At 56.0% G+C, this 115,343-nt stretch carries 98 protein-coding genes, 1 tRNA gene, 3 rRNA genes and 2 riboswitches (2 of these 104 only partly in view); of the genes, 64 read left to right on the top strand and 38 right to left on the bottom strand.

What is annotated here, in order from left to right:
• Positions 1-282 carry the end of an aminotransferase-like domain-containing protein gene (locus ACX8ZY_RS18655; RefSeq protein WP_010672226.1) on the top strand. It extends 1,173 nt beyond the left edge of the window, so the window shows 282 of its 1,455 coding nt (coding positions 1,174-1,455); its start codon lies beyond the left edge, outside the window; the stop codon is at positions 280-282.
• Positions 283-476: 194 nt separating this feature from the next.
• Here ACX8ZY_RS18655 and thiE read toward each other — a convergent pair whose 3' ends face one another.
• From thiE to ACX8ZY_RS18640, 3 genes are all read right to left on the bottom strand, one after another.
• On the bottom strand, positions 477-1,103 hold the full coding sequence (gene thiE / locus ACX8ZY_RS18650) for a thiamine phosphate synthase (RefSeq protein ID WP_045140883.1): 627 nt from the start codon (positions 1,101-1,103) through the stop codon (positions 477-479).
• A gap of 2 nt (positions 1,104-1,105) precedes the next feature.
• Positions 1,106-3,028, bottom strand: coding sequence for a phosphomethylpyrimidine synthase ThiC (gene thiC / locus ACX8ZY_RS18645; protein WP_010261057.1), 1,923 nt, complete (start codon positions 3,026-3,028; stop codon positions 1,106-1,108).
• Between the two features lie 87 nt (positions 3,029-3,115).
• Positions 3,116-3,216: riboswitch (TPP riboswitch) on the bottom strand.
• A gap of 152 nt (positions 3,217-3,368) precedes the next feature.
• Positions 3,369-3,875 (bottom strand): Rsd/AlgQ family anti-sigma factor, encoded by a 507-nt coding sequence (locus tag ACX8ZY_RS18640; RefSeq protein ID WP_010261059.1) that lies wholly within the window; start codon positions 3,873-3,875, stop codon positions 3,369-3,371.
• Between the two features lie 89 nt (positions 3,876-3,964).
• Between ACX8ZY_RS18640 and nudC the strand changes: the two genes are divergently transcribed.
• From nudC to ACX8ZY_RS18610, 6 genes are all read left to right on the top strand, one after another.
• Positions 3,965-4,735 (top strand): NAD(+) diphosphatase, encoded by a 771-nt coding sequence (nudC, locus tag ACX8ZY_RS18635; RefSeq protein WP_010672223.1) that lies wholly within the window; start codon positions 3,965-3,967, stop codon positions 4,733-4,735.
• A gap of 40 nt (positions 4,736-4,775) precedes the next feature.
• Positions 4,776-5,843 (top strand): uroporphyrinogen decarboxylase, encoded by a 1,068-nt coding sequence (hemE, locus tag ACX8ZY_RS18630; protein ID WP_010672222.1) that lies wholly within the window; start codon positions 4,776-4,778, stop codon positions 5,841-5,843.
• Positions 5,844-5,845: 2 nt separating this feature from the next.
• Entirely contained in the window at positions 5,846-6,514 is a 669-nt protein-coding gene (nfi, locus tag ACX8ZY_RS18625; RefSeq protein ID WP_010261068.1) for a deoxyribonuclease V, read from the top strand.
• A 63-nt stretch (positions 6,515-6,577) separates the two neighbouring features.
• Complete coding sequence (locus ACX8ZY_RS18620; protein WP_010261070.1) at positions 6,578-7,168, top strand: YjaG family protein; 591 nt, start codon at positions 6,578-6,580, stop codon at positions 7,166-7,168.
• Between the two features lie 188 nt (positions 7,169-7,356).
• The gene (gene hupA / locus ACX8ZY_RS18615; protein ID WP_003850136.1) at positions 7,357-7,629 is read left to right on the top strand and encodes a nucleoid-associated protein HU-alpha; all 273 of its coding nucleotides are present in this window, start codon (positions 7,357-7,359) and stop codon (positions 7,627-7,629) included.
• Positions 7,630-7,698: 69 nt separating this feature from the next.
• Complete coding sequence (locus ACX8ZY_RS18610; protein ID WP_154210982.1) at positions 7,699-8,361, top strand: DUF1481 domain-containing protein; 663 nt, start codon at positions 7,699-7,701, stop codon at positions 8,359-8,361.
• Between the two features lie 32 nt (positions 8,362-8,393).
• Here the strand turns inward: ACX8ZY_RS18610 and purD are convergent, their stop codons facing one another.
• Both purD and purH read right to left on the bottom strand, forming a co-directional pair.
• Positions 8,394-9,674 (bottom strand): phosphoribosylamine--glycine ligase, encoded by a 1,281-nt coding sequence (gene purD, locus ACX8ZY_RS18605; protein ID WP_158132081.1) that lies wholly within the window; start codon positions 9,672-9,674, stop codon positions 8,394-8,396.
• 19 nt (positions 9,675-9,693) lie between these two features.
• Complete coding sequence (purH, locus tag ACX8ZY_RS18600; RefSeq protein WP_421665151.1) at positions 9,694-11,283, bottom strand: bifunctional phosphoribosylaminoimidazolecarboxamide formyltransferase/IMP cyclohydrolase; 1,590 nt, start codon at positions 11,281-11,283, stop codon at positions 9,694-9,696.
• Between the two features lie 634 nt (positions 11,284-11,917).
• Here purH and ACX8ZY_RS18595 point away from each other — a divergent pair.
• The 8 genes from ACX8ZY_RS18595 to aceK all read left to right on the top strand — a co-directional run bounded on the left by ACX8ZY_RS18595 (position 11,918) and on the right by aceK (position 23,168).
• A 16S ribosomal RNA gene (locus tag ACX8ZY_RS18595) occupies positions 11,918-13,457 on the top strand.
• Between the two features lie 86 nt (positions 13,458-13,543).
• Positions 13,544-13,619: transfer RNA gene (locus ACX8ZY_RS18590), tRNA-Glu, on the top strand.
• Positions 13,620-13,832: 213 nt separating this feature from the next.
• Positions 13,833-16,740 (top strand): 23S ribosomal RNA (locus tag ACX8ZY_RS18585).
• Between the two features lie 210 nt (positions 16,741-16,950).
• A 5S ribosomal RNA gene (rrf, locus tag ACX8ZY_RS18580) occupies positions 16,951-17,066 on the top strand.
• Together the 16S, 23S and 5S rRNA genes with 1 tRNA gene alongside form the textbook arrangement of a ribosomal RNA operon.
• Positions 17,067-17,246: 180 nt before the next feature.
• Entirely contained in the window at positions 17,247-18,176 is a 930-nt protein-coding gene (gene metA / locus ACX8ZY_RS18575) for a homoserine O-acetyltransferase MetA (RefSeq protein ID WP_031593864.1), read from the top strand.
• 263 nt (positions 18,177-18,439) lie between these two features.
• Entirely contained in the window at positions 18,440-20,038 is a 1,599-nt protein-coding gene (gene aceB / locus ACX8ZY_RS18570; RefSeq protein ID WP_256849813.1) for a malate synthase A, read from the top strand.
• A gap of 17 nt (positions 20,039-20,055) precedes the next feature.
• Positions 20,056-21,357 (top strand): isocitrate lyase, encoded by a 1,302-nt coding sequence (gene aceA, locus ACX8ZY_RS18565; protein WP_163763177.1) that lies wholly within the window; start codon positions 20,056-20,058, stop codon positions 21,355-21,357.
• 62 nt (positions 21,358-21,419) lie between these two features.
• Positions 21,420-23,168: a bifunctional isocitrate dehydrogenase kinase/phosphatase gene (gene aceK, locus ACX8ZY_RS18560; RefSeq protein WP_167433127.1), complete on the top strand. Its 1,749-nt coding sequence runs from the start codon at positions 21,420-21,422 to the stop codon at positions 23,166-23,168.
• Here aceK and iclR read toward each other — a convergent pair.
• Positions 23,143-23,970: a glyoxylate bypass operon transcriptional repressor IclR gene (gene iclR / locus ACX8ZY_RS18555; RefSeq protein WP_010252683.1), complete on the bottom strand. Its 828-nt coding sequence runs from the start codon at positions 23,968-23,970 to the stop codon at positions 23,143-23,145. The genes aceK and iclR overlap by 26 nt on opposite strands.
• Positions 23,971-24,212: 242 nt before the next feature.
• Here iclR and metH point away from each other — a divergent pair, with 242 nt between their 5' ends.
• Positions 24,213-27,848, top strand: coding sequence for a methionine synthase (metH, locus tag ACX8ZY_RS18550; protein ID WP_421665387.1), 3,636 nt, complete (start codon positions 24,213-24,215; stop codon positions 27,846-27,848).
• 286 nt (positions 27,849-28,134) lie between these two features.
• On the opposite strand, the gene ACX8ZY_RS18545 is transcribed toward metH, so the two are convergent.
• From ACX8ZY_RS18545 to pgi, 5 genes are all read right to left on the bottom strand, one after another.
• Entirely contained in the window at positions 28,135-30,225 is a 2,091-nt protein-coding gene (locus ACX8ZY_RS18545) for a YjbH domain-containing protein (RefSeq protein WP_459260515.1), read from the bottom strand.
• A complete protein-coding gene (locus ACX8ZY_RS18540) occupies positions 30,225-30,968 on the bottom strand; it encodes a capsule biosynthesis GfcC family protein (protein ID WP_010252675.1) in 744 nt (247 codons plus the stop codon). The genes ACX8ZY_RS18545 and ACX8ZY_RS18540 overlap by 1 nt, the downstream gene beginning before the upstream one ends.
• Positions 30,965-31,612 carry a YjbF family lipoprotein gene (locus tag ACX8ZY_RS18535; RefSeq protein WP_010672200.1) on the bottom strand — a complete coding sequence of 216 codons (648 nt, stop codon included), beginning with the start codon at positions 31,610-31,612 and terminating at the stop codon, positions 30,965-30,967. The genes ACX8ZY_RS18540 and ACX8ZY_RS18535 overlap by 4 nt, the downstream gene beginning before the upstream one ends.
• A 197-nt stretch (positions 31,613-31,809) precedes the next feature.
• Positions 31,810-32,058 carry an exopolysaccharide production protein YjbE gene (gene yjbE, locus ACX8ZY_RS18530; protein ID WP_061901861.1) on the bottom strand — a complete coding sequence of 83 codons (249 nt, stop codon included), beginning with the start codon at positions 32,056-32,058 and terminating at the stop codon, positions 31,810-31,812.
• A gap of 565 nt (positions 32,059-32,623) precedes the next feature.
• Positions 32,624-34,270 (bottom strand): glucose-6-phosphate isomerase, encoded by a 1,647-nt coding sequence (pgi, locus tag ACX8ZY_RS18525; protein WP_010672201.1) that lies wholly within the window; start codon positions 34,268-34,270, stop codon positions 32,624-32,626.
• Positions 34,271-34,661: 391 nt separating this feature from the next.
• A riboswitch (Lysine riboswitch) is annotated at positions 34,662-34,854 on the top strand.
• A 113-nt stretch (positions 34,855-34,967) separates the two neighbouring features.
• Between pgi and lysC the strand changes: the two genes are divergently transcribed.
• The 3 genes from lysC (at position 34,968) to panS (ending at position 38,354) form a co-directional block, all read left to right on the top strand.
• A complete protein-coding gene (gene lysC, locus ACX8ZY_RS18520) occupies positions 34,968-36,320 on the top strand; it encodes a lysine-sensitive aspartokinase 3 (RefSeq protein ID WP_022625207.1) in 1,353 nt (450 codons plus the stop codon).
• A 240-nt stretch (positions 36,321-36,560) separates the two neighbouring features.
• Positions 36,561-37,253: an aquaporin Z gene (gene aqpZ / locus ACX8ZY_RS18515; RefSeq protein ID WP_010672203.1), complete on the top strand. Its 693-nt coding sequence runs from the start codon at positions 36,561-36,563 to the stop codon at positions 37,251-37,253.
• A 183-nt stretch (positions 37,254-37,436) separates the two neighbouring features.
• On the top strand, positions 37,437-38,354 hold the full coding sequence (gene panS / locus ACX8ZY_RS18510) for a ketopantoate/pantoate/pantothenate transporter PanS (RefSeq protein ID WP_010252655.1): 918 nt from the start codon (positions 37,437-37,439) through the stop codon (positions 38,352-38,354).
• A 95-nt stretch (positions 38,355-38,449) separates the two neighbouring features.
• Here panS and ACX8ZY_RS18505 read toward each other — a convergent pair whose 3' ends face one another.
• From ACX8ZY_RS18505 to ACX8ZY_RS18480, 6 genes are all read right to left on the bottom strand, one after another.
• Positions 38,450-40,075: a Na/Pi cotransporter family protein gene (locus ACX8ZY_RS18505; protein ID WP_010672204.1), complete on the bottom strand. Its 1,626-nt coding sequence runs from the start codon at positions 40,073-40,075 to the stop codon at positions 38,450-38,452.
• Between the two features lie 108 nt (positions 40,076-40,183).
• Entirely contained in the window at positions 40,184-41,176 is a 993-nt protein-coding gene (locus ACX8ZY_RS18500; RefSeq protein ID WP_459260511.1) for an ABC transporter ATP-binding protein, read from the bottom strand.
• Positions 41,177-41,178: 2 nt separating this feature from the next.
• Positions 41,179-41,964 (bottom strand): ABC transporter permease, encoded by a 786-nt coding sequence (locus ACX8ZY_RS18495; protein ID WP_031593877.1) that lies wholly within the window; start codon positions 41,962-41,964, stop codon positions 41,179-41,181.
• A gap of 11 nt (positions 41,965-41,975) precedes the next feature.
• The gene (locus ACX8ZY_RS18490; RefSeq protein ID WP_010252254.1) at positions 41,976-42,821 is read right to left on the bottom strand and encodes an ABC transporter permease; all 846 of its coding nucleotides are present in this window, start codon (positions 42,819-42,821) and stop codon (positions 41,976-41,978) included.
• A complete protein-coding gene (locus tag ACX8ZY_RS18485) occupies positions 42,818-43,630 on the bottom strand; it encodes an alkaline phosphatase family protein (RefSeq protein ID WP_158149653.1) in 813 nt (270 codons plus the stop codon). The genes ACX8ZY_RS18490 and ACX8ZY_RS18485 overlap by 4 nt, the downstream gene beginning before the upstream one ends.
• A 20-nt stretch (positions 43,631-43,650) precedes the next feature.
• Entirely contained in the window at positions 43,651-44,712 is a 1,062-nt protein-coding gene (locus tag ACX8ZY_RS18480) for an ABC transporter substrate-binding protein (RefSeq protein WP_010252250.1), read from the bottom strand.
• 206 nt (positions 44,713-44,918) lie between these two features.
• Between ACX8ZY_RS18480 and ACX8ZY_RS18475 the strand changes: the two genes are divergently transcribed.
• The 4 genes from ACX8ZY_RS18475 to ubiA all read left to right on the top strand — a co-directional run bounded on the left by ACX8ZY_RS18475 (position 44,919) and on the right by ubiA (position 47,602).
• The gene (locus ACX8ZY_RS18475; RefSeq protein WP_010672207.1) at positions 44,919-45,626 is read left to right on the top strand and encodes a UTRA domain-containing protein; all 708 of its coding nucleotides are present in this window, start codon (positions 44,919-44,921) and stop codon (positions 45,624-45,626) included.
• A gap of 71 nt (positions 45,627-45,697) precedes the next feature.
• A complete protein-coding gene (gene psiE, locus ACX8ZY_RS18470) occupies positions 45,698-46,108 on the top strand; it encodes a phosphate-starvation-inducible protein PsiE (RefSeq protein WP_031591808.1) in 411 nt (136 codons plus the stop codon).
• A gap of 86 nt (positions 46,109-46,194) precedes the next feature.
• A complete protein-coding gene (ubiC, locus tag ACX8ZY_RS18465) occupies positions 46,195-46,707 on the top strand; it encodes a chorismate lyase (protein WP_459260506.1) in 513 nt (170 codons plus the stop codon).
• A gap of 58 nt (positions 46,708-46,765) precedes the next feature.
• Entirely contained in the window at positions 46,766-47,602 is an 837-nt protein-coding gene (gene ubiA / locus ACX8ZY_RS18460) for a 4-hydroxybenzoate octaprenyltransferase (RefSeq protein WP_154209916.1), read from the top strand.
• A gap of 63 nt (positions 47,603-47,665) precedes the next feature.
• Here ubiA and plsB read toward each other — a convergent pair whose 3' ends face one another.
• Positions 47,666-50,089, bottom strand: coding sequence for a glycerol-3-phosphate 1-O-acyltransferase PlsB (gene plsB, locus ACX8ZY_RS18455; RefSeq protein ID WP_010252237.1), 2,424 nt, complete (start codon positions 50,087-50,089; stop codon positions 47,666-47,668).
• A 128-nt stretch (positions 50,090-50,217) separates the two neighbouring features.
• Here plsB and ACX8ZY_RS18450 point away from each other — a divergent pair, with 128 nt between their 5' ends.
• The 4 genes from ACX8ZY_RS18450 (at position 50,218) to ACX8ZY_RS18435 (ending at position 53,109) form a co-directional block, all read left to right on the top strand.
• Positions 50,218-50,586 (top strand): diacylglycerol kinase, encoded by a 369-nt coding sequence (locus ACX8ZY_RS18450; RefSeq protein ID WP_010252234.1) that lies wholly within the window; start codon positions 50,218-50,220, stop codon positions 50,584-50,586.
• Between the two features lie 105 nt (positions 50,587-50,691).
• Positions 50,692-51,306 carry a transcriptional repressor LexA gene (gene lexA, locus ACX8ZY_RS18445; protein ID WP_010252231.1) on the top strand — a complete coding sequence of 205 codons (615 nt, stop codon included), beginning with the start codon at positions 50,692-50,694 and terminating at the stop codon, positions 51,304-51,306.
• A gap of 100 nt (positions 51,307-51,406) precedes the next feature.
• On the top strand, positions 51,407-52,729 hold the full coding sequence (gene dinF, locus ACX8ZY_RS18440; RefSeq protein WP_033759527.1) for an MATE family efflux transporter DinF: 1,323 nt from the start codon (positions 51,407-51,409) through the stop codon (positions 52,727-52,729).
• 167 nt (positions 52,730-52,896) lie between these two features.
• Positions 52,897-53,109, top strand: a complete 213-nt coding sequence (locus ACX8ZY_RS18435) for a CsbD family protein (protein WP_033770834.1) — start codon at positions 52,897-52,899, stop codon at positions 53,107-53,109.
• 73 nt (positions 53,110-53,182) lie between these two features.
• On the opposite strand, the gene zur is transcribed toward ACX8ZY_RS18435, so the two are convergent.
• Complete coding sequence (gene zur / locus ACX8ZY_RS18430) at positions 53,183-53,704, bottom strand: zinc uptake transcriptional repressor Zur (protein ID WP_010252202.1); 522 nt, start codon at positions 53,702-53,704, stop codon at positions 53,183-53,185.
• Positions 53,705-54,154: 450 nt separating this feature from the next.
• On the opposite strand from zur, the gene ACX8ZY_RS18425 reads away from it, so the two are divergent.
• The 3 genes from ACX8ZY_RS18425 to pspG all read left to right on the top strand — a co-directional run bounded on the left by ACX8ZY_RS18425 (position 54,155) and on the right by pspG (position 56,952).
• Positions 54,155-55,405: a conjugal transfer protein TraF gene (locus ACX8ZY_RS18425; protein ID WP_052271203.1), complete on the top strand. Its 1,251-nt coding sequence runs from the start codon at positions 54,155-54,157 to the stop codon at positions 55,403-55,405.
• A 107-nt stretch (positions 55,406-55,512) separates the two neighbouring features.
• Positions 55,513-56,505, top strand: coding sequence for a tRNA dihydrouridine(20/20a) synthase DusA (dusA, locus tag ACX8ZY_RS18420; RefSeq protein WP_459260502.1), 993 nt, complete (start codon positions 55,513-55,515; stop codon positions 56,503-56,505).
• Between the two features lie 180 nt (positions 56,506-56,685).
• Entirely contained in the window at positions 56,686-56,952 is a 267-nt protein-coding gene (pspG, locus tag ACX8ZY_RS18415) for an envelope stress response protein PspG (protein ID WP_010252199.1), read from the top strand.
• A gap of 210 nt (positions 56,953-57,162) precedes the next feature.
• Here pspG and ACX8ZY_RS18410 read toward each other — a convergent pair whose 3' ends face one another.
• A complete protein-coding gene (locus ACX8ZY_RS18410; RefSeq protein WP_010252198.1) occupies positions 57,163-58,146 on the bottom strand; it encodes a quinone oxidoreductase in 984 nt (327 codons plus the stop codon).
• 96 nt (positions 58,147-58,242) lie between these two features.
• Between ACX8ZY_RS18410 and dnaB the strand changes: the two genes are divergently transcribed.
• From dnaB to ACX8ZY_RS18380, 6 genes are all read left to right on the top strand, one after another.
• Positions 58,243-59,649 carry a replicative DNA helicase gene (gene dnaB, locus ACX8ZY_RS18405; protein WP_010252197.1) on the top strand — a complete coding sequence of 469 codons (1,407 nt, stop codon included), beginning with the start codon at positions 58,243-58,245 and terminating at the stop codon, positions 59,647-59,649.
• Between the two features lie 129 nt (positions 59,650-59,778).
• On the top strand, positions 59,779-60,258 hold the full coding sequence (locus tag ACX8ZY_RS18400) for an Lrp/AsnC family transcriptional regulator (RefSeq protein ID WP_010252196.1): 480 nt from the start codon (positions 59,779-59,781) through the stop codon (positions 60,256-60,258).
• Positions 60,259-60,498: 240 nt separating this feature from the next.
• Positions 60,499-61,113, top strand: coding sequence for a YitT family protein (locus tag ACX8ZY_RS18395; protein ID WP_010672216.1), 615 nt, complete (start codon positions 60,499-60,501; stop codon positions 61,111-61,113).
• 40 nt (positions 61,114-61,153) lie between these two features.
• Positions 61,154-62,347 (top strand): amino acid aminotransferase, encoded by a 1,194-nt coding sequence (locus ACX8ZY_RS18390; RefSeq protein ID WP_158132190.1) that lies wholly within the window; start codon positions 61,154-61,156, stop codon positions 62,345-62,347.
• Between the two features lie 123 nt (positions 62,348-62,470).
• Positions 62,471-62,890 (top strand): secondary thiamine-phosphate synthase enzyme YjbQ, encoded by a 420-nt coding sequence (locus tag ACX8ZY_RS18385; RefSeq protein WP_031591785.1) that lies wholly within the window; start codon positions 62,471-62,473, stop codon positions 62,888-62,890.
• Positions 62,890-63,213 (top strand): MmcQ/YjbR family DNA-binding protein, encoded by a 324-nt coding sequence (locus tag ACX8ZY_RS18380; RefSeq protein WP_010252186.1) that lies wholly within the window; start codon positions 62,890-62,892, stop codon positions 63,211-63,213. The genes ACX8ZY_RS18385 and ACX8ZY_RS18380 overlap by 1 nt, the downstream gene beginning before the upstream one ends.
• Before the next feature lie 52 nt (positions 63,214-63,265).
• Here the strand turns inward: ACX8ZY_RS18380 and ACX8ZY_RS18375 are convergent, their stop codons facing one another.
• Positions 63,266-64,330 carry an NAD(P)-dependent alcohol dehydrogenase gene (locus ACX8ZY_RS18375; protein WP_010252184.1) on the bottom strand — a complete coding sequence of 355 codons (1,065 nt, stop codon included), beginning with the start codon at positions 64,328-64,330 and terminating at the stop codon, positions 63,266-63,268.
• 233 nt (positions 64,331-64,563) lie between these two features.
• On the bottom strand, positions 64,564-67,392 hold the full coding sequence (uvrA, locus tag ACX8ZY_RS18370) for an excinuclease ABC subunit UvrA (RefSeq protein WP_010252182.1): 2,829 nt from the start codon (positions 67,390-67,392) through the stop codon (positions 64,564-64,566).
• A 224-nt stretch (positions 67,393-67,616) separates the two neighbouring features.
• Here uvrA and ssb1 point away from each other — a divergent pair, with 224 nt between their 5' ends.
• Positions 67,617-68,180, top strand: a complete 564-nt coding sequence (gene ssb1, locus ACX8ZY_RS18365) for a single-stranded DNA-binding protein SSB1 (RefSeq protein WP_010252180.1) — start codon at positions 67,617-67,619, stop codon at positions 68,178-68,180.
• Positions 68,181-68,251: 71 nt separating this feature from the next.
• On the opposite strand, the gene ACX8ZY_RS18360 is transcribed toward ssb1, so the two are convergent.
• A complete protein-coding gene (locus ACX8ZY_RS18360) occupies positions 68,252-68,773 on the bottom strand; it encodes an isochorismatase family protein (protein WP_033759724.1) in 522 nt (173 codons plus the stop codon).
• Between the two features lie 120 nt (positions 68,774-68,893).
• Here ACX8ZY_RS18360 and ACX8ZY_RS18355 point away from each other — a divergent pair, with 120 nt between their 5' ends.
• Together ACX8ZY_RS18355 and ACX8ZY_RS18350 are read left to right on the top strand one after the other, a co-directional pair.
• The gene (locus ACX8ZY_RS18355; protein WP_033770840.1) at positions 68,894-69,721 is read left to right on the top strand and encodes an AraC family transcriptional regulator; all 828 of its coding nucleotides are present in this window, start codon (positions 68,894-68,896) and stop codon (positions 69,719-69,721) included.
• A gap of 77 nt (positions 69,722-69,798) precedes the next feature.
• Positions 69,799-70,758, top strand: a complete 960-nt coding sequence (locus ACX8ZY_RS18350) for a DMT family transporter (protein ID WP_033759535.1) — start codon at positions 69,799-69,801, stop codon at positions 70,756-70,758.
• A gap of 924 nt (positions 70,759-71,682) precedes the next feature.
• On the opposite strand, the gene ACX8ZY_RS18345 is transcribed toward ACX8ZY_RS18350, so the two are convergent.
• The gene (locus ACX8ZY_RS18345) at positions 71,683-72,078 is read right to left on the bottom strand and encodes a transposase (RefSeq protein WP_003855733.1); all 396 of its coding nucleotides are present in this window, start codon (positions 72,076-72,078) and stop codon (positions 71,683-71,685) included.
• A gap of 525 nt (positions 72,079-72,603) precedes the next feature.
• Between ACX8ZY_RS18345 and ACX8ZY_RS18340 the strand changes: the two genes are divergently transcribed.
• Positions 72,604-73,860, top strand: a complete 1,257-nt coding sequence (locus ACX8ZY_RS18340) for an oligosaccharide flippase family protein (RefSeq protein WP_010252170.1) — start codon at positions 72,604-72,606, stop codon at positions 73,858-73,860.
• Positions 73,861-73,868: 8 nt separating this feature from the next.
• Positions 73,869-74,819 (top strand): ATP-grasp fold amidoligase family protein, encoded by a 951-nt coding sequence (locus tag ACX8ZY_RS18335; protein WP_010252168.1) that lies wholly within the window; start codon positions 73,869-73,871, stop codon positions 74,817-74,819.
• 54 nt (positions 74,820-74,873) lie between these two features.
• On the opposite strand, the gene ACX8ZY_RS18330 is transcribed toward ACX8ZY_RS18335, so the two are convergent.
• Both ACX8ZY_RS18330 and soxS read right to left on the bottom strand, forming a co-directional pair.
• Positions 74,874-75,155: a YjcB family protein gene (locus ACX8ZY_RS18330; RefSeq protein ID WP_010252166.1), complete on the bottom strand. Its 282-nt coding sequence runs from the start codon at positions 75,153-75,155 to the stop codon at positions 74,874-74,876.
• Between the two features lie 254 nt (positions 75,156-75,409).
• Positions 75,410-75,835, bottom strand: coding sequence for a superoxide response transcriptional regulator SoxS (gene soxS, locus ACX8ZY_RS18325; RefSeq protein ID WP_010252163.1), 426 nt, complete (start codon positions 75,833-75,835; stop codon positions 75,410-75,412).
• 100 nt (positions 75,836-75,935) lie between these two features.
• Here soxS and soxR point away from each other — a divergent pair, with 100 nt between their 5' ends.
• From soxR to ACX8ZY_RS18305, 4 genes are all read left to right on the top strand, one after another.
• Positions 75,936-76,421: a redox-sensitive transcriptional activator SoxR gene (soxR, locus tag ACX8ZY_RS18320; RefSeq protein WP_010252161.1), complete on the top strand. Its 486-nt coding sequence runs from the start codon at positions 75,936-75,938 to the stop codon at positions 76,419-76,421.
• Positions 76,422-76,460: 39 nt separating this feature from the next.
• Positions 76,461-77,126: a glutathione S-transferase family protein gene (locus ACX8ZY_RS18315; protein ID WP_158132189.1), complete on the top strand. Its 666-nt coding sequence runs from the start codon at positions 76,461-76,463 to the stop codon at positions 77,124-77,126.
• A gap of 358 nt (positions 77,127-77,484) precedes the next feature.
• Positions 77,485-78,834: an NCS2 family permease gene (locus tag ACX8ZY_RS18310; RefSeq protein WP_022625223.1), complete on the top strand. Its 1,350-nt coding sequence runs from the start codon at positions 77,485-77,487 to the stop codon at positions 78,832-78,834.
• Between the two features lie 145 nt (positions 78,835-78,979).
• Positions 78,980-80,629: a Na+/H+ antiporter gene (locus ACX8ZY_RS18305; RefSeq protein WP_010252155.1), complete on the top strand. Its 1,650-nt coding sequence runs from the start codon at positions 78,980-78,982 to the stop codon at positions 80,627-80,629.
• Positions 80,630-80,673: 44 nt separating this feature from the next.
• On the opposite strand, the gene ACX8ZY_RS18300 is transcribed toward ACX8ZY_RS18305, so the two are convergent.
• A complete protein-coding gene (locus tag ACX8ZY_RS18300; protein ID WP_010252153.1) occupies positions 80,674-81,576 on the bottom strand; it encodes a LysR family transcriptional regulator in 903 nt (300 codons plus the stop codon).
• A 103-nt stretch (positions 81,577-81,679) separates the two neighbouring features.
• On the opposite strand from ACX8ZY_RS18300, the gene ACX8ZY_RS18295 reads away from it, so the two are divergent.
• The 3 genes from ACX8ZY_RS18295 (at position 81,680) to ACX8ZY_RS18285 (ending at position 83,475) form a co-directional block, all read left to right on the top strand.
• Positions 81,680-82,105 carry a CidA/LrgA family protein gene (locus ACX8ZY_RS18295; protein ID WP_061901852.1) on the top strand — a complete coding sequence of 142 codons (426 nt, stop codon included), beginning with the start codon at positions 81,680-81,682 and terminating at the stop codon, positions 82,103-82,105.
• Positions 82,098-82,793, top strand: coding sequence for an LrgB family protein (locus ACX8ZY_RS18290; protein WP_425019335.1), 696 nt, complete (start codon positions 82,098-82,100; stop codon positions 82,791-82,793). Before ACX8ZY_RS18295 ends, ACX8ZY_RS18290 begins: the two co-directional genes overlap by 8 nt.
• Before the next feature lie 136 nt (positions 82,794-82,929).
• Positions 82,930-83,475, top strand: coding sequence for a YfaZ family outer membrane protein (locus tag ACX8ZY_RS18285; protein WP_010252147.1), 546 nt, complete (start codon positions 82,930-82,932; stop codon positions 83,473-83,475).
• A gap of 82 nt (positions 83,476-83,557) precedes the next feature.
• On the opposite strand, the gene ACX8ZY_RS18280 is transcribed toward ACX8ZY_RS18285, so the two are convergent.
• The 3 genes from ACX8ZY_RS18280 to acs all read right to left on the bottom strand — a co-directional run bounded on the left by ACX8ZY_RS18280 (position 83,558) and on the right by acs (position 87,635).
• A complete protein-coding gene (locus ACX8ZY_RS18280; protein ID WP_022625224.1) occupies positions 83,558-85,213 on the bottom strand; it encodes a cation acetate symporter in 1,656 nt (551 codons plus the stop codon).
• Positions 85,210-85,539 (bottom strand): DUF485 domain-containing protein, encoded by a 330-nt coding sequence (locus tag ACX8ZY_RS18275; protein WP_010252143.1) that lies wholly within the window; start codon positions 85,537-85,539, stop codon positions 85,210-85,212. Before ACX8ZY_RS18275 ends, ACX8ZY_RS18280 begins: the two co-directional genes overlap by 4 nt.
• A 140-nt stretch (positions 85,540-85,679) precedes the next feature.
• On the bottom strand, positions 85,680-87,635 hold the full coding sequence (acs, locus tag ACX8ZY_RS18270) for an acetate--CoA ligase (protein ID WP_010252142.1): 1,956 nt from the start codon (positions 87,633-87,635) through the stop codon (positions 85,680-85,682).
• 583 nt (positions 87,636-88,218) lie between these two features.
• Between acs and gltP the strand changes: the two genes are divergently transcribed.
• The 6 genes from gltP (at position 88,219) to ACX8ZY_RS18240 (ending at position 95,134) form a co-directional block, all read left to right on the top strand.
• Positions 88,219-89,520, top strand: a complete 1,302-nt coding sequence (gltP, locus tag ACX8ZY_RS18265; protein ID WP_010252141.1) for a glutamate/aspartate:proton symporter GltP — start codon at positions 88,219-88,221, stop codon at positions 89,518-89,520.
• Positions 89,521-89,738: 218 nt separating this feature from the next.
• Positions 89,739-90,014, top strand: a complete 276-nt coding sequence (locus ACX8ZY_RS18260; protein ID WP_010252139.1) for a type II toxin-antitoxin system RelE family toxin — start codon at positions 89,739-89,741, stop codon at positions 90,012-90,014.
• A 119-nt stretch (positions 90,015-90,133) separates the two neighbouring features.
• The gene (locus ACX8ZY_RS18255; RefSeq protein ID WP_022625226.1) at positions 90,134-90,508 is read left to right on the top strand and encodes a helix-turn-helix domain-containing protein; all 375 of its coding nucleotides are present in this window, start codon (positions 90,134-90,136) and stop codon (positions 90,506-90,508) included.
• Between the two features lie 487 nt (positions 90,509-90,995).
• Entirely contained in the window at positions 90,996-91,907 is a 912-nt protein-coding gene (murQ, locus tag ACX8ZY_RS18250) for an N-acetylmuramic acid 6-phosphate etherase (RefSeq protein ID WP_421665146.1), read from the top strand.
• Complete coding sequence (murP, locus tag ACX8ZY_RS18245; protein ID WP_187484395.1) at positions 91,907-93,361, top strand: PTS N-acetylmuramic acid transporter subunit IIBC; 1,455 nt, start codon at positions 91,907-91,909, stop codon at positions 93,359-93,361. Before murQ ends, murP begins: the two co-directional genes overlap by 1 nt.
• A 228-nt stretch (positions 93,362-93,589) precedes the next feature.
• Positions 93,590-95,134 carry a methyl-accepting chemotaxis protein gene (locus ACX8ZY_RS18240; protein ID WP_010252127.1) on the top strand — a complete coding sequence of 515 codons (1,545 nt, stop codon included), beginning with the start codon at positions 93,590-93,592 and terminating at the stop codon, positions 95,132-95,134.
• Positions 95,135-95,156: 22 nt separating this feature from the next.
• Here the strand turns inward: ACX8ZY_RS18240 and ACX8ZY_RS18235 are convergent, their stop codons facing one another.
• The gene (locus ACX8ZY_RS18235) at positions 95,157-96,122 is read right to left on the bottom strand and encodes an AraC family transcriptional regulator (protein ID WP_421665145.1); all 966 of its coding nucleotides are present in this window, start codon (positions 96,120-96,122) and stop codon (positions 95,157-95,159) included.
• A 104-nt stretch (positions 96,123-96,226) separates the two neighbouring features.
• Here ACX8ZY_RS18235 and ACX8ZY_RS18230 point away from each other — a divergent pair, with 104 nt between their 5' ends.
• From ACX8ZY_RS18230 to ACX8ZY_RS18210, 5 genes are all read left to right on the top strand, one after another.
• Positions 96,227-97,414 (top strand): MFS transporter, encoded by a 1,188-nt coding sequence (locus ACX8ZY_RS18230; RefSeq protein WP_010252123.1) that lies wholly within the window; start codon positions 96,227-96,229, stop codon positions 97,412-97,414.
• 212 nt (positions 97,415-97,626) lie between these two features.
• A complete protein-coding gene (locus tag ACX8ZY_RS18225; RefSeq protein ID WP_009092571.1) occupies positions 97,627-97,836 on the top strand; it encodes a YdgH/BhsA/McbA family protein in 210 nt (69 codons plus the stop codon).
• A gap of 202 nt (positions 97,837-98,038) precedes the next feature.
• A complete protein-coding gene (yncE, locus tag ACX8ZY_RS18220; protein WP_421665144.1) occupies positions 98,039-99,091 on the top strand; it encodes a 7-bladed beta-propeller protein YncE in 1,053 nt (350 codons plus the stop codon).
• Between the two features lie 210 nt (positions 99,092-99,301).
• Positions 99,302-99,655 (top strand): type II toxin-antitoxin system RelE/ParE family toxin, encoded by a 354-nt coding sequence (locus ACX8ZY_RS18215; protein ID WP_022625232.1) that lies wholly within the window; start codon positions 99,302-99,304, stop codon positions 99,653-99,655.
• Positions 99,648-99,947, top strand: a complete 300-nt coding sequence (locus ACX8ZY_RS18210) for a helix-turn-helix domain-containing protein (protein WP_022625233.1) — start codon at positions 99,648-99,650, stop codon at positions 99,945-99,947. The genes ACX8ZY_RS18215 and ACX8ZY_RS18210 overlap by 8 nt, the downstream gene beginning before the upstream one ends.
• 47 nt (positions 99,948-99,994) lie before the next feature.
• On the opposite strand, the gene sbmA is transcribed toward ACX8ZY_RS18210, so the two are convergent.
• A complete protein-coding gene (gene sbmA / locus ACX8ZY_RS18205) occupies positions 99,995-101,236 on the bottom strand; it encodes a peptide antibiotic transporter SbmA (RefSeq protein ID WP_010672044.1) in 1,242 nt (413 codons plus the stop codon).
• Between the two features lie 276 nt (positions 101,237-101,512).
• Here sbmA and ACX8ZY_RS18200 point away from each other — a divergent pair, with 276 nt between their 5' ends.
• Genes ACX8ZY_RS18200 through ACX8ZY_RS18190 form a run of 3 tightly spaced genes read left to right on the top strand, consistent with a single transcriptional unit; the run spans position 101,513 to position 105,355 of the window.
• Positions 101,513-102,247 (top strand): gluconate 2-dehydrogenase subunit 3 family protein, encoded by a 735-nt coding sequence (locus ACX8ZY_RS18200; protein WP_010672043.1) that lies wholly within the window; start codon positions 101,513-101,515, stop codon positions 102,245-102,247.
• A 2-nt stretch (positions 102,248-102,249) separates the two neighbouring features.
• Positions 102,250-104,034 carry a GMC family oxidoreductase gene (locus tag ACX8ZY_RS18195; RefSeq protein WP_425020987.1) on the top strand — a complete coding sequence of 595 codons (1,785 nt, stop codon included), beginning with the start codon at positions 102,250-102,252 and terminating at the stop codon, positions 104,032-104,034.
• A 10-nt stretch (positions 104,035-104,044) separates the two neighbouring features.
• Positions 104,045-105,355, top strand: a complete 1,311-nt coding sequence (locus ACX8ZY_RS18190; RefSeq protein WP_033780611.1) for a c-type cytochrome — start codon at positions 104,045-104,047, stop codon at positions 105,353-105,355.
• Positions 105,356-105,401: 46 nt separating this feature from the next.
• Here ACX8ZY_RS18190 and ACX8ZY_RS18185 read toward each other — a convergent pair whose 3' ends face one another.
• From ACX8ZY_RS18185 to ACX8ZY_RS18170, 4 genes are all read right to left on the bottom strand, one after another.
• Positions 105,402-106,811, bottom strand: coding sequence for an MFS transporter (locus tag ACX8ZY_RS18185; RefSeq protein ID WP_061061385.1), 1,410 nt, complete (start codon positions 106,809-106,811; stop codon positions 105,402-105,404).
• A 182-nt stretch (positions 106,812-106,993) separates the two neighbouring features.
• Positions 106,994-108,511 carry a p-aminobenzoyl-glutamate transporter gene (abgT, locus tag ACX8ZY_RS18180; protein ID WP_256844431.1) on the bottom strand — a complete coding sequence of 506 codons (1,518 nt, stop codon included), beginning with the start codon at positions 108,509-108,511 and terminating at the stop codon, positions 106,994-106,996.
• A gap of 161 nt (positions 108,512-108,672) precedes the next feature.
• Positions 108,673-110,115 (bottom strand): M20 family metallopeptidase, encoded by a 1,443-nt coding sequence (locus ACX8ZY_RS18175; protein ID WP_425020988.1) that lies wholly within the window; start codon positions 110,113-110,115, stop codon positions 108,673-108,675.
• Complete coding sequence (locus tag ACX8ZY_RS18170; RefSeq protein WP_425020989.1) at positions 110,112-111,425, bottom strand: M20 family metallo-hydrolase; 1,314 nt, start codon at positions 111,423-111,425, stop codon at positions 110,112-110,114. The genes ACX8ZY_RS18175 and ACX8ZY_RS18170 overlap by 4 nt, the downstream gene beginning before the upstream one ends.
• 114 nt (positions 111,426-111,539) lie before the next feature.
• Between ACX8ZY_RS18170 and ACX8ZY_RS18165 the strand changes: the two genes are divergently transcribed.
• Positions 111,540-112,436, top strand: a complete 897-nt coding sequence (locus ACX8ZY_RS18165) for a LysR family transcriptional regulator (RefSeq protein WP_010672035.1) — start codon at positions 111,540-111,542, stop codon at positions 112,434-112,436.
• A gap of 75 nt (positions 112,437-112,511) precedes the next feature.
• Positions 112,512-112,949: a VOC family metalloprotein YjdN gene (gene yjdN / locus ACX8ZY_RS18160; RefSeq protein ID WP_022625240.1), complete on the top strand. Its 438-nt coding sequence runs from the start codon at positions 112,512-112,514 to the stop codon at positions 112,947-112,949.
• A 96-nt stretch (positions 112,950-113,045) separates the two neighbouring features.
• Here yjdN and ACX8ZY_RS18155 read toward each other — a convergent pair whose 3' ends face one another.
• Together ACX8ZY_RS18155 and ACX8ZY_RS18150 are read right to left on the bottom strand one after the other, a co-directional pair.
• On the bottom strand, positions 113,046-113,912 hold the full coding sequence (locus ACX8ZY_RS18155) for a nucleoside-specific channel-forming protein Tsx (protein WP_010252090.1): 867 nt from the start codon (positions 113,910-113,912) through the stop codon (positions 113,046-113,048).
• A gap of 279 nt (positions 113,913-114,191) precedes the next feature.
• Positions 114,192-115,343: the 3' portion of a sensor histidine kinase gene (locus ACX8ZY_RS18150; RefSeq protein WP_022625242.1), read on the bottom strand. 204 nt of this gene lie beyond the right edge of the window; 1,152 of the gene's 1,356 nt are visible here — the last part of the coding sequence; its start codon lies beyond the right edge, outside the window; it ends in the stop codon at positions 114,192-114,194.

Below are 115,343 nucleotides of genomic sequence, written 5' to 3'. Positions count from 1 at the left end.
TGCGTTTCCCGTCCTCAGGGCGGTTTTCTGATGTGGATAGAGCTCCCCGAAGCGTTTGATGCGGTCCGGCTCAATCGCGAATTGCGCGAGTCAAAAATTCAGATAGCCGTAGGCTCACTCTTTTCGGCCTCGGGTAAATACCGTAACTGTCTGCGCTTAAACTACGGGCTGCCGATCAACGAGCAGACTGAGAAGGCGCTGGCGCTGGTGGGTGCAGCCGTCGAACGCGCCATGCTCTCGTGCCAGCATGAAACGCAGATTTCAGCTTCAACTCTCGCATAGCGAAAAGAAGAAGCAGGGCCGGCAAGAGGAGGGAACCGGCCCTGGTCAGATAACCTTAACCTGACGGAGGCCACGTTAAGGTTTTGGATCAGAGCACGCCAGCGGCAACTTACGCTTTTGCGCACCGCTTTCCCGGCAGAAACGCTGGCGTTACTGGTTTTGCAGCCGCTATGCGGGACTGCTTCCACAAATCCTTATTGGTGAAGCTCTGCCAGCGCCAGCAAAGTACGTGTTGCTTCACGCCAGTCATCTGCCTGGGTAATCGCACTCACCACCGCAATACTCCCTACGCCGGTTGCCAGCACGTCAGGTGCCCGAGCAATCGAAATACCGCCAATTGCCACGGTGGGGATATGCGTCAGGCGCGTCAGATGCCGCTTCAGCTGCTCAATGCCCTGCGGCGCAGAAGGCATCTCTTTGGTCTGCGTCGGGAAAATATGTCCAAGCGCGATGTAAGAGGGCTGGATTGCCAGTGCGCGGTCCAGTTCAGCATCGTCATGGGTGGAGAGCCCCAGACGCAATCCTGCCTGATGAATCCGGGCAAGATCGGCGACATCGAGATCCTCCTGACCCAGATGCACGCCATAAGCCTGATGCTTTATCGCCAGCTGCCAGTAGTCATTGATAAACAGGCGCGCGTCATAGCGTTTACCCATTGCAATCGCCTGAGCGATGGCGGGCTCGGCGACCTCATCGGGCTGATCTTTGATGCGCAGCTGCAGTGTACGAACGCCCATCTTCAGCAGGCGCTCAATCCAGTCGGGGCTATCAACCACCGGATAAAGCCCCAGGCGCGGGGCGGTAGCGGGAAATGCGGGCATCGTTACTCCTCCTTAATGGCATCGGCGGGATGATAAAGCTCACCGCCGCGCCGACGAAAACGGTCTGACATCTGCGCCATGCCCACTTCAACGGGCTCGGCGCGCGTATCCTGACGTGCTGCGAACTCGCGCACCTCCTGGGAAATTTTCATCGAGCAGAACTTAGGGCCACACATCGAGCAGAAATGGGCCACTTTGCCCGACTCCTGCGGCAGGGTTTCATCATGCATAGCCCGCGCCGTATGGGGATCCAGCGCCAGATTAAACTGATCTTCCCAGCGGAACTCAAAGCGCGCTTTGGACATGGCGTTATCACGGATCTGCGCACCCGGATGGCCTTTCGCCAGATCGGCGGCATGCGCCGCGATTTTGTAGGTGATCAACCCCTGCTTCACATCCTCTTTGTTCGGCAGACCCAGATGCTCTTTGGGCGTGACGTAACACAACATGGCGCAACCAAACCAGCCAATCATGGCAGCACCGATACCGGAGGTGAAATGGTCATAGCCGGGCGCGATGTCGGTGGTCAGCGGGCCAAGGGTGTAGAAGGGGGCTTCATCGCACAGGTCGAGCTGTTCGGTCATGTTGCGGCGGATCATATGCATCGGGACGTGCCCCGGGCCTTCAATCATGACCTGAACGTCATATTCCCAGGCAATACGGGTCAGTTCGCCCAGGGTACGCAGTTCGGCAAACTGCGCCTCATCGTTGGCATCCTGAATGGAACCCGGACGAAGGCCATCGCCCAGCGACAGGGAGACATCATAGGCGGCGCAGATTTCACAAATCTCCCGGAAGTGCTGATACAGGAAGCTCTCCTGATGATGCGACAGGCACCATTTCGCCATGATAGATCCACCCCGCGATACAATCCCGGTCAGACGTTTCGCCGTCATCGGGACATAACGCAGCAGCACGCCAGCGTGGATAGTGAAGTAATCGACACCCTGTTCCGCCTGCTCAAGCAGCGTATCGCGGAATATTTCCCAGTTCAGCGCCTCGGCCACGCCATTCACTTTTTCCAGCGCCTGATAAATCGGCACTGTACCGATTGGCACCGGGCTGTTTCGCAAAATCCATTCGCGCGTTTCATGAATATAACGACCGGTAGAGAGATCCATCACCGTATCGGCACCCCAGCGAGTCGACCAGACCAGTTTTTCCACCTCTTCCTCAATAGAAGAGGTCACCGCCGAGTTACCGATGTTGGCATTGACCTTAACCAGAAAGTTGCGGCCAATGATCATCGGCTCCGATTCAGGGTGATTGATATTGGCAGGGATAATGGCGCGTCCGGCAGCGACCTCCTGACGCACAAACTCGGGCGTGATACTGGCTGGCAGATGCGCGCCAAAACTGTGGCCGGGATGCTGTTGCAGCAATACCTCACTGCGGATTCGCTCACGGCCCATGTTTTCCCGCAGTGCGATAAATTCCATCTCCGGGGTGATGATCCCCTGGCGGGCATAGTGCAATTGCGTGACGCAGCAGCCTGCGCGGGCACGGCGCGGTGTCGGCAGTTGATCGAAACGCAGATGATCCAGCCCCTCGTCAGCCAGCCGCTGCTGGGTATAACCCGAGCTGTTCTGTTCGAGAAGTTCGCTGTCGTCGCGTTCAGCAATCCAGCGGGCGCGCAGCTTTTCCAGGCCCCGATGAACATCGATCTGTGCCGCGGGATCGCCATAGGCACCCGCCGTGTCATAGACCGGTACCGCTTCGTTCTGCTCATAGAGAGGCTGTTCTTTGCTGCCGCCGATGTGAGTCGGGCTTAGCACGATTTCACGCATGGGAACGCGAATATCCTCGCGGCTGCCGGTAATCCAGATGCGGCGGGACTGGGGAAATGCACTGCCGCTTTGCAGGGAATCAATAAATTCCTGCGCCTGGGCACGCTGTTCACGACGGGTTGTTTTTTGGTCAGACATAGCAATCATCCTGTTAAGGGGGAACGATGCTTGTCCGGAGTTCGGAAGGAGTAACCGTATAGACAGCGTTAGCATGCTGGCATACAGAGAATATTTACTCTTGTTCCCTTCGCAGGTTCTAACCTGATCAGGTTCCGCGGATCCCGAATTAACGGTCTCAGCCCAACTGGGCACTCCGACAAGAAGCTGTTTTTACGCTGGTGTCTGATAACAGAGCCAGATGTAAAAACCTTATATTTCAAAGCAAAAATCAAAAAGGTTCTTTGGAGCACTCTCCTCAGAACCTGTTCAGCATAAAAGGGCTACGGGATAATCTCAACCCCTTTGCCGGAGATGATGATTAAGCCGGACGCGCGATATGGCTGTCATTGGCAACCGGCGGGGGGACAAGCTGGTTATCCCATGCCAGCTGGATCAGCTTATCTTCCAGCGTAAAGCGTGCTTCCAGCACTTCACCCACTTCGGAGAGTGCCTGCTGGAAGGTCATGCAGTTCTCGTCGTCGATTGCCTGCTGCAGGTGGCCGTCATACAGCTGCATCAGACGCTCAGTATTGGCTTCCAGCGGTGGATAGATCTGTGCGGCGGCAATCATCGGGCTGTCGCCACTCATTTCACTGATCACGCGTTCATAGATACTGAAGTGACCCGCAGAAAGATAATCGACCAGACCGTGACAGAAGTTGTCCAGAGCCTGCTCATCAAGACGCGTCAGCGCCTCTTTGTTTGGTTTAAGTCCGACCAGGTGATAATAGGTCACCAGTAGCTGACGACGGGCTTCAAGCCACGAATCGACCAGTTCATTACTGCCACCTACGCGTTCAGCCAGGACGTCTAACTGGTTAAGCATATCTAACTCCATGTGAGTTATAGTTGTTTATCTACACACTTAACATCAGGACTTCAGCGTGCGAGTTGACGCTAAGGATGACGAAATAAATGCAATGCGAAATCTCAAGCGTAGACGCTGGATGGTGGATTGTCAGCCATGAACAGAAACTTTGGTTACCACAAGGTGATTTACCCCACGGAAACGCCGAAAAATTTGGTTTGACCGGTAGTAAAGCCCGGACCATCGGTGAGTGGCAGGGCGAAAAAGTCTGGCTGATTTGTGAGCCGCGTTCTGCCGATATGTTCTCAGTACGACAGCTGATCGATCAGGATGTGGCGCTGTTTCAGCTGGTGGGTCGCGGTGTGCAACTGGCGGAATTCTACCGTTCTCATCGCTGGTGCGGCTATTGCGGCCATGAAATGCACCAAAGCAAACATGAATTTGCCTGTCTCTGCAGCCATTGTCGCGAGCGTTACTATCCGCAGATCGCACCCTGCATCATTGTGGCTATCCGTCGCGGTGATGAAATCCTGCTGGCGAATCATGCCCGCCATCGCAACAAGGTCTACACCGTGCTGGCGGGTTTTGTGGAGGTGGGCGAGACGCTGGAGCAGGCCGTTGCCCGCGAAGTGATGGAAGAGAGCAATATCCGCGTCAAAAACGTCCGTTACGTTACCTCCCAGCCGTGGCCCTTCCCGCAATCGCTGATGACAGCCTTTATGGCGGAGTATGACAGCGGCGATCTGCAGCACGATGGTAAAGAGCTGCTGGATGCGGCCTGGTTCCGTTTTGATGAGCTGCCGTTGCTGCCACCGCCAGGCACCGTGGCGCGCCGCCTGATTGAAGATACCGTCGCTCTGTGCCGCGCCGAAGTGTGAAAGTGCTACACTACACGCCTGTTATTGAGAGAGTGTTGAGATGAGTGAACTGAAGAACGATCGTTATTTGCGTGCCCTGTTACGTCAGCCGGTTGATGTCACGCCGGTCTGGATGATGCGACAAGCCGGGCGCTATTTGCCGGAGTACAAAGCGACACGCGCCCAGGCGGGTGACTTTATGTCGCTGTGTAAAAACGCCGAGCTGGCCTGTGAAGTCACCCTGCAGCCGCTGCGCCGTTATCCGCTGGATGCCGCCATCCTCTTCAGTGACATCCTGACCATTCCGGATGCGATGGGACTGGGTCTCTACTTTGAAACCGGCGAAGGCCCGCGTTTCTCAAACCCTGTGACCTGTCGCGCTGACGTTGAGCGTTTACCGGTGCCCGATCCCGAAATGGAGCTGGGCTATGTGATGAATGCTGTCCGTACCATCCGTAAGAACCTGAACGGCGACCTGCCGCTGATTGGCTTCTCTGGCAGTCCGTGGACGCTGGCCACCTATATGGTGGAAGGCGGGAGCAGCAAGGCGTTTACCAAAATTAAGAAGATGATGTATGCCGATCCCGCTACGCTCCACGCGATGCTGGATAAGCTGGCCGACAGCGTCATCCTCTATCTCAATGCTCAGATCCGCGCCGGTGCGCAGTCCGTTATGGTATTTGATACCTGGGGCGGCGTGCTGACCGGTCGTGATTACCGCGAATTCTCACTCCATTACATGCACAAAATTGTCGATGGCCTGCTGCGTGAAAACGACGGTCGCCGCGTGCCGGTGACGCTCTTCACCAAAGGCGGCGGACAGTGGCTGGAAGCGATGGCCGCCACCGGTTGTGACGCGCTGGGTCTCGACTGGACCACCGATATTGATGACGCACGCCGTCGCGTGGGCGACAAAGTCGCCCTGCAGGGCAACATGGATCCTTCTATGCTCTATGCGGCACCTGAGCGTATCGAACAGGAAGTGGCTGGGATCCTGGAGCGCTTTGGCTCGGGCACCGGGCATGTCTTTAATCTGGGGCATGGTATTCATCTGGATGTGCCACCGGAAAATGCGGGCGTCTTTGTTGAGGCGGTACACCGTTTATCACGTCCCTGGCATCAGGAGTAATCATGGATATTGCCGCACTTCGCGCTGAGCAGTTACAACGCGCCGCTGATGTGGTGCGTGAAGATGACTTTGATGTGCTGCCACCCCGCTTTATCGGCGGGGCGGACGTTGGATTTGAGCAGGAAGGCACCATCACCCGGGCGGCGATGGTGATACTGGAGTATCCCTCCTTAAAGCTGGTGGAGCACCGCATCGCACGCGTTGAGACCACCATGCCTTATATTCCGGGCTTTCTCTCATTCCGTGAATATCCAGCGCTGATGGCCGCCTGGCAGATGCTGGAGCAAAAGCCGGACCTGCTGTTTGTGGATGGACATGGTATTTCGCATCCACGACGACTTGGCGTCGCGTCACATTTTGGCCTGCTGGTCGATGTGCCCACCATTGGTGTCGCGAAAAGTCGCCTGTGTGGCCGTTTTGCCGATCTGGATGCGCAGCCTGGCAGTCGTCAGCCACTGATCGACAAAGGCGAGCAGATAGGCTGGGTATGGCGCAGCAAGCTGCGGTGTAATCCGCTGTTTGTCGCCACCGGCCATCGTGTCAGCCTGGATACCGCGCTGCAGTGGGTCGAAAACTGTACGCGTGGTTACCGGCTGCCGGAACCGACCCGCTGGGCCGACGCGGTTGCCTCGAACCGAACCGCTTTCCAGCGCTGGCAAAACGCGCTTTAACACTGTTTGTGCTGCGGTTTTGCAGTTACACTGCGGCCAGCGAAACGAATAAGAGCCACCTTTATGTTACAAAATCCCGTTCATCTGCGTCTGGCGAAGCTGGAAAGCTGGCAGCACCTTACTTTTATGGCCTGCCTGTGCGAGCGCATGTATCCCAACTATCGTGCGTTCTGCGAGCAGACTGAATTTGCCGATCCGGCACTCTATCGCCGCATTCTTGATCTGATCTGGGAAAACCTGACGGTCAAAGATGCGAAGATTAACTTCGACAGCCAGCTGGAAAAGCTCGAAGCCGCCATTCCGGATGGTGATGCGTTTGAGGTTTACGGCGTTTATCCGGCTATCGATGCCTGTGTGGCATTAAGCGAAGTCGTCCATGCGCAGCTGAGCGGTGAAACTCTTGAGCATGCAATTGAAGTCAGCGAGACCTCAATTACTACTATCGCCATGCTGGAAATGACCCAGGCTGGACGCGAAATGACCGACGAAGAGCTGCGTGAAAACCCGGCTATCATCGATGAGTGGGACCTTCAGTGGGAGATTTTCCGCCTGCTGGCGGAGTGTGAAGAGCGCGACCTTGAATTGATTAAAGGTCTGCGATCTGACCTGCGTGAAGCGGGAATTAGCAACATCGGTATAAATTTCCAGCAGTAAGGCGATAAAACGTGACTTCAGGCCCGAATTAGCGCGCCTGGAGGCTTCACATTGGCCCCCTGTCTGGTCTACATTTGGGGGGCTGAAAATTGTGGCTATCGGTGCGTGCAGGCAGAAGAGTGCCAGAATATGGCTTTTCCCTCGCACTCGTTGCTTAGCAAGCGATAAATACACTTTAAGGATAACTTATGAACAAGACTCAACTGATTGATGTGATCGCAGAAAAAGCTGACCTGTCTAAAACCCAGGCAAAGGCAGCGCTGGAATCTACTCTGGCTGCGATCACTGAGTCTCTGAAAGATGGTGATGCTGTACAACTGGTTGGTTTTGGTACTTTTAAAGTGAACCACCGCGCTGAGCGTACCGGTCGTAACCCGCAGACTGGCAAAGAGATCAAAATCGCTGCAGCAAATGTACCGGCATTCGTGTCTGGTAAAGCGCTGAAAGACGCCGTTAAGTAAGACGTCGCACTGCGGTTAAGCTTTAAAACAGGGGGCGTTTCGCCCCTTTTGTTTAAGAGGCCAGCCATCATGACCCCGCTGTTTCAGCGTTTATCTGTTCTGTTTCTCTCCCTGTTTCTTTTCGGTTGCAGCTCTACTCCGGATATTCCCCCCTTTTCTGCCAGTGGCTATCTTGCCGATCGTGGTGTTGTTCGTATCTGGCGTAAAAACAGCGACCACCAGTCGGTCCATATCCGCACCTTCTATACGCCGTTCAGTGGCGGTGAGGGTGAAGTGACGGATTATGTCTGGCTGGAAGAGTCGTTGATCAGCATTCAGCGTCAGGTGAAGGGCAACCAGCCTGATGATGTGACCCTGCGCTTTGACCAGGCTGGCGGTCTTAACTTTATGCAGCGCCAGCTTTCAGGCCGGCGTGAAGCGGTCAGCCCGGATGCGGTTGAGCTCTATAAGTTTGATGCCGAGCGGATGCGTAACCTCAGCGATGCGCTATTAAGCGGTCAGGTGTTCCTCAGACAGGGACACTGGCTGGGAAACAATGTGCTGGAGAGTTGCGAAGGCCAGCAGGTCAGACCCGCTTTTGACGCCGACGCTCTGCAGATGCTGACACAGCAGCAACGCCGCGTATCGGCACCGCTGATGGTGTCATGGCTTGAAGCGCCGGAAGGGATACAGCTATTGCGGGTCAGTCAGCAAGATGACTGCTCACAGCAGCCGACAGAAGAAGATATGTGAATTGAAAAGGGGGCACCTGGTGCCCCCTGAACTTATTTGCGATTAATGGCGCGGTAGCCGATATCGCGGCGACAGAAGCTGCCCTGCCATGAGATCGGTTTTGTCAGCTCATAAGCCCGCTTTTGTGCCGCGGCCACATCGTCGCCCAGCGCGGTTACGCACAACACGCGGCCACCGTTTGTCAGCACCAGGTCCTCTTCCAGCCGTGTTCCGGCGTGGAATACCTTGCCGTCAGCCACTTCTTCGAGTGGCAGACCGTGAATCTGATCGCCCTGAGCGTAGTCACCCGGATAACCGCCCGCCGCCAGCACCACACCCAGCGCAGGGCGGGGATCCCATTGTGACGTTTTCTGATCCAGTTTACCGTCACAGGCGGCCAGGCAAAGATCGACCAGATCCGACTGCAGGCGCAGCATGATCGGCTGAGTCTCCGGATCGCCGAAGCGGCAGTTGAATTCGATCACTTTCGGCTGCCCGGTGTGATCGATCATCAGGCCGGCATAGAGAAAACCGGTATAGACGTTGCCTTCAGCCGCCATGCCGCGCACGGTCGGCCAGATAACCTGATCCATAACGCGCTGGTGGATCTCATCGGTGACAACCGGAGCCGGAGAGTAGGCACCCATTCCGCCGGTGTTCGGACCGGTATCGCCATCGCCCACGCGTTTGTGATCCTGGCTGGTGGCCATGGGCAGCACATGCTCGCCGTCCACCATCACGATGAAGCTGGCTTCTTCGCCATCCAGAAACTCTTCAATCACAATGCGGTGTCCGGCATCGCCAAAGGCGTTTCCGGCCAGCATATCCTGAACCGCATCCTCAGCTTCCTGCAGCGTCATCGCCACAATCACGCCTTTACCTGCGGCCAGGCCGTCGGCTTTGATGACGATAGGGGCGCCTTTCTCACGCAGATACGCGAGAGCGGGCTCAACCTCGGTGAAGTTCTGGTATTCCGCACTCGGGATCTTATGACGCGCCAGGAAATCCTTGGTGAAAGCTTTAGAGCCTTCCAGCTGCGCAGCGGCCTGAGTCGGACCAAAGATAGCCAGCCCGGCCTCACGGAAGGCATCCACGATGCCAATCACCAGCGGCGCTTCGGGGCCGACAATCGTCAGATCAATCTTTTCACGCCGGGCAAACTCAAGCAGGGCAGGGACATCAGTTGCACTAATCGCGACATTCTGCAGCGCAGGCTCTAATGCGGTGCCCGCGTTACCCGGTGCCACAAACACGGTTTCCGCCAGCGGCGACTGGACAGCTTTCCAGGCCAGAGCATGTTCACGTCCGCCATTGCCGATTACTAAAATTTTCATCTGTTTCTCTCCAGAACGATTAATGGCGGAAGTGACGCATGTCGGTGAAGATCATGGCAATGCCGTGCTCATCTGCCGCCGCAATTACCTCTTCATCGCGGATGGAGCCGCCAGGCTGGATGACGCAGCTCACGCCTGACGCGGCTGCCGCATCAATACCATCACGGAACGGGAAGAAGGCATCCGACGCCATGGCTGATCCTTTTACTTCCAGCCCTTCATCGGCTGCTTTAATGCCGGCAATCTTAGCGGAATAGACACGGCTCATCTGTCCGGCACCGATACCGATGGTCATGTTGTCGCGTGCATAAACAATGGCGTTAGACTTAACGAACTTCGCTACTTTCCAGCAGAACAGCGCATCACGCAGTTCCTGTTCGGTTGGCTGACGTTTACTGACGACGCGCAGCTGGCTGGCATCGACCATGCCGAGATCGCGATCCTGTACCAGCAGACCCCCGTTGACGCGTTTGAAATCCAGTGCAGCAGTACGGTTTTGCCATTGGCCGCAGATCAGGACACGGACATTCTGCTTCGCGGCGGTAATTTTCAGCGCGGCCTCAGAAACGGCTGGCGCGATAATCACCTCAACAAACTGGCGGCTGATAATGGCCTGCGCAGTTGCTTCATCCAGCTCGCGGTTAAAGGCGATGATGCCGCCAAATGCGGAGGTCGGATCGGTCTGGTAAGCACGCTCATAGGCTGCCAGCAGAGAGTCACCGGTCGCTACGCCACAAGGGTTCGCATGTTTGACGATGACGCAGGCGGGTTCACTGAACTCTTTGACGCACTCCAGTGCAGCATCCGTGTCAGCAATGTTGTTATAGGAGAGCGCTTTGCCCTGAACCTGCCGGGCCGTCGCCACTGAAGCTTCAGTGATGTTCTCTTCTATATAGAAGGCAGCATCCTGATGGCTGTTTTCACCGTAGCGCATATCCTGCTTCTTAATGAAGTTCAGATTCAGGGTACGCGGGAAACGGCCGGCGGGCTGATTACGATCACCGTGATAGGCGGGCACCAGGCTGCCAAAGTAGTTAGCGATCATGCTGTCATACGCGGCGGTGTGTTCGAACGCTTTGATCGCCAGATCGAAACGAGTCTCAAGCGTCAGGCCATTTTCATGAGCATCCATTTCGGCAATGATCGCATCGTAGTCGCCGCTGCTGACCACGATTGCCACATCTTTATGGTTCTTGGCAGCAGAGCGCACCATGGTCGGGCCACCGATGTCGATATTTTCCACTGCATCTTCCCGTGAACATCCTTCACGGGCGACGGTCTGTGCAAAGGGATAGAGGTTAACGACCACCATGTCGATTGGGCTGATGTCGTGCTGCGCCATAATGGCATCATCCTGGCCGCGACGACCTAAAATGCCGCCATGCACTTTCGGATGCAGGGTTTTGACGCGTCCATCCATCATTTCCGGGAAACCGGTGTAGTCAGAGACTTCTGTGACAGCCAGACCCGCATCCGCCAGCAGGCGAGCTGTTCCGCCTGTGGAGAGCAGTTCGACACCGCGACTTGAGAGCGCCTGAGCAAATTCGAGGATACCGGCTTTGTCAGAGACACTGAGCAATGCGCGGCGTACAGGACGAGTTTGTTGCATGGTGGTTTATCCCTTGGCTTTGTTTCGCGTATATAAGAGCGTTACATCAGGCTTTACAGCGGTTTTCTCTTCTCTATACAGGAAGAAAAAATCAAAAACCTCAGGTAACGCCCCGAAAAGGGGGGTCCGGAACTTCGCCCGGCATTGTAGCGAAAACGTTTGCGTGATGCTCGCCTAAATTTATCTGGCCCGACTAATGTGGATAACATTGTGTGTAACTGCGTATAACAGCCGCTTTTGCTGTGGAATGCAGCGAACGCTCTTTTTTATGCAATTTATGGGTTGCGCCTCTCAGACAACTCCCTATAATGCGCATCCATCAACACGGCACACCGGCAACGGGATGACAGGTTGAAAGGCACAGGAGACTGCTCCGCCGGAGAAAAACTTCTGAAATAGAGGTTGACTCTGCAGGAGGAAAGCGTAATATACGCCACCTCGCGACAGGACGCTAACGCACTGTTCGCACTGCTCTTTAACAATTTATCAGACAATCTGTGTGGGCACTCGCAGGATTGATATCAGCGTCTCCGGACGTAAAAAAATATCAAGCCTCACGAGTGAACACATAATGAAATTCATTATGACGTTTTACAGATGAGCACCGCTTAACTTGTTTAAGCAAATCAAACTTAAATTGAAGAGTTTGATCATGGCTCAGATTGAACGCTGGCGGCAGGCCTAACACATGCAAGTCGGACGGTAGCACAGAGAGCTTGCTCTCGGGTGACGAGTGGCGGACGGGTGAGTAATGTCTGGGGATCTGCCCGATAGAGGGGGATAACCACTGGAAACGGTGGCTAATACCGCATAACGTCGCAAGACCAAAGAGGGGGACCTTCGGGCCTCTCACTATCGGATGAACCCAGATGGGATTAGCTAGTAGGCGGGGTAATGGCCCACCTAGGCGACGATCCCTAGCTGGTCTGAGAGGATGACCAGCCACACTGGAACTGAGACACGGTCCAGACTCCTACGGGAGGCAGCAGTGGGGAATATTGCACAATGGGCGCAAGCCTGATGCAGCCATGCCGCGTGTATGAAGAAGGCCTTCGGGTTGTAAAGTACTTTCAGCGGGGAGGAAGGCGATGCGGTTAATAACCGCGTCGATTGACGTTACCCGCAGAAGAAGCACCGGCTAACTCCGTGCCAGCAGCCGCGGTAATACGGAGGGTGCAAGCGTTAATCGGAATTACTGGGCGTAAAGCGCACGCAGGCGGTCTGTTAAGTCAGATGTGAAATCCCCGGGCTTAACCTGGGAACTGCATTTGAAACTGGCAGGCTTGAGTCTTGTAGAGGGGGGTAGAATTCCAGGTGTAGCGGTGAAATGCGTAGAGATCTGGAGGAATACCGGTGGCGAAGGCGGCCCCCTGGACAAAGACTGACGCTCAGGTGCGAAAGCGTGGGGAGCAAACAGGATTAGATACCCTGGTAGTCCACGCCGTAAACGATGTCGACTTGGAGGTTGTTCCCTTGAGGAGTGGCTTCCGGAGCTAACGCGTTAAGTCGACCGCCTGGGGAGTACGGCCGCAAGGTTAAAACTCAAATGAATTGACGGGGGCCCGCACAAGCGGTGGAGCATGTGGTTTAATTCGATGCAACGCGAAGAACCTTACCTACTCTTGACATCCACGGAATTTGGCAGAGATGCCTTAGTGCCTTCGGGAACCGTGAGACAGGTGCTGCATGGCTGTCGTCAGCTCGTGTTGTGAAATGTTGGGTTAAGTCCCGCAACGAGCGCAACCCTTATCCTTTGTTGCCAGCGATTCGGTCGGGAACTCAAAGGAGACTGCCGGTGATAAACCGGAGGAAGGTGGGGATGACGTCAAGTCATCATGGCCCTTACGAGTAGGGCTACACACGTGCTACAATGGCGCATACAAAGAGAAGCGACCTCGCGAGAGCAAGCGGACCTCACAAAGTGCGTCGTAGTCCGGATCGGAGTCTGCAACTCGACTCCGTGAAGTCGGAATCGCTAGTAATCGTGGATCAGAATGCCACGGTGAATACGTTCCCGGGCCTTGTACACACCGCCCGTCACACCATGGGAGTGGGTTGCAAAAGAAGTAGGTAGCTTAACCTTCGGGAGGGCGCTTACCACTTTGTGATTCATGACTGGGGTGAAGTCGTAACAAGGTAACCGTAGGGGAACCTGCGGTTGGATCACCTCCTTACCTGAAGATACCTTCCCGCGCAGTGCCCACACAGATTGTCTGATAGAAAATAACGAGCAAAGTGTCTTTCGAAGACAGACTTAATTGTCCCCTTCGTCTAGAGGCCCAGGACACCGCCCTTTCACGGCGGTAACAGGGGTTCGAATCCCCTAGGGGACGCCAAAGCTTGGTGACAGGTGAAAGATGTTACCCACATATCTTAAAGATGACTTACGAGTCATGTTTAAGATATTGCTCTTTAACAATCCGGAACAAGCTGAAAATTGAAACGACGCAGCGCGTTATTCCTCCGTAATTAAGGAATGACAATGCGATGCGTTCGAGTCTCTCAAATGCTTGCAACTCGCAGCGTTGAAAAACGCCTGTGGGTTGTGAGGTTAAGCGACTAAGCGTACACGGTGGATGCCCAGGCAGTCAGAGGCGATGAAGGACGTGCTAATCTGCGTAAAGCGACGGTAAGGTGATATGAACCGCTACAGCCGTCGATGTCCGAATGGGGAAACCCGGTGCACTCTGTGCATCATTGCAGCATGAATACATAGTGCTGCAAGGCGAACCGGGGGAACTGAAACATCTAAGTACCCCGAGGAAAAGAAATCAACCGAGATTCCCCCAGTAGCGGCGAGCGAACGGGGAGCAGCCCAGAGCCTGAATCAGTTTGTGTGTTAGTGGAAGCGTCTGGAAAGTCGCAGGGTACAGGGTGATACTCCCGTACACAAAAGCACACATGCTGTGAGCTCGATGAGTAAGGCGGGACACGTGGTATCCTGTCTGAATATGGGGGGACCATCCTCCAAGGCTAAATACTCCTGACTGACCGATAGTGAACCAGTACCGTGAGGGAAAGGCGAAAAGAACCCCGGCGAGGGGAGTGAAACAGAACCTGAAACCGTGTACGTACAAGCAGTGGGAGCCTTCTTTATGGGGGTGACTGCGTACCTTTTGTATAATGGGTCAGCGACTTATATTCTGTAGCAAGGTTAACCGTATAGGGGAGCCGCAGGGAAACCGAGTCTTAACTGGGCGTTAAGTTGCAGGGTATAGACCCGAAACCCGGTGATCTAGCCATGGGCAGGTTGAAGGTTGGGTAACACTAACTGGAGGACCGAACCGACTAATGTTGAAAAATTAGCGGATGACCTGTGGCTGGGGGTGAAAGGCCAATCAAACCGGGAGATAGCTGGTTCTCCCCGAAAGCTATTTAGGTAGCGCCTCGTGAACTCATCTTCGGGGGTAGAGCACTGTTTCGGCTAGGGGGCCATCCCGGCTTACCAACCCGATGCAAACTGCGAATACCGAAGAATGTTATCACGGGAGACACACGGCGGGTGCTAACGTCCGTCGTGAAGAGGGAAACAACCCAGACCGCCAGCTAAGGTCCCAAAGTCATGGTTAAGTGGGAAACGATGTGGGAAGGCACAGACAGCCAGGATGTTGGCTTAGAAGCAGCCATCATTTAAAGAAAGCGTAATAGCTCACTGGTCGAGTCGGCCTGCGCGGAAGATGTAACGGGGCTAAACCATGCACCGAAGCTGCGGCAGCGACACTATGTGTTGTTGGGTAGGGGAGCGTTCTGTAAGCCGTCGAAGGTGTGCTGTGAGGCATGCTGGAGGTATCAGAAGTGCGAATGCTGACATAAGTAACGATAAAGCGGGTGAAAAGCCCGCTCGCCGGAAGACCAAGGGTTCCTGTTCAACGTTAATCGGAGCAGGGTGAGTCGACCCCTAAGGCGAGGCCGAAAGGCGTAGTCGATGGGAAACAGGTTAATATTCCTGTACTCGGTGTTACTGCGAAGGGGGGACGGAGAAGGCTATATCAGCCGGGCGACGGTTGTCCCGGTTTAAGCGTGTAGGCGGAGGGTCCAGGTAAATCCGGTCCCTTATTAACGCTGAGGCGTGACGACGAGGCACTACGGTGCTGAAGTGATAAATGCCCAGCTTCCAGGAAAAGCCTCTAAGCATCAGGTAACACAGAATCGTACCCCAAACCGACACAGGTGGTCAGGTAGAGAATACCAAGGCGCTTGAGAGAACTCGGGTGAAGGAACTAGGCAAAATGGTGCCGTAACTTCGGGAGAAGGCACGCTGGCGCGTAGGTGGAGGGACTTGCTCCCCGAGCCGAAGCCAGTCGAAGATACCAGCTGGCTGCAACTGTTTATTAAAAACACAGCACTGTGCAAACACGAAAGTGGACGTATACGGTGTGACGCCTGCCCGGTGCCGGAAGGTTAATTGATGGGGTTATCCGCAAGGAGAAGCTCTTGATCGAAGCCCCGGTAAACGGCGGCCGTAACTATAACGGTCCTAAGGTAGCGAAATTCCTTGTCGGGTAAGTTCCGACCTGCACGAATGGCGTAATGATGGCCAGGCTGTCTCCACCCGAGACTCAGTGAAATTGAACTCGCTGTGAAGATGCAGTGTACCCGCGGCAAGACGGAAAGACCCCGTGAACCTTTACTACAGCTTGACACTGAACATTGAGCCTTGATGTGTAGGATAGGTGGGAGGCTTTGAAGCGCGGACGCCAGTCTGCGTGGAGCCAACCTTGAAATACCACCCTTTAATGTTTGATGTTCTAACGTAGGCCCGTGATCCGGGCTGCGGACAGTGTCTGGTGGGTAGTTTGACTGGGGCGGTCTCCTCCTAAAGAGTAACGGAGGAGCACGAAGGTCAGCTAATCACGGTCGGACATCGTGAGGTTAGTGCAATGGCATAAGCTGGCTTGACTGCGAGAGTGACGGCTCGAGCAGGTGCGAAAGCAGGTCATAGTGATCCGGTGGTTCTGAATGGAAGGGCCATCGCTCAACGGATAAAAGGTACTCCGGGGATAACAGGCTGATACCGCCCAAGAGTTCATATCGACGGCGGTGTTTGGCACCTCGATGTCGGCTCATCACATCCTGGGGCTGAAGTAGGTCCCAAGGGTACGGCTGTTCGCCGTTTAAAGTGGTACGCGAGCTGGGTTTAGAACGTCGTGAGACAGTTCGGTCCCTATCTGCCGTGGGCGCTGGAGAATTGAGGGGGGTTGCTCCTAGTACGAGAGGACCGGAGTGAACGCACCACTGGTGTTCGGGTTGTCATGCCAATGGCATTGCCCGGTAGCTAAGTGCGGAAAAGATAAGTGCTGAAAGCATCTAAGCACGAAACTTGCCCCGAGATGAGTTCTCCCTGACTCCTTGAGAGTCCTGAAGGGACGTTGAAGACTACGACGTTGATAGGCCGGGTGTGTAAGCGCAGCGATGCGTTGAGCTAACCGGTACTAATGACCCGTGAGGCTTAACCTTACAACGCCAGAGGCGTTTTTGAGAGACAGATTTTCAGCTTGTTCCCGGATACAGTTGTGTCCTGCGGACTGAAGTCCGAAGGATTTTGCGCTGAGGCAAGGCGGCAACCGAGCGATACGAAGGAGCATACTGAAGTATGTGACGGAGTAGCGCGAGGGCGGCCAACGCAGCATCAGCACAAAAGACACAGGACAGAGCACAAAGAATTTGCCTGGCGGCTTTAGCGCGGTGGTCCCACCTGACCCCATGCCGAACTCAGAAGTGAAACGCCGTAGCGCCGATGGTAGTGTGGGGTCTCCCCATGCGAGAGTAGGGAACTGCCAGGCATTAAATAAGTGAAGAAGCCCCGCACGGAAGTGCGGGGCTTTTTTCACGTCTGCACTTTGCCACGTTAAGCTGAAACATTTTCATTTTCTGCATCAAACCTCGACATCTTACAACGATCAGGCTAATGTTGGGCATCCAGATGTCTAAACGTTTATATGGTTGTAAGAGGTGAGCAGGTTATGCCAATCAGGGTTCCCGACGAATTACCGGCAGTGAATTTTTTGCGTGACGAAAATGTCTTTGTGATGACATCGTCGCGCGCCAGTGTTCAGGAGATCCGCCCGCTTAAAGTGCTCATACTGAATCTGATGCCGAAAAAGATCGAAACGGAGAATCAGTTTCTGCGTCTGCTTTCCAACTCGCCCTTACAGATCGATATTCAGCTGCTGCGCATCGACAGCCGCGAGTCACGCAATACGCCCACTGAGCACCTCAACAACTTCTACTGCAATTTTGAAGATATCCAGCATGATAACTACGATGGCTTAATCGTGACAGGTGCACCACTCGGGCTGGTTGATTTTAATGATGTCGCTTACTGGCCACAGATTCAGCGCGTTCTGCACTGGGCAAATGAGCATGTCACCTCAACCCTGTTTGTCTGTTGGGCGGTTCAGGCCGCGCTTAACATTCTGTATGGCATTCCAAAGCAAACCCGGCATAACAAACTGTCTGGTGTCTATGAGCATCAGATACTGCATCCCCATGCGTTACTGACCCGCGGTTTTGATGATAATTTCCTCGCACCGCACTCACGCTATGCTGATTTCCCCACCCATTTGATTACGGATTACACCGATCTTGAGCTGTTTGCTGAATCGGAACAAACCGGGGCCTATCTGATGGCGAGTAAAGACAAACGTCTGGTGTTTGTTACCGGTCACCCGGAATATGATGCCCTGACGTTGTCTGGTGAGTATCATCGCGATTATGAAGCGGGGGTGAATCCGGAAGTCCCTTATAACTATTTCCCGCAGGATAATCCGGCCTTGCCACCCCGCGCCACCTGGCGCAGTCACGGCAATCTGTTGTTCTCGAACTGGCTCAACTACTACGTTTACCAGATCACGCCGTTCGATCTGCGTCACATGAACCCAACGCTGGAATAGTCCTGTCTGAAGATCAACTGAACCGTGTTAGCCGATGGAAACACGGTTTTTTTTCGCCTTTAAAACGTTAACTGAAAGCGATTCCTTTAATGGATTAAAGTTTTATTTCATATAAAACATAAGGATAGGTTAATTTATATTTAAAAATGGAAATAGTTTTTGATTTAAAAAAATAAATGCTTATGCTCTGATCCTGTAGCTCACAAAATAAACACCGTGTGGATCCGCTGCTTTCGATCCTTTGAATACAGGAGAACGCCAGCATGACAGACTCAGTGATCAGCCATACCCTGATTTTCAGCCAGCCCTTTAGCCATGCAGAACAGCAGCTGTTAACGCCCGAGGCTGTTTCTTTTTTAGAGACGCTGGTCGCACGCTTTGCACCGCAACGCGAAGTGCTGTTATCGGCTCGCCAGCAGCGTCAGCAGCAATATGACCAGGGCTATCTGCCAGACTTCAATATGGAAACGGCTTCCATAAGAGCCAGTGAATGGCGTATTCAATCTATTCCGGCAGATTTAGAAGATCGTCGGGTCGAGATCACCGGCCCACCCGATCGGAAAATGGTGATTAACGCCCTGAACTCAAACGTTAAAGTCTTTATGGCCGACTTTGAGGATTCGCTGTCTCCGGAGTGGTCGAAGTTGATTGAAGGGCAGCTGACACTGCGCGAAGCAGTACAGGGCACCCTGAGTTATACCAGCGACAAAGGCAAAATTTATCAGCTCGGCGCTACCCCTGCGGTACTGATGTGCCGGGTGCGCGGTCTGCATCTGTCAGAAAAACATGTCAGCTGGCAGGGGAAGGCAATTCCGGGCGGGCTGTTTGATTTCGCGCTCTATTTCTTCCACAACGTCCGGCCGTTACTGGCCAAAGGCAGCGGGCCTTATTTCTATCTGCCGAAAACCGAGAGCTGGCAGGAGATCGCCTGGTGGCGTGAGATCTTCAGTTTCAGCGAGGATCAGTTTGATCTGCCGCGTGGCACGATCAAAGCCACTGTCCTGATCGAAACCTTACCCGCCGTGTTTCAGATGGATGAGATCCTGTGGAATCTGCGCGATCACATTGTTGGCCTCAACTGTGGCCGCTGGGATTACATCTTCAGCTATATCAAAACCCTGAAACAGCATGCGGATCGCGTGCTGCCGGATCGCCAGTCCGTCACCATGTCTCAGCCGTTTCTGGACGCTTATTCGCGACTGCTGATTAAAACCTGTCATCGGCGGGGGGCTTTTGCGATGGGCGGGATGTCAGCGCTGATCCCCGCTAAAGATCCCACGCGCAATGCCTGGGTACTGCAGCGCGTGACGGAAGATAAGCAGCGGGAGGCAGGTAACGGGCATGACGGCACCTGGATTGCTCATCCTGGTCTGGCAGATACCGCGATGGCGGTCTTCAACGCTGCGCTGGGCGACCGGCCAAACCAGCTGCAGGTCATGCGGGAAGAGGATGCGCCGATCACTGCGGAGCAGCTGCTGGCGCCCTGTCAGGGTGAGCGCACCGAAGCCGGTATGCGCGCCAACATCCGTGTTGCGCTGCAATACCTTGAGGCGTGGATCAGCGGTAACGGCTGTGTCCCGATTGACGGACTGATGGAGGATGCCGCCACCGCTGAGATCGCACGCACCTCAATCTGGCAATGGATTCATCATCAGCAAATGCTGAACAACGGCCAGCAGGTCACAGCTGAACTGTTTCTGCGCTGGCTTAACGAAGAGCTGCATCTGCTGCAAAACGCGCTGGGCGAAGCCCACTTCAGCGCCGGTCGCTATGACGACGCGGCGCAGTTGATGGCTCAGATCACCACCGAGCGCGAGCTGGTTTCCTTTCTTACCCTGCCAGGCTATCGCCTGATCCCCTGAACAGAGGAGCTATTGCCATGACACGTACTCAACAAATCGATCAACTGGAACAACTCTGGCAGACCGCACGCTGGCAGGGCATTACCCGCCCTTACAGCGCAGCAGAGGTCGTCAATCTGCGCGGCTCGGTCTTGCCCGCCTGTACGCTGGCAGAGCGCGGTGCGGAAAAATTATGGGCGTTGCTGAATGGCGAGGCGAAGAAAGGGTATATCAATAGCCTGGGTGCGCTGAGCGGCGGGCAGGCACTGCAGCAGGCCAAAGCGGGCATCGAAGCGATCTACCTTTCTGGCTGGCAGGTAGCGGCGGATGCCAACGTGGCGGGGCAGATGTATCCCGATCAGTCCCTCTACCCGGTGAACTCGGTGCCGGAAGTGGTGACGCGCATTAATCAGACCTTTCAGCGCGCCGATCAGATTCAGTGGTCCAGCGGCATTGAAGCGGGGGACAGCCGCCACACCGATTTCTTCCTGCCAATTGTGGCCGATGCTGAAGCCGGTTTTGGCGGCGTGCTGAATGCGTATGAGCTGATGAAGGCGATGATTCAGGCGGGCGCGGCGGCGGTCCACTTCGAAGATCAGCTGGCGGCGGTAAAAAAATGCGGTCACATGGGCGGCAAAGTTCTGGTACCGACTCAGGAAGCCATTCAGAAACTGGTGGCGGCACGGCTGGCTGCCGATGTGACGGGCGTGCCAACCGTGCTGCTGGCACGAACTGATGCCGACGCCGCCGATCTGATTACCTCAGACTGCGATGAATACGATCGTCCCTTTATTCAGGGCGACCGGACGGCAGAAGGCTTCTTCCGCACCCACGCCGGCATTGAACAGGCGATCAGTCGCGGGCTGGCCTATGCACCTTATGCTGACATCCTGTGGTGTGAAACCTCAACGCCGGATCTGGCGATGGCGCAGCGCTTTGCCGACGCCATTCATGCGCGTTTCCCCGGCAAGCTGCTGGCCTACAACTGTTCACCGTCGTTCAACTGGAAGAAGAACCTCGATGACCGCACCATCGCGAAGTTTCAGCAGGCGCTCAGCGACATGGGCTATCGCTTCCAGTTCATCACGCTGGCGGGCATCCACAGCATGTGGTTCAACATGTTTGATCTGGCCCACGCCTACGCCCAGGGCGAAGGGATGCGTCACTATGTTGAAAAGGTTCAGCAGCCTGAGTTCGCTGCCCGCGATCGCGGTTACAGCTTCTCTTCGCATCAGCAAGAGGTGGGCACCGGCTATTTTGATCAGGTAACCAATATCATTCAGGGCGGTAAGTCCTCGGTCACCGCGCTCACCGGTTCGACCGAAGAGCATCAGTTCTGACCCTTTTCCTCTGACTGATTCCCCGTCCGCAAACCGCGGGCGGGCGTTTACCGGAGCTGATTATGCCGCCACGCGAATCATTGATCGCCCACACTATCCTGCAGGGTTTTGATGCACAGTATGGTCGCTTTCTCGACATCACTGCTGGCGCACAGCAGCGGTTTGAGCAGGCGGAATGGCAGGCGGTGCAACATGCCATGAAGGCCCGTATTCATCTCTATGACCATCACGTCAGCCTGGTTGCCGATCAACTGCGGGTGTTGAACGGTGCGGCCAGCTGGGATGAGATGTTCTGGCTGCGGGTTAAGGACCACTATCAAAGCCTGCTGCCCGGCTATCCACGGCATGAAATTGCCGAAAGCTTCTTTAATTCTGTCTACTGCCGGTTACATGGACATGCCGATCTGCAGCCTGACCGGCTGTTTATCTTCAGCTCTCAATCCCTGACCGCGCCGGTCACACCTTTGCGCCCGTTATCGCGCCGTTATCAGCCGGAGCGGGGCTGGCTGGCACTGGTGGATCAGGTGTTGAGCGATTTACCGCTGACGTTGCCGTGGCAGCAGCGCGCTCGCGACGTCGGCTGGATTGTCCGCCACCTGCAGTCGCATTTTCCCCGGCTGAACCAGGGCTGGCTCGAGGTCAACAGTGAACTCTTCTATCGTAACAAAACCGCCTGGCTGGTGGCGCGGCTGCATCTGCCGGAAGGCATCTTGCCCTGTCTGCTGCCGATCCAGCGCAGTGAAACGGGCGAACTGTGGATCGACACCTGTCTGACCGATGTGAATGACGCCAGCATTGTGTTTGGCTTTGCCCGCGCCTATTTCATGGTTTATGCGCCGGTGCCTGCGGCGCTGGTCGCCTGGCTGCAACCGATTCTGCCTGGCAAAACCCTGGCGGAGCGCTATATGGCGATTGGCTGCCAGAAGCACGGTAAAACCGAGAGCTATCGCGAGTATCTTCAGGCGCTGGCAGAGAATGAGACGGCCTTTGAGATCGCACCCGGCGTGCGCGGCATGGTGATGCTGGTCTTCACGCTGCCGGGCTTTGACTGGGTGTTCAAGGTCATCAGGGATCGCTTCGCGCCGCAAAAAGAGGTGACGGAAGCGCAGGTCCGCGCATGTTATCAGCAGGTCAAAGAGCACGATCGCGTGGGACGTATGGCGGATACGCAGGAGTTCGAGCAGTTTGCGCTGCCGCTGTCGCGCATCTCACCGGCGCTGCTGGCAGAACTCCACGCCTGCGTGGCTGAGAAGCTGCATATCGAAGGCGATCGCCTGATTATTCGTCACCTGTGGCTGGAGCGCCGTATGCAGCCGCTTAATCTCTACCTGGCCCAGGCGAATGCCGCAGAGCGGCGTCACGCGATTGAAGAGTATGGCAATGCCATCCGACAGCTGGCGGCGGCCAATATCTTTCCCGGAGACATGCTGTTTAAAAACTTCGGCATCACCCGCCATGGCCGGGTGATTTTTTACGATTACGATGAGATTCGCCCGATGCAGGAGCTGCACTTCCGGGATGTGCCCGCGGCGCGCTATGAGGAGGATGAACTCAGCGCCGAGCCCTGGTACAGCGTCGGGCCGGACGATGTCTTCCCGGAAACCTTCCGCTATGCGTTATGCAGTGAAGCTGCTACCGGCACATTGCTGTTGCAACTGCATCCGGAGATATTCGACGCCCGCTGGTGGCGCGCGCAGCAGCAGCGCATCGCCCAGGGCCATGTGGAAGAGGTGATCGCCTGGCGGCAGACGCAGCGTTTCAGCGTCTGCTACGGCGCAGATAAAGTTAACGACCGCTGTACGCCAGCGTAACCTGGCGCGCTTCGCGGATGACCAGTGCACCTAATTCAGTAATCCGATCGTCAGTCATGCGGGCGATGGGGCCGGAGATGGAGAGCGCGGCAAACGCCTCGCCATGTTCGTCATAGATTGGCGCGGCGACACAACGCAGTCCAAGCGCATGTTCTTCATCATCAAATGAGAAGCCCGCTTTGCGCACCAGCGCCAGATTCTCTTTCAGACTCTGCGGCGACATCAGGGTTTTCGGCGTGTAGTAATGCAATCCTTTCTGATGCAGCAGGGCGGTGACCTGCTCATCGCCCAGATGGGCCAGAAACGCTTTGCCTGCGCCAGACGCATGCATCGGCAGCTTGCCGCCAATCGGCGCGGACATTCGCATCAGCTGGGTACACTGTACCTGATCAATGATCACCGCCTGGTGATCGCTGAGATCCAGCACCGCCAGATTCACCGTTTCACCGGACTGCTCCATCAGGCTACGCAGCACCGGGTGTACCAGCGCCAGCAGGTTACGGCTCTGCAGGAAACTGCTGCCGACCACGAAGGCGTGTGCGCCGATCGTCCACAGCCCGAGATCGCCCACCTGCCGGACAAAACCCTGCTGCTGCATGGTACTGAGCAGGCGATGCGTGGTGGAGTTAGGCAAACCCGCCTGCTGAGCCAGCTCGGTCAGCGCTACGCTGCCATGTGAGTCAGCAATCAGCTCCAGCAGCGTCAGGCCACGGGTCAGCGATTGCACCTGACCGCCCGCGGGTGCGGCGACAGGGGTGCCACGGGGTTTCTTGCCGCGCTTAACAGGAACCGGCGTTGCCATCATTGTTTCTCCTTTTACATTGTGGAAATCATTTTCGTTTTAATCGCGCGCTTTGCAAACGCTGGTTTTCTGGTCAGACCTGTACAGCCGTGACCTGAAAATCTCTCAGTCGAGGTTACTTTGTCGCCTGACCAGCTTGTGCCAGAATGAAAAACGGGCTTTTCCGCCAGCAGACTGACGTGAATGGGGCAACAGTGAGCAATAAAATCGACGCGTTAAAACAGCAGCTCGCACAACGCATTATGGTGCTGGATGGGGGTATGGGCACCATGATCCAGAGCTATAAGCTGGAAGAAGAGGATTATCGCGGCAGCCGTTTTGCTGACTGGTCCTGCGATCTCAAAGGCAATAACGATCTGCTGGTGCTGAGTAAACCGGCGGTGATCCGCGAGATCCACGACGCCTATCTGGCGGCGGGTGCGGATATCCTCGAAACCAACACCTTTAACGCCACGTCGATTGCGATGGCGGACTACCAGATGGAACGTTTATCGGCGGAGATCAATTTTGAAGCGGCCCGCCTGGCGCGAGCCTGCGCCGATGCGTGGACGGCGAAAACGCCGGATCGTCCGCGTTATGTCGCGGGTGTGCTCGGCCCAACCAACCGCACCTGCTCGATCTCACCCGACGTCAACGATCCTGCCTACCGTAACGTCACTTTTAATCAGCTGGTGGAGGCGTACCGCGAATCGACCCGTGCGCTGGTGGAGGGCGGGTCCGACATCATCATGATTGAAACGGTGTTCGATACGCTGAATGCCAAAGCAGCCGTCTATGCGGTGCAGACCGAGATGGAAGCGCTGGGCGTGGCGCTGCCGCTGATGATCTCCGGCACTATCACCGACGCCTCCGGCCGAACGCTCTCCGGCCAGACCACCGAAGCTTTTTACAACTCGCTGCGTCACGCCGAACCGCTCTCTTTTGGCCTGAACTGCGCACTGGGACCCGACGAGCTTCGTCAGTATGTGGCGGAACTGTCGCGCATCGCTGAAGGCTACGTGACCGCCCATCCCAACGCCGGTCTGCCCAATGCCTTTGGCGAATACGATCTGGATGCGGAACTGATGGCGCAGCAGATTGGTGAATGGGCCACCGCCGGATTCCTGAACATTATTGGCGGCTGCTGTGGCACCACACCGCAACATATCGCTGCCATGGTGGCGGCGGTTGAAGGCGTCGCACCGCGTCAGTTGCCGACGATTCCGGTGGCCTGCCGTCTCTCCGGTCTGGAGCCGCTTAACATCACCGCAGAGTCACTGTTTGTTAACGTCGGTGAGCGCACCAACGTCACCGGCTCGGCAAAATTTAAACGGCTGATCAAAGAAGAGAAGTATAACGATGCGCTGGAAGTGGCGCTGCAGCAGGTGCAGAGCGGCGCGCAGATCATCGACATCAACATGGATGAAGGCATGCTCGACGCCGAGGCGGCGATGGTACGCTTTCTGAATCTGATTGCTGGCGAACCGGATATCGCCCGCGTGCCGATCATGATCGACTCCTCAAAATGGGAGGTGATTGAGAAAGGGTTGCAGTGCATTCAGGGCAAAGGGATCGTGAACTCAATTTCGATGAAAGAGGGTGAAGCGGCCTTTATCCATCATGCCCGTCAGGTCCGGCGTTACGGCGCGGCGATGGTGGTCATGGCGTTTGACGAAGTAGGTCAGGCGGATACCCGCGCCCGTAAAATTGAGATCTGCCGCCGTGCTTACCGGATCCTCACCGAACAGGTCGGCTTCCCGCCGGAAGATATTATCTTCGACCCCAACATCTTTGCGGTCGCCACCGGCATCGACGAACACAACAACTACGCCATGGATTTCATTGGTGCCTGCGAAGATATCAAGCGCGAGCTGCCCCATGCGATGATCTCCGGCGGCGTCTCCAACGTATCGTTTTCATTCCGTGGCAACGATCCGGTGCGTGAAGCGATACATGCCGTCTTTCTCTATTACGCCATCCGTAAAGGCATGGATATGGGCATCGTCAACGCAGGCCAGCTGGCGATTTATGATGATTTGCCGGCAGAACTGCGCGAGGCGGTAGAGGATGTGATTCTTAACCGGCGGGATGATGGCACCGAGCGGCTGCTGGCGCTGGCGGAGAAATACCTTGGCGGCAAAAGCGATGGCTCGCAGGAAAAACAGCTAGCGGAATGGCGCAGCTGGGACGTGGTGAAACGGCTGGAGTATTCGCTGGTCAAGGGGATCACCGAGTTTATCGAGCAGGATACCGAAGAGGCGCGCCAGCAGGTACCACGGCCGATAGAGGTGATTGAAGGCCCGCTGATGTCCGGCATGAACGTCGTCGGTGACCTGTTCGGTGAGGGCAAGATGTTCCTGCCGCAGGTGGTGAAATCGGCGCGCGTGATGAAGCAGGCGGTGGCGTATCTGGAGCCCTTTATCGAAGCCAGCAAAGAGGCGGGGCGCAGCAACGGTAAAATCGTGCTGGCCACGGTCAAAGGCGACGTACACGACATCGGGAAAAATATTGTCGGCGTGGTGCTGCAGTGTAATAACTACGAAATCATTGACCTTGGCGTGATGGTGCCGGGTGAAAAAATTCTTAAAACGGCGCGCGAAGTGAATGCGGACATCATCGGCTTATCAGGCCTGATTACGCCGTCGCTGGATGAGATGGTCAACATGGCGAAAGAGATGGAGCGTCAGGGCTTTACCTTACCGCTGCTGATTGGCGGCGCGACCACCTCGAAGGCGCATACCGCTGTCAAAATTGAGCAGCATTACAGTGGCCCGACGGTCTACGTGCAGAACGCCTCACGCACCGTTGGCGTGGTGTCGTCGCTGCTTTCCTCCACGTTAAAAGAGGATTTCGTCGCCCGAACCCGCAAAGAGTACGAGACCGTGCGCATTCAGCATGCACGCAAAAAGCCGCGCACGCCGCCGGTCTCGCTGCAGGCGGCGCGCGATAACGCCACCTCAATTGACTGGGAGAGTTACACGCCACCCATGCCGCACCGTCCCGGGGTCAGCCAGGTGGAGGCCAGCATTGAAACACTGCGCAACTACATCGACTGGACGCCGTTCTTTATGACCTGGTCGCTGGCGGGCAAATATCCCCGCATCATGGAGGATGAGGTGGTGGGTGAAGAGGCGCAGCGTCTGTTTGCCGATGCCAATGCGATGCTCGACAGATTAAGCCAGCAGTCGCTGCTGAAGCCACGTGGCGTGGTCGGTATTTTTCCGGCTAACCGTGTCGGCGATGATATTCATCTCTACAGTGATGAGCGGCGTGATGAGATTTTGTGTGTGAGTCATCACTTACGCCAGCAGACCGAAAAAACCGACTTCGCCAACTACTGTCTGGCGGATTTTGTGGCCCCGAAATCGAGCGGCAAAGCGGACTATCTCGGTGCCTTCGCGGTGACCGGCGGGCTGGAAGAGGATGCGCTGGCGGAGGCGTACGATCGTCAGCATGACGACTACAACAAGATCATGGTGAAAGCGCTGGCTGACCGTCTGGCGGAAGCCTTTGCCGAATACCTGCACGAGCGGGTACGTAAGGTGATCTGGGGCTTCGCGCCTAACGAAAATCTCAGCAATGAAGAGCTGATTCGGGAAAATTATCAGGGGATACGTCCGGCGCCAGGCTATCCGGCCTGCCCGGAGCACACTGAGAAAGCCGCCATCTGGCGTCTGCTGGCGGTGGAAGAACAGACCGGCATGAAGCTCACCGAATCCTTTGCCATGTGGCCGGGCGCGTCAGTCTCTGGCTGGTACTTCAGCCATCCTGACAGCCGCTATTTCGCCGTAGCGCAGATCCAGCGTGACCAGGTGGAAGATTATGCGGTACGCAAAGGGATGTCGTTAACGGAAGTTGAGCGCTGGCTGGCGCCGAATCTCGGCTACGACGCGGACTAAATAAAAAAGCGGCCTGAGGGCCGCTTCAGACTGCTGACAAATCCAGCTCCGGTTAAATCTGGCAGCAATGAAGAAACTCAACGCGCAGGGAACCCGGTCAGAGGAGGAAAGCGTCCCGCGCCAGGGACGGCGCGAGCCGAGCGGCCAGGGATGGCATTAGCGCCTTTCCGATCTGACCGGGTTCCCTGAGCAGGCGCGATCTCATTGCTATGCTTTGCTTCAGGCGTATGCTCCCTGAGCCTGCTTTCTGTTAACCGCATGAAACGGCCCTGAGGCCGCCATCTGCTTAATTAAAGCGCGCGTCGCGATCGGACGTCAGATCATACAGCTGGTACTTGCGACCCAGCATCTGACCGCCATCACGCGTCAGCGGCACCCAGTTTACCTGCGCGCGACCGCGCGTTGGCGTCACGGTGAACAGATCCATTGGGATAGAGATATAGAAGCCTTTGGTGAAGTCGCCTTCGCCATACTCTTCAGACGAGACGTTGGTTTTGGTGGCATAGACACCCACCATCACGCCGCTGTCGAAGCGCTTCGACACATCGACCGTCACACCTTTATCTTTCGCCAGATACTGACCGACGCTGGTTTTCACCAATACATCCTGCATGAACCATGGACGCCAGTAACCCGTCAGGTTGCCGGTTGAGGCTTTATAGCGATTGAACTGCATCATGTTGTCCCAGTCACGCTGACGGACATAGTTGGCATCGACGCCCACCGCCCAGTTCGCATCGACCGGACGATAGAGCAGCTCGCCGCCCACACCGCCATACATCGTCTCCAGGTACCCGCCGTAAACCTGACCATAGAAGCCGTTACCGAGGTGGCCCATATAGTTCGCCTGCAGATCGTTGACGTAGACGTTGTTCTCAACGTAGTCGCGGATATGGGTACGCACGCGCGGCAGCGAAGAGTCCGCCGGTGCGCCGTTGTAGTTGAACTTGTCGTAGTTGTTGGCGAGGTTACCAAACAGACTACCGCCCACCAGCAGGTGATCCGTCAGCCAGTAATCAGCGCTGGCCATCACGCCGACCTGATACATATAGAAGCTTTCCGGGCCGCCCACCGACTGATTCAGCACCGGCGACAGACTGTAGTTCAGGCGATCCTGACGGATAAACATCCCCTGCTCAGTGGTACCCGGATCGACCGGTTCTTTGCGGGTCTGTTGCAGTGGCTGCTCATGGCCCAGCGGATAGCCTTCCAGATTGTTACGCAGGCTGGCGACCTGCGTCTCAGTCGTCACCTGTGGCATGTTAAAGCGCGACTCGGTGACATTGATGGTGTCGATGCCGTCAGGCAGGTGGTTCATGATGATGCGGTTCGCACGATCCATCCCTTCACGGGTATCGCGATACTTCGTCTGCTCGCCTGACACATAGATCGTGTGACCCTGAGTCTGAATACGCGGACCATCAAGACCGGCATTGTATTTCAGATCGGTCAGCTGAGTGCCCACCACCGTCGGCTCCAGCAACTTAGGTTGCGGCTGCGGATTGTAGGAAGGCTTCTCGCTGTCGATGTGCGCCTGACGCAGATCGTTGAAGTTGGTGCGAATGGTGACACCAAACATAAAGGTGTTACCGCGTTCGTAGCTGGCGTTGATGTCAGCCCAGTCGGTTACGCGATAAATCGCGCCGACGTTGAGCTTGCTGCGCTGCTCAAGGCGGCCAGCAAAGTCATTCTGGTAGTCGTTGCCCTCATACTCCATTTTAAGGCGCAGCGGCTGCCAGGGCGTCTGATACTCCACGCCGCCAAACAGCGCCGTCGGACCGTGGAACATCTGCGAGCCGTTGATTGAACCCGCTTCGCCCACCTGCGGACGCTGGCAATAGCTGTCGCTGTATGAGCAGAAGGGGTTCTTCACGGTGCCGCTGTTGCCGAGATAGCCCCAGCCAAGCCCCAGGGTAAAGTCGAACGGTCCCCATGCTTTGGTCGCCACCAGGTATTCGCTGTCGAACAGACCGGTACCGCCCAGATCGCGGGTTCCCACCGCCACTTCCGGCAGCCAGAAGCCCTCCTGCCACAGACGGAGTTTCAGGTCGAAGGCTTTATCTTTATAGCTCTGCGTGCCGCTGAATTCTGAGACCGCACTGTACTGACGGGTGCGCACGTCGGTATACCGCACAGTGGTCTCCAGCCAGGGAAAGAGCTGCAGTGACGCGGAGTAGTATCGGTACTGATCGTTGTCGCGCGCGTTGAGGCTGAACTCGCCCTCTTTGGCCATGCGCGCCGTCGGCACCTGCATCAGACCCACGCCGCCGAAATCGGATTGTGAAGGGCCCACCGGCTCGGGCCAGGTGTCAGCCTGCGCCTGACAGGCTGCCGCCACGGAAACAGCCAACAGGCTGAAGAGATAACGTTTTTTCATCAGTCTGGTATCCGGTGAGTCAGTACGGAAAGGATGCGTTCATTAAGATCTTCATAGCTGCCTGGCAGGCTCCATGACGAAAAGCCGAGCCAGATAATGCTGCCTGGCTCCACTTCCGCGTGGCGATGATTCCAGTAGGCAACCGGCACCTGCTGTGTGGCGCCTGAAGGTGCAATCACGGTGACAAAATTGCGTTCTGCCCCGGAGAGTGCGTCATGACCATCCAGATAGTCGCGTACTGATTTACCCGGCTGCCAGCTCACTTTGCCTGCGCCGCTCAGCGCGCCGAGCAGCAGTACAGAATCTGAGGGGGCCTGCAGATAGAGGTCATAGCTGCCTTCCAGCCGACGGTTGTCAGCCGGATGCAGACGGATCCAGTCCGGGTCGAGCGACGTGAACTGTCGACCTGCTACTTTGATGGCGCTCAGCTGGCGGATCACCTCATCAATGGCCGCCGCCCGATCGCCGCTGCTGTCGGCACGCCAGGCACGTAACGCGCCCAGCGTCTGTTGATAGTGCTGCTGTGCCACCGCGCTGGCGCCGCGCTCGGCAATAAAGGTCGCACGCCAGTCAGTGTTGACCTGCAGTGGAGGCAGAGTCACCAGCTGGGAGAGATCCGCGACCTGGCTCAGCTCAGCCTGACCGCCGTTGTGCGGTGCATGAACGATAACCTGCGCAGTTGCCTGCGCTTCTGCGGCGCTGAACAGGCTCAGCCCGGCCAGCAAAAAAGTGATTTTTTTCATGATTTCGCCGGCTTCAGAATAGTGATATCTACAGGGAAGGCGTCTGCCGCCAGCATCTGATGGGCCTGCACCACATCGCCGCTGCTGTTATCAATCCAGAAGGTGTTTTCCCACTCGCGGTTACTGCTGTCGATGCTCACCTGCTCATGCCAGACGCGGCACGGAATGCGGTTGCCCGCCACGGTCAGGACTTCGTCGGTGCCGCGCTGGAAGGTTGAACGCACAGTCGCGCCGCGAACCTTGCCCTGTTCGGTCCACTGCACGATGCGGGTCCAGCCTGCGCCGTTGCTGATATGCAGGCTGTCAGCGAGCGGATCCTGTTGCAGATTGCTGACGCTCAGCAGGTTATCTGGCAAGCCCAGGGTTTTAACCAGGCGGCCATGCTGTGTCACCAGCATCGCCTGATCCTGTGTCACCCATTTCTGCTGACCTTTCTCGTTGTAGCCGAGCACTACAAAAATGCGCGGACCTTCATTCAGTCGAGCATAGAGACTGGCATAGGGAAGATTGTTGACCTGTTGATCGGTAACGGTCACGTCGTCCGGACCGTTAACCGCAAGCAGCAGAGTCTGTTCAAGACCTTTTTGCGTTTGTGTACAGGCCTGCAGCAGCAGGCAAGCGAGCAGCAGAGGAAGTTGGCGCACTGTGTGTCCCTGATAAGTCATGCCAAAGTAAAAAATAACCACACAGGCGTGTGGTTATGTTTAAAGGTGCTCTGCCCGTCCCGTTCCGGCTGCAGAAATACAGGTTACGTGGCTCAGCGTCCTCACTCACCGAAGTCAGTGGTTCAGCCTCTGCCCGTTTGCTGCAGATCAGCAATCAGACGGGGGTCGGGCATCCATCAACGAGTGGTGCTCGTCGTGGTCGTGGTTGTTGTACCGGTATTTGCACCGTCACCACCGCCAGAAGCGGCAATGCCGAGCCCGACCAGCGCGCCAAGTGCACCGATACCCACAGCGGTCGACGTGCCAGCAGAGATTGCTCCCGCCTGCGCGCCAGCTGCGGTACCAGCTTCTTCCGGCGCAGCAAATGCGCTGGAAGAGACGGCAACCAAGATCAAGGCTGCACCGGCAACCATAGTTTTTTTCATAACAGCGTTTCCTGCATTGAGTGAATGAAGGATCTCTGTCCGCTGAGGTTGCAACGCAGTCAGACTGCGGCAAAATCGACGGACAGTCCCATTGCGGGCGCGTTCAGTATAGGGCAACAAAATACCAGAGTTCAGCACCGGAAAAACCAGGGTGAATAGCGGGGTGGGCGCGTGATTTAATTAGCTGGATTGGGGATAACTACTTTTTATATCGGAATATTTCGGGCTGATGCCAGATATTTCGCTGCTGGCGAATCAATTGCAAAGCGTAATGTTCTTTTTTATTAATATCTGGTACGGAATAAGAATAATCAGAATTTACTCAGGATTGCTGAAACTGAATATGATTATGAATCAATAGCTAACAATAGAGATTACCCGATTTCAGGACCATTCTATACTTTATGCTGGCCCGTTCAGCGCATCGATGTTCAGAATTATCTTAGGTTATTTTAAGACTTTTCCCTGACAACCCATGCTCTCCAACGATATAAACAGCCCATTCAGATGTAAAAACAGTCAAAAAAAGGGCGGCAAAGTGGCCGCCCGATGAAATTAACGCCGATTAACGCCAGGATTTATAGCGGTTAATTAAGGCATTAGTGGAGCTGTCGTGAGTGGTAACTTCGTCCTCGTTTTCCAGTTCCGGCAGAATACGGTTCGCCAGCTGCTTACCTAATTCCACACCCCACTGATCGAAAGTGAAGATATTCAGGATGGCACCCTGAGTGAAGATTTTGTGCTCATACAGGGCAATCAGCGCGCCCAGGCTGTAAGGGGTAATCTCACGCAGCAGGATGGAGTTAGTCGGGCGGTTACCTTCAAACACCTTGAACGGCACGATATGGGCTACAGACTCTGCAGATTTACCGGCATCGGTAAACTCTTTCTCTACGACGTCGCGTGACTTACCAAACGCCAGCGCTTCAGTCTGGGCAAAGAAGTTAGAGAGCAGCTTCGGATGGTGATCCGCGAGCGCATTATGGGTAATGGCCGGCGCAATAAAGTCGCACGGAACCAGCTTGGTACCCTGGTGGATCAGCTGATAAAACGCGTGCTGACCGTTGGTGCCAGGTTCGCCCCAGATGATTGGGCCAGTCTGGTAGTCCACCGGATGACCGGCACGATCCACATACTTGCCGTTTGACTCCATATTGCCCTGCTGGAAATAGGCGGCAAAGCGGTGCATGTACTGGTCGTAAGGCAGAATCGCTTCGGTTTCAGCACCAAAGAAATTGTTGTACCAGATGCCAATCAGTGCCAGCAGCACCGGCAGGTTCTGCTCAGCCGGCGCAGAGGCGAAGTGCTGGTCCATGGCATGTGCGCCGCTCAGCAGCTGCTCGAAGTTATCGAAACCAATCGAGAGAATGATCGACAGGCCGATCGCTGACCACAGTGAATAGCGGCCGCCAACCCAGTCCCAGAATTCAAACATGTTGTTGGTGTCGATACCAAATTCGCCCACCGCTTTGGCGTTGGTCGACAGCGCAGCAAAGTGTTTCGCTACGTGCTGCTGGTCGCCTGCCGTTTTCAGGAACCAGTCGCGCGCGCTGTGGGCGTTGGTCATGGTTTCCTGGGTGGTGAAGGTTTTCGATGCCACCAGGAACAGGGTGGTTTCCGGGCTGAGGTCTTTCAGCGTTTCGGCGATGTGGGTGCCGTCAACGTTAGAGACAAAATGCATGTTCAGATGGTTTTTGTACGGGCGCAGCGCTTCAGTCACCATAAACGGGCCGAGGTCAGAGCCGCCGATACCGATATTCACCACGTCGGTGATCGCTTTACCGGTATAGCCTTTCCATTCGCCGCTGATGATGCGCTCAGAGAAGCCTTTCATCTTATCCAGCACCGCGTTGACCTCTGGCATCACATCTTTGCCATCCACCAGAATCGGCGTGTTACTCCGGTTACGCAGCGCGACGTGCAGCACCGCACGATCTTCGGTGCGGTTAATCTTCTCACCCGAGAACATAGACTTAATGGCACCGCTCAGGTCGGTCTCTTTGGCCAGCGCCTGTAACTTATCGAGGGTTTCCTGGGTGATGCGGTTTTTGGAGAAATCCACCAGCATCTGATCATCAAAGGTGGCAGAGAATTTGGCAAAACGATCGGCATCCTGGGCGAACAGATCGGCAATTTCTACCGACTTCATCTGCTCAAAATGCTGTTGCAGCGCTTTCCAGGCTGCGGTTTGTGTCGGATTGATATTTTTCATGGCAACACTCTTGTTGATATTAAGAACCGTCATTCCATCGGAGGCACATCATGCCCGTTTAGCGTTTCAGTATGACCACAGTTGTAACTGAAAGGAAAAATTTTGTCAGCGCGCGCCGGACAGGCGATCTGAACGCCGCTGTTTATCGCCAGCATTCACTGGCGCGAACAGCCAGCGGACCGCAGAGGCAACGCGCGGTAAAGTGTGACGCGAAAGTCTGCGCAAAACGTTGTGCCGTATCAGGGATTGCTGCATGGGCTGAACCCATTAAGCACTGTAGCCGCTGCGACGCAGAGTCATTTGTTTTCTGATGCGGCGCTCCGGGCATCGCTGACATTGACAGCAGGTCCAGAAAAGGCTAGATCTATGCGCCTACTTGCGCACCTGTGCGCAAGCCAGAAGAGGCGCGTCGCCCAGGCAGTGTGTTGGAGGAACCGTATCCGGTGAAAACACATGATGGGGAGCGACGCCGAGGTGGGTCAGCACGCGGTGTGCTGCCTGTCGGCTACAGGGGCTGAATCCTCTGGGTTGTCACCAGAAACGTCTGCAGTCGACGTTTCGCAAGGTGGGGCGCTTCTGGGTGACTCGTCTATCCGATCTTGTCCGCCCGTTTCTGCTCTTTCCTTGTGCCTGGCTGAAAGAATGTTTCTCGACCCTTTCATCGGCGAGAACAAGATAACCTGACACGAGGTCCTACATGTCTCAAACACTGATAGTGGCAAAATTCGGCGGCACCAGCGTAGCCGATTTTGAAGCGATGAACCGCAGCGCCGATGTGGTGTTGCAGGACGCCAGCACGCGTCTGGTGGTGCTCTCTGCTTCGGCGGGCATTACTAATCTGCTGGTTGCGCTGGCTGAAGGCCAGCAGGCTCCCCAGCGCGCTGTGCTGCTTGATGATATCCGCCGTATCCAGTACGCCATTGTTGATCGCCTGCAGCGTCCGGAAGTGATCCGCGATGAAATTGATCGGATGATCGACAATATCAGCATGCTTTCCGAAGCCGCCTCACTGGCCACCTCAAATGCTCTGACCGATGAACTGGTCAGCCACGGTGAGCTGATGTCATCACTGCTGTTTGTGGAAATTCTGCGTGAACGCCAGGTTAACGCGGAGTGGTTCGATGTCCGCAAGGTTATGCGTACCGATGATCATTTTGGCCGGGCAGTACCGGATGTACAGGTGCTGGCGGAGCAGGCGACGGCGCAGTTACAGCCGCGCATTGAGCAGGCATTAGTCATTACTCAGGGTTTCATTGGCAGTGAAAGCGAAGGGCGCACCACCACCCTGGGTCGCGGCGGCAGTGATTACACCGCCGCGCTGCTGGGCGAAGCGCTGAATGCGGCGCGTGTGGATATCTGGACGGATGTGCCGGGCATCTACACCACCGATCCGCGCGTGGTGCCGACGGCGAAGCGTATTGATGAAATTACTTTTGAAGAAGCCGCTGAAATGGCGACGTTCGGCGCGAAAGTGCTGCACCCGGCGACGCTGCTTCCCGCTGTACGCCGGGGTATTCCGGTATTCGTCGGTTCCAGTAAGGATCCGGCAGCCGGTGGGACCCGCGTCTGCAATGAAACCCGCAACCCGCCGCTGTTTCGTGCGCTGGCGCTACGCCGTAAGCAGACGCTGCTAACGCTGCACAGCCTTAACATGCTGCATACGTTTGGTTTTCTTGCTGAACTCTTCAATATTCTGGCGCGTCATAACGTCTCGGTTGACCTGATCACCACCTCTGAAGTGAGCGTGGCGCTGACGCTCGACACCACCGGATCGACCTCAACCAGTGCCAGCCTGCTGACCCAGGCTTTACTGACTGAACTCTCGTCGCTGTGCCGGGTTGAAGTGGAAGAAGATCTGGCGCTGGTGGCGATTATCGGTAATCAGCTGTCAAAAGCGTGCGGCGTCGGCAAAGAGGTATTTGGTGTGCTCGACCCGTTCAACCTGCGGATGATTTGCTACGGTGCCAGCAGCTACAACCTCTGCTTCCTGGTACCGGGCAACGATGCTGAAAGCGTGGTACGTACGCTGCATCGTAATCTGTTCGAGTAAACTTCTCTGCCATTCAGGCCGCGTCAGCGCGGCCTGAAAAACGGCAAGAATGGTTCATATCTCCCTCATTACTCCCCGGCACGCGACTTTCGATAAATCCCCTTAATACATAAAGTTACATTCTGTTATTGCCAAATGGCAACCCCTTTCTCTGCGCATTTCGTGCACCTGCATTGCGCTCCCTTCCCGCAGATTTATAATCCCGCCGCTGAATCAATTCACCCAAATTTAGGAAATATCATGAAAAGGTTAGTCGCAGAGGCGCTGGGTACCTTCGTGCTGGTGGCCGGCGGTTGTGGAAGTGCCGTGCTGTCAGCTGCGTTCCCGGAGCTGGGCATTGGCTTCATGGGCGTGGCGCTGGCTTTCGGGCTGAGCGTGCTGGTCATGGCGTATGCGGTCGGTCACATCTCCGGCGGGCACTTTAACCCGGCGGTGACCCTGGGATTAGTGGCAGGCGGACGTTTTCCCGCGTCTCAGGCCATTCCTTACATCATCGCGCAACTGGCAGGCGGCATTGCCGCTGGCGCGGTGCTCTATCTGATCGCCAGCGGTAAAGGCGACTTCAGTGCAGCGGCCAGCGGCTTTGCGGCGAATGGCTACGGTGAACACTCGCCGGGCGGCTTCAGCCTGCAGTCAGGTATGATCGCCGAAGGAGTGATGACCGCTATCTTCCTGATTGTGATTATGGGTGCCACCAGCGAACGCGCGCCGAAAGGCTTTGCACCTATTGCGATCGGCCTGGCGTTAACCCTGATCCACCTGATCAGCATTCCGGTAACCAATACCTCGGTTAACCCGGCACGCAGCACCGCGGCAGCCCTGTTCCAGGGTGACTGGGCGATCTCTCAGCTGTGGATGTTCTGGTTAATGCCGATTATCGGTGCCGTGATTGGTGGTTTGATCTACCGCGGTTTAGAGGAAAAAGCAGCGTAATTTCTTCGATATGCAGCGGATCGGCAGCAGTCGATCCGCATTTTGCCGCCTCGCCCCATCTTCGCCTTACGCCATGATAATGAAATGTTATGATCCCGCCTTCGTCACGGCAGTCGTTCCTGCATGATGACTCTCTATGGCAAATCTGCATAAAACATAACATTCTTATAAGGAAGTCTGGCTATGCTCGCCACGTTAACCCGCCTGTTCCCGCTCTGGGCCGTGCTGTTGTCTGTCGCCGCTTATTACTCTCCAGGTACGTTTCTCGGCATCGGACCCTGGGTCACTTATCTGCTGATGCTGATTATGTTCGGCATGGGTGTGACCCTGAATATCGACGATTTTAAACGGGTCCTGACCCGACCTGCGCCGGTGATTGCCGGAACCTTTCTGCACTATCTGGTGATGCCGTTAGCCGCCTGGGGACTGGCAAAACTGTTTCATATGCCGCCCGATCTGGCTGCCGGTATGATTCTGGTCGGCTCAGTTGCCAGCGGCACCGCCAGCAACGTCATGATCTATCTGGCGAAGGGGGATGTGGCGCTGTCGGTGACCATCTCGTCAGTCTCTGCGCTGGTGGGTGTGTTCGCCACGCCGCTGTTAACCCGCTTTTATGTTGATACCCACATTCAGGTTGATGTGGCTGGCATGCTGCTGAGCATCGTGAAGATCGTCGTGATCCCCATCTCCCTGGGACTGATCATTCATCACAGTATGAACAGCGTGGTTCGCCGGGTGGAACCCTGGCTGCCTGCGTTTTCGATGGTCTGTATTCTGCTGATCATCAGTGCGGTGGTGGCGGGCAGTCAGGCCTTTATTGGATCGGTGGGTCTGATGGTGATCGCGGCGGTGATCCTGCATAACGCGATTGGCCTGCTTGGCGGCTACTGGGGCGGTAAGCTGTTTGGCTTCGATGAGTCAACCTGCCGTACCCTGGCGCTGGAGGTCGGCATGCAAAATTCCGGTCTGGCGGCGACGCTGGGCAAACTCTACTTCTCACCGCTGGCGGCATTGCCAGGCGCGCTGTTCTCGGTGTGGCACAACCTGTCAGGTTCACTGCTGGCGGGTTACTGGTCAGGAAAGCCGATTAAGAAGAAGTAACAGTGGCGGCGCATTATTACACTGCGCCGCATCTCACTGCTGCCGCGCCGGACGATCGCCGCTCCGGCGCGGCAGGTTATTCACTCCGCTCAGTTTTATTCATAGTCACGTTCATCGTCGGGCTGTTCCAGCACCGTGTAGGCCACACTACAAAACAGTGAATTCAGGCGCTTCATGTCGCCCAGTAAACCGAGATGCAGCGAACTGGTCTCAATACTCTGCACGTTCTTCTGGTGCAGGCGGTCAACATGCGCATGAGAGTAGCGGCGGATCATCAGACGGAAACGATGTTTAGCGCGGCGCAGACGTTTAGCGCTGGTGATATCGTGTGACAGAAACACCGACAGACTCATTCTGAGGTTAGCGATCAGCAGCTCATGCAGCTCCTGCAGCTCTTTTAATCCCTCGGCAGAGAACGCGCGGCCCGCTGCCAGTGACTTGTCAGCGACATCGCCGCTCATCCGCTCAATGATGTCCCCGGCCTGCTCCAGATTTAGTGACATTTCAATGATTTCGCCCCAGCGACGTGAGTCCTCTTCGGGGAGGTCCTCTTTTGGCATCCGCGCCAGATAGAGTTTGATGGCGGTATAGAGCACATCGACATCATCATCCAGCCTGCGCACCGTGCGTTCCTCGCGGGATTCGCCATGCACCACCTTATTAAACGCCTCCAGCATCTGCTCCAGCACGTCACCCATGCGCAACGCTTCGCGGGCGGCATTCACCAGCGCCAGCGCCGGCGTATCCAGCGCGCTGCGATCGAGGTGTTTCGGCTTGAGGTGCAGCGCGTTATCCACGTCGTCGGCGATCATACGACGACAGAGGCGCGCCATCAGGTCAGCAAACGGCACCATCGCTACGCAGCGGATCAGGTTGTAAAACACATGGAAGAAAATCACTAACTCTTCATCGTTGACCGGCAGCTTATCCAGCCACTCCGCCACAATATCGACAAACGGCAGGATGAACACGCAGCCGATCAGCTTGAACAGCAGGCTGCCGAGCGCCACGCGCTTGCCCGCGGCATTCGAGCCGCTGGCGTTGATCATCGCCAGCAGGCCGCTACCGAGATTGGCACCAATCACCAGACAGAGCGCCACCTTGAACGAAATCACGCCGGTGGCGGTGAGCGTCGCGGTGATCAGCACCGCGGCCAGGCTGGAGTAACTGATGATAGCGAACACCGCACCCAGCAGCGCATCGAGCATCACGTCGCCGGTCAGGCTGGAGAAAAGCACCTGGACACCGGCGGCCTGGGTAATCGGCCGAGCCGCTTCGACAATCAGCTGCAGCGCCAGCAATATCAGGCCCAGGCCGATACTGGCCCGGCCTAACTGACCCGCACGGGTCTGCTTGCGGCTGAGGAAGAACACCACGCCAAAGAAGATAAACAGCGGTGAGAGCCAGGAGAGATCAAACGTCAGGATACGCGCCATAATCGCGGTGCCGACATCCGCGCCAAGAATCACCACCAGCGCGGGCGTCAGGCTGACCAGATTCTGCGCCACAAAAGAGGTCACCAGCAGCGTGGTGGCGTTGCTGCTCTGCACCAGCGTGGTCACGCCAATGCCCGCCAGAAACGCCATCGGTTTTTTTTCTATGCTGCGACTCAGGACGCGGCGCAGATCGGCACCGTAGACCCGCATGATGCCGGTTCGTACGATATGCGTGCCCCAGACCAGCAGGGCCACCGCAGAGAGTAAATTAAGCAGGGTTAACACGTGGTGTCGCTCCTCGAATGTCAGGCTTAAAGCACAGACTGCCAGCCTGACGGAAGAGAGCAATCTGTGAAGGGGATTGCCGTGCTATGCGTGATTTTTTCCTGTGTTTTAAGCCACCTGGCGCAAAGTCGACATCTCTAATTGTAGACCAATCTTCCTGCCAGCGGGGTGCAAATCCGCCGCCGATCGGTTAAGCACATCAATCGAAAGTTCCACATCATGCGCCCGGATACGATAGCGGATCACGTTGCCCAGCAGGCTGTGGCTGAGGATTTGCGCAGGAATGCCCTGGCCCGGCGCGGTAAACAACATCGATTCCGGGCGAATGGCCACCTGGCTATGGAAAGGCTGCCCGGTCAGTCGCGTCGCCTGCTCAGCGCTCAGCAGGTTGTAGTTGCCAATAAATCCGGCGGCAAAGAGATCGACCGGTTGGGTATAGAGCGCTTCGGCATCGCCGTTCTGCACGATTTTGCCCCGGTTCATCAGCACGATACGATCGGAGAGCGTCAGCGCCTCCTCCTGATCGTGGGTGACGAACAGGGTAGTGAGATTCAGCTCGCGCTGGATGCGCCGGATTTGATCGCGCAGATGGCGGCGAATACGTGCATCCAGCGCTGACAGCGGTTCATCCAGCAGCAGCAGACGCGGACGCGTCACCAGCGAACGTGCCAGTGCCACGCGCTGACACTGCCCGCCTGACAACTGGTGCGGATAGCGGCGTGCATAATCACTGAGTTCAACCAGCTCCAGCACCTCCAGTACCCGCTGGCGAATCTGCGCTTCGGGCAGTTTCTGCATCTTCAGGCCAAATGCGACGTTCTTCTCTACCGTCATATTGGGAAACAGCGCATAGCTCTGGAACACCATACCGATGGCGCGCTTCTGCGGGGCCAGCGGTACAATATCTTTGCCCTCCAGCCTGATTTCACCGCTGTCGACGCCGGTTAATCCCGCCAGACAACGCAGCAGCGTCGATTTACCGCAGCCGCTGGGGCCGAGCAGGGTGACAAATTCCCCTTCAGCGGCGCTGAAATCGATCTGCTCAAAAATGGGCGTGGGTCCATAGGACTTGTTCAGCTCTCTGACCTCAAGGTAACTCATATTCAGCCTCGTTCGGGATTCAGGGCGTTGGCCAGCCAGGTAACCAGCAGCACCACAAAGAAGTAGGAGATCACCAGCGCGCTGGTGAAGTGACCGCTGCCGTTACGCATGTTGAAGAGGTAAACCTGCAGGGTTTCATAGCGGTTGCCGACCAGCAGGTTAGCGAAGACAAATTCGCCAATCAGGAAGGAGAAAGAGAGCAGCACGGCAATCAGCATCCCTTTGCGCAGATTGGGCAGCACGACCCACAGCGCCGCCTGCCAGGTGCTGGCACCCAGCAACTGCGCGGCATCAATCAGCTCTTTGAGGTTGATCGCCTGCATATTGTTCGCCAGCGCCCGGTAGATAAAGGGTAACGCGATAGTGAAATAACAGCCGATTAAGATCCACGGCGTGCCGGTCAGCATCAGCGGTGACGAAGAGTAGAGTTGCAGTAATCCCACTGACGACACCACCGGCGGCACGGCGAAAGGCATCAGGATCAGGACGTTCATCACCGCATCCAGTCGAGGAAAATAGTAAGCGATTACAAACATGGCAGGCAGCACCAGCACCAGCGAGAACAGCAGCGCACCCAGGCAAATCAGCAGCGAATGGCCCAGCGCCGTCAGAAATCGCGGGTCGCTCCAGAGCTGGATGAACCACTTCAGGCTATAGCCCTGTGGCAGAATGGTGTTACTCCAGTCGGACGACAGTGCATAAAGCAGTGTGGCCAGTAAAGGCAGTGCCAGCAGGGTAAAGAGTAACCCGACCATTATCCGGTGATAGAGGTGCTCAGCACGTGACATGGCGGCTCCTTTCATGGCTGTTTCGCATTGAGATAGCTACGGCGCACCAGATATTGCTGCACCAGGGTGATCAGCGCCATAATCGCCACCAGCAGCATCGCCAGCGCACTACCGGTGTTGGGATCCAGCGAGATATCGCCGGAGACCAGCGCGGCAATGCGCACCGGCACCACGTTGAAATTACCCGTCGTCAGGGCATAAATCGTGGCGTAAGCGCCCAGTGCATTTGCCAGCAGGATCACAAAGGTCCCGAGCAGCGCCGGAAACAGAATCGGCAGGCCGATATGCCACCAGTAGTGCCAGCGGCTGGCACCCAGCAGCGCAGCGGACTCCTGCCACTCTTTTTTCAGCCCGTCGAACGCCGGGTAGAGCAGCAGCACGCCCAGCGGGATCTGGAACCAGGTGTAGACCAGCACCATGCCGTTGCGCGAGAAGAGTCTGAAGCTCTCAACCAGACCATAATGGCGCAACAGCAATGTCAGGCAGCCGTTCAGCCCCAGCAGAATCACAAAGGCAAACGCCAGCGGGACACCGGCAAAGTTGCTGGTCATATTGGTAAAAGCGATGAGAAAGCGCTGCAGTCGCCCGCCGCCGAGCTGATGCAGTGAATAGCCGGTGACCAGTGCAATCAGTAAGCCGTAGACGCTTGACCAGAGTGAGATATCCAGCGAAAAACGAAACGCCTGCTGGTAGAAGGGCGAGGTGAGAATGTCCTGATAGTTATCCCAGCCCCACTGGCTGTTCATCTCACTCCAGAAGCTGTTAATGGCGATCCACAACAGCGGTGCCAGCTGAAAGGCGACCCAGAACAGGGTGAACGGTAACAGCAGCAGCAGCGCGACTCCTTTTCCTCTCATCTCTTCGACTCCGCCAGCAGGCCGCGACAGACCGGCTTGTCATGCGCCACCTCAAGCAGTTCACACAGCGTGCCGCACAGATCGGTCTGCTGCGGTGCCAGGTCAGGCTGCAGCGAGAAAGCCCGGCCAAAGACAAACAGCGGCACTGTGGTCTCTTCCGGCAGAATACCGCCGTGGGAGCGATCGTCATTCATGCCGTGATCGGCGGTCACCATCACCTGATAGCCCTCAGCCAGCCACAAGGGCATCCACTGCGACAGCAGGCCGTCTGCGATGCGTGCCCGGTTGCGGTACTGTGGCGAAGAGAGGCCCGATTTATGACCGGCATCGTCGATATTCATCGGGTGGATTAGCAGAAAATCGGGATCGTGACGCAGCCGCAGGCTCTCTGCATCTTCAAACAGATGCGAGTCGGGATAGCTATCGTCAGAATAAAAATGGCCATACTGAATGGGCAGGTCCGGCGCGTCAGTGTGACGATCGCGCGCCGGAACGAACGGCGTTCGGTTATAAAGCTCACTCACCCAGTGGTAGGCCGCCGCCGCAGTCGTCAGTCCCGCCGCTCGCGCAAAGTGAAAGATGCTACGCTCGCGGCTTAACCGGCTGACGCCATTATGAATAATGCCGCTTCTGACCGGCGGAATACCGGTCAGAATGCACTCATAAAGCGGGCGTGACAGCGAGGGTAATTCACAGGTCATACGGTAATAAAACCCGTTGCCCTGCGAACATTCGGCATGCAGGTAACCCATTGCATGTTGTGCGACCTGATTGCTCAGGCCGTCCAGCACTACCAGAATGGTCTTCATTCCGTTCTCCCTGCCGCGAATTACTGCTGCATGTTGATGATGACGTTTTCCTGCCACAGGCGCGGCAGCATTTTCGACGATTTATCCCAGGCAGCCTGATCCTTCACCGGACGGGCATTTTTATATTCAGATTGCGGCAGCAGGCGAGCCTGAACGTCCGCTGGCAGCGTCAGATGTTCAGCACGGATCGGACGGGCATAGCCCTTCGCCAGATTGATCTGTCCCTGGTCTGAGAAGATATATTCGCGCGTCAGTTTTGCGGCGTTAGGGTGTTTCGCATATTTGTTGATGACGGTGGTGTAGCCGGAGGTCACGGAGCCATCAGACGGGATCACCACTTCGTAGCGGTTTTTGTCGATCTGGTCCCGGTAGTTAAGGGCGTTAAAGTCCCACACCACCGCCATCTGCACTTCGCCTTTTTCGATATTGGCAATCACCGGATCGGTAACGCCAAGACGACCCTGTTTGGCCAGATCGGCAAAGAAAGCCAGCGCCGGTTTCAGGTTCTTCTCATCGCCACCTAAGGCGTAGTTTGCCGCCAGTACGCCGTTAGCCGCCTGAGCTGCCACGCCGACGTCACCGATAGTAACCACATACTTACCTTTTTTCAGATCGGCCCAGCTGTGGGGGATATCTTTAACCTGCTGCTTGTCGATCAGGAAGGCGATGGTGCCGGTATAGGCCAGCGCCCAGTGGCCATCTTTATCTTTTGCCCAGGCCGGAATCTGATCCCAGTGAGTGGGTTTATAGGGCTGGGTCACACCTTTAGCGACAGCGATCGGGCCAAAGGCGGCACCCACGTCACCGATGTCAGCGCTGGCGTTCTCTTTTTCTGCATCGAATTTCGCCAGCTCCTGCGCCGATGACATATCGGTATCGCTGTGCTTAAGGCCATATTTGCTGCTGATGTCGTTCCAGGTATCTTTCCAGTTAGCCCAGCTATCCGGCATCCCGACGCTGTTGACCTGGCCTTCACTGCGTGCCGCTTTTTCCAGTGCGGCAAGGTCGTTATCGGCGGCCTGCGCAACGGGCAGGGTGAGCACTACAGCACTGGCTACTACAGAGGCGATAAACGCTTTCATCTCAGTTGCTCCGGGTGTAAGTTGATGGGCCTGGCTGGTCTAGTCCAGCAAGAACCGAGCCAATGTAGCCCCTGTATATGAACGATTTATGACAGGGCGGCGCTGTGCGGGGGATGGGCGATGAAAGATGTGACCCGTTCGCCTGTCACAGGCGCGTTTACCTGAACAGTAAGAGTGCGGAGTCGCACCAAAATGAGGCTACTGTTGTGGAGTCGATAGCACTCAAAACGGCGGATGCGATCGCCAGCGTCCTGCTGACGCGTATTCAGGCCGGAGAGTTCAGCGCCGGGCGACTGCCGGCGGAGCGTGCCTTAAGCGAAGCGTTCAGCACGACCCGGATTACCCTTCGGGAAGCACTGGGCAAGCTGGAAGCCCAGGGGATGATCTACCGGGAACTGCGTCGCGGCTGGTTTATCGCACCGCCGCGGCTGATCTATAACCCGCTGCATCACAGCCACTTTCATGCCATGGCAATGGAGCAGGGACGGCAGGCGGCTACCGAGGTCATCGCCGCCGAACAGGTCGCGGCGCACGACAGCGTGGCGACGGCGCTGCGGCTGGCATCCGGTTCGGCGGTGTACTGCATCCGCCGTTTGCGGCGCATCGACGGGCGTGCGGTGCTCTATGTTGAACACTACCTCAATCCGCGTTTTTTCCCTGGTCTGCTTGATGAAGATTTGACCCGCTCACTGACCGATCTCTATGACCAGCGCTACGGCATTCGTTACGGCGGCGCGCGCTTCACCATCCTGCCCGGCCCGCTGCCGGAGGTCGCCGCACCCATGCTGAATGTGGCACCGGGCAGCCCTGGTTTGTTGATCACCCGCATCAATCGCAACCAGCAAAAAGAGGTGATTGATTGCGACTGTGAATACTGGCGTTACGATGCGCTCTGTGTTGATGTGGAGGCCTGAGGAGTTATTGTGATTTGCGTCACACTCGCGCATGATACCGCGCGCTAACAACTCCTTTTTTAAGGCGCAACATGAGTGACAAAAATCCTTTGGCCCGCCACCTTGCAACGGTACTGCAATGGGTGCTGAATCTGGGTCTGCTGAGTCTGGCGATCATCCTGATCGTCTTTTTAGGCAAAGAAACTATCCATCTGGCAAACGTACTGTTTAACACCAGCGAGCAGTCATCCTCCTATCTGTTGATTGAGGGAATTGTCATTTATTTCCTCTACTTCGAATTTATTGCGTTGATTGTTAAGTACTTTCAGTCGGGATATCACTTTCCGCTGCGCTATTTTGTCTATATCGGTATCACGGCAATTATCCGCCTGATTATCGTCGACCATAAAAATCCCTTCGATACGCTCTGTTACTCTGCGGCGATTCTGATTCTGGTGGTCACCCTGTGGCTGGCAAACAGCAACCGCCTGAAACGCGAGTAATCCCCCTGCCGTCTGTCATGACGGCAGGTGTTCGCATCGCGTCTCTGCGCTAAACTAGCGTCCTGAAAATTATTGGGAGTGGTGCTATGTCGCAAGACGCGCTCAGCTTATTACGTGCGCTCAACTGGCTTTCTCCGTCGCAGGCAACCCTTGCGCCGCCATTGCTCGACTGGCTGATGGAGGAGGATTCAATGACGCGCCGTTTTGAACAACATTGTCAGCGGGTCACGGTTCAGCCGCTGCGTGAAGGCTTTATCGACGCCAGCGAGTTGGGTGATGAAAAGAGCTTGTTGCCAGACGATCAACGCTTCTGGCTGCGCGAAGTGTTGCTTTTCGGCGACGATCAGCCCTGGCTGGCTGGCCGTACGCTGGTGCCGGAAAGCACCCTTAACGGGCCAGAAGCGATGCTGCAGCAGCTGGGCACCCGGCCGCTGGGTCGCTATCTCTTCTCCTCTTCAACGCTGACCCGCGATTTTATTGAGCCGGGGCAGGTGGAGGGATTGTGGGGACGACGTTCACGCCTGCGTCTCTCCGGCAAACCGCTGCTGCTGACTGAACTGTTTTTACCGGCATCGCCGCTCTATCGCGATCTGGTCTGAGGATCCTGTGGTGCAAAATAGCTTAAGTATAAATAAATGGCGGGCCTACACGCGCCTGATGCGTATCGATAAGCCGATCGGTACGCTGCTGCTGATGTGGCCAACGCTCTGGGCATTATGGCTGGCTGACATGGCGATCCCGCCGCTGCCGGTGCTGGCGGTGTTTGTTGCCGGTGTCATCGTGATGCGTGCGGCCGGTTGTGTGATCAATGACTACGCCGATCGCAAAGTAGACGGTCATGTCGAACGCACGAAGCATCGGCCACTGGCCAGCGGCGCGGTGAGTGCAAAAGAGGCTAAGTTGCTGTTCGTGATCCTGGCTCTGGCGGCTTTTGCGCTGGTGCTGACCATGAACATGATGACGATTATGCTCTCAGTGGTGGGGCTGGCGCTGGCCTGGGTCTATCCCTTTATGAAGCGTTATACCCACCTGCCGCAGGTAGTGCTGGGTGCTGCCTTTGGCTGGGCCATTCCCATGGCATGGTCCGCAGTTAGTGAGTCCTTACCTCTGGTCTGCTGGCTGGTATTTATCGCCAACATCTGCTGGACGGTCGCCTATGACACTCAGTATGCGATGGTGGATCGGGATGATGACCTGAAGATTGGCGTGAAGTCGACCGCGATTCTCTTTGGCCGTTTCGACAAGCTAATCATTGGTCTGCTGCAACTGGCGACGCTGCTGCTGATGGCGCTGGTTGGCCTCATGCTGCATCTGAACAGCGCCTTCTACTGGACGCTATTACTGGCCGCCGCGCTGTTTGTTTATCAACAGAAGCTGATCGCCGGACGCGAGCGGCAACCCTGTTTCCAGGCTTTTCTCAATAACAACTATGTCGGAATGGTGCTGTTCCTCGGTGTGCTGATGAACACCCCGCCGTTCAGCCAGCTGTTCTGACAGAGGATTCAGGCACAAAAAAGGCGACCTCATGAGGTCGCCTTTTTACTATGCGCGCTGGGGTCAGTCGTGCGCCACAGCGGTTTCAATCGTCATACGGACATCGCTGGTGACCAGGTCTGCCAGCATATGCCAGGTCGCCAGGGTCTGCGCAACATCGGCATCACCGCTGTCGCTGATATACCCTTCATCGCGCAGGGTCAGGACCAGTGAGGTAAAGACCGCTTTGTCGAAGAATTCCGGGGCATTGATACCGTGCAGCACCGACAGACGCTGTGCCAGCGTCCGGCTCTCTTTCTCCAGCGTACCGCGGTTAATCGTCGGCTTGGCGCTGAGAATGGAGAACGTAATAGCATAGCGCTGCAGTGTTTCACGCACACCGGCGGCCAGCAGTTGCAGCGTGCGATAGCGCGCTGAGGAAAAGCGCAATTCGCCAGCTTCGAGCGTAATCAGGCCCTGACGCGCCAGCTCCTGACTCAGTTCGGTCAGCAGTTGCGGCAGCTCATCAGTCTGCCAGCGCAGGAACAGCTCACTCTTCAGCATCGGGTAGATCAGGCTCACCTGACGCAGCAGTTCTGCTTCGCTCAGCGTCTGATGCTGCTGAACAATGGCGGCAATCAGCGACGGCATCACCAGCATATGATGAATATTGTTGCGATAGTAGGTCATCAGCACCGCCTGCTCTCGCGGCAGAATGATGATGTCGCCAATGCTGTCCTTTTCACTCTCAAACTTATTCATACCCATGGCGTGATCCAGCAGCGCTTCCGCTGAGAGATCGGGTACGGTCGCATTTGGCGAGTAAGGCACGTTGCGCAGCAACTGGGTATAGCACTCCAGTTGTTCAATCAGCTGTTCACGGGTTAGTGAGCGCTGACGTGACGCCAGCAGGGCGGTGACACAGAGGTTCATGGCGTTAGCCGCGCCCGCTTCATTGATACGCACCATCAGGCTGGCAGCAATATCGTTGACGGTTGGGGTTAACCAGCTGGGACGCTGCGGCTCAATCGGATCGATGGCATCGCGCCATTCCGGCACCCGCTTATTGAGATAGTTGACCAGCGGCAGGGGTTCGCCAAAGTTCACGTAACCCTGACCGAGATTGCGCAGCTTGCGTAAGCCGCGCACCATCTGCATGAAGCCCTCTTTCTCTTTCGCCGCGCCGCGCAGTTCTTTAGCGTAAGTGCCCACTTCCATCACGTGCTCATAGCCGATGTAAATCGGCACCAGCGTGATGGGGCGATTTCCGCCGCGCAGCATCGCCTGCAGCGTCATGGCTAAGGTGCCGGTTTTAGGGTCCAGCAGGCGACCGGTTCGTGAACGGCCACCTTCGACAAAGTACTCAACCGAATAGCCGCGGGTGAATAGCTCGCCGAGATATTCGCGGAATACCGTGGCGTAGAGCTTGTTGCCTTTAAAGGTACGACGAATAAAGAAAGCGCCCAGGCGACGGAAAATCGGGCCGGCTGGCCAGAAGTTGAGATTGATCCCGGCTGCGATGTGCGGCGGCACCAGTCCCTGATGATAGAGCACATAGGAGAGCAGCAGATAATCCATGTGGCTGCGATGGCACGGCACATAGACAATCTCGTGGCCATCCTGCGCCAGCTGGCGGACTTTTTCGCCGCCATTGACGTTGATGCCCTGATAGAGCCGACTCCAGAGCCAGCCCATCACGCGGTCAGTTACGCGGATGGCTTCATAGGAGAAGTTTGCCGCAATCTCCTCCATCATTTCGACGGCGTTCTGCTGCGCTTTCTCATGGGAGATTTTTTTGCTGCGAGCTTCATCTTCTACTGCTTTTTCAATCGCTTTGGATTGCAGCAGACGAGTAAACAGATCCTGACGCGCCGGCAAGCGCGGGCCAATCGCCGCCAGCCGCTGGCGGGCAAAATGAATGCGCGCCACACGAGCCAGCTTCTGGGCGATCGACTGATCCGTACCGTGTTCAGTTGCCATGCGGCGCAGCGACACCGTCGGCGAGAAGCGGACAAAACTGTCGCGCCCGTGCCAGATCACCGCAAAAAACTTCTGCACCCCGTTCAGCACCCGCAGGTGTGGCGTTGCTTCGCCCTGGACTTCACGTCCTGGTGCGCGGCCAAACATCACCGTGACCGGCAGCATCTGAATATCCAGCTTAGGGTTATTGCGATGCAGGTCCAGGTAATCGTGAAAAATTTTCACGGATTCAACGCTGGGCACAAAATAGGGGAAGACGCGAGGGCCATTGTGGATAAAGACGTGGCGCGGCAGCAGAGAACCATCAATCTCCAGCGGAGTGAGCGGGTCGGGCAGATGATGCCGCAGACACTGTGCGCGTAAAGTCAGTAAGTCGGCCTTCGAATCGTAAGGCAAAACATACATAATAGGTCGGGTCGGATCCAGACCATGTTCAGACACGGGATCGGCCGGAATGGCCTTACTTTTTACCAAAAACGACAGTGGTAAATTAAGCAGTTTGTAATAGAGTTTACGCCAACCTGACATAGACAACATGAAGCCTCTTGTTAGCAAAGCGCCGCAAGCATACCAGAAAGCGCAGCGAAGATCTGTGGTGGTGCCAATTGCACGCAGCCCAGACATTGACGTCAATCCGATGAAAGGGTTCCCACATCATGGCAAATAATGCCACCGGACTTATCAGAATAGTAAAAGCTGCAGGTTACTCATGGCAGGGACTGCGTGCCGCCTGGCAACATGAAGCGGCGTTTCGGCAGGAAGCGCTGGCTGCGCTGGCCGCTATTGTTATTGCGTGCTGGCTGGATGTCGATGTGGTCTCCCGCATCCTCATGATTGGGGCGGTGGTGCTGGTGGTCATTGTTGAAATCCTCAATAGCGCCATTGAAGCAGTGGTCGACCGCATCGGTCAGGAGCATCATCCGCTGGCGGGCCGGGCAAAAGACATGGGCTCGGCGGCGGTGCTGATCAGCATCTTACTGGCACTCTTCGTCTGGATCGCGCTGCTCTGGACACATTTGCGATAAGCCTTCCATAACGCGTCTGAGGGCGCGTTTTCCCTGACAATCGGTTTCCATTTCACCAATACCTGTATATACTCACAGCGACTGTATAAACAACCAGGGGGCGGGATGAAAGCATTAACCAGCAGGCAGCAGCAGGTCTATGACCTGATTCGCGACCATATTTCTTCAACGGGCATGCCGCCTACGCGTGCCGAGATCGCCGCGCAGCTGGGCTTCCGTTCGCCGAACGCGGCAGAAGAGCATCTGAAAGCGCTGGCGCGCAAAGGCGTCATCGAGATCGTTTCCGGTGCATCGCGCGGCATTCGACTGTTAATGGAAGAAGAAGCCTCAGAAGGGCTACCGCTGATTGGCCGGGTTGCTGCCGGTGAGCCGATCATGGCGCAGGAACATATCGAAACCCACTACAAGGTCGATCCGGGCCTGTTTAAGCCGTCTGCTGACTTCCTGCTGCGCGTCAGCGGAATGTCGATGAAAGATATCGGGATTATGGATGGCGACCTGCTCGCGGTGCATAAAACCCAGGATGTGCGTAACGGCCAGGTTGTGGTTGCCCGCATTGATGATGAAGTCACCGTTAAGCGCTGGAAAAAGCAGGGTGCTATCGTGCATCTGCTGCCGGAAAACAGCGATTTTGACCCGATTGTTGTCGATACCCGTGCGCAGTCACTGACCATAGAAGGTCTGGCTGTTGGCGTGGTGCGCAACGGTGAGTGGCTCTGATTCTTCTGCCAGCGTGCATTCGCCTTCTCTGATGCTATTCTGTCTGCCCTAATTTTGTCGCTGCCTCTTTTGCGCAGCGACACTGAGCACGGAACGGCGAATGCGCTTTATTACGGCAACCGATAAAAATCTCTGGCGGCTTGCGCTGCCGATGATCCTTTCAAATATCACCGTTCCCTTACTTGGAGTGGTCGATACTGCAGTAATTGGTCATCTCGACAGCCCTGTCTATCTTGGCGGGGTTGCGGTCGGGACTACAGTGACCAGCTTCCTCTTTATGCTGCTGCTTTTCCTTCGAATGAGTACCACTGGCCTTACGGCGCAGGCATTTGGCGCGGGCGATAAAATGGCGCTGGCACGCGCGCTGACTCAGCCGCTGATCATTGCGCTGCTGGCGGGCGTACTGTTCATCGCTTTGCGTTATCCGATTATTCAGCTGTCGACCCATCTGGTTGGCGGCAATCCCGATGTACTCGAACAGGCGGCACTGTTTATTCAGATTCGCTGGCTCAGTGCGCCTGCCACGCTGGCAAACCTGGTCATTCTGGGCTGGCTGCTGGGCGTGCAGTATGCACGCGCGCCGGTGATCCTGCTGGTGGTGGGCAACCTGGTTAACATCGTGCTCGATCTCTGGCTGGTGATGGGGCTGCACTGGGGTGTCGCGGGGGCGGCAACCGCCACGGCGCTGGCGGAATACATTACGCTGGGTGTCGGCAGCATCATGGTCTGGCGGGTGTTAAAACTGCGCGGAATTACGCTTAGCCTGCTGAAGCAGAGCTGGCGCGGTGACAGCGGCCGGCTGCTGCGACTGAACCGGGATATCATGCTGCGCTCTCTGATGCTGCAGCTCTGTTTCGCCTCGCTGACCGTACTGGGTGCCCGGCTGGGTCCGGATGTGGTGGCGGTTAACGCAGTATTACTGATGTTCATCACTTTTACGGCTTACGCGCTGGATGGCTTTGCCTATGCGGTTGAAGCTTTTGCGGGTGAGGCGCATGGTGCAAAAGATGGCAGCAAACTCCTGCGCGTCTGGCACTCTGCCTGTCGGCAGGCGGTGGTGGTGGCGCTGTTCTTCTCGCTGATCTATGCCATTTTTGGCCCGCAAATCGTTACCCTGCTGACCTCTCTTCAGTCACTCCAGCAGACAGCGGACCGCTATCTGGTCTGGCAGATGATTATGCCGCTGATCGGTGTCTGGTGTTATCTGCTGGATGGCATGTTCATCGGGGCGACGCGCGGGCGCGAGATGCGTAACAGCATGGTAGTTGCCGCAGCCGGCTATTTTCTGACGCTGCTTAGCGTACCGGTGCTGGGTAACCATGGTCTTTGGCTGGCAGTCACGGTTTTCCTGGCGCTGCGAGGCCTGTCGCTGTGGCTCATCTGGCGTAAGCACTGGCGTCAGAACAGCTGGTTTGATGCCTGAGTCAGCCGTGGCTGCACGCAAGCCGATACGGATTATTCTGTATTATTCCACGGTTAAGAAATTGGCTACTACAATTAACTCTATGCAGCGCAGTTAACCAGCGCTTTGTATCGTTATTTTGTTAAGTAGCAAGATAATCATTAAAACCCGAGGATTGGAGGTCTGCCATGAATAAAGACGAAGCAAGCGGCAACTGGAAGCAGTTCAAAGGCAAAATGAAAGAGAAATGGGGCAAGCTGACCGACGATGATATGCAGGTTATCGAAGGTAAACGCGATCAGCTGGTCGGTAAAATCCAGGAGCGTTACGGCTCTACCAAAGATGAAGCCGAGCGCGAAGTAAGCGACTGGGAAGGTCAGAACAAAGATCACCGCTGGTAATCAGACAATAGCTTGATAATCAGCTGAATGTGTTCCGGTGGGCCCTCACCGGAACCGCACAAGGATGTGCCGATTACCCGCGTTTCCCCCGCTTTTTACCCTCATCCTGATGGTCATGCTCGCAGCTTTCATGGTGCGTACAGGCTTCAACCGCAGCACAATTTTCACATAAACCATGCGCTTCAATCACGCTATGGCGTAATGCAAACTGCGCTTCACCTGCCAGACCAGCAATAATCTTCTCTACGCCCTGCGCCTGCTTCTCTGTAACGGCGGCACAGCGGTCACAGACCAGCATCACCGATGTATGTGCTGGTGCCTCAAAATGGTGACACATGACGTAGCTGTTGTTGGATTCCACCCGATGAATGAAACCCTGCTCCAGCAGGAAATCGAGCGCCCGGTAAACCGTGGGTGGCTTGGCCTGTGGCTCGCTGACCCGGAGTTGATCCAGCAGATCGTAGGCGCTGATCGAGCCAGGCTGCTCGGCCATCAGGCGCAACACTTCAGCACGCTGCGAAGTCAGACGCACACCGCGCTGCAGGCACATCTTTTCGGCCTGAATCAAAATTTGCTGCGACGTCATGTTTGTCATGAAAATTCTCCGCTGGATAAGTGATGTTATTTTATCACACATAGTTTCGCGGCGCTGAGGTTGGTTTTCGTCTGAAAAAACAGCATCATTTGCCTGATAAAGCAGCATATTCAGAATTTAAGCCGTCTTCTATCTCAAATCTGACGACAAATCAGATCCATTCTGAATCCACCTGAAGCGGAATTTGTTGGCATTTTGCTTTGCATCTCACTGAGTTAAGAAGTAATGTTCAGAAAGACTTAAGAAAAGTCTGGCATTATTTGAAATATCCCAATGCAGTTTGAACAATTACAACGGTTTTTTGATTGGAAAACGTCCAATCCTTTGAATTAAGACACTGTTTCCTTTGAATTCACAGCAATAACGCGTTAGCCAGGGTTCACAATAGGGCTAACAAACTATTCAGTCATTGAATGTTTCAATGGCAATTTCTCAGGTGATGGCAGGCAAATGGTGAAAAAATCCGCTCAACGTTCAGCGCTGATCTACACGGCTGCAACGACCGCGCTTTTCCTTTCTTCTTCCGCCATGGCGGCAGGGACCTGGTATGATGCACGTAATGACGCCATGGGCGGCACCGGCGTAGCATCTTCTCTTTATGGCTCCGCAGTGCTGGCGAACCCGGCATTAATGACACGCGCCAAACCCGACGATAGCGTCAGCATTATTTTTCCCTCAGCGGGCATTCAGGTGACTGACAAAGATAAGCTGATAGATAAAGTGGATGATATTACGGACACCGTGGATCGCTACCGTGACGTGCTCAGTAATTTAACCTTCGCTGATTATCTGCGTGGCTATCCTGAAGTGCGCGCCGCCTCAGGCGATGTCGCCAACCAGCTAAATGATTTACGCGGCAACAAAGCGGACGGTAACGCCGGGGTTGCCCTGGCCGTCACTATCCCTGACGAGACGCTGCCTTTCGCCTTTATCACCAAAGCCTATGGCTCAGCGCACGTGCGTGCCAATGTGGTCCAGAGCGATATCGACTATCTGCGCGGTGTGGCTAACGGCACAGTGCTTCCTCGTCCTGGCGATCAAAATAACCTGCGCTCCAGCGCTAATGGCTTAGCGGCGCTGGTCACCGATTATGGTGTTGCGGTGGCGCATGAGTTCACCATCGCTGGTCAGCCAGTATCGGTAGGCGTCACACCGAAAGTGCAGAAAACCTGGCTCTATAACTACACCGCCAGCATTTACAACTACGACAAAAGTGACATCAATAACAGCCAGTATCGCAGCACCGACACCGGCTTTAACGTTGATGCCGGTCTGGCGACCACCTTTGCTGAAAACTGGACGCTGGGTGTAACCGGACAGAACCTGGTTTCACGCGATCTGCAGACCAAAGAGGTCAATGGTTTCCGCGACACCTACCAGATTCGCCCGCTGGTCACCACCGGTCTGGCCTGGGATAAAGGTCCGTTTACCGTGACGGGCGATGTGGATCTGACTGAAACCAAACGCTTCAAAACTCAGGATAACAGCCAGTATGCGGCAGTGGGTGCGGAATACCGCGTACTTGACTGGCTGCAGCTGCGTGCAGGTTATCGTGCGGACATGCGTTCTAACGACGAAAATGTCGCTACGGCCGGTTTTGGTCTGTCACCGTTTAACAAAGCCGTCCATCTGGATCTGGCGGGCTCTGTAGGTGCTAACAACACCTGGGGCGCGATGATGCAGCTGGGCTTTAACTTCTAAGCGCGTTAATCAGACTGTTCGGGGGCGGGCGATGCACTATCGCCCGCCCTTGTGTTATCCTTGCACAGAATTCCATCACCCCTTAATTACCGGATTGTCTGCGCTTCATGCCTAATTTCTCTTCGCAACGTTTCTCTATCGCCCCTATGCTCGACTGGACCGATCGTCACTGTCGCTATTTTCATCGCCAGTTGACCGGTGACACGCTGCTCTACACCGAAATGGTGACTACGGGCGCAATCATTCATGGCAAAGGGGATTACCTGGCTTACAGTGAGGCTGAGCATCCGGTCGCGTTGCAGCTTGGCGGTAGCGATCCGGCGGCACTGGCGCAGTGCGCGAAGCTGGCAGAGCAGCGCGGTTACGATGAAGTGAATCTTAATGTCGGCTGTCCCTCTGATCGGGTGCAGAATGGCCGTTTCGGCGCCTGCCTGATGGCCGAGGCGAATCTGGTCGCAGATGCCGTTAAAGCGATGCGCGACGTGGTTTCAATTCCGGTCACGGTGAAAACCCGCATTGGTATCGATGAGCTGGACAGCTATGAATTCCTGACCGATTTTATCGGCACGGTGGCGGGACGCGGTGAGTGTGAGACATTTATCATTCATGCGCGTAAAGCCTGGCTCTCCGGCCTCAGCCCGAAAGAGAACCGCGAGATTCCACCGCTGGATTATCCCCGCGTCTATCAGCTGAAACGCGATTTTCCGCAACTGACTATCGCCCTCAATGGCGGCGTGAAAACCCTGGAAGAGGCACAGATCCATCTGCAACACCTTGACGGCGCGATGATGGGACGTGAAGCCTACCAAAACCCCGGCATTCTGGCGCAGGTCGATCAGACATTGTTTGGTCGTCAGCATCCGGCGGCGAACCCGGTTGAAGTGGTGCGCGCCATGTATCCCTATATTGAAGCGGAACTGGCAAAGGGGACGTATCTGGGACATGTCACGCGCCATATGCTGGGTCTGTTCCAGGGGATCCCGGGCGCCCGCCAGTGGCGACGCCACCTGAGTGAAAATGCCCACAAACCCGGTGCCGATGTCCGTGTGCTGGAGGCGGCGCTGGCGCTGGTCGCCGATAAAATCCCGCAGGAAGCCTGACGCCTCACCTGAACCCGAAAAAACCAGCTCTGAATGCTGGTTTTTTTTACGCCATTATGTGGTTTTTCTCACCAGATTGCGCTCTTATGTTTATCTCTTATCAGCAGAAAATCAATGAGTTAACTGTTGGCACGTTTTTTGTAATAACTATAACAATCGGAATCAAAAAGGAGCGCTGACGTGGAAATTTTATTCGTATTGGGGTTTTTCCTGATGCTGTTGCTGACCGGCGTTTCGCTGTTAGGCGTGCTGGCGGCACTGGTGGTCGCAACCATCGTGATGTTTGTCGGTGGACTGTTTGCAATTGTTATTAAAGTGTTGCCGTGGCTGGTGCTGGCGGTGATTGCGGTCTGGCTGCATCGTGCCTTTTTTGGCGACAGCGATGAGCGAGCACGTCGCAAGCTGCGGCGTAAGATCAACAGGTTAGACCGCAAAGGCTGGCGCTAAATGCGGTGAAGATCACAGTGTGATAGATTGGTCGGGGCTGATCTGCAATTAAACATATTTTTTACTTATGTTTTCTGGCAGGATGCCTGTCGTCAAATCGATGTGCCATCGACTCGACACGAATTCATCGCCGCTGTCCCTACACCAGCGCGAACAAAAAATAAAAAAAGAGAAGGGCTTCCCGCGGGAGGCCCTTTTTGTTGCTCACTACTATGGAATTAAGAGACAGGACCCCTGCGTGGCGCGGCTCTCCAGCATCTGGTGCGCTTTGCTGGCCTCTTTCAGCGCAAACTTCTGCTGCTCCGGCACATCAACTTTAATTGCGCCACTCGCCAGCAGCGAGAAAAGCTCGGCACTGGCGGTTTCCAGCTCCTGGCGGTTGGTGATATAGCCAAACAGTGAAGGGCGGGTCACAAACAGCGAGCCTTTCTTATTCAGAATGCCGAGATCTATCCCGGTCACCGGACCCGAAGCATTGCCAAAACTGACCATCAGCCCATGACGGCGCAATGAGTCCAGCGATGCTTCCCAGGTATCTTTGCCCACGGAGTCATAAACTACGCCCACTTTTTTCCCGTCGGTCAGTTCGCTGACGCGTTGCGCAATATTCTCTTCGCGGTAGTTAATCGTCGCCCAGGCGCCGGCCTTTTTCGCCATCGCTGCCTTTTCTGCTGACCCGACTGTGCCAATCAAATGGGCACCCAGCGCTTTTGCCCACTGACAGGCAATTAACCCGACGCCGCCCGCTGCGGCATGAAACAGGAAGGTCTCACCGGCGCTGATTTTATAGGTCTGGCGCAGCAGATATTGTGTGGTCAGCCCTTTCAGGTAGCTGGCTGCGCCCTGCTCAAAGCTGATCGCCTCCGGGAGATGCATCAGGCGATCTTCCGCCACGTTGTGCACTTCGCTATAGGCTCCCATCGACGCCAGACAGTAGACCACGCGATCGCCGGGCTTAAATAATGTCACGCCACGTCCAACCCGCGACACCACGCCTGCGGCTTCTGTACCCAGGCCAGAGGGAAAAGCGGCGACCGGATAAAGCCCGCTGCGAACATAGGTATCGATGTAATTAATCCCGATAGCGCGATGTTCTACCTGCACTTCATGTTCGGCCGGGTCAGCAGGTTCAAAATCTGTCCACTCTAAAACGTCCGGGCCGCCATGTGCGCTGAACTGAATACGCTTTGCCATTCTGACTCCTGTGATTGTTTCATCATGAGGGTGAGGCACGCACCCCAACTAAGGTATACTTGCGCGTCCCCACAGAAGATCGGTAATGCATTCACTATGGCAGGAAATAAACCCACCAACAAATCGAACGAAACGCAGGATCGCCAGCTCGCAGGCGTGAAAATGCCCCCGCATTCGCTGGAAGCGGAGCAGTCGGTGCTCGGTGGGTTAATGCTGGATAACGAGCGCTGGGACAATGTCTCTGAGCGCGTCGTCGCGAATGATTTTTTCAACCGCTCGCATCGGCTGATTTTTTCAGAGATGCAGCGGCTGCTGGAAAACAGCAAACCTATTGACCTGATTACGCTCTCCGAATCGCTGGAAACCCGTGGCGAGCTGGAGATGGCGGGCGGCTTCGCCTATCTGGCGGAACTGGCGAAAAACACCCCGAGCGCGGCGAACATCGGCGCCTATGCTGACATCGTGCGCGAACGTGCGGTGGTGCGTGAGATGATCGCCGTCGCTAACCAGATTGCCGATGCCGGTTATGATCCGCAGGGGCGTAACAGCGAAGAGCTGCTCGACTTCGCGGAGTCGAACGTCTTTAAAATTGCGGAAGCGCGCGCGGATAAGGATGCTGGCCCGAAAAACATCGAGCAGATTCTGGAATCGACCGTTTCCCGTATCGAATCGCTCTATCAGACACCGCACGATGGCGTCACCGGCGTCGATACCGGCTATCAGGATCTGAATAAAAAGACCGCGGGCCTGCAGGGTTCTGATCTGATTATTGTCGCAGCACGTCCTTCGATGGGTAAAACCACCTTTGCGATGAACCTGTGCGAAAACGCCGCCATGCTGCAGGAAAAACCAGTGCTGATCTTCAGTCTGGAGATGCCCAGCGAGCAGATCATGATGCGTATGCTGGCGTCACTCTCCCGCGTCGATCAGACCCGCATTCGTACCGGGCAGCTGGATGATGAGGACTGGGCGCGTATTTCCGGCACCATGGGCATCCTGCTGGAGAAGAAGAACATGTACATTGATGACTCTTCCGGCCTGACGCCCACCGAAGTGCGTTCGCGCGCCCGGCGTATCTACCGTGAAAACGGTGGATTAAGCATGATCATGATCGACTATCTGCAGCTGATGCGCGTGCCGTCGCTGTCGGACAACCGTACGCTGGAAATTGCTGAGATCTCCCGCTCGCTGAAAGCGCTGGCCAAAGAGCTGAACGTGCCGGTTGTAGCGCTGTCGCAGCTTAACCGCTCGCTGGAGCAGCGAGCCGATAAACGTCCGGTCAACTCGGATCTGCGTGAATCGGGCTCGATCGAGCAGGATGCGGATTTGATCATGTTTATCTATCGCGATGAGGTTTACCACGAAAACAGCGATCTTAAAGGGATCGCGGAGATCATTCTGGGTAAACAGCGTAACGGCCCGATCGGTACGGTACGCCTGACCTTTAACGGTCAGTGGTCACGCTTCGACAACTACGCTGGCCCGCAATACGACGACGAATAATCCCCGGTTTGTGCTGTCATGCACGATCTGTGCATGACAGCCCCCATCATCACAAAATAGTGTTGGACAACCTCTCGGGTTATCGGGTTATCTGTAACAAAGCGACGCCCATCACGCTGTGGAAACGGAATGACTCACGTAGACGATTACGACCTTAAAATCCTGACTTTATTACAATCCAACGGCCGTCTGACCAATCAGGAACTCAGCGATCTGGTCGGCCTTTCTGCCTCACAATGTTCCCGCCGTCGTATCAATCTGGAACAGGCTAATCTGATCCTGGGTTATCATGCCCGGCTGTCGCCCGATGCCATCGGGCTTGGCATGGTGGGATTGATTGAGGTGCGTTTAATTAACCACACCGCAGAATATGTTGAGAGCTTTCACCGGATGGTGGAGCAGGAACAGGCGATCGTGGATGCCTATAAAACCACCGGCGATGCGGACTATCTGCTTAAAGTGGCAGTGGCCGATCTCAATTCCCTTAGTGCGTTAATCAGCCAGTTAGTCGCGGGCCACCAGAGCGTTTCCCATGTGAAAACCTCGGTAGTGCTGGGACGCATGAAAGAGAACGGGCTGATGATGCTGCCTGAGCAGAAGACGCGCTAAAAAGGTGCGCGCTGTGCGCTTTTGGTGCACACTTGCGGCAATTAATGCGAAGAGCGCGCATAGAGTCGGACTTTAACGCATAGGTTGACGGTATCTGCCGGAATTTATGCACAAAGTTCTTTTTTAAAGCGCCTTAGATATCAATGGGATATCGCTGGCACCCGGTTTACAGCAGTTCAGTGCTGTGGCGATGGTGCGTTTTTTGCATCGAAACCGCATCCTTTGCTCTGAGAAAACCCCATGGATAACATCGCAGAACCCTCCCGCGTCCCGCATTCGCGCATTGAAGATGCGCTGGCGATGGTGCTTGGCACCCTGATGGTCTCGTTCGGCGTCATTATGCTGAAACAGGCGGGAGCGCTGACCGGCAGCACCGCAGGCATCGCCTTTCTGATCAGCTACCTGTCGCCGCTTTCGTTCGGCAGCGCGTTTTTCCTGATCAACATCCCTTTTTACTGGCTGGCGGTAAAACGCATGGGCTGGGAATTTACGCTGAAAACCTTCTGCGCCGTCGGTCTGGTGTCGCTGTTTACCCAGCTGCACCCGCTGTTCGTCCACTTTTCTGACCTTAACCCCTTCTATGCGACACTGTTCGGTAACGTCATCATGGGAATCGGGTTTATAGTGTTATTTCGTCATAAGGCGAGCCTGGGCGGCATCAATATTCTGGCGCTGTGGCTACAGGATCGCTTTGGGATCCGCGCGGGGAAGCTGCAAATGGTGGTCGATACCTGCGTCGTGCTGGCGTCACTCTTTGTGGTGAGTGGCCCCATCCTGCTCGCGTCGATTGCGGGTGCGGTGATCCTGAATCTGATTATTGCAATGAACCACCGTCCGGGACGCTATCGGGTTTAATCCGCCTCTTCCCTCTGGACCAATCATGGAGACCTACACCGTGTTTCAAAACGTTGATGCCTATGCTGGCGATCCGATTCTGTCGTTGATGGAAGCCTTCAAACAAGACCCACGCGAACACAAAGTTAACCTGAGTATCGGCCTCTATTACGACGAAAAGGGCATCATCCCGCAGCTGAAGGCTGTAGCCGCTGCCGAAGAGCAGATCTATGCTGAGCCGCATCAGGCATCGCTCTATCTGCCAATGGAAGGACTGAACAGCTACCGTAGTGCGATTGCACCGCTGCTGTTTGGTGCCGATCATCCGGTGTTAAACGCGGGCCGTATCGCCTCTATTCAGACGCTGGGCGGTTCTGGCGCGCTGAAAGTGGGCGCGGATTTCCTTAAGCGCTACTTCCCGCAGTCTGCGGTCTGGGTCAGCGATCCGACCTGGGAGAACCACGTCGCGATTTTTAATGGTGCAGGTTTTGAGGTAAATACCTATCCCTGGTATGACGCAGAGACCCACGGCGTGCGGTTTGATGCTTTTATCAGCACCCTGAAAACCCTGCCAGCGCAGAGCGTCGTGCTGCTGCATCCCTGCTGTCATAACCCGACCGGTGCTGACCTGAGCGATGCGCAGTGGGATCAGACCGTTGAGGTGCTGAAAGCACAGCAGCTGATTCCTTTCCTGGATATCGCCTATCAGGGCTTTGGTGCCGGCATGCAGCAGGATGCCTATGCGCTGCGTGCAGTCGCGGCGGCGGGCCTGCCAGCCCTGGTGAGCAACTCCTTTTCCAAAATTTTCTCGCTCTATGGCGAGCGCGTGGGCGGTCTCTCTATCGTCTGTGACAGCGCCGAAGAGTCAGCGCGTGTGCTGGGCCAGTTAAAAGCCACGGTTCGCCGCAACTACTCCAGCCCGCCGAATTTCGGTGCGCAGGTTGTCGCGCGCGTACTCAACGATGACGAGTTGAAAGCCAGCTGGCTGGCTGAAGTGGAAGCGATGCGCTTACGCATTCTGGACATGCGTCAGTCGCTGGTGGACGTGCTGAGCACTGCACTGCCAGGTAAAAACTTCGACTACCTGCTGAAGCAGCGTGGCATGTTCAGCTACACCGGCCTGAGTGCGCAGCAGGTCGATCGTCTGCGCAACGAATTTGGCATCTATCTGGTGGGCAGCGGCCGCATGTGTGTGGCCGGTCTGAACAGCAAAAATGTGCATCAGGTGGCTGAAGCGTTTGCCGCCGTGATGTAACTCTGCCGCCAGGCTGTAAAAAAAACCGTCAGGGTGCTCTCTGGCGGTTTTTTTATGGGTCAGGGTTTACCTTTCGGCGACATGCTGCACACTTAAACGGGGTAACCGTTTCAGGAATAAGCTATGTGGCATCAACAAACTATTACGCTGAGCGCGAAGCCGCGCGGGTTTCATCTGGTCACCGATGAGATCGTGAACTCGCTCTCCGGACTGCGTGATATCAAAACCGGTCTGCTGCATCTGCTGTTGCAGCACACTTCGGCGTCGTTAACCTTAAATGAGAATTGCGACCCGACGGTGCGCAGCGACATGGAGCAGCATTTCATGCGGCACGTGCCGGAGAATGCGCCTTATCAGCACGACTACGAAGGGCGGGATGATATGCCGGCGCACATCAAATCGTCGACCTTAGGGGTTTCGTTGTTATTACCGGTTCAGCGGGGACGTCTGGTGCTGGGCACCTGGCAGGGTATCTGGCTGGGCGAGCATCGCATTGAGGGCGGTGCCAGGCGGATTGTCGCCACTTTACAAGGGGAATCGTAATGAATAACTCAGACTTACTGACCTATTGCATGAGTAAGCCGGGCGCGGAGCAGAGCGTCCACAGTGACTGGAAAGCCACGCAGATTAAAAGCAACGGCGTGCTGTTTGCGATGGTACATGAGGCGAAAGGGCGGCCAGCGGTCTCGCTGAAATCGACGCCTGCGCTGGCCGAATTACTGCGCGAAGAGCATAGCGATATTATTCCCAGCGAGCATCTTAACAAGTCACACTGGAGCACGCTGTTCCTGGACGGTTCGCTGAAAGATTCGCAGATCTACTATCTGGTCGATGCCTCATTCCAGCAGGTTGCAACGGCCCGCTAAATGGCAATAAAAAACCCTCTTACCTGAGCAAGAGGGTTTCAGAGGCAACGTGTTACGCGGCAGGCTGTTCGCGCAGGGTATTAATGTCGATAACGAAGCGGTATTTCACATCGCTTTTCAGCATGCGCTCATAGGCTTCATTGATCTGGTCCATCGCGATCAGTTCAATGTCTGACGTAATGCCGTGCTCACCACAGAAATCGAGCATCTCCTGGGTCTCTGCGATGCCGCCAATCAGTGAACCGGCGATGCTGCGACGCTTGAAGATCAGGTTAAATACCTGCGGTGCCGGGTGATCGTGCTCCGGTGCACCCACCAGCGTCATGTTGCCATCCAGCTTCAGCAGGGTGATGAAGGGGTTGAGATCGTGCTGAGCCGCAACAGTGTTCAGAATGAAGTCGAAGCTGTTGGCGTGCTGCGCCATCTGCTCCGCATCTTTGGAGATCACGACTTCATCGGCACCCAGACGTTTGCCATCTTCAATTTTGGAAGGCGAGGTGGTGAACAGCACCACATGTGCGCCCATGGCATGGGCAATTTTCACGCCCATATGGCCCAGGCCGCCTAAGCCTACGATACCCACTTTCTTGCCCGGGCCGACATTCCAGTGGCGCAGCGGCGAGTAAGTGGTGATACCGGCACACAGCAGCGGTGCCACGCCCGCCAGCTCCAGGTTCTCGGGAATGCGCAGCACAAAGCTCTCATCAACCACCATCGACGTTGAGTAACCACCGTAGGTAATGGCGCCGGTTTCACGATCTTCACCGTTATAGGTGCCAACAAAGCCGTTTTCACAATACTGCTCCAGACCCTGCTGACAGCTCGGACAGCTGCGGCACGAATCGACCATGCAGCCTACGCCGACCAGATCGCCGACTTTGTATTTCTGCGTCTGCGGGCCAACGGCCGTGACGCGACCGACAATTTCATGACCCGGAACCACGGGGAAAATGGTGTTTTTCCACTCATTACGGGCCTGATGCAGGTCTGAGTGGCAGACGCCACAGAACAGCACCTCAAGCTGAACGTCATGGGCGCGCAGCTCACGCGGCTTAAAATCGAACGGTGCCAGTTTGGATTTTGCATCCTGAGCAGCATACGCATGCGTAATATTCATGGTGTCTCCAGTTTCGATGTGTCGTGAGTGTTATTCGATGAAGTGCAGCAGCGTTGATGTGCTGCGAAAACAGGGCGACGCCAGGGGCGTGCCAAAGAGGAACCGCTTAAGGATAGTCAGCGTGGGGAAAAGCGTATATGCCTATACATGTCTGAATCTTGCCTGATTCTGCAATTTTCTGGCTGAATCGACAGGGGAGAGTAAAAGGCCCGCACGCGGCGGGCCTGACAGAATTACTTCTGTAACAGTGGCTTCAGGAAGCGCGCGGTATGTGATTTCTCACATTCCGCCACGGTTTCTGGCGTACCAGCTACCAGGATTTCACCGCCGCCGCTACCGCCTTCCGGACCCAGGTCGACAATCCAGTCTGCAGTTTTGACCACATCCAGGTTGTGCTCAATCACCACGATGGTGTTGCCCTGATCGCGCAGCTTATGCAGCACTTCCAGCAGCTGCTGGATATCGGCAAAGTGCAGGCCGGTAGTCGGTTCATCCAGAATGTAGAGCGTCTGACCGGTGCCACGCTTTGACAGCTCACGCGCCAGCTTCACGCGCTGGGCTTCACCGCCGGAAAGGGTGGTGGCGGACTGACCGAGGCGGATGTAGGTGAGACCCACATCGATCAGCGTCTGCAACTTACGCGCCAGCGCCGGCACCGCATCGAAGAACTCACGTGCCTCTTCGATGGTCATCTCCAGCACTTCGTGAATGCTCTTGCCTTTGTACTTCACTTCCAGCGTTTCACGGTTATAGCGTTTGCCTTTGCACTGATCGCACGGCACATAAATGTCCGGCAGGAAGTGCATTTCGACTTTCAGCACGCCATCGCCCTGACAGGCTTCACAGCGTCCGCCACGCACGTTAAAGCTGAAGCGGCCCGGATTGTAGCCGCGCGAACGCGCTTCCGGCACGCCCGCAAAGAGTTCACGCACTGGGGTGAAGATGCCGGTGTAGGTGGCCGGGTTGGAGCGCGGTGTACGACCAATCGGACTCTGGTCGATGTCGATCACTTTGTCGAAGTGCTCCAGTCCCGCCACGTCACGGTAAGGTGCCGGTTCGGCGATGGTCGCGCCGTTCAGCGCCCGCTGGGCAATCGGGAAGAGCGTATCGTTGATCAGGGTCGATTTACCCGAGCCGGAAACACCGGTAATACAGGTGAACAGCCCGACCGGCAGCGTCAGCGTGACATCCTTGAGGTTGTTGCCGCGTGCGCCAGTAATCTTCAGGACTTTGGCCGGGTCGCCTTTGACGCGCTCCTCTGGCACTGCAATGCCACGCTTGCCGCTCAGGAACTGGCCGGTCAGTGACGCTTCCTGCGCCATGATCTGATCAACCGTGCCTTCAGCCACCACCTGGCCGCCATGTACGCCCGCACCCGGACCGATATCGATCACATGGTCAGCGGCACGAATCGCATCTTCATCATGCTCAACCACGATCACCGTGTTACCGAGGTCGCGCAGATGAATCAGGGTGCCGAGCAGGCGTTCGTTGTCGCGCTGGTGCAGGCCGATTGAAGGCTCATCCAGCACATACATAACGCCGACCAGACCGGCACCGATCTGGCTGGCCAGACGGATACGCTGTGCTTCACCACCGGACAGGGTCTCGGCGGAACGCGACATCGAAAGATAGTTCAGGCCGACGTTGACCAGGAAGCTCAGGCGATCGCCAATCTCTTTCAAAATTTTCTCGGCGATCTGCGCACGCTGGCCGCTGAGTTTCATGTTTTCAAAGAAGGACATCGCATGGCCGATGCTCATCTCAGAGATGGTCGGCAGCGTGGTGTTCTCCACGAAGACATGACGCGCTTCACGACGCAGACGGGTTCCTTCACAGCTGGCACAGGCGCGGTTGCTGATAAATTTCGCCAGCTCTTCGCGTACCGCTGAGGACTCGGTCTCTTTGTAGCGGCGCTCCATGTTATTGAGCACCCCTTCAAACGGATGACGGCGCACCGAGGTGTCGCCGCGATCGTTGATGTACTTAAATTCGATGCTCTCTTTGCCTGATCCGTACAGAATCACTTTCTGTACGTTTTCTGGCAGGCTGCCGAACGACGCTTCGATATCAAAATCGAGGTGTTCCGCCAGCGAACGCAGCATCTGGAAGTAGTAGAAATTGCGGCGATCCCAGCCGCGGATTGCACCGCCCGCCAGCGAGAGTTCAGGATTCTGCACCACGCGGTCAGGATCAAAATATTGCTGTACGCCAAGGCCGTCACAGGTCGGACAGGCGCCCGCCGGATTGTTAAACGAGAACAGGCGCGGCTCCAGCTCGCTCATGCTGTAACCACAGATCGGGCAGGCGAAGTTAGCCGAGAAGAGCAGCTCTTCTGCGGCGCTGTCATCCATGTCCGCCACGATGGCCGTCCCGCCGGAGAGCTCCAGCGTGGTCTCAAACGATTCCGCCAGGCGGGTTGCGAGATCTTCACGTACTTTAAAGCGGTCAATCACCACTTCAATGGTGTGCTTCTTCTGCAGCTCGAGTTTTGGCGGATCGGAGAGGTCACACACTTCGCCATCAATACGCGCACGGATATAGCCCTGGGTCGCCAGATTCTCCAGCGTTTTGGTGTGCTCACCCTTACGATCTTTCACCACCGGCGCCAGCAGCATCAGGCGACGGCCTTCCGGCTGGGAGAGCACCTGATCGACCATCTGGCTGACGGTCTGCGCCGCCAGCGGCACATCATGATCCGGGCAGCGCGGTTCGCCAACGCGGGCAAACAGCAGACGCAGGTAATCATGGATCTCGGTGATGGTTCCCACGGTCGAGCGTGGGTTGTGCGAGGTGGATTTCTGTTCAATGGAAATGGCGGGCGACAAACCTTCGATATGATCGACGTCCGGCTTCTCCATTAACGAAAGAAACTGGCGCGCATACGCAGAGAGCGACTCCACATAGCGGCGCTGACCTTCCGCATACAGCGTATCAAACGCCAGTGAGGATTTACCGGAACCTGACAGGCCGGTTACCACAATGAGTTTGTCGCGTGGGATGGTCAGGTTGATGTTTTTCAAATTATGGGTGCGGGCACCACGAACTTCGATCTTATCCATTCACCTTTCCCGGATTAGCAGCACTCACCGCGCCTTGCCGACACGGCCAGAATAAACGTGTCATTATGGCACAAAAAATAGACTGAATAAATATCCAGTACTCTCAGCCTCCGGCGCGCAGCGGATTAAAACTGGAACCCCGCTCGAAAGTGGGAAACAGACCGCAGGACGTGTTAGAATTGATAGATTAGAATGTATGCATTAACTCATCGGGAGACAGCAACATGGCCAGTCGTGGCGTTAACAAAGTGATTCTTGTCGGGAATCTGGGTCAGGATCCGGAAGTACGTTATATGCCAAATGGTGGCGCTGTTGCCAACATTACGCTGGCTACGTCGGAAAGCTGGCGCGACAAGCAGACCGGTGAAAACAAAGAGATCACTGAGTGGCACCGTGTGGTGCTGTTTGGCAAACTGGCTGAAGTCGCGGGTGAATACCTGAAAAAAGGGTCGCAGGTCTATATCGAAGGCCAGCTGCGCACCCGTAAATGGCAGGATCAGGGTGGCCAGGAGCGTTACACCACCGAAGTCGTGGTTAACGTTGGTGGTACCATGCAGATGCTGGGTGGCCGTCAGCAGGGCGGTAATGCCGGTGCAGGCGCTCCAGCCGGTGGTGGCGCGCAGGGCGGTGGCAACAACAATGGCTGGGGTCAGCCGCAGCAGCCGCAGGGCAACAATAACCAGTTCAGTGGCGGCGCGCAGTCCCGTCCGCAGCCGCAGCCACAGAGCGCGCCGGCCAGCAACAACAACGAACCACCAATGGATTTCGACGACGATATTCCGTTCTGATTCCGTTGGCCAGAGAGTACAAAAAAAGCCCGCTTTGCGGGCTTTTTTTATGCGCGGCGTCTGGCGGCCAGCTACGACCATTCCGCCAGAATCGCCTCCGTGCTCAGCACACGTGGCACGTTGCCGGGGATCAGCAGTGAGGCCCACACATCATTGTGCTGGTTAATCAGTGCTTCGGCGCTGACCCAGCGGCGATCTGCCGTGGTGTGCGCATCGGCGGCAACGGTAATCGCATAGCCCGCACTGGCACCGACTTTTATTGTGGTATCCAGGCAGTAGTCAGTGGCACAACCGCACACCACAAATTCCTCTACCGCCAGCCTCTTTAACAGCGTGGCCAGGTCGGTGTGCCAGAAGCTGTCGCAGGCAGTTTTGGTCACATAGTGTGCGCCAGCAGGCTGAGCGATTTCTGGCAGCAGCTCGAAAGCCGCATTACCCTCGCACATCTCGCCTTCGCGGTGCTGGATAAATATTGTGATATCGGCGCGTTCGGTCAGCCGGTTAATCTGTGCAATCCTTCCCGCTGTGTCGAAGCGTGGCGTGCTGAAGACGCCATTCTGCATATCAATGACCACGACTACCCGCTGTGCCATGCTTAATCCCATCTGGTTTGAAAAAAGCAGTGTTACCTGAGGCATTGTGGAAAGCAATCTTTTGCATTTTCCCCCCTGTCACAGGCATGCTAAACCGACTGGTTAAATAAGGAGAGAGAAGTGGAAGGTGTTCCGGCGAGTTTCCCCTGTGAGAAAGACCGCGCCCGGTTTCAGCAACTCGCCGAACTGCCCGGTGTGGAACTCTATCAGGCCCACATCTCCCGCTACGCATTTGAACCCCATACCCATGAAGCCTTTGGTATCGGCACCATTGAAGCGGGCGCGCAACGCTTTCGCTACCGCGGCACCGAATATACTGCGCCGGAGAACTCGCTGGTCATGATGAATCCGGATGAACTGCATACCGGTGAGTCAGCGTGTGAAGAGGGCTGGCGCTACCAGATGATCTACATTCAGCCGCAGCTGATGGATGAACTGACCGGCGATCGCGGCTGGTGGTTCAACGAGGCGCTGTTGACCGATCCGCGCGTGGCGCGGCCGCTCTCCCGCACGCTGGCGACACTCTGGCAGGCGGAATCACCACTGGCGCGCCAGAGCCTGCTGGCTGAACTGCTGTTGCAGATTCGTCCGCTGGCACGCATGTCCTCACAGGGCAGACCGGATGCACGGCATCGTTTTGATCAGGTAAGAGATTTTCTGCGCTCAAACCTCGCAGAACCGGTGCGGCTGGATGAGCTGGCGGCGCTGGCCTCGCTTTCGCCGTGGCACTTCTTACGCGCCTTTCGTCAGCACTATCACGTTACGCCGCATCAGATGCTGATGGCTTTCCGGCTTTACGACGCCAAGCAAAGGCTGGCACAGGGTGAAGCGGCTGCCAGCGTTGCGGCGGCGGTGGGATTAACCGATCAGGCTCATCTGACCCGCGCCTTTGCAAACCGTTATGGCATCACGCCGGGCCGCTATCAAAAGCAGGTGCGCCAGCCCTGATACCACCGCAATCTGCTACAAGCATTCCCCGCCCGAACCCGCCACACTGAACGAAAAAGCTATATAAGGAAGAAATTATGTTTGCTGGTGTCATGTTTGCCGTCACCGCCGGACTGCTGTGGGGGCTGATCTTTGTCGGGCCGCTGCTGGTGCCTGACTATCCTGGCGCGCTGCAATCGGCGGGACGTTATGTGGCGTTTGGGCTGATTGCGCTGCCGCTGGCCTGGCACGGTCGTCATCGCCTGCGCAAGCTGGCCCGGGCTGACTGGCGTGAAGCGGTAAAGCTCTCGCTGGTGGGAAACCTCTTCTACTATGCGTTTCTGGCGAACGCCATTCAGCGCACTGGCGGGCCGGTCTCCACCATGATTATCGGCACGCTGCCGGTGGTGATCGCTGTGACGGCCAATCTCTGTTACGGCCATCTTGAAGGACGCCTGCCGTGGCGGCGGCTGTTTCCGGCACTGGTCATGATGGCGGCCGGATTACTCTGCGTGAATGCGGCGGAGCTACAGAGTCAGGGCCACACTCTTGATCTCAGCCGTTATCTGACCGGTATCGCGCTGGCGCTGCTGGCTGTGGTCTGCTGGACCTGGTATCCGCTGCGCAATGCCCGCTGGCTGCGTACCCATCCCGAACTGCGGCCCTCGACCTGGGCAACAGCGCAGGGGGTCGTGACGCTGCCGATGGCACTAATCATGTACGCGCTGGTCAGCTCGCAGCTCGCCTGGCAACAGCCGGCTTTTTCGCTGCCGTTTGGGCCGCGTCCTGCGGTGTTTATCTCCCTGATGCTGGCGATTGGTCTGCTCTGTTCCTGGCTGGGGACCTTATGCTGGAACGCTGCCAGCCAGCGTCTGCCCACCGTACTGATGGGGCCACTGATTGTTTTTGAGATCCTTTTCGGCCTGTTGTGGACTTTTCTCTGGTATCAAAGCTGGCCACCCCTGCTCACCGTGACGGGGATTATTTGTCTGATGGCTGGTGTCCTGTGGGCAATGCGCATCAAACCGCAGCCTCTCGTCGTCGCGATTAAAGAGTAAACCGCGAAGATCGCCAAAAGACCTCTGCCGCGCGGATAACACGCCGCGCGGCTTTTTAAGATTAAACCCTACCCCGATTTGCTCGCTCTCCGGCAGATTTGTGCCGCGAAATCGATTTCATGCCTCTGCGTAATCGTGCCTTTACCCCCGAAAGCCTCTTTCATCCCCTGTTTGTCAGTGAAAAAACGGGACTGATGGTCTCCTGAACATAGCCATGTTTAGCGTTGCCAGGGAGGAACTGTTCAGATATCGGTCATTAATCAGGAAAAATCGCGCAGCATTATGGACGTTATGCTTTTATCAGCGGCTTTTTATTGCGGTATGGTCCTGAGAAAGGGAGGCTGAAAACCACTATTAACTTCACTCAGTGATGAATGAGTAAGAAAACTCCGCCGCTGCGTTAATAATTAAAGATTAATCTCTGGCATCAATGATGCGCAATGAAGAGAGCGAAAAGATAGACACATAACGTTAGTGATAAGGAGCAATAAACTATTTATCCTGGATTAATCCTGGAGAAAGTATATGCCATTAACCCATTCCCCGGAATTAAACGCAGCCGCAAAAATTTGAGTCAGGTCCAGCATTAACTCAAATATACGGTGATTGTTTTTTGCGCGATGTTTAAATTGGCTTAATGATATTGAGACGATTTAGTTCCGACGATTAGCTGGGCTTACGTAAGAAAGGGAGGGCCCAATCCCGCGTAAACGAGATTGGGAAGGGAAGAGTAGCCGTAGAATGCGAGACGTTTGCTGTTGTGAATCAATTTTACCGCAAAAAAAGAAGCTTAGCCGTGAAGCCATTCATTAGTTATAAATGGAGCGGAAAAGGGTGCCGCAATTGTCCTGTTAAATGATCTTCATCTCTTCTGGTAAGAACAAATCTCAGCGTTAAGTCTAAAAAGCGCGGTAGCATTGGGGTTTAGCGGTTCTCCGTGCCTGACGGATAATGGTATACGCTGCGACTGATATCTAATAAGCGGCAGCTGCGACGGGTGCCAATGTCAAAGGTGGCCTGCAGGAAATCCACAGCCTGACGTTTTTCATTAGTGGTAAAGAAGTGCTTCAGAACACTCTGCAGCATCTCTTTGTCCGAGTTGAGCGTCTGCAGTTCACGCGTGATGTTCTGCAGTTTTTCTTCCAGCTCTTTGATTTTTCTGCCTTCTTCCGAAGACAACCCAGAAAACTTCTTCTTCCAGCTGTAGAACGTGGCTTCAGAGATGCCTAACTCTTCACAAATCTCTCTGACTTTCACGCCCGATTCAGAAGCTTTAATGGCATTTGTGATTTGATCTTCGCTGTATCGTGACTTTCTCATAAATGCTCTTACCTTTCTTATCGATTAATGGATGAGAATGACTTTAATAATTTCTGGCACTGTAAGATTCTATTAAGGCAGTATTAAAGTGCGCGAATTGAATTGCGAAGCCTAAATTAAGATATTTAGAATAAATATCATCATGGGATAAATCTTATTTTATTCTTATCCGGTGGGCGTGCCTTCCTGGAGGGGGATTTTTGTTATAAATTCATCGCATCCAAAATACGAAAAAATTCTACGTACATTGGATATTTAGCCTGACCGACTTGATTAATATGGCGGGAAGGGCTCTAAAAGGTTGTTTTATTTTCAGCCTGAAATCGTTTCCATCTGAAGTGATTCGCGCCATTTATAATAAGAATTATCCTGAATTAACACTCCGGATCATGATTTACATCTCAATTTTCGGACCAGCTTGGTCTGAAGTCTTACATTTTCGCCAGGCCCACTGAGCGCTTATTAATTCGTTACAGGGATGTTGTACCGAAGCGGTTGTAGTTGAGTAATACTAAGGAAGAGTCGATGAAATTGAGCGTAATGTCTAATGCCGCCTGGATGATGTCTGAGAAGATCATCTCCGTTTTTGGCGTCATTTTTGTGACGTCTTACGTGGCGAAATCCTTTGGCCCAACGGTGTTTGGCCAGATGGCGTTTTCTACTTCACTATTTGCGATGGTGCAAACCGTTGCAATCTTTGGCACCGAAACCATTCTGTTTAAACGCGTCAGCAAAAATGCGTCAAAAGGCCTGCGCCTGATGACCATCGCCCGCACGATGAGAATGGTGCTGTTGCTGGTCACTTCGGTGCCAGTCTTAATCTGGGTCTGGTACAACATGCAGGAAAATTTCCTGGCGTTTGCACTGGCCTCATTTGTTGCCTCGGTTTTTGTCACCCAGGACACCTTCAGCGTTTATAACAACGCGCGTCTTGCCTCGCGTCTTAACACCATCGCCAACGCCGTGGGCATGCTGCTGAGTTTCGGCATCAGCTTCACCGTCGCCTGGCTGCGTCTTAATCCGCTCTGGCTGACGCTGTCGATTGTCGCAGTGACTCTGGTGCCTTATCTGATTAAGCGTCACAACTTCTATCAGGACCATCAGGATCAGATGCCACCACGCGAAAAGCGCACGGCCTATCTGCGTTATCTGATGTATGCCGGTCTGCCGCTGGCGATCTCCAGCATCTTTATCTCTGTGCAGGTAAAAGCGGCGCAGATGTTCCTGGCAGGCACGGCACCCGCGCGCGACCTCGGGCTGTTTGCGGCGGCGAATACCATTTCCGCCTCATGGATTTTTATCCCGGTGGCGCTCATCACCTCCTGCTTCACTGAAATCTTCAGGGAGCGCGGCGAGGTCGCCATTAAGCTGGCTGCGCGGCTCAATGGCTATGTTATGGCGGTTTCATTGCTGATGCTGCTGATCATTTCGCTTTATGGCGAGCGGATCATCATTGCGTTGTACGGCCCGGAATTCACACAGTCAGGAAGTCTCATTACGTTGCTGTCGATAGCGACCAGCTTTTCGGCAATGGGGACCGTAGCGTATCGCTACATGGTCAAAGAGGGAGGATTTAACTACTTGCTGAGGAAAATCATCTGCCTGATGGTCATCAGTTTGCCGCTCTCCTGGTGGTTGATCCAGGGTCACGGCATCATGGGGGCCGCGTGGAGCGTTTTCCTTTCAGAACTTTTGTCCCTGACCGTAATGAATTACTTCTTTAAAAACGGCGTCATTCAAAAGATTCAGGTTTCCTCACTCAACTACAAAACATACAAATGAGGTCAGATATGCTCAAGTTGAAAGAAGAACTCAGAAGAAGTGTGCAGTATTTTATTAAGAAGATGCCCTGGGCTTATCAGGACCGCATCTACTACTTCCATAAGTTCAGAAAGCTGCCCAATCTGCGTCAGCCAAAAGTGTTCAACGAGAAGGTGTTGTACCGTAAGTTTATCTTCGGCGATTACCAAAGCTATGGTCGTCTGTCAGATAAGTACTCGGTGCGCGAATTCATTGCTGAAAAAATCGGTAATGAATACCTGATCCCGCTGGTACACGAAACGACTGACCCGACCACGCTGAACAGCTTACCCTGCTGGAAGGGGACGGTGATCAAGCCGAACCACGCCTCCAACATGGTAGAGATTCTGCTGGAGGAGCCAGACGCACTGCGCAAGCAGCAGATCATTCATGACTGCTATCGCTGGCTGAAGACCGACTTCGCCAACGAAGCGCGTGAGATTCACTATCGCTACATCAAGCCACGTATCCTGGTTGAGAAGTACATTGGTGATGGCAAAAGCGCGCCGATTGATTACAAGTTTCATATGTTCAACAAGCGTGATGGCAAGTTCGAATATGTGCTGCAGGTGATCTACAACCGCTGCCAGCCGCTGCTGTCGATGAATTTCTACGTGAATAACCTCAATGAGGCCTATCACAAGATTCGCGATACCGGTCTGGATGTCTCACCGATTATGCCGTCACTGGAACATGCGCTCGAACTGAGCAAGAAGCTGGCCAGTGATTTCGACTACGTGCGTGTGGACTGGTATATCCATGACGAGCGCATCTACTTTGGCGAACTGACCTTCACCCCAGGTGCAGGACTGGTCACCGGATTAGATCGTGGTTTAAATCAGATGATGGGAGATATGTGGATTCAGGACCGCCGCGGAACGCAGAGCCCGGGCGTTACAGTGCAGGATGTTAATATTCCTGCCATGTTGAAGAAAATTTAAGCACACACAGCAATATAAAAAACCCCGCTAAGCGGGGTTTTTTATGCGCAAAAATCAGGGCATCGGCCAGTCAGCAGGCGCCTGGCTCATCACATCGATAAAGGCATGCTTTGAGATTTCCAGAAAGTTATGCACGTTATCCATGCTCAGGGTAATGCCCATCAGACCGGTAACAAACCAGCAGGTCATGCCTAAACCAATCCCGCCACACATAAATGCCATCACGTGACGGCTATCCTGACGAAGTTTGGTTTTCAGGGTGCTGGCAAAAAACATCATGATTGCGCTCAGCAATTCCCAACGCATAACAAGTAAACTGGCGGTTAACGTAGCCATCGGCCGGACCTCAATATCAGTAAGTATTCCTGACAATCTGCGGACATCACCGGCGGCGGAAAAGTGTGTCAGGGGGTGCTTTTTCGCCGTCAACCCAGGTTCAAAGTGTGACTTGAGTCACATTATATCACCCGATTTTAAATTTTGAACAAAATTTGACTCTGGTATGGTAGCGGCGTGAGGGAATAGTGAGCAGTAGAAGAAGAACGGCGGGGAAATCAGTCAGATGCGCCCGGGCGGGCGCATCTGAGGGGTCAACGAACCGGACAGCACTCGCCGGTCGTGCGCTGGGTGAAGCTACTGATACCGTCATTGCAGCCAAAACTCAGCAGGCGAGGGCGCTGAATCGCCTGGCGGCGCATGGTATGGCGGTAAGCGGTAGGCGTCTGTGAAAACTGACGACGAAACACGCGGGAGAAGGTCTGCTGCGAGTCATAGCCATACTGCATCGCAATATCAAAAACCGGCCGCTGTGTCTGTGACAGCGCTTCCGCTGCCAGCGTCAGACGGCGCTCGCGAATATAGCCACCCAGCGTCTGTTTCGTTACCGAACGGAACATACGCTGCAGATGCCATTTCGAATAGCCCGATTTTGCGGCAACCTCATCGATCGACAGGCTCTTATCCAGGTTCTGGTCAATCCAGTGCGTCAGGGAATGAATGATCTCTTCTTGCATCATGGTCTCATCCTTCTGGTGCTTAATAAGCGGTAATGGGAGTTTAGTGGTTTTGATGGAGAGCGAGTATAATTCCTCAAGTTAACTTGAGGTAAAGAGCCTGATGAAAAAAGAACGCAACTATCCGAAACCGGTCTTAACACCGGGTGAAGTGGCGCGCCGCAGCGGTGTGGCGGTTTCGGCGCTGCACTTTTATGAGACAAAAGGACTTATTTTCAGCACCCGCAACAGCGGCAATCAGCGGCGATACAGCCGTGACGTGCTGCGACGCGTCGCGATTATCAAGATTGCGCAGCGTATCGGCATTCCGCTGGCAACGGTCAGTGACAGCCTGGATCACATTCCGCCTGACAAGCGCATGTCGACACCGGAGTGGGATGCGCTGACGCAGCACTGGCGCGAAGAGCTGGATAAGCGCATTGAAACCCTGACCCGCCTGCGTAATGACCTGGATGGCTGTATCGGCTGCGGCTGTTTGTCGATGCGCGACTGCCCGCTGCGCAATCCCGGCGACCGGCTGGGTCAGCAGGGCTCGGGTGCGGTGCTGCTTGACCCGGAACAGGATGATAAACATCCGGATGTGGAGTGACGTCTATACTTGGTGAAGGTCAAAACACAGGGAATCATGATGATCACCGTTCACCATCTTGAGAAATCGCGCTCGCATCGGGTGCTGTGGCTGCTGGAAGAGCTGGAAGTGCCGTACCAGATTAAACGCTATCAACGCGAACCGACCATGCTGGCCCCGGAGGCGCTGAAAAAAGTGCATCCACTGGGAAAATCACCGGTGATTACCGACGGGAACCAGGTAGTGGCAGAGTCAGGTGCCATTCTCGAATACCTTGAAGAGAAATATGATCACGAGTTCCGGCTCAAAGTGAGTGATGAGGCGTCGCGGCTGCAGTGCCGCTACTGGCTGCACTATGCCGAAGGCTCGCTGATGCCGCTGCTGGTGATGAAGCTGATCTTCGGTCAGATGGGTAAAGCACCGGTGCCGTGGCTGCTGCGTCCGGTCGGGGCGGCATTCGGTAAAGGCGTGCAGAAAGCGTTCCTGGATAAACAGCTTAAGCCACACATGCAGATGATCGAACAGCATCTGGCTGCAAATCCCTGGTTCGCCGGTCAGCGCTTCAGTATCGCTGATATCCAGATGAGCTTTCCGCTGCTGGCGCTTGCGCGACGTGTCGGACTGGAGCAGATGCCCGCCAGCCAGAAATGGCTGCAGACTGTGCAACAGCGTGCCGCCTGGCAGCGCGCGATCGATCAGGGCGGCGAGCTTTCGCTGCCAGGTTAATTCCCCTCTTCCACTGGCGGGTCGTGTCTCATCACGGCTGCGCCGGTGCGCATCCCCCTGAAAATCGCGTTAACTTCAGGGCGTCAGCGTTTGACGTCGGCTTGGGCCACGTGGCTGCTGGCCACTTAAGCCTGATCTTTATGCTGAAGAATCTCCCTCTGACAGTTGAAAATGTGCCGCTAAACGCCGGATAATCGCATGCCTTTTTATCTGGCCGCTTCTGGCGGCCAACTATCTGCGGCAAGGTAAACGTTTGCCTGCCGGGTAAAACCCGACAGTGACGCCGTCTACCCGCTTATTCCAGGGACAGCGATGGTCGCAGAGCGATCCACACAACAAAAATTTTTGAGGCTCAACTATGTCAACTGAATCACGCCCGGCCAGTGGAAAACTGGACGCCTGGTTCTCGATCTCGGCGCGCGGCAGCAGCGTGCGCCAGGAAATTCTGGCCGGACTTACCACCTTCCTGGCGATGGTCTACTCCGTTATCGTGGTGCCAGGAATGCTGGGCAAGGCCGGTTTTCCCCCTACTGCCGTGTTTGTCGCCACCTGCCTGGTTGCCAGCTTTGGTTCCATCATTATGGGACTGTGGGCCAATCTGCCGATGGCGATTGGCTGTGCAATCTCCTTAACCGCCTTTACCGCTTTCAGCCTCGTGCTGGGCCAGCACATCAGCGTGCCGGTAGCGCTGGGCGCGGTGTTCCTGATGGGTCTGCTGTTTACCCTGATCTCAGTGACCGGCATTCGAGCCTGGATCCTGCGTAACCTGCCGATGGGCGTGGCGCACGGCACCGGCGTCGGAATTGGCCTGTTTTTGCTGCTGATTGCGGCTGACGGTGTAGGCCTGGTAGTGAAAAACCCGGCACCGGGCCTGCCGGTGGCGCTGGGGCACTTCACCACTTTTCCGGTAATGATGACGCTGCTGGGACTGGCAGCAATTATTGGACTGGAGAAGCGCCGGATGCCCGGCGGTATTCTCATGACAATTATCGCCATTTCGCTGCTGGGGCTGATTTTCGATCCGGCGGTGAGCTACAAAGGATTGTTTGCGCTGCCGAGCCTGCGTGATGCCAGCGGTGAGTCGCTGCTGTTCAGCCTCGACATTATGGGCGCGATGCAGCCGGTCGTGCTGCCAAGCGTGCTGGCACTGGTGATGACGGCGGTCTTTGACGCGACCGGCACCATTCGCGCGGTCGCGGGTCAGGCAAATCTGCTGGATAAACAGGGCCAGATTATCAATGGTGGCCGTGCGCTGACTAGCGACTCCGTCAGCAGCCTGTTCGCGGGTCTGGTGGGCGCGTCACCGGCTGCGGTTTATATCGAATCGGCGGCAGGAACGGCGGCGGGGGGTAAAACCGGTCTTACCGCGATTGTGGTCGGCCTGCTGTTCCTTGCCATTCTGTTTATGTCACCGCTGGCGTATCTGGTGCCGGCTTACGCCACCGCGCCTGCATTAATGTATGTGGGTCTGCTGATGCTCAGTAATGTGGCGAAAGTCGACTTTAATGATTTTGTCGATGCGATGTCGGGCCTGTTAACGGCGGTGATTATCGTGCTCACCTGTAACATCGTCACCGGCATTATGATCGGCTTCGCCAGCCTGGTCGTGGGGCGTCTCTTCGCGGGGGAATGGCGCAAGCTCAACGTCGGCACCGTCATTATTGCTATCGCGCTGGTGGCGTTTTACGCCGGTGGCTGGGCGATCTGACTGTACAACCGGGCGTGCGGCTGCACGTCCGGAATTTTTCACTATTTTCCCGCCCGGCGCACGCGTAGCTGACAATCTTCACCGCAGTTTGTTTTACACTTTAGCGCTTAACCAATGATTGAAAGAAACGACGCCTAAGGAAAGCATGGAAATCTTTTTTACAATTCTCATCATGACGCTGGTCGTGTCGCTCTCTGGCGTCGCGGCTCGTATCCTCCCTTTTCAGATCCCGTTGCCGCTGGTTCAGATCGCCGTGGGTGCGATGCTGGCCTGGCCAACTTTTGGTCTGCATGTCGACTTTGACCCGGAGCTGTTTCTGGTGCTCTTTATTCCGCCGCTGCTGTTCGCGGATGGCTGGAAGACGCCGATCAGTGAGTTCCTGCATCATGGTCGCGAGATAATTGGCTTAGCACTGGCGCTGGTCCTGATTACCGTGATCGGCATCGGCTATCTGATCTACTGGCTGGTACCTGGTATCCCGCTGATCCCTGCCTTTGCGCTGGCGGCGGTGCTGTCACCGACCGATGCCGTGGCGCTCTCAGGCATTGTCGGTGAAGGCCGTATTCCCAAGAAGATTATGTCGATCGTGCAGGGCGAAGCCCTGATGAATGACGCTTCGGGCCTGGTATCGCTGAAATTTGCCGTGGCAGTCGCCATGGGTACCATGGTGTTTACCTGGGGCGGTGCCAGCGTTGAGTTCCTGAAAGTGGCGGTGGGTGGTCTGATTGCGGGTGTCGCGATCTGCTGGCTCTACGGTAAGTCACTGCGCCTGCTCAGCCGCTGGAGCGGTGACGATCCGGCTACCCAGACCGTACTGCTGCTGCTGCTGCCGTTCGCCTCTTACCTGATTGCTGAACATCTGGGTGTCTCAGGCATCCTGGCGGCCGTGGCTGCCGGTATGACCATCACCCGTTCCGGTATTATTCGTCAGGCACCGCTGGCGATGCGCCTGCGTGCCAACAGCGTCTGGCAGATGCTGGAGTTCGTCTTTAACGGCATGGTCTTCCTGATGCTGGGCCTGCAGTTGCCGGATATTCTGCAGACCTCTGTTGATCAGGCGCAGGCCGATCCGAACGTCGAGCTCTGGATGCTGTTTGCCGATATCGGGCTGGTCTATGCCGCGCTGATGATCGTGCGTTTTGGCTGGCTGTGGATTATGCAGCGCTTCAGCAAACGCCTGCTGAAGAAGAAGCCGCTGGAGTTCTCCAACTACTCGTTGCGTGAACTGCTGATCGCCTCCTTTGCGGGTGTGCGCGGCGCGATTACCCTGGCCGGTGTCCTGTCGATTCCGCTGTTCCTGACCAACGGCGAGCCTTTCCCGGCGCGTTATGAACTGGTCTTTATCGCCACCGGCGTGATTCTCTTCTCGCTGTTGGTAGGGGTAGTGATTCTGCCGATTCTGCTGCGCGGCATTGATACTATTGATAAAGGCGCACACCGTCGCGAGTTGCAGAATGCGCGTGCGGTAATGGCAGGCGCAGCCATTGAGAGCCTGCACAAGATGGAAGAGCGGCTGGAGAATGAGTCGGAAGAGAACATCGATCCGGAGCTGCTTAAAGAGGTGAGTCTGCGGGTGATTGGCAACTTACGTCGTCGCGCTGAAGGGAAGAATGACCTTGAACACGCGCTGTTCGCCGAGAACCTGGAGCGTCGCTTCCGCCTGACCGGACTGCGTGCCGAACGTGCTGAGGTCTATCATCTGCGCGCCACCCAGCAAATCTCCAATGAGACGATGCAGAAGTTACTGCACGACCTGGATCTGCTGGAAGCGCTGCTGATTGAAAAAGAGGAGTAAGTCCTGACTGGCACGCCTGCGCGTTAATGCGGCGTGCCAGCCTTTCACACCGACAGGCGCGGCGGCTCATCCGGCCAATGCTCGCGACAACAGGCTATCCACGCCTGCGCACTGCGCGACAGATAACTCCCTTCCCGCCAGATCAATCCCAGACTCCACTTCAGCTCCGATTCCAGCGGCAGCCACAGCAGCGACTGCTTATCCAGCCGCTGACAGATCGGCTCCGGCAGAATCGCCAGCCCCATCTCCGCCTGCACCATCGCCGCCAGAAAATCCCACTGTCCGCTGCGAACCGCCACCGTTGGCGTCAGGTTGAGCCGCTGAAATGCCTGCATCAGCTGACGATTCAGCGAGAACTCCTCATTAAAAATCAGCAGTGGATGCTCTGCCAGTTCTGCCAGTCCAATCTGCTGGCGGCTGAGCCACTCCGGGCGACGCGGCAGCAGTACGCAGAGCGGATGATGCATCAGGGGCAGGGTGTTCAGCGGCAGCTCGGCATCGACCGGTAGCGCGGTCAGGGCGATATCCAGACTGCCCGCCAGCACCGCCTGTTGGACGGTCAGACCGCCGAACTCAGAGATTTTCAGCTTCACACCGGGATAGCGGCGGCGAAACGCGGAAATCGAACCGGCAATCTGCATACCGACCATCGGCGGAATACCCAGTCGCAGCTCACCGGTTTTGAGCTGGTTGATGTCACCAATCTCCGCTTCCAGCTGATGAAACTCCTGCAGGATCGCCAGGCCGCGTTGATAGACCGCCTGGCCGCTGTCGGTGAGGTGCAGACGACGACCATCGCGCAGGATCAGCGTGCAGCCCAGCTCCTCCTCCAGCTGGCGCAGCATTTTGCTGATGGTCGGTTGTGTCACAAACAGCTTCTGCGCCGCACGGGTAAAGCTCTGCTGGCGTACGACTTCAGTAAAGTAACGCAGGGCGCGGACATCCATAACTATTCCTTTCAGGCATGATTTCGATAATTTTAATTCATTTTTTTCACCTTCTGTTGACGATTTATACTGGTGACATCAATTTAATCGGGGAGACAAGGTGATGGCGTTAGCGCTCACTTTACGCAGCAACCGCGCAGTGCAATGGCTCAGCCTGCCGCTCCAGCTGGGTTTCTATATCGTCCTGTTTATCGCCTGCGACCGGCTGGTGAGCTGGCTGCATCTGCCGCTGCCCGCCAATATCGTCGGGATGCTGCTGCTGCTGGCGTTAATCGTGACGCGGATTGTGCCGCTGAACTGGGTGAAAGCCGGATCACGCTGGCTGCTGGCCGAGATGCTGCTGTTCTTTATTCCGGCGGTGGTGGCGGTGGTGAACTATGGCGATCTGCTGCGGGTTGATGGCTGGCGCATCTGTGTGGTGATCGGTGTCAGTACGCTGCTGGTGCTGGCCTCGACTGCCTGGGTGGTGGACCGGCTTTATCAGTATGAAGTCGCGCGTGCCGCGCGTAAGCAGGATCCGCATGCGTGATTTTCTGCTCAGCCTGCTGTGTGTAGCCGTTACGCTGCTGGTTTATGCACTGAATAAACGGCTTTACCGCCGCTGGCGGACGCTGCTGCTGATGCCACTGGTGATGACGCCGCTGGTGCTGGTGGCATTGCTGCTGTTGACGCATATCAGCTGGCAGGATTACATCGCCGAAAACCACTGGCTGCTCTGGCTGCTGGGGCCAGCGACGCTGGCGTTTGCGGTGCCGGTCTATGAGAACGTGGAGATTATTAAGCGCCACTGGCTGTCGCTGAGCGCGGGCGTAGTGACCGCGACGCTGGTCGCCGTCTGCAGTTCCGTCTGGCTGGCGCGACTGTTAACCCTGCCAGAGTCGATTCAGCGCAGCCTGGCCGTGCGCTCTATCACCACGCCGTTTGCGCTGGCTGCGGCGGGTCCGATTGGCGGGCAGCCCGATCTGGTGGCGCTGTTCGTGGTAATTACAGGCGTGTTTGGCATGGCAATCGGCGACGTGCTGTTTCTGCGGCTCGCCATTAAGCAGGGCGTGGCGAAAGGCGCGGGATTCGGTGCGGCGTCCCACGGTGCCGGCACGGCACGCGCCTATCAGATTGGCGAGCAGGAGGGCGTGGTCGCCAGCCTGGTGATGATGCTCTCTGGCGTGGTGACCGTGGTGCTGGCCCCGCTGATTAGGCACCTGATGTGGACAATATAGGCTACACTCCGTCGCACAGACGCTGGTCTGCGCTGAAACACGTATTTTTACGTAAAGTTTTCCAGATTTTGTTGTCTCCCCATTTCAGGCTGTTAACCTTGCGGCCGAATTAATTGTCCTTTCACGGAGTGGAATCATGTTTAAGCAACTTGTTGCCGGGAGCGCCCTCGGGCTGGTTTTAATGAGCGGTGCCGCTCAGGCGATTGAAGGCAGTGTTGATGTCAGCGAACACAACACCAACCTGAATGTGGGTCTGGGCACCACAACACCCGGTCTGTTTCTGAAAGGTAACTGGCTGCGTAGCGACCATGACGGCAGCACCTACGGTGCCGGTCTGGGTTACAACGTTGATTTCGGGCCGCTGCGTCTGGCGCCGACCGCAAAAGCGATCTTCACCCATCCTGAAGATGGAAAAGATGGATTTGCGGTGGCGCTGGGTGGTGCAGCACACTACAGCTTCAACAGCATGTGGGGCCTGTATGGCGAATATTATTACGCGCCAGAGTCTTTCACCGATCAGCTCGACAGCTATCAGGAAGCCGGTGGCGGCCTGAGCTTCACGCCGGTTTCACTGCTTAACCTGCGTGTGGGTTATCAGTACATCGAACTGAACAACAAAGATGGACGCAAAGATAACGTGCTGGTCGATGGCCCGTACGTGGGTGCATCGCTGCGCTTCTGATTCTGCTGCGCAAAAGAAGAGGGCGACTACTTCGGTAGCCGCCCTTTTTTATTGCCTGCTCGTTATGAACGAAAAGCCACGATCAGTGCGCTTTGCCCTGTTCGATGCCGGTGCCGGTCTGCGAGCGGATAAACTGTGCACGGAAGCGTGAACGTTCTTCTGCGCCCTGCTGCGAATGGTCGGTAATCGAGAAGAGCCAGATGCCCACAAAAGCCACCGCCATGGAGAACAGCGCCGGGTACTCATAGGGGAAAATCGCCTTCGCGTTGCCCAGCACCTGTACCCACACCGTCGGGCCGAGGATCATCAGGATAACGGCGGTCAGCAGACCGAGCCAGCCGCCCACCATCGCGCCGCGCGTCGTGAGTTTTGACCAGTACATCGACAGCAGGATGATCGGGAAGTTACAGCTGGCCGCAATCGAGAAGGCCAGCCCGACCATAAAGGCGATGTTCTGTTTCTCAAACAGAATACCCAGCGCAATCGCCACCACGCCCAGCGCCAGCACGGTAATTTTTGAAACCCGCAGCTCATCTTTCTCGCTCGCCTGACCTTTACGATACACGCTGGCGTAGAGGTCGTGAGACACCGCCGACGCACCTGCCAGGGTTAAGCCTGCGACAACGGCCAGAATCGTGGCGAAGGCAACCGCAGAGATAAAGCCCAGGAAGGTGCTGCCGCCCACGGCGTTCGCCAGATGCACCGCCGCCATATTGGTGCCGCCAATCAGCGCTCCGCTGGCATCTTTAAAGGCCGGGTTAGCCCCCACCAGCAGGATGGCACCGAAGCCGATAATAAAGGTCAGGAAGTAGAAGTAACCCATAAAGCCGGTGGCCCAGAAGACGCTTTTACGTGCCTCTTTAGCATCCGCTACGGTAAAGAAGCGCATCAGGATATGCGGCAATCCGGCCGTACCAAACATCAGCCCCAGCCCCAGCGACAGCGCCGAGATAGGATCTTTGACCAGTCCGCCAGGCTGCATAATCGCGATGCCTTTTGGATGGACCGCCATCGCTTCGGTGAACAGCGTATTAAAACTGAAACCGGTCGCCTTCATTACCATGACCGCCATGAAGGTGGCACCAAACAGCAGCAGCACGGCTTTGATGATCTGCACCCAGGTGGTGGCCAGCATGCCGCCAAACAGCACATACATCACCATCAGAATGCCGACCAGGACTACCGCAACATGGTAGTTAAGGCCAAACAGCAGCTGGATCAGTTTACCGGCCCCGACCATCTGCGCGATCAGGTAGAGCGCCACGACCACCAGCGAGCCGCAGGCTGACAGGGTGCGGATCGGCATCTGCTTCAGACGATATGAGGCGACATCGGCAAACGTGTAGCGACCCAGGTTACGCAGTCGCTCAGCGATTAAAAACAGAATCATCGGCCAGCCGACCAGGAAGCCGAGCGAGTAGATCAGCCCGTCATAACCGGAGGTGTAAACCAGCGCCGAAATGCCCAGGAACGAGGCGGCCGACATGAAGTCACCCGCCATCGCCAGGCCATTCTGGAAGCCAGTAATATTGCCGCCCGCGGTGTAGTAGTCATTACGTGATCGGGTGCGCTTTGAGGCCCAGTAAGTAATTCCCAGCGTGGCCCCGACGAAAATCGTAAACATGATAATCGCCTGGTAGTTGGTCGCCTGGCGCTGCACGGCACCGGTTATCGCATCGGCAGCCAGCGCTGAAAACGGCAGCATTAAGGCCAGCAGCCATAAGGTGAGACGAGTCATGATTTCACCTCGCTGAGGATCGCTTTCGTTAAACGGTCAAACTCACCGTTGGCACGCCACACATAGACGCCGGTCAGCACAAACGACATCACAATCAGCCCGACCCCAATCGGGATACCGCGCGTGACGTTGGTGCCGGCATGCAGCGGCGTACCGAGCCAGCCGGGGGCAAACGCGATCAGCAGGATAAAGCCGACATAGAGCACCAGCATGATCAGCGACAGCAGCGTCGCGAACGCCTGGCGCTTACGGACTAATTCATGAAAAAGGGGATTACGCTCAATCTGTTGATTGATGGCATCCTGATTCGAAAGGGCGTCATTCATCACATTTTCTCCAGAGGGCTTGCAGGCGAGAACCTCGCGACAGGGCGCGGATTCAGCTGGTTATAATATTTGTGACTACCGAAACAGACTGCGTAGGGCGGGTGTGGCGGGAAGCGATCTTCCCGCCGGACAGCGTGCGCTTAAGGCATTTTGATCGACTGTTTCTCCTCAAGCAGTTTTTCTACTACGCCAGGATCGGCGAGCGTAGAAGTATCACCAAGATTACTGGTATCCCCGGTGGCAATTTTGCGCAGAATACGCCGCATGATTTTGCCGGAGCGGGTTTTCGGCAGTGAGTCGGTCCAGTGCAGTACATCCGGTGTGGCTATCGGGCCAATCTCTTTACGGACCCACTGGCGCACTTCGGTGTACAACTCCGGCGACGGCTCTTCGCCATGATTCAGCGTGATATAGGCATAAATCGCCTGGCCTTTGATGCTGTGCGGAATCCCCACTACCGCCGCTTCGGCAATTTTAGGGTGCGAGACCAGCGCCGATTCAATTTCGGCGGTGCCGAGTCGGTGACCGGAAACATTGAGTACGTCATCGACGCGTCCGGTGATCCAGTAGTAGCCATCTTCATCACGACGGGCACCATCACCACTGAAGTAGACATTTTTAAAGGTAGAGAAGTAAGTCTGCTCGAAACGGTCGTGATCGCCATAGAGGGTACGTGCCTGACCCGGCCACGACTCGGTGATCACCAGATTGCCTTCACAGGCGCCTTCCTGTGGCTGACCTTCGTTATCCACCAGCGCGGGCTGCACGCCAAAGAACGGTCGGGTGGCGGAACCCGCTTTCAGTTCGGTCGCACCCGGCAGCGGCGTGATCATGAAGCCGCCGGTTTCGGTCTGCCACCAGGTATCAACAATCGGGCAGCGGCTGTTGCCGATTTTCTTGTAGTACCACTCCCAGGCTTCCGGGTTAATTGGCTCACCGACCGATCCCATAATGCGCAGGCTGCTGCGGTCGGTGCCGGCAATCGCCTTATCACCTTCCGCCATCAGCGCACGGATTGCAGTGGGCGCGGTGTAGAGCAGCGTGACTTTATGTTTATCGACCACTTCCGCCATACGGCTCGGCGTTGGCCAGTTCGGCACCCCTTCAAACATCAGTGTGGTGGCGCCACAGGCCAGCGGGCCATAAACCAGATAGCTGTGGCCCGTCACCCAGCCAACATCGGCGGTGCACCAGTAGATATCATCCTGATGATAATCAAAAACGAACTTAAAGGTGGTCGCGGCATAGACCAGATACCCGCCGGTGGAGTGCAACACGCCTTTGGGTTTGCCGGTTGAACCGGAGGTATAAAGGATAAACAGCGGATCTTCTGCGCCGACTTCTGCGGCAGCGTGGTTGGTGCTCGCGTTCAGCATCAGGTCGTGCCACCACTGATCGCGGCCTTCAACCCAGCCCACATCTTTACCAGTGCGCTGGAACACCACCACGTTTTTCACGCTGGTGACATTAGGATTTTTTAACGCGTCATCGACATTTTTCTTCAGCGGAATGCTGCGACCGGCGCGGATCCCTTCATCGGCCGTGATCACCAGCGAGGCGCTGGAATCGACGATGCGGCCCGCGACCGCCTCTGGTGAGAAACCGCCAAAGATCACCGAGTGAACGGCACCGATACGCGCACAGGCCAGCATCGCTACTGCGGCTTCCGGCACCATCGGCATATAGATCGCCACCACGTCGCCTTTTTTCACTTCCAGCAGTTCCAGCACGTTGGCGAAGCGACAGACTTCTGCATGCAGCTGGCGGAAAGTCAGGGTTTTGCTTTCGCTGGCGTCGTCGCCCTCCCAGATAATCGCCGGGTGATCGCCGCGCGTGGCTAAATGACGGTCAAGGCAGTTTGCCGCCAGGTTGAGCGTGCCATCTTCGTACCAGCGAATGTTAATGTTACCTGGTGCAAACGAGCAGTTTTTCACTTTGCTGTAAGGCTTGATCCAGTCAAGGATTTTGCCCTGTTCGCCCCAGAAACTGTCTGGATCGTCGACAGATTGCTGATACATCGCCTGATACTGTTCTGCAGTAATCAGGGTGTTTGCTGCAATATTCTCTGGAACGGGATGTTTGTGTATTTGGCTCATGGCGGATCTCCTTGAAGATGTTAATGATATGTCAATCAATGGTTAATTAAAGCCTGCGCCAAAGCTTTGTTTCTTTTTTGCGCCACAGATCACGTGATACACATCCCCCAAGAAGCGTTAAGCCATTCTGATCTATCAGGTTAACGCTCTGGCGGCGCTGGAGAAGTCAGGCATCGCTTTTACGTTTTCATCCTGAATAAAAAGCGAGCAAACGCGCCGGATCAGTTTTTAAGCGTTTCTGCATAGCTATGCGTAAATTCATCGAAGTAATACTTTTCATAACAGCAGGTTAGGGTTTTTCAGCTCTGGCAGCACTTTATGCTGCTTAGATGGTGAACTTTTAATCGGATCCGCCAGGGGTTGCATTTACCACAGTGAAAATGGTACTTATCTCGCCCCTGTTCTGCAGGTATCAACTCAGACCGCGTCTGAAAATGGGTATGGGAATCATCAGATTTTCATACGAGGCGCTGTTTCAAGACACCCTCTAATTTACCGGGCTTTTTGCTCACTCCCTGTGTGTATTGTCTTCTGCACCTTCGCAGTAGAGAGAAACGGGTTTTGACTGAGGAAATTACACGTTATGAAAGGTTTTAAAATCAGCCTGGCCTGGCAGATTCTGACAGCCCTGGTGCTTGGCATCGTTGTGGGTGCTGTGTTGCATAATCAGCCAGACAATCGTGAATGGTTAGTCACCAACATTCTCAGCCCGGCAGGCGATATCTTTATTCATCTTATCAAGATGATTGTGGTACCGATTGTGATTTCATCCCTGATTGTCGGCATCGCTGGCGTGGGTGATGCAAAGAAGCTGGGACGCATCGGCGTCAAAACGATTCTCTACTTTGAAGTGATCACCACCATTGCCATTGTGGTCGGTATTACGCTGGCCAACGTATTTCAACCCGGCACCGGCATTGATATGTCAACGCTGGCAACGGTGGACATCTCTAAATATGAAGCGACAACGGCAGAGGTACAGGGCGGTCCGCACAGCCTGGTCACCACCATTCTGTCGCTGATCCCGCAGAATATTTTCGCCTCAATGGCGAAGGGCGACATGCTGCCGATTATCTTTTTCTCGGTGCTGTTTGGCTTAGGCCTGTCGTCACTGCCGTCAGAACAGCGCGATCCGCTGGTGAACCTGTTCCGTGGCATTTCTGAAGCGATGTTTAAAGTGACGCACATGATCATGCGCTATGCCCCGGTGGGTGTGTTTGCGTTGATTGCGGTGACGATTGCTAACTTCGGCTTTGCCTCGCTCTGGCCACTGGCCAAGCTGGTGCTGCTGGTTTACGCGGCAATTCTGTTCTTCGCCTTTGTGGTGCTGGGCGGAGTGGCGCGCTTCTGTAAGCTGCGGATTACCACGCTGATGCGTATCCTGAAGGATGAGCTGATTCTCTCTTACTCTACTTCCAGCTCGGAAACGGTGCTGCCGCGTATCATGGAGAAGATGGAAGCCTACGGGGCGCCGAAAGCGATCACTAGCTTCGTGGTGCCGACCGGTTACTCGTTTAATCTGGATGGTTCAACGCTTTATCAGAGTATCGCAGCGATCTTTATTGCGCAGCTGTATGGCATTGACCTGTCGCTGACCGACGAGATTGTGCTGGTAATAACGCTGATGGTGACCTCTAAAGGTATCGCTGGCGTGCCAGGCGTCTCCTTCGTGGTGCTGCTGGCCACGCTGGGCAGCGTCGGCATTCCTCTGGAAGGTCTGGCGTTTATCGCCGGTGTTGATCGCATCATGGATATGGCGCGTACCGCGCTGAACGTGGTCGGTAATGCGCTGGCGGTGCTGGTGATTGCCCGCTGGGAAAACCAGTTCGACGTCGAAAAGGCGAAAGAGTATGAGCTGGAGCTGCGGACACAGACCGCAAGCTGAACACGGCATTAACGTAAGAATGGGCTCAACGAAAGTTGGGCCTTTTTTTTATGAGATTTTTCATGGCAGATATACAGGTTGACTGAAAATTAAAAGGTTATAATTTTATAACTAAAAACCATGTTTATACGACAGGGGTATTGTGATTATGATTGATTATAGTTATATTTCGTTGCGGTAAGTTGACCGTCTTCTTTGACAACATGGAGTGTTGACGGATGCCAGAAATTAACTGGACGAAAAAGGCATTGAAACAGCTTTATGGGCTGCCTCAGAAAGAGGGCAACGCTATTGAAGATGCTGTAGAGGCGCTGGCTAAATGGCCGGATATTCCCCATCTGAAAGTCGAAAAGCTGACTGATGATAAACAGAAGCGCATGAAGCTGGTAGTAGGTCACTACCGCGTACTCTGGAAGATAGAGAAAGGTCAGCCAGTAGTGATAGATATACTTGAAGTCGTAAGAAGAACATCGACCACGTACAAAAAGCGCTAGCAGTGTGGCAGGAGCAATGTGCGTCATCAATAAGTTCTGTGCAGCCGGGTTTAGCGTTCCGCAGCACAGGCAGACGATCAGACAGTGTTGCCTGCCGTACCAGTAAGGAGTGATTACCCATGAATGCTATACAGTTTCTGACGGACGAGCGCGGGAACCGCACTGGTGCTGTCATCCCTATAGAGCTGTTTAATAAGCTCATGGCTGAACGTCATTTAGATGATGTGTTTGAGTCTGTCCCTTATGAAGTGGGTCCAGACGATGATGAAACGATTCCTCACGATGTAATGAAAATCAGCCGACGGCAATCCGTTCCTTTGCATGTTGCCTGGCGTTTGCATCGTCACATGTCACAGGAAGAGGTGGCGAATAAACTGGGCATCACGCAGGCTGGCGTGTCGAAGTTAGAGTCGAGAAAGAAACCTCAAAAACAAACGCTTGAGAAGCTGGCTGCTTTATATGGCTGCAGAACGTCACAACTTTATATTGATTAAATGGATGCGCTTTTAACCTGCGATTGGTGGGTTTTAATTGGCTGACGCGGCTCCCTCGCGATGTCGAATGGTGCCCTCAGAACCCATTATGAGGCAGGCAATTGCTCACTGTTTTCTGATACCTGAAGAGTAAAGCGTCCCACGGCAGGGACAAAGACGCCGGGAGCGTTTTTGAACAACGCAGAGCGTTGGCCCGGCAACGGGCGCACCTCATGGATGAGGTGCGTAATCGCGTGGGCCGAGCGTCATGGATGACAAATGCGTCTTTACGATCAGGTGAACCTTTTCTGACCTGTCCCGGTCTCCCAGCGATTGCACTCACATGCACCGCACCCACGCCGGAATGCTTATACTCATCACTCACCCAACCTGATCCCCCGCAACATGACTCACCCCACATCCATCGAAAAAAGATCTCACCCAATGAATTAATCATTCGTTATGATAGTTAGTAATTTGAATAATTTATTCCTTTGCGGAGCCCGCCATGAAACTCGACCTCAGCCAGATGATCACCGAAGGCCGCAACCCGGCCAGCCAGAATATTGACGAACTCTCCACCGAAGCGATGCTTCGCGTCATCAATGATGAAGATAAAAAGGTGGCGCTGGCGGTTGAGGCCATCGTGCCGCAGATTGCCGCCGCCGTTGACGCCATCTGCGCCGCATTCCAGGCCGGTGGACGACTGATCTATTGCGGCGCAGGCACCTCCGGTCGGCTGGGCATACTGGATGCCAGCGAATGCCCACCTACCTTTGGCACACCCCGCGAGCAGGTGGTCGGCCTGATTGCAGGAGGTCATACCGCCATACTCCAGGCGGTAGAAAACGCGGAAGACAACCGGGAGCAGGGCGCGCAGGATCTGAAAGATATCCGCTTCAGCCGCCACGATGTGCTGGTTGGCATCGCCGCCAGCGGTCGGACACCCTACGTACTGGGCGCACTGGCTTACGCGAACGAACTTGGCGCGACTACTGTATCGCTCACCTGTAATCCAGGCAGCGCCATGTCGCAGGTTGCCGCGATTGCGCTCACGCCGGTGGTCGGCCCGGAAGTGGTCACCGGGTCTTCCCGTATGAAAGCGGGCACGGCACAAAAACTGGTGCTCAACATGCTCACTACCGGGTCGATGATCCGCAGCGGAAAAGTGTACGGCAACCTGATGGTCGATGTGGAAGCCACCAATCAGAAACTGGTACAGCGTCAGGTTAACATCGTCATGCAGGCTACTGACTGTGATGAGGCGACGGCCAGCGCCGCGCTCACCGCCTGTGGCGGACACTGCAAAACCGCCATTCTGATGGTGCTGGCTGACCTGGCTGCCGATGAGGCGAAAGCGCTGCTCAGTCAGCATCAGGGCTTTATCCGTCAGGCTTTACAGGCAGCGGGAGCACGCTAATGGCCAGAATCACCGAGGCACTGTTGCGCGACATCCTGCAGGCGGTCGGTGGCGCGCAAAATATCGCGGCCTGTGGTCACTGCATGACGCGGCTCCGCCTGACGCTCAATCAGCCGGGAGAGAGTGATCTGGCACGGTTAAAAAGCCTGCCGGGTGTCTTAGGCGTTATCGACAGCGAGGCACAGTTACAGATTGTGCTGGGACCTGGCAAGGCGCAAACCGCCGCCGAAGGGATGCAGAACCTGCTGGCTCAGGGTGATACCGCGCTGGCACCGCAGGGCCAAACAGCGGAACTAAGCCTGCTTGCGGCGCAGCAGAAGCAGCAGCTAAAGGCGAAACAGACCAGCGGCGTGCATCAGTTCCTGTCGCGCTTCGCCACCATCTTCACTCCGCTGATTCCGGGCTTTATCGGCGCGGGGCTGCTGCTGGGATTTGCCACGCTGATTGAACAGAGTCTCCACCTCAACGCACCCGGTGACCACGCGCCCTGGCTGCTGCATACCGTGGCGTACATGAAAGTCTTCGGTAAAGGGCTGTTCACCTTTCTCAGCATCCTGATTGGCTACAACGCGCAGAAAGCGTTTGGCGGCAGCGGCGTCAATGGCGCAATCATCGCCTCGCTGTTTGTGCTCGGCTATGTGCCCACGGCTACCACCGGCTACTACAGCGGCATGGAAAACTTCTTTGGCCTGGCGATCGACCCGCGCGGCAACATTATTGGCGTGCTGATGGCGGCGATTATCGGGGCGTGGATTGAAAAACAGCTGCGCAAAATCATTCCCGATAATCTTGATATGATCCTCACCTCGCTGTTTACGCTGGTGATCACCGGCGCCATCACCTATCTGTTGATCATGCCGCTGGGCGGCGAACTGTTTAAAGGGATGTCGTGGCTGTTTATCCATCTCAATAACAATCCCTTTGGCTGTGCGCTGCTGGCCGGGCTGTTCCTGATCGCGGTGATGTTCGGCATCCATCAGGGCTTTATTCCGGTCTACTTTGCGCTGATGGAAACCCAGGGTTTTAACTCGCTCTTCCCGATTCTGGCGATGGCGGGAGCAGGCCAGGTCGGCGCATCACTGGCATTGTGGTGCAAAGCAGAAAAAGGGGCGCTGCTGCGGGCGCAGATCAAAGGCGCTATCGTGCCGGGGCTGCTTGGCGTCGGTGAACCGCTGATCTACGGCGTCACTTTGCCGCGCCTCAAGCCCTTTATCACCGCCTGTGGCGGCGGTGCGCTGGGCGGGTTCTTTATCGGGCTGGTGGCGTGGCTGGGCTTGCCGGTCGGGATGAACACGGTATTCGGCCCCTCCGGCCTGGTCACGCTGCCACTGATGACCTCCAGCCAGGGGATCTTCGCTGGCATGGCGGTCTATCTGGCCGGGCTGATGGTGGCCTGGATCGGCGGATTCCTGCTCACCTGGTGGTTTGGCACCCGTAATGTCGACCTCAGCTGACCCGCTGCCGGAATTCTCCAGTCCGGCTAACGGATGGATAATCAACCAAAAATGTGAAAGCCGCTACAAAGCGGCTTTATTATTGCCACTAATTTAACTTAAACGCTAAAGAGTAGGCAGAAGCATGCCGAAAACATAAAAAAAGGTAATCGTTATCTCTCAGCCCACAGTTTTCATGCCGACACTCAGACCGTCGCGTGCAGGACGTCGGGTCTCCAAGGACTTTTGATGCGTAACAACCAGCCTGTCTCTCAGCGTGAATATCTGTTCGACGATAATGCGACACTGATGTCGACCACCGATCTTAACAGCCACATCACCTACGCTAACGACGCGTTTATCGAGGCGAGCGGCTTCACCGCCGACGAGATCAACGGCCAGCCGCATAACATGGTGCGTCACCCCGATATGCCATCAGAAGCGTTTGCCGACATGTGGGCGACGCTGAAACAGGGTGAACCCTGGACGGCACTGGTCAAGAACCGCCGTAAAAATGGCGATCACTACTGGGTGCGGGCCAACGCCATTCCGGTAGTACGCGACGGTAAAGTGCAGGGCTACATGTCGGTGCGCACCAAACCCACGGCAGAGGAAGTGCGTCAGACTGAGGTGCTCTATCAGGATTTTCGTGAAGGCCGCGCCAGAGGGCGACGTTTTCACAAAGGCCTGCTGGTTCGCAGCGGCTGGCGTCGTCCCGCCTCAATCCTGAAGACGCTGCCCCTTCGCTGGCGGATCCGCACAACGCTGCTGACGTTACTGCCCCTCTCGGTGGCAGGCGTCTGGGCGCTGGGCATGACGCCAGCGGCACTGGCAGGTTTTACCGCGGGAATGGCTGCGCTGCTTCTGCTCTGCAGCCTGTGGCTGGAGCAGCAGATTTCACGCCCTATTGAGCGGATGTGCAAACAGGCGCTGAGCGTGGCAACCGGTGCCAGCCATAAAGTGGAGCAGATGGACCGCGTTGATGAGGTGGGTGTGACGCTGCGCGCCATCGGTCAGCTCGGATTGATGTTCCGCTGGCTGGTGGATGATGTCAGCGGCCAGGCAATCAATGTGCTGAGCGCCAGCGACGCCATCGCCCGCAGCAACAACGAACTCAGCCGCCGTACCGAACAGGCGGCTGCCAACGTGCAGCAGACTGCGGCCACCATGAACGAAATGACCGCCACGGTGAAGAGCAACACTGAAACTGCGCATGAGGCGAATACCCTCTCAGCCGGCACCAGCCACGCTGCCAGCAAAGGCGGCGAGGTGATGACCGAAATGATGGGCATGATGGGCGAAATTGCTGACAGTTCAAAGCGGATTGCCAATATTACCAGCGTTATCGACGGGATTGCGTTCCAGACCAATATTCTGGCACTGAACGCCGCCGTGGAAGCGGCGCGGGCCGGTGAGCAGGGCAAAGGCTTTGCGGTGGTCGCCGGAGAAGTGCGCAGCCTGGCGCAGCGCAGCGCCAAAGCCGCGAGCGAAATCAAAATGCTGGTTGAAACCAGCGCCAGCCGGGTCAACTCGGGCAATGAGCACGCCAGCGCGGCAGGCCGCACGATGCAGGATATCGTGTCGCAGGTGCAGAATGTCACCGCACTGATCGCCCAGATCAGCGCCGCCACGGCCGAACAGGCGACCGCGCTCAGCGAAGTCAGTTCAGCGGTGGAAGATCTTGATGATATCACCCACCAGAATGCCGCCCGCGTGACAGAAAGCGCCGAGGCTTCAGGCCGCATGACTCATCAGGCTAACCGTCTGGTCGAAGCGATCAGCGTCTTTCGTTAAGAGAAGAGATTAAGCAGCCCGGTTAAGAGGCCAGCGCCTGCGTGCCGTCGCGTCCGGCACGCAGTGCGCCTGGTGACTGACCGACAATCCGTTTAAAGGCGCGACTGAATGCCGCAATCGAGCCGTAGCCAAGATGATAAGCCACGGCTTCCACCGCTTCACCGTTGTTCACAATCCGCTGCACCGCCAGCCGCATCCGCAACTCCGTCAGATAGCGCAGCGGCGTCATGCCGGTGGCATTGAGAAACCGTCCGGCAAACACTGAGCGCGAACAGCCTGCCACGCTGGCCAGCCGCGCCACCGTCCAGTTTTCGCCCGGCTCCCGATGCATCGCAGCAATCGCCTGACTCAGACGTGGATCGCGCATCGCCTGCACCAGCCCACTGCGCTCGCCGCAGCCGTTCTCTACCCAGCCGCGCACAATCAGCGCGGCAACCACGTCTGCCAGACGCGACAGAATACCGGCGAATCCCGCCTGGCGGGTGAGCGACTCCCGCTCCATCGCCGCCAGAATCGGCTGAATCTCCGGGTATTGCGACAGCAGAGTACTCACCAGCATCACATCGGGCATGGTATTGATCAGCGGCTGCATGCCGCCGAGCTCAAACGCCATGCAGGCGCTGAATAACAGCACGCTGTGCTCGTCATCACAGGCATCTTCCGGGGCTGCAATGGCGCAGACGCTGTCGCAGAGCGTCTTGCTCGCCATGTTCTTAATACACTGGCAGCTCGCCTCCTCACTGGAGATCAGGCTGTGGGGTTTGCCGTGCGGCACCAGCAGCGCATCGCCGCTGTTGAGCTGAAACACCTCGCCGGAGGCGCTGCGCACCATCAGTGAGCCGCGTCCGACAAAGTGGAACTGCGCCCGGCCCGGCGCGTGATCATAACGCAGCCCAAACGGCGCGCTCACTGCGATACGCTGATAGTTCACGCCATAGAGGCGCATCCCCATCAGCAGTTCACTGGTCAGATCTCCATAGTGGCTCATATGATTCCAGACGAATTATCAAAAATGAAGGTGTAAGCATCATAGATCGTCCTGACACGGCGTTCTATGCTCACACTCACTTTTTTATCTTCCGGAGAAGCAGCATGAGTCTGACAACCGAAGTGGCTGATGAGGTTTCCTCGCCGACCCGTCCCGCGTGGGGCGCGGTATTTGCTATGGCATTTGGGGTGTTCAGCCTCATCACCGCCGAATTTTTACCCGTGAGTCTGCTGACGCCGATGGCCCACAGCCTGGGCGTATCCGAAGGCCAGGCGGGACAGACCGTCACCATCACCGCGCTGGTGGCGCTGTTTACCAGTCTGGTCACCGGCAGCGTCACGCGGCGCATCGACCGCCGCATCGTCATGCTGGTGTTTTCGTTGTTGCTGATCGCGTCGGCACTGATGGTGGCGTTTGCGGCTGACCTGACGGTGATCCTGCTGGCGCGGGTGCTGCTGGGTATGGCCATTGGCGGCTTCTGGACACTCTCAACCGCCATCACCATGCGCCTGGTTCCCACCGATCAGGTGCCGCGTGCGCTCTCTATCGTCTTCAGCGGTATCTCGCTGGCGACGATTATCGCTACGCCACTGGGCAGCTATCTCGGCGGACTGGTGGGCTGGCGCAACATCTTTATGCTGACTGCCGGACTGGGTGCGGTGGCGCTGCTGTGGCAGTTCTTTACCCTGCCCGCCATGCCGGCAGAGAACAAAGCCCGCAACGGCGGGGTGCTGGCGCTGCTGCGTATTGGTGTGATGCGCTGGGGAATGCTGGCGGTAATCATGATGTTTACCGGTCACTTTGCCTTCTTTACCTATCTGCGTCCATTTCTGGAAAGCGTTGCGCAGCTCAACCTTAATCAGCTGTCGCTGGTGCTGCTGGCCTTTGGTGTGGCGAACTTCTTTGGCACCTCGCTGGCCGGTTTCCTGGTCACCCGCAGCGTATCACTGACCCTGAGTGGCATGGCGCTGTTGATGAGTGTCACCGCGCTGCTGCTGGTAAGCTTTGGCGATGTCAGCTGGATGGTAGGCGCAGGCGTGGCGATCTGGGGTATGGCGTTTGGTTCGATGCCAACCGGCTGGTCAACCTGGATTTCGCGCGCGGTGCCGGATGATGCGGAGTCGGGCGGCGGTTTACTGGTTGCCACCATCCAGCTGGCGATTACTGTCGGTGCAGCTGCGGGCGGCTGGATGTTTGACCTGCGCGGCGCAGGCGGTGTGTTCGTTGCCAGCGGAGTGCTGATGCTGCTGGCCGCGCTGACCATCTTCACCCGGGTACGACATCACGGTTAAATCCTCAAGGGCAGCAATATATGCTGCCTTTTTTAATGGTGGTAGATTATTAACCTTTTGAGTGATAACTGTGCGAAATGTGCTTTTTATCATCAATTTTACTGAACGAGTTAAGCAAAACCCTCCGCTTTTTACTGATCAACTTCCGGACTAATATATCTCTCAACAAGGCAGCACGCCTTACCTGATAAAAATTAACCGAGGAATTGACCATGAAATCTATCAAAACTTTTGCAGCTGTTATCGCGCTTTCTGTTCTGCCATTCGCCAGCTTCGCCCAATCTGTGACCGCCATCGACTCTACGCTGGATGGTGCTGAAGCGAAAATCGCTGCGCAGGCTCAGGAAGCTGGTGCTTCATATAAGATCACTGAAGCTTACACCAACAACGGCGTTCACATGACCGCTGAGCTGCTGAAATAAGTTAAGTTTTACCCTCTTGTGCTGACAGGACGCCTTTGGGCGTCCTGGCGGCGTTTATCCGCTAATAATCCTGTCCCTTTCCCCCCGAAATAATTATTATTCTCAAAAACAATTCTGCATCTGACTGCTGGTCAGCTGTTTCTGGTTGCAATGTCGGGCTTTCTTTTCACTGCGTCTGCAGTGGATTAACTATGGAGAAGTTATGAAAGCGATTACCAATACGTGCCGGACCCTGCGTCCGCTGTTACTGGCTACGGCCCTGTTCTCTGCCTCAGGATGGCTGGCGGTGCAGGCTGAAGATCTCAATCAGGCTGTGGGTAAAGGCGTCTATGAACTGGCAGTCAGCCCGAAAGATAACGCGCTGTTCGTGGCGACAGCGCAGAACAGCAGCGGTGACGGCGGCACAGTTTTCCGTCTCGACCCGGCGACGCTGGCGGTACAGCAGTCGATCAACACGGCGCTGAAATCGTTCGGCGCGGCGATCAACCCGCAAACCAACGTGCTCTACATCGGCAACACCGTAAACGGCTCGGTTACGGCCATTGAAGCCAGCAGCGGCAAAGTGCTCAACACGCTGGTGCTGGATAGCCGTAAGCGCAGTGAGACAGTGCGCCCATTGCAGCCGCGTCAGGTGGCGGTTGATGCTAAAACTAACCGGGTTTATATCACCGGCCTGGGACCGCAAAGCGTGGTCTGGGTGGTGGATGGCAGCACGCTGAAGCTTGTCAGTACCATCCCGAATACCGGTAAAATGGGCACCGGCCTGGCGGTAGATTCAGACGCGCAAAAGGTCTACGTCACCAACGGTGATGGTGAACTGGTGACGATCAATGCGCGCACCAATGCCATTGAGAAAAAGCAGAAGATTGACGGCGATAAAGAGCACTTCTTCCTGAACATCGCGCTGGATACGCGCGGTCAGCGCGCCTTCCTGACGGATTCAAAGCAGGCGCAGGTGCTGGTGGTTGATCTGCGTAATCAGCAGGTGATTCAGCGGATTGATGTGCCGGAATCACTGGCGGTGCTGTTTAATGGTGATCGCGATGAGCTTTATGTCACCCATCGCAAAGCGGGTGAAGTCAGCATCATCGACGCCAGCAGCTATAAGGTGAAGCGCACGGTAAAAACCCCGGCGTTGCCTAACAGTCTGGCACTCTCGGCAGACGGCAAGGTGCTTTATGTCAGCGTGAAACAGCCTGGCTCGCGTAAGGCGCCGCCAAAAAATCCTGACAGCGTGATGCGTATTGCACTGTAAGGCGTGACGTCCCGGACACTGCTGTATTGAAGCTGTTTTACATCCGGTCTTTGTAAACGAGAAAGCCACTCTGACGAGTGGCTTTTTTTATTTTCAAAGCCGTTTTGTAGTCTGGGATATCCTTTTGCCCTGGCGGCCCGCGAGACACTTGCCTTTATAGCGAACAGGCTATAGCATCATTTATAGCTTATTCGCTATAAGGATGTTGCGATGTGGGATGTGGATACAACCAAAAGATTTGATGAGTGGTTTAAGGCTCAGAGTGAGGAACTGAAGGAGGATATGCTCGCCGCGATAGTTATCCTGTCTGAGTATGGGCCGCATTTAGCGAGGCCGTTTGCTGATACCGTAGACGGCTCTGATTTTCCGAATATGAAAGAATTAAGAGTGCAGCATCAAGGCAAACCGATACGGGCCTTCTTTGCTTTTGATCCTTCTCGCCGCGGCATTGTGTTGTGTGCAGGCGATAAAACCGGGGTTAAGGAAAAGAAATTCTATAAAGACATGATCAAATTGGCAGATGCTGAATTCCGCAAATATTTGAATGGAGGGGATAATGGCTAATTTAAAAGAGCTGATGGCAAATCAAAGTCCGGAGAGTCGCGAACGCATTGCCAAAAAAGTCGATGCAATGCGGCAGGTTATCGCGCTACACATGTTGCGCGAAGAACTTAACCTGTCACAGACAGAGATGGCGCACGCAATGGGTGTGAAACAGCCAACTATCGCCAGAATGGAACAGGCTGATAATGATCCCCGCCTTTCTACGCTGAAGCGTTACGTTACGGCTCTGGGAGGCGAGATAAGTATCGATGTCAAATTGCCGACAGGCAAAAGAATAGCTTTTGATCTGTGATTAGAAGAGAGAAGCCACATTATCGTGGCTTCTCTCTTTCCAACCCGTTACACCTCTTCCGACGCTTCGCGCATCATCTCATCGTGCGGAACATCATCCAGAATCTGTTCAAAGCTGCGCAGACGCTTATAGATCGACATCAGTTCGATCAGCGTCGACCAGGAGGCGATCAGATACTGGAACGAGCCGCGCACCTGATCAAACACGTTGGTGATCTGGTTGAGTAAGCCCAGCGTGATGGTGCCCGCCACAATGGATGGAAACAGCAGGAACAGACCAAACACGTTATCAACCTGCAGATAGAGAATGCGGGTGATGTTGAAGTAGAGATAGTGAAAGTAGAGACGGAAGTAGTTAACCCGCACCCGACTGAACAACTCCTGAACCGTCTGCGGTGTGGCACGATCGGCATTGTCTTCGCCGTAGACCAGTTCTTTACGGTAGGCGGCTTCAACCCGCTGATTGCGGAACTCCAGCCCCGGCAGCTTGATCCCTACCAGCGCCAGCAAGCCAGTACCAAACACTGACCAGAGCACAGCGGCAATTACCAGTGCGTAAGGAATATTGCCGAGGATGGGAATATCTTTCACGTGATGGGAGAGCGCGACCAGCACCGGTAAAAACGCCACCAGCGTCATAATCGCCTGAATGAAACTGACACCCCAGTTTTCCAGCGTGGTCGCAAACCGCATGGTGTCTTCCTGCACACGCTGTGCGGCACCTTCGACATGACGCAGACGCTGCCAGTTGTGCATGTAGTAGTTATTCATGGCGCTACGCCAGCGGAAAACCCAGTGGCTGATAAAGAAGGAGTTGAGTACGCCAATCACCACTGCGATTAATGCGATGCCGAGAAAAGAGAAAACCTCATGGTAAAACTCCGCAATCTGCACCGATCCCGCTTTGGTTAACGCTTTCTGAATCAGATCATAAAACGGTCCATACCAGGCGTTAATGGCCACTCCGACCTGCACGCCAAACCAGGTCACAAAGATGATCAGCGCGGAGCCCCAGACTGACCAGCGTTGCCATGGATGCGCATCAATCAACCGCCAGGCCCCGGCAAAAATGGCTACCATGATCCAGTAATAGAGGTAGAACCAGAGCTGACTCACGGCGATAAAACGCGCTGCCGTCGTCGGCAGGGGCTGTTTCATTGCTGTTTCAAAGGTGGGCCAGATGCCGGGCAGATGCGCGGCAAAGCCGAACCAGGCAAAAATCGCTACTAAGCTCCAGACAGCCGCAGAGCTGAAAAACAGCGCTGGCCGCGGAAAAAAAGACTTAAACATAGGCACTCCGCTGTTGTGTGTTGCCTGTTATAACGTTTTTGACGGGTCGCTGTCTGTAGTCTGTTGTTTCTGCTAATGACAGGAGGGGGATAGATGTTAATGAAATTGTGCGGTTTTGTTTCCTGGAACTAAATCTTTGTGAATGGCAGTGTTACAATAGGTTGTTTGTTACCGGTAACAAACAGGCTCCTGGCCTGTATCTGCTGATAAAAACCATTACAACGCAACCACCTATTTTTTTCATACCGCCGGTCAGCGCGGGAATGAGGCAATGTCATGTCAGAACAAAAAAAGGGTCATTCACGCAGGGATTTTTTGCTGAAGACAATCACCCTGGCGCCTGCAATGGCGGTAGGTTCCACAGCGATGGGTGCACTCTCCCTGCCGCTGGCCACACAGGCGGCTGAAACCCCGGCCACGCCACAGCAGGCGCGCGACTACCAGCCGAACTGGTTCACCGCCGAAGAGTTTGCTTTTATTACCGCCGCCGTGGCACGGCTTATCCCCAGCGATGAACGCGGGCCTGGTGCGCTGGAAGCGGGCGTGCCTGAGTTTATCGATCGTCAGATGAATACGCCGTATGCCACGGGGTCGAACTGGTATATGCAGGGGCCGTTTAACCCCGACCTGCCGAAAGAGCTGGGCTATCAGCTGCCGCTGGTGCCACAGCAGATCTACCGCCTCGGTCTGGCCGATGCCGATAATTACAGCAAAAAGCAGCACGGCAAGGTGTTCGCCCAGCTCAGTGGCGAGCAGCAGGATGCCTTACTGCAGGCGATGGAAAATGGCAGTGCTGAATTCAGCCAGCTGCCGGCAAAAGTCTTCTTTAGTTTCCTGTTGCAGAATACCCGTGAAGGCTTCTTCAGCGATCCTATACACGGCGGGAATCAGGGCATGGTCGGCTGGAAGCTGATTAACTTCCCTGGCGCACGCGCCGACTTTATGGACTGGGTAGAGCGCGGCGAACGTTATCCGTTCCCGTCAGTGTCGATTCGCGGGGAGAGAAGCTAAGCATGGCAAACGAAATGAAAAAAGTGGATGCGGTGATTGTCGGCTTCGGCTGGGCGGGTGCCATTATGGCGAAAGAGCTGACCGAAGCGGGCCTGAACGTGCTGGCGCTGGAGCGCGGACCGCATCGTGATACCTATCCCGATGGCTCCTATCCGCAGTCCATTGATGAGCTGACCTATAACGTCCGCAAAAAGCTTTTCCAGGATCTCTCCAAAAGCACCGTGACCATTCGTCATGATGCGTCGCAGACCGCAGTGCCCTATCGTCAGCTGGCGGCGTTTCTGCCCGGCACCGGCACCGGTGGCGCGGGTCTTCACTGGTCCGGCGTCCATTTCCGTGTCGATCCGGTTGAGTTGCGGATGCGCAGCCATTACGAAGAGCGCTACGGCAAGAACTTCATTCCGGAAGGCATGACGATTCAGGATTTTGGCGTCAGCTACGATGAGCTGGAGCCGTTCTTCGACAAAGCGGAAAAGGTTTTTGGCACCTCAGGCAGCGCCTGGAGTATCAAAGGCAAAGTGGTCGGCAAAGATACAGGCGGCAACCCGTTTGCACCCGATCGCTCAGATAACTTCCCGCTGCCCGCGCAGAAGCGCACTTACTCGGCGCAGCTGTTTGCTCAGGCGGCAGAGTCGGTCGGCTATCACCCTTACGATCTGCCGTCCGCCAATACCTCGGGTCCGTATACCAACACCTACGGCGCACAGATGGGGCCGTGCAACTTCTGCGGTTACTGCAGCGGCTACGCCTGCTACATGTATTCCAAGGCGTCGCCTAACGTCAATATCCTGCCTGCGCTGCGTCAGGAGCCGAAGTTTGAGCTGCGCAATAACTCTTATGTGCTGCGGGTCAATCTCAGCGAGGACAAAACGCGTGCGACCGGCGTGACCTATGTGGATGGGCAGGGCCGCGAGCAGGTTCAGCCCGCTGACCTGGTGATCCTCTCCGCCTTCCAGTTCCACAATGTTCACCTGATGCTGCTGTCGGGCATCGGCAAACCCTACAACCCGATTACCAACGAAGGGACCGTAGGCCGCAACTTCGCCTATCAGAACCTCTCTACGCTGAAGGCGCTGTTTGATAAGAACACCACCACTAATCCGTTTATCGGTGCGGGTGGCGCAGGCGTTGCGGTTGATGATTTCAACGCGGATAACTTCGACCATGGGCCGCTGGGCTTTGTTGGTGGTTCGCCATTCTGGGTTAACCAGGCGGGCACCAAACCGATCTCCGGCCTGCCGGTGCCGGCGGGTACGCCCAACTGGGGCAGCAAATGGAAAGCGGCGGTGGCGGATACCTACACCCATCATCTGTCGATGGATGCGCACGGCGCCCACCAGTCTTATCGCGCCAACTACCTTGATCTCGATCCCAACTACAAAGATGCCTATGGACAGCCGCTGCTGCGCATGACCTTTGACTGGCAGGAGAACGACATCAAAATGGCGCAGTTCATGGTCGGCAAGATGCGCAATATCGCGGAAGCGATGAATCCGAAGATGATCATCGGCGGCGCGAAAAAGCCTGGCACCCATTTCGACTCCACGGTTTATCAGACTACCCACATCAGTGGCGGGGCGATCATGGGCGACGATCCAAAAACCAGTGCGGTTAACCGTTATCTGCAAAGCTGGGATGTGCCGAATGTGTTTGTACCGGGCGCATCAGCTTTCCCGCAGGGACTGGGCTACAACCCGACCGGCATGGTGGCGGCGCTGACCTACTGGTCAGCTAAAGCGATTCGCGAACACTACCTGAAAAACCCAGGCCCACTGGTGCAGGCATAAGGACATGGCGATGAAAAATGGCATTCTGGCTCTGATTCTTGGCTCCCTGACGTTCGCCGCCCTGGCGGAGAGCAGCCAGGACGATCTGGTCAAACGGGGTGAGTATCTGGCGCGAGCCGGTGACTGTGTGGCCTGCCACACCAGCAAAGGCGGCGCGGCCTTTGCCGGTGGGCTGCCGATGGCAACACCGATTGGCACCATCTACTCCACCAACATTACGCCCGATCCCGCTACTGGCATTGGCGAATACAGCTACGACGACTTCCAGAAAGCGGTGCGTCAGGGCGTGGCGAAAAATGGCGATACGCTCTATCCGGCGATGCCATATCCCTCTTATGCAGTGGTCAGCGATGAAGACATGAAGGCGCTTTACGCCTACTTCATGCATGGCGTTGCGCCGGTCGGGCAGCCAAACCGGGAGAGCGACATTCCCTGGCCGCTGTCGATGCGCTGGCCGCTGGCGATCTGGCGCGGAATTTTTGCGCCCGACGTGAAAGCGTTCCAGCCTGCAGCCCAGGAAGATCCGGTGCTGGCACGTGGTCGCTATCTGGTAGAAGGACTGGGTCACTGCGGGGCCTGTCACACGCCGCGCAGCATCACGATGCAGGAGAAGGCGCTGACCAACAATGAGGGCAGCGACTATCTGGCGGGCAGCAGCGCACCGATTGATGGCTGGACCGCCAGCAATCTGCGTGGCGACAACCGCGATGGACTGGGTCGCTGGAGCGAAGAGGACCTGCGTCAGTTCCTGCGTTATGGCCGCAACGATCAGACCGCTGCTTTTGGTGGCATGACCGACGTGGTGGAACACAGCCTGCAGCACCTGAGCGAGTCAGATATCACGGCGATTGCGCGCTATCTGAAGTCGCTGGGCGCGAAAGATCCGCATCAGGCAGCCTTCAGCGTCGATGACGCCACCGCCAAAGCATTGTGGAAAGGTGACGACAGTGCGACGGGGGCAGCCACCTACGTCGACAGCTGTGCGGCGTGCCATAAAACCGATGGCAGCGGCTATAAACGTTTCTATCCGGCGCTGCGCGGTAATCCGGTAGTACTGGCGGACGATCCGACCTCACTGATTCATATCGTGCTGGTGGGCGGACAGTTGCCTGGCGTTAATGGCGCGCCGTCGACCATTACCATGCCAGCATTTGGCTGGCGTCTTGACGATCAGCAGGTGGCGGACGTGGTCAACTTCGTGCGTAACAGCTGGGGCAACAAGGCGTCGGAGCCGGTCAGCGCGAAACAGGTCGCTGAGCTGCGTAAAGATGAGAAAGATCGGCTGGGCAGTGCAGATATCCGGGTACTGGAAGGCAAATAATCGGCAGTAAAAAAGGCCGTCATCATCAGGATGACGGCCTTTTCTTTTAGATATTCTCCAGATCGATACCGCGCGTTTTCGGCCCATAAATCCCTACCGACAGCATCACCATCACCATGCTCAGCACGATAAAGGTAATCACGCCTGGCGTACCGGCATACTGCAGGATCACCCCAATCAAAATACTGCTGAATACCGTAGAGAGACGGCTGAAGGAGTAGCAGAAGCCGACCGCCCGCGCACGAATATGGGTCGGGAAAATCTCGGTCTGATAGGCGTGGAAGCTGAAGGTCAGCCAGGCGTTGGACCAGGTGATCAGGAAGCCGCAGAGAATCAGCAATACCGGCTGCGTCTGGAAGGCGAACAGCGTGCCGAACACCACCGTCATCAGCGACGACAGGACAATCTGCCACTTATTTTCCAGCTTATCGGCGTAGCGGCTACAGATCAGCGATCCCAGCGGATAGGCCAGCGTGATGAAGAAGGCATAAAGCAAACTGTGCGTCACCGTGGCACCGCGGCCTGACAGCAGCGCAGGCAGCCAGTTACCAAAGCCGAAAAAGCCGATCGCCTGGAAAAAATTCATCACCACCAGCATCAGGGTGCGCTTGCGGTAAGCGGGTGACCAGATCTCGCTGAAGCGCCCCCGTTTTGGCAGCTGCGCCGCGGCGTCGTCGGCTGAAAAAGCGGGTCCTGCCGGGATGCCGCAGCGTTGCTCCATCGTGGACAGCACCTGATGCGCCTCCTGATGACGACCCTGCTGCGCCAGCCAGCGCGCCGACTCCGGCAGGTTCCTGCGCACCAGCCAGATCACCAGCGAGCAGACCGCGCCCGCAATGACCACCCAGCGCCAGCCTTCAAGGCTGAACAGCGTTTGCGGAATCAGCCACCACGACATCAGCGCCACGGCCGGCACCGATAAAAACTGCACGAAAAAGGAGAAGGCAAAGGCGCGGCTGCGCAGATGGGTCGGCACCCATTCCGACAGATAGGTGTCGATGGTCACCAGCTCGACGCCCAGCCCGATCCCCACCAGAAAGCGGAACAGAATAATCATCTCTGCGCTCTGCTGGAACGCCATCAGCAGTGAAAACAGCCCGTACCACAGCAGCGCACACATAAAGGTGAGACGGCGACCAAAGCGGTCAGCGTAGGGTGCCAGCAGGCTGGCACCAAAAAACAGACCGAGAAAAGTGGCTGAGGCGAAGGCCGCCTGATCGGAGAAGCCCAGCACGCCTGCCGCACCCGTGTGAAATACGCCGGCCGACAGAAGGCCGGTACTGATATAGCCGGTTTCAAACAGGTCATAAAGCTCAAAAAAGCCGCCCAGCGCCAGCAGCGTAATAAAGCGCCACAATCCGGCGGAGGAGGGCAGCGCATCAACCCGAGCGGCTAAGCTGTTACGGGCCGCCGATGAAGCGTGCATCGGTGGCAGGCTGGTGGAGGAGGTGGTCATGTCAGCGTGAACCTCAGGCAGTGTAGAGACGACTCGCAGCCGGTCGGAGGCTTATTAAAATAGTTAACCGTTAGCAAGCGAAGAAATAGCAGAATAGTCAATTCATCCGCCGTTGCCGAGAGGGTCGTTGCTGACTATTTAGCAACGTACGTTGCAGGTTTTGCCATCCGTGGCACTCAGCTTTACGGCAGCTTCGGCCAGACGCCTGGCCCGATCGGCAGACCCAGCAGATACCACACCAGCAGCAGCGCTATCCAGCTGATAAAGAACACCAGCGGATAGGGGAAGATCAGCACGTAATAGGTGCCGAGCTGCGCATCTTTCTGGTAACGCTGCAAAAAGGCGAGAAACAGCGGCAGAAACGGCGACATCGGTGCCAGCGGCAGCACGGCGGAGTCGGCGATGCGGAAAATCATCTGGGCAAAGGCGGGATGGAAGCCGAGCAGCATAAACATCGGCACAAAGACCGGCGCCAGAATCGACCAGATGGCTGAGCCGCTGGCGATAAACATGCAGAGAAACGCCGACAGGAACATCAGGCCGAGAAAAGCGGGCGCGCCGCTGACGCCTGCGCTCTCCAGCACATCGGTCAGCCCGATCGCCATGAATTTTCCCATGTTGCTCCAGTTGAAGAACGCCACGAACTGCGACAGCGGAAACACCATCACGATAAAACCCGCCATGCCCTTCATCGGATCGACCAGCAGCTGCGGGATATCATCCGGACGGCGGATCTGTCGGGTGACCACGCCATAAGCAATCGCCACCACAAAGAAGAACAGAATGATGATCGGCACGATGCCCTGAATAAAAGGCGAGGGAATAATGGCGCCGGTGGCGGGATTGCGCAGCGGTGCATTTTCCGGCACCACCAGCAGCGCCATCAGGGCGATAAACAGCAGCGCGGCGATCCCGGCAGCCCGCAGACCGCGGTTTTCAAGCGGCGTCAGCGCCGCCAGCTTCTCGCCGTTGCCCTGCCACTTTGGCAGTCGCGGCTCGACAAATTTATCGGTCAGCAGCGCGCCCACAATCGTCAGCACAATCACCGACGTGGCCATAAAGAACCAGTTATCGATGACGCTGACATGCACCGTGTCGCTGACCGCTTTAGCCGCTTCAGTGCTGATGCCCGAGAGCAGCACATCGGTGGTGACAATCAGCAGGTTGGCGGTAAAGCCGGAGGCCACACCGGCAATGGCGGCCAGCAGGCCCGCCACCGGATGACGGCCCACCGCCAGAAAGATCAGTGCGCCCAGCGGCGGCATCACTACCAGCGCGGCATCCGAGGAGATATGGCTGAAAAAGGCGATAAACAGCACCATGTAGCTGGCATAACGGCGGCTGACGCGTGACGCCATCTTCACCATCAGCGACTGGAGCAGGCCGACCTTTTCCGCCAGTCCGGCACCAATCACCAGCGCCAGAATCGATCCCAGCGGGGTAAAGCTGCTGAAATTTTTGATGATATTTGGCAGGATCCACTGAATGCCTGCGACGCTCAGCAGGTTATTCACCCGCACGATTTCGCCGTTGCTCGGGTTCTTCACCGCCAGATCCAGCGCGCTGATAATGGCGGTCGCCACCATCAGCACCACGATCAGATAGACAAACAGTAAAAACGGGTTGGGGACTTTATTCCCCGCGCGCTCGATCCAGCTGAAGAGCCGGCCAGGACTGCGGTTCTCGGATGTTGCTTCCATGGTATTGGTTCTCGTCTTGTGTCCCTTTTATCGGCGGTAGCAAGGCCTGACGCCGGTCGCGTTGTGCGACAGGCGGTGAGTTCAGTTCCGGCACCGCTGAATCGGGGAAGTGTTTGCAATATTTTTTTATAGTGGTCCGCGTCAGAGACACGGCCGTTGGCTCATTCGGCCAGTTTTGTTGGTGTGATCCCCGCCGGGATCGGGCAGTGATAGGGCTGTGCGGCGCGTACCCGATCAAACTCGGCCCGGCAGCCAGCCAGCGCCTGCCGATCCGTTAACAGCGTTAGCACCGTGGCCGCCATCACTTTGCCCGCCAGAAACATCCCCTTATGCCCGATACTGGTGCGGCCCTGCGCCACCAGTTGCCAGGTGTGCAGCGGCGTGCCGAAGGTAAAACAGGGCGCAAAACACTGTGCAGTCGGCGTCACCCAGCTGACATCGCCGACGTCGGTGGAGCCATAAAGCAGATCACGTGTGACCGCATAGGGCGCGACCTCATCCATAAACAGCTTGTCGCCCAGTTGTTCAGCCCAGGCGTGACCGGCTTCACTACCGGTTCGGGCGGCATTGAGCCGGGCATTGCGCAGATCGTCATCAGTGAGCGTGGCACGCAGTTCAGCCGCAAACGCGCGTTCTTCGTCGCTGTAGTCGGGCAAACCAAACTGATGCAAATAACGCTCCATGACCGCTTCCAGCGCGCGATTCGGGACGTAATCCGAGCAGGCTTTGTCAAAACGTACGGTCAGCGTGGTGTCGGTCATCAGCGCTGCACCCCTGGCGATATTGATCACCCGTTCATAGATCGCCTGCGCCTGTGGCAGTTCCGGGGCGCGGATCAGGTAGAGCACCTCCGCATCGGCCTGCACCACGTTTGGCGAAACACCGCCGCTGTTGGTGATGGCGTAGTGCAGACGTGCCTCCTGAACAATATGCTCGCGCAGAAAATTGGCCCCGGTATTCATCAGCGTGACGGCATCCAGGGCGCTTCGGCCCAGATGGGGAGAATTGGCCGCGTGCGCCGCAACCCCTTTGAAGCTGAACGCCGCCTGAATATTGGCGAGGGTGCGCAGATTGAACATGCCGCTGAACCCCTCCGGATGCCAGGTCACGGCGGCATCAACGTCGTCAAACAGCCCTTCGCGCACCATAAAAGTCTTGCCCGAACCGCCTTCTTCGCCAGGGCAGCCGTAAAAGCGAACCGTGCCGCCCGTGTGATGCTGTTCCATCCAGGCTTTCGCGGCGCAGGCCGCCGCAACACCTGCCGTGCCGAGCAGGTTGTGACCGCAGCCGTGTCCGTTGCCGTTGGCTTCCAGCGGTTGTGGCCGGGCGCAGCCCGCCTGCTGACTCAGGCCCGCCAGCGCATCGAACTCGCCAAGGATGGCAATCACCGGCTTGCCGCTGCCCGCACTGGCGATAAACGCCGTATCGATGCCACCCACGCCGCGTTCCACTCTGAATCCCTCTTCTGCCAGCGCATCAGAAAGCAGGGCTGACGAGCGGGTTTCGGCAAAGCGGGTCTCCGGTGTGTCCCAGATGGCGTCACTGAACGTGCTGAAACGAAGCTGATGACGAGCGATATAGTCGGCAATAAAGTCTTCCATCATCGTGAGCCCCCATACTGCGCCTGGTTCAGCGCCAGCGTCGCCAGCAGCGTGATGGCGTCCGGCATCACCCGCTCATCAAAGTCGAATTTCGCATTGTGGTGACCCGCCGCCAGCTCACAGCCAAAAATGACGTAAGAGGCCTGACCGCCGCGCTGCTTTACCCGTTCCATCATGTAGGTCGCATCTTCCGAACCCGCCGCCTGCGCTTTACGATCGACCACGGAGTTGAAGATACCGAGCGCGTCCGCCTGCTGATGGATGAAATCAACCCATGGCTGCGTCGGGGTACAGCTGCGCGCGGCCCCCATCAGCGAGACCTGCTGCTCAACGCCATACATCGCCGCCGCACCGGCAATCACCCGCAGCGCCTGCTGATAGATGTCGTCGTTGACCTGATTGGTCACGCCACGGGTTTCGACTTTCAGCAGGGCGCCGTCGGCTACCACGTTGCGGCCGGTTCCCGCCTGCAGCACGCCCACGTTGACCCGTGCCACGCCGCCGCTGTGCTGGGTTAAACCATGCAGCGCCAGCGTTGCCTGTGCGGCGGCCAGCAGGGCATTGCGCCCCTCTTCAGGACGACCGCCCGCATGGGCACCGACGCCGGTAAAGTGAACATCCAGCTTGGTAGTGGCGAGGAAGCTGTCGCTGCCGCACACCACTTCGCCTGCCGGCACGCCGGTGCCGATGTGAATCGCGGTGAAGCGATCAACGTCATCGACCACGCCCGCCGCCACCATCGCTTTGGCGCCGCGCACACCCTCTTCGGCGGGCTGGAAGATCAGTTTAATCGTACCGCTGAGCTGATCTTTCATCGCCATCAGCACCGAGGCGAGACCCAGCCCGATGGTGGTGTGGCCGTCATGCCCGCAGGCGTGCATCATGCCTGCGTTGCAGGAGGCGAACCCTTCACGCTGCGGCAGATGATCGTCAGCCTGGCTCTCGTTGAGATCCAGGGCATCCATATCGACGCGGAAGCCCATCACCGGGCCAGGACGGCCGGTCTCGAGCGTTGCCACGATGCCGCAGAATCCGCCCGAGAAGTGGCTGATCCACTGCGGCAGCGCGCCCTGTTGCAGCGCGCGCACTTCCTGCTGCTTCAGCACGGTGTCGTCGGGCAAGCCCATCCGCGCATCGGCATCGATCACTTCACGGCCGAGCTTCAGTTGATAACCGAGCTTATGCAGCTCTTCAGCGACTAAGGTGGCGGTACGGAACTCCAGCCAGCCCGATTCGGCATAGTGATGGAAGTCGCGACGCCACTGTTGCAGCTGTGGCAGCCGGGTGCTGACGTGGTCTGAAAGGGGTTTCATCGGCTCTCTCCTCGTTGTTGATTTTTTATGCATTGCTCCGAATCTACACAATGGTATTGACCGGCATAAGATGCGAATATCTTGTGACTGATAAACAACGGTTATCGCAAAATTATGTCTGCCAATCTCAAGCTTCATCAGCTGCGCGCCTTCGTTGACGTGGCGCGACAGGGCAGTATCCGGGCGGCAAGCCGTCTTTCCGGGCTGTCACAACCGGCGTTAACCAAAGCGATTCAGGAACTGGAACGCGAGCTGGGGGCAAAGCTGTTTATCCGCCGTCAGCAGGGCGTGGTGTTAACCGATATCGGTGATAACTTTTTTCGGCATGCCAGCCTGGTGCTGGCAGAACTGCGGGTCGCCGAAGAGGATATCCAGCAGCGGCTGGGACTGGGTGGCGGTCAGGTGAATATCGGCGTCGGTGGCAGCGTGGCGCGCACCATTATGCCGCAGGTGATTAATCAGTTTCATCGCGAATATCCGCTGGTGAAGGTGCGCATCGTCGAAGGCCAGCTGGTGTCGATGGTGCATGAACTGCGTCAGGGCGCGCTCGATTTCACTATTAATACCTACGATCAGAGCCATCTCGATCAGGAGCTGATGTATGAGCGGATGATGGAGCGCGAGTACAAGGTGGTGGTGCGCAAAGGCCATCCGCTGGAAAAGGCGCGTTCTCTGGCGGAGTTACAGCAGGCGGACTGGACGATGCCAACGCCCAAAGGCAGTTACTACCGCTTGTTGCACGATCTGTTTGGCGAACGCGGCATGGCACCCAAAATCGTGGTGACCTGTGAAACCTTTATGGCCTGCACCAGCCTGGTGGCGCAAAGCGATTTCATCAGTATTCTGTCGGTCGACGTCATTGACGACCCGATTCTGGGTCGGTCGCTGGTGGCGCTGGCGCTCGACGAACCCCTGCCGAAAGCGATCTTCTATCTGATCCAGCGCAAAGACACGACGCTGACCCCAATGAGCAGTTATATGGCACAACTCTTTCGCCGTTATTGCCAGTAAAATCAGCGAGTAAAGTCGATCGTCTACACTGTTAAGGTACTGAAAAAAATCCACCCGACAAATATAGAGGTTACGATGCAAGTCAGTCCTTATCTGTTTCTCTATGGCCGTTGCGAAGAGGCTATCGACTTTTACCTGCAGGCGACCGGGGGAGAGTTGCTCTCTAAAATGAAATTCGGTGATATGCCGGATCAGGGTGAGCAGGTCGGCGATCAGTCTGCCGCGCCGCAGCCGCCAGAAAAGATCATGCATGCCCAGCTGCGTATTGGTGACGGTGAGCTGATGCTGAGCGATGGCAACACCGATCAGCCGCCAGCGTCCGAGCATGCCGGTTACGCGGTCAGTCTCTCAACTAACGATGTCGAAAAGGGTAAAGCCTGGTTTGAGAAACTGTCGGCAGGCGGCAAGGTGACAACTGAGTGGCAGGAGACGTTCTGGTCGAACGGATTCGCGATGTTCATTGATAAGTTCAACATTCCGTGGCGCATCAATGTCGAGAAGCCGCAGGAATAATCGGGCCAGTCGGCGTCGCAATTTGCGGCGCCGTATTAATTAATGGCAACTGCCCGGATTAAAGCGCGGCGGCGCTATTCAGGCCGCCGCACGTAATCAGAAGTTATAACCCGCCACCAGGTAGTAACCCCAGCCAGTCGATTTCACTTCAAACGGCCCGTTGCCGAAATTCAGCTCCTGACCATCCGCCCACTGTCCGCCGTTGTGGAAGTAACGCGCCACCGCAGAGAAGTGCCAGTGATCGTAACCCAGTGACAGAATGTGACTGGAGGCGATGGAGTTGCTGGTGCGTGATGAACCGCCTTTATCGCGGAGATCGGAACCCCAGTCGAAGTTGGTGAAGCCCACATAGCCCAGATTACCGCCCCACAGTGTGGTGATTGGCACGAAGTATTTCACCTTGAAGCGATAGCCATCCCAGCTGTTTTCATTCGCCGCACCGTAGTTTTCCCACTGATATTTGGCGTAGACGTTCAGCGACAGACCGACATCGCTGTGCGTATCGATATCGGTGCCCAGACCCATATACCAGGTGTTCTGGCGGCTATCGCTGTTGCGGCCCATGTCGTAGATGTAGTTGTTAGCGAAATACCACTCTTTGAACGGACCAAACGCCAGGCTGGTGCCGGTCAGTTTGTCGATAGAGAAGCGCGGCTCAATCTCCATAAACATCGGTGAACCGTGATCAAAAATGCCGTTGGCGTTGCTGTTGCCTGCGCCGAAGAAGTTGGTCAGATCGAGGTAGCCATAAAAATCGAACCAGTCCTTCTTCGCAAACGCTTCATATTCCAGATAAACGTCGTTGTTAAACTGCGGTCCGAAACGGGTGTGGTAGCTGCCTACCACGTTAACGCTCTGATGCCACCAGTCGGAGACATACTGCGGATCGCTTTCAGCGGCCTGCGCAGCGCCACTCAATGAACATGCCAGCACGGCACCTGCTATCAACGTTTTAAATTTCATTATTATCAGCCACATGCTTTTGACCGCCGCACAGCAGACGCAGTCAGAGAGAAATCGGTCCCTTGATGGGAATGAGGGTTTCACAGCAAATAACAGCCAGTTCTTCAGCCCGCGTAGCGTGCCTGTAACAGATCGATAGAAAATAGATTTTGCTCACGTTTGTCAAAAAGTGTTGCATTACAATTCAGCTAAAATGTGATGCGCTTCACAATAATGACCAGGATCGAACGGAACCAGGCAACCGTTTACGTTGTCTGGTTCGTGATCAAACGGGCGGGATCAGGGAAGGGTGACGCGAACCTGCAAACCACAAATGGCACCCTGTGGCGTCATGCAATTGGAAAGGGCGACGTGAATCTGATGCTTCTGTGCGACGTTGCGCACAATGGATAATCCCAGCCCGCTGCCCTGGGCTTTAACGTCAGGTGAACGGGTAAAACGGTCAAAGGCGCGTTCGATAAAGGATTCCGGCATGCCTGGCCCGTTATCGACAATATCGACCACTGTTTTACCTGCGACCCGATGCAGCAGCACATCGACCAGGCTGCCCTCCGGCGTGTGCAACATGGCGTTACCAATCAGGTTATCGAACAGGCTGCGCAGCTCGGAACGGCTGGCCTGCAGACGATACTGCGTGGAGCCATTAAAGCCGATATCGATGCCGCGTTTATCTGCCACTACCATCAGCTGCTCAATGCTCTCTTTCAGCAGATCGTCCAGTTCGATATGCTCGACGCTGGCGACCACGCTCTGGTCATCCTGACGCGAGACATTAAGTAACTGCGTGACCAGATGACGGGTGCGTGTGACGCCCGCTTCCAGCTGGCTGAACTGCCGGCTCGCTTCGCCTGGCTGGATATGCTGACGCAGGTTTTCCAGCTGCAAGGTCACCGCTGTTACCGGCGTGCGTAGCTCATGCGCCGCATCTTCCAGGAACTGACGCTGCGACGACCAGGCCTCACGCAACTTACTCAGCAGCGAGTTGTAGGCGGCCACCAGCGGCAGGATCTCATCCGGCAAGCCTTCGGGTGAGACATTGTGCGGATGGTGCGTCTCCTGCGCGGCAATCTGACGCGAAGCGACCTGCAGATCCCGGGTGATCTTGCGCACCACCAGCCAGATCACCAGCAGTGAAAGCGGCATCATCAGGATCAACGGAATGATCGCTGACAGCGCCCGCTTGACCATCAATGCCTTCATGTAGCTGAGGTTGTGCATCACCTGGATAGTTTTTATCTCGCTGCCAGGTAAGCCGGGCCGGGTATAGATGCGCCATTCGCAGTCATCGCACTGACCCACATGCACGTCGCGATAGCCCCGTTGATTTTGCAGCGGAGCCTGCAGCTCCGGCCATGAGCTGGCTCGTAACTGACCCCGGTCGTCCCACAGCTGCACCACAAAGGCGCTCTTCGCCTTGTCAGGCGCAATAAG

The organism is Pantoea sp. XAF26B01_ASV70, assembly GCF_054512635.1.
Note: the sequence above shows the minus strand (reverse complement) of the source record. Positions and strands in the feature narration are given on the sequence as shown.

Bases quoted from the DNA above. Each gene is read 5' to 3' on its own strand.
- ACX8ZY_RS18225 (WP_009092571.1), top strand. From the start codon at position 97,627: ATGAAATCTATCAAAACTTTTGCAGCTGTTATCGCGCTTTCTGTTCTG.
- aceK (WP_167433127.1), top strand. From the start codon at position 21,420: ATGCCGCCACGCGAATCATTGATCGCCCACACTATCCTGCAGGGTTTT.
- ACX8ZY_RS18310 (WP_022625223.1), top strand. From the start codon at position 77,485: ATGTCAACTGAATCACGCCCGGCCAGTGGAAAACTGGACGCCTGGTTC.
- ACX8ZY_RS18480 (WP_010252250.1), bottom strand. From the start codon at position 44,712: ATGAAAGCGTTTATCGCCTCTGTAGTAGCCAGTGCTGTAGTGCTCACC.
- ACX8ZY_RS18285 (WP_010252147.1), top strand. From the start codon at position 82,930: ATGTTTAAGCAACTTGTTGCCGGGAGCGCCCTCGGGCTGGTTTTAATG.
- yjbE (WP_061901861.1), bottom strand. From the start codon at position 32,058: ATGAAAAAAACTATGGTTGCCGGTGCAGCCTTGATCTTGGTTGCCGTC.
- ACX8ZY_RS18350 (WP_033759535.1), top strand. From the start codon at position 69,799: ATGTTTGCTGGTGTCATGTTTGCCGTCACCGCCGGACTGCTGTGGGGG.
- ACX8ZY_RS18340 (WP_010252170.1), top strand. From the start codon at position 72,604: ATGAAATTGAGCGTAATGTCTAATGCCGCCTGGATGATGTCTGAGAAG.
- ACX8ZY_RS18385 (WP_031591785.1), top strand. From the start codon at position 62,471: ATGTGGCATCAACAAACTATTACGCTGAGCGCGAAGCCGCGCGGGTTT.
- ACX8ZY_RS18190 (WP_033780611.1), top strand. From the start codon at position 104,045: ATGAAAAATGGCATTCTGGCTCTGATTCTTGGCTCCCTGACGTTCGCC.
- ACX8ZY_RS18360 (WP_033759724.1), bottom strand. From the start codon at position 68,773: ATGGCACAGCGGGTAGTCGTGGTCATTGATATGCAGAATGGCGTCTTC.
- yncE (WP_421665144.1), top strand. From the start codon at position 98,039: ATGAAAGCGATTACCAATACGTGCCGGACCCTGCGTCCGCTGTTACTG.
- thiC (WP_010261057.1), bottom strand. From the start codon at position 3,028: ATGTCTGACCAAAAAACAACCCGTCGTGAACAGCGTGCCCAGGCGCAG.
- iclR (WP_010252683.1), bottom strand. From the start codon at position 23,970: ATGGCAACGCCGGTTCCTGTTAAGCGCGGCAAGAAACCCCGTGGCACC.
- ACX8ZY_RS18235 (WP_421665145.1), bottom strand. From the start codon at position 96,122: ATGAGCCACTATGGAGATCTGACCAGTGAACTGCTGATGGGGATGCGC.
- ACX8ZY_RS18300 (WP_010252153.1), bottom strand. From the start codon at position 81,576: ATGGATGTCCGCGCCCTGCGTTACTTTACTGAAGTCGTACGCCAGCAG.
- ACX8ZY_RS18490 (WP_010252254.1), bottom strand. From the start codon at position 42,821: ATGAGAGGAAAAGGAGTCGCGCTGCTGCTGCTGTTACCGTTCACCCTG.
- abgT (WP_256844431.1), bottom strand. From the start codon at position 108,511: ATGGAAGCAACATCCGAGAACCGCAGTCCTGGCCGGCTCTTCAGCTGG.
- ACX8ZY_RS18640 (WP_010261059.1), bottom strand. From the start codon at position 3,875: ATGCTTAACCAGTTAGACGTCCTGGCTGAACGCGTAGGTGGCAGTAAT.
- metH (WP_421665387.1), top strand. From the start codon at position 24,213: ATGGTGCTGGATGGGGGTATGGGCACCATGATCCAGAGCTATAAGCTG.
- zur (WP_010252202.1), bottom strand. From the start codon at position 53,704: ATGACAAACATGACGTCGCAGCAAATTTTGATTCAGGCCGAAAAGATG.
- ACX8ZY_RS18380 (WP_010252186.1), top strand. From the start codon at position 62,890: ATGAATAACTCAGACTTACTGACCTATTGCATGAGTAAGCCGGGCGCG.
- purH (WP_421665151.1), bottom strand. From the start codon at position 11,283: ATGCAACAAACTCGTCCTGTACGCCGCGCATTGCTCAGTGTCTCTGAC.
- ACX8ZY_RS18210 (WP_022625233.1), top strand. From the start codon at position 99,648: ATGGCTAATTTAAAAGAGCTGATGGCAAATCAAAGTCCGGAGAGTCGC.
- ACX8ZY_RS18545 (WP_459260515.1), bottom strand. From the start codon at position 30,225: ATGAAAAAACGTTATCTCTTCAGCCTGTTGGCTGTTTCCGTGGCGGCA.
- ACX8ZY_RS18485 (WP_158149653.1), bottom strand. From the start codon at position 43,630: ATGAAGACCATTCTGGTAGTGCTGGACGGCCTGAGCAATCAGGTCGCA.
- nudC (WP_010672223.1), top strand. From the start codon at position 3,965: ATGCAATGCGAAATCTCAAGCGTAGACGCTGGATGGTGGATTGTCAGC.
- ACX8ZY_RS18395 (WP_010672216.1), top strand. From the start codon at position 60,499: ATGGATAACATCGCAGAACCCTCCCGCGTCCCGCATTCGCGCATTGAA.
- thiE (WP_045140883.1), bottom strand. From the start codon at position 1,103: ATGCCCGCATTTCCCGCTACCGCCCCGCGCCTGGGGCTTTATCCGGTG.
- ACX8ZY_RS18240 (WP_010252127.1), top strand. From the start codon at position 93,590: ATGCGTAACAACCAGCCTGTCTCTCAGCGTGAATATCTGTTCGACGAT.
- ACX8ZY_RS18610 (WP_154210982.1), top strand. From the start codon at position 7,699: ATGACCCCGCTGTTTCAGCGTTTATCTGTTCTGTTTCTCTCCCTGTTT.
- plsB (WP_010252237.1), bottom strand. From the start codon at position 50,089: ATGTCAGGTTGGCGTAAACTCTATTACAAACTGCTTAATTTACCACTG.
- murP (WP_187484395.1), top strand. From the start codon at position 91,907: ATGGCCAGAATCACCGAGGCACTGTTGCGCGACATCCTGCAGGCGGTC.
- ACX8ZY_RS18540 (WP_010252675.1), bottom strand. From the start codon at position 30,968: ATGAAAAAAATCACTTTTTTGCTGGCCGGGCTGAGCCTGTTCAGCGCC.
- sbmA (WP_010672044.1), bottom strand. From the start codon at position 101,236: ATGTTTAAGTCTTTTTTTCCGCGGCCAGCGCTGTTTTTCAGCTCTGCG.
- dnaB (WP_010252197.1), top strand. From the start codon at position 58,243: ATGGCAGGAAATAAACCCACCAACAAATCGAACGAAACGCAGGATCGC.
- ACX8ZY_RS18315 (WP_158132189.1), top strand. From the start codon at position 76,461: ATGATCACCGTTCACCATCTTGAGAAATCGCGCTCGCATCGGGTGCTG.
- pgi (WP_010672201.1), bottom strand. From the start codon at position 34,270: ATGAAAAATATCAATCCGACACAAACCGCAGCCTGGAAAGCGCTGCAA.
- ACX8ZY_RS18425 (WP_052271203.1), top strand. From the start codon at position 54,155: ATGGTGAAAAAATCCGCTCAACGTTCAGCGCTGATCTACACGGCTGCA.
- nfi (WP_010261068.1), top strand. From the start codon at position 5,846: ATGGATATTGCCGCACTTCGCGCTGAGCAGTTACAACGCGCCGCTGAT.
- aceB (WP_256849813.1), top strand. From the start codon at position 18,440: ATGACAGACTCAGTGATCAGCCATACCCTGATTTTCAGCCAGCCCTTT.
- hemE (WP_010672222.1), top strand. From the start codon at position 4,776: ATGAGTGAACTGAAGAACGATCGTTATTTGCGTGCCCTGTTACGTCAG.
- ACX8ZY_RS18500 (WP_459260511.1), bottom strand. From the start codon at position 41,176: ATGAGTTACCTTGAGGTCAGAGAGCTGAACAAGTCCTATGGACCCACG.
- panS (WP_010252655.1), top strand. From the start codon at position 37,437: ATGCTCGCCACGTTAACCCGCCTGTTCCCGCTCTGGGCCGTGCTGTTG.
- ACX8ZY_RS18345 (WP_003855733.1), bottom strand. From the start codon at position 72,078: ATGAGAAAGTCACGATACAGCGAAGATCAAATCACAAATGCCATTAAA.
- ACX8ZY_RS18330 (WP_010252166.1), bottom strand. From the start codon at position 75,155: ATGGCTACGTTAACCGCCAGTTTACTTGTTATGCGTTGGGAATTGCTG.
- soxR (WP_010252161.1), top strand. From the start codon at position 75,936: ATGAAAAAAGAACGCAACTATCCGAAACCGGTCTTAACACCGGGTGAA.
- purD (WP_158132081.1), bottom strand. From the start codon at position 9,674: ATGAAAATTTTAGTAATCGGCAATGGCGGACGTGAACATGCTCTGGCC.
- ACX8ZY_RS18195 (WP_425020987.1), top strand. From the start codon at position 102,250: ATGGCAAACGAAATGAAAAAAGTGGATGCGGTGATTGTCGGCTTCGGC.
- ACX8ZY_RS18295 (WP_061901852.1), top strand. From the start codon at position 81,680: ATGGCGTTAGCGCTCACTTTACGCAGCAACCGCGCAGTGCAATGGCTC.
- gltP (WP_010252141.1), top strand. From the start codon at position 88,219: ATGAAAGGTTTTAAAATCAGCCTGGCCTGGCAGATTCTGACAGCCCTG.
- ACX8ZY_RS18450 (WP_010252234.1), top strand. From the start codon at position 50,218: ATGGCAAATAATGCCACCGGACTTATCAGAATAGTAAAAGCTGCAGGT.
- ACX8ZY_RS18620 (WP_010261070.1), top strand. From the start codon at position 6,578: ATGTTACAAAATCCCGTTCATCTGCGTCTGGCGAAGCTGGAAAGCTGG.
- yjdN (WP_022625240.1), top strand. From the start codon at position 112,512: ATGCAAGTCAGTCCTTATCTGTTTCTCTATGGCCGTTGCGAAGAGGCT.
- ACX8ZY_RS18255 (WP_022625226.1), top strand. From the start codon at position 90,134: ATGAATGCTATACAGTTTCTGACGGACGAGCGCGGGAACCGCACTGGT.
- metA (WP_031593864.1), top strand. From the start codon at position 17,247: ATGCCAATCAGGGTTCCCGACGAATTACCGGCAGTGAATTTTTTGCGT.
- ACX8ZY_RS18495 (WP_031593877.1), bottom strand. From the start codon at position 41,964: ATGTCACGTGCTGAGCACCTCTATCACCGGATAATGGTCGGGTTACTC.
- ACX8ZY_RS18290 (WP_425019335.1), top strand. From the start codon at position 82,098: ATGCGTGATTTTCTGCTCAGCCTGCTGTGTGTAGCCGTTACGCTGCTG.
- ACX8ZY_RS18400 (WP_010252196.1), top strand. From the start codon at position 59,779: ATGACTCACGTAGACGATTACGACCTTAAAATCCTGACTTTATTACAA.
- ubiA (WP_154209916.1), top strand. From the start codon at position 46,766: ATGCGTATCGATAAGCCGATCGGTACGCTGCTGCTGATGTGGCCAACG.
- ubiC (WP_459260506.1), top strand. From the start codon at position 46,195: ATGTCGCAAGACGCGCTCAGCTTATTACGTGCGCTCAACTGGCTTTCT.
- ACX8ZY_RS18280 (WP_022625224.1), bottom strand. From the start codon at position 85,213: ATGACTCGTCTCACCTTATGGCTGCTGGCCTTAATGCTGCCGTTTTCA.
- uvrA (WP_010252182.1), bottom strand. From the start codon at position 67,392: ATGGATAAGATCGAAGTTCGTGGTGCCCGCACCCATAATTTGAAAAAC.
- ACX8ZY_RS18335 (WP_010252168.1), top strand. From the start codon at position 73,869: ATGCTCAAGTTGAAAGAAGAACTCAGAAGAAGTGTGCAGTATTTTATT.
- ACX8ZY_RS18215 (WP_022625232.1), top strand. From the start codon at position 99,302: ATGTGGGATGTGGATACAACCAAAAGATTTGATGAGTGGTTTAAGGCT.
- hupA (WP_003850136.1), top strand. From the start codon at position 7,357: ATGAACAAGACTCAACTGATTGATGTGATCGCAGAAAAAGCTGACCTG.
- dusA (WP_459260502.1), top strand. From the start codon at position 55,513: ATGCCTAATTTCTCTTCGCAACGTTTCTCTATCGCCCCTATGCTCGAC.
- lysC (WP_022625207.1), top strand. From the start codon at position 34,968: ATGTCTCAAACACTGATAGTGGCAAAATTCGGCGGCACCAGCGTAGCC.
- soxS (WP_010252163.1), bottom strand. From the start codon at position 75,835: ATGATGCAAGAAGAGATCATTCATTCCCTGACGCACTGGATTGACCAG.
- ACX8ZY_RS18155 (WP_010252090.1), bottom strand. From the start codon at position 113,912: ATGAAATTTAAAACGTTGATAGCAGGTGCCGTGCTGGCATGTTCATTG.
- psiE (WP_031591808.1), top strand. From the start codon at position 45,698: ATGAGTGACAAAAATCCTTTGGCCCGCCACCTTGCAACGGTACTGCAA.
- ACX8ZY_RS18305 (WP_010252155.1), top strand. From the start codon at position 78,980: ATGGAAATCTTTTTTACAATTCTCATCATGACGCTGGTCGTGTCGCTC.
- ACX8ZY_RS18170 (WP_425020989.1), bottom strand. From the start codon at position 111,425: ATGAAACCCCTTTCAGACCACGTCAGCACCCGGCTGCCACAGCTGCAA.
- ACX8ZY_RS18435 (WP_033770834.1), top strand. From the start codon at position 52,897: ATGAATAAAGACGAAGCAAGCGGCAACTGGAAGCAGTTCAAAGGCAAA.
- ACX8ZY_RS18200 (WP_010672043.1), top strand. From the start codon at position 101,513: ATGTCAGAACAAAAAAAGGGTCATTCACGCAGGGATTTTTTGCTGAAG.
- ACX8ZY_RS18165 (WP_010672035.1), top strand. From the start codon at position 111,540: ATGTCTGCCAATCTCAAGCTTCATCAGCTGCGCGCCTTCGTTGACGTG.
- acs (WP_010252142.1), bottom strand. From the start codon at position 87,635: ATGAGCCAAATACACAAACATCCCGTTCCAGAGAATATTGCAGCAAAC.
- aqpZ (WP_010672203.1), top strand. From the start codon at position 36,561: ATGAAAAGGTTAGTCGCAGAGGCGCTGGGTACCTTCGTGCTGGTGGCC.
- ssb1 (WP_010252180.1), top strand. From the start codon at position 67,617: ATGGCCAGTCGTGGCGTTAACAAAGTGATTCTTGTCGGGAATCTGGGT.
- ACX8ZY_RS18375 (WP_010252184.1), bottom strand. From the start codon at position 64,330: ATGAATATTACGCATGCGTATGCTGCTCAGGATGCAAAATCCAAACTG.
- aceA (WP_163763177.1), top strand. From the start codon at position 20,056: ATGACACGTACTCAACAAATCGATCAACTGGAACAACTCTGGCAGACC.
- ACX8ZY_RS18260 (WP_010252139.1), top strand. From the start codon at position 89,739: ATGCCAGAAATTAACTGGACGAAAAAGGCATTGAAACAGCTTTATGGG.
- ACX8ZY_RS18185 (WP_061061385.1), bottom strand. From the start codon at position 106,811: ATGACCACCTCCTCCACCAGCCTGCCACCGATGCACGCTTCATCGGCG.
- dinF (WP_033759527.1), top strand. From the start codon at position 51,407: ATGCGCTTTATTACGGCAACCGATAAAAATCTCTGGCGGCTTGCGCTG.
- ACX8ZY_RS18275 (WP_010252143.1), bottom strand. From the start codon at position 85,539: ATGAATGACGCCCTTTCGAATCAGGATGCCATCAATCAACAGATTGAG.
- lexA (WP_010252231.1), top strand. From the start codon at position 50,692: ATGAAAGCATTAACCAGCAGGCAGCAGCAGGTCTATGACCTGATTCGC.
- ACX8ZY_RS18230 (WP_010252123.1), top strand. From the start codon at position 96,227: ATGAGTCTGACAACCGAAGTGGCTGATGAGGTTTCCTCGCCGACCCGT.
- ACX8ZY_RS18410 (WP_010252198.1), bottom strand. From the start codon at position 58,146: ATGGCAAAGCGTATTCAGTTCAGCGCACATGGCGGCCCGGACGTTTTA.
- ACX8ZY_RS18175 (WP_425020988.1), bottom strand. From the start codon at position 110,115: ATGATGGAAGACTTTATTGCCGACTATATCGCTCGTCATCAGCTTCGT.
- murQ (WP_421665146.1), top strand. From the start codon at position 90,996: ATGAAACTCGACCTCAGCCAGATGATCACCGAAGGCCGCAACCCGGCC.